We start from the raw sequence: 113311 nt of genomic DNA, 5'->3' as shown, positions 1-113311 counted from the left end.
GATCACCCGGGAGCGTCCCCGTGCCGGCTCCTTCCCCTACCCCAGCAGCGCGAGCGAAGCGCTGCCGGTGGCTGGGCCGAGCCGCGGTCCTGTCAACGTTCACACCGTCCCTCCCGCCTGCTCTCGCCGCTGCGCCCGAGCCGTCACCCAGTCCGTCAGCCGGATGAACGGCAGCGAGAGCAGGATGAAGAGCACCCCCGCGAGCACGTAGGGGGTGAAATTGTAGCTGGACGCCACCTCGATCTGCGCCGCCCGCACCGCGTCGACGGCGCCGAGCACCGAGATCAGCCCGACGTCCTTCTGCATGGAGACGAAGTCGTTCATGAGCGCGGGCGTGACCTTGCGCACCGCCTGCGGCAGCACCACGATGCGCAGGGTCTTGCCGTGGCTGAGGCCCAGGGAGCGGGCTGCGAGGCGCTGCGAGGGGTGCACCGCCTCGATGCCCGCGCGCAGCACCTCCGCCACGTAGGCGGAATAGCAGAGGATCAGCGCGATCGTGCCCCAGAACTGCGCCGGCATGCGGCCCGTCAGTTCGAGGCCCGGGATCCCGAAGCCGACGAGGTAGAGCACGAGGAGCACCGGGATCCCGCGGAACACGTCGGTGTAGCCGGCCGCCAGCAAGCGGATCGGGGTGAACACCGGGCCCCGCAGGGTGCGCGCGATGGCGAGCAGCGTGCCGAGCACGGCCACGCCCAGGGCCGCCACCACCAGCACCTGCACGTTGATCCAGAGGCCCGCGATCACCCGCGGGAACGACTCGACCGCCACGCGCGGGTCGAAGAAGGTCTCGCGCACCCGCTCCCAGCCGGGGCTGTTGACGAGCACCACGGCGATCACCCCTGCGAAGACCAGGGTGCTCGCCAGGCTCACGAGTACGGAACGCCGTCTGCGGGCGCGCCGGTATGCGCGACGGCCGAGTTCGACCTCCGAGGGCCCGGGCGCGGCGGCGCCCGCCGGCGTGGTTCCGGTCACCGCGCTACTGGAGGACCGGAGCGCCCTGATCGGCGATCCACTTCTCCGCGAGACGGTCGAGTTCCCCGCTCGCGCGCAGCGCGTCGACGGCGTTCGAGACCTCGGCGGTGAGCGCCGATCCCTTCGGCAGCACGAATGCGAACTCGTCCCCGCCCGCGTCCGATTCGAGCTGGCCGACGATCACGCCGTCGTCGAGCTGCGCATCGCGCACGTAGAAGGCACCGGGCAGATCCGTCACGAGCGCGTCGATGGTCCCGTTCTGCAGGGCGGCGACCGTGTCGTCGAGGCTGTTGAAGACCTGCACCTGCTGCTCCGGCGCGATGACGTCCTCCGCGACGGTGAGCGAGGTCGTTCCCGAGGCGACGCCGATCACGGCGTCCTTGAGATCGGCGATGCTCTTCGCATCCGCCGCGGAAGTGCCTCCCGCCGCGACCACGGCCTGCGTGGTCTCGTAGTAGGGCGAGGAGAAGTCGACGGCCTGCTTGCGCTCCTCGGTCACCGAGAACTGCTGGATGTTGAGGTCCCAGTCCTTCGGGCCGGGGGCGATGGCCGAGTCGAAGCTGGAGCGCACCCACACCACGTCGTCCTGCGCGTAGCCCATCTGCTCGGCGACCGCGTAGGCCACGGCCGCCTCGAAACCCTCGCCGCTCTCGGGGTCGTCATTCAGCACCCACGGCGCGTAGGCCGGCTCCCCCGTGGCGACGGTCAGCTTGCCCTCGGTGACGGGCGCGACGCCCGCGGCGTCTCCGCCCTCCGCCGCTCCGTCGCCGGGGGCGCAGGCGCTGAGGGAGAGCAGCGCGGCCGCGCCGATGGCGACGGCCGAGAGCAGGCGGGAGGTGCGAGACATGGGGGTTCTCCTTCTGGCGGCCGGCCCGTGACGGCCGGTTCGCGCGGCCTTCCCGCGCGAGCAGGTCACCATTCTACGAGACGGCTCCGAGGCTCGCGGCCTGGACCGTCATCCGGCGTCATAGCCCGCGCCGCGGCGTCCGGGAGCCCGGCCGGTCACTCCCCCGACCCCGGGACGGGGCGTCCCGCGAGGATCGTCCTCCTGGCGCGCCCGGCCCCGTCCTCGACCAGTTCGACGAGCGCGGCTTCGGGTTCGCGGGCGGCGAGCTCGAAGCAGGCGATATCGGCGACCGCGCCCACGCCCAGCTGGCCGATGCGCTCCCGGCCCACGTGCAGGCCCATCGCGGCGGCCCCTCCGAGGGTCGCCGCGGTGAAGAGGCGCTGGTGCAGGTCATCGCCCTGGTACCCCTGCGTCCGGGCGACGCGTGCGAGCGCGGCGACGTCCGCCATCAGGTCGAGTGACGGGGATGAGGAGAGCGAGTCGGTGCCCACCGCGATGGGGTTGCCCTCGCGCAGGTACGCCGCGACGGGCGGCATGTCGAGGCCGATCACCTCGTTGGAGCGCGGGCACAGGGCGACGCTCGTGCCCCGGGCGCGCAGCAGCGCACGATCCTCGGCGCTCACGTACACGCCGTGGGCGATGTGGCAGTCCGGCCCCAGCACCCCGAGGTGATCGACGAACTGGGTCGAGGAGACGCCGATCCCGTGCGAGCGGAGCGCGCGGAAGCTGTCGGCTTCCAGCTCGGGCCAGCCGCCGTGGCCACCCGGCCCGGCCCCCGCGTAGCCGTCGATGCCGTCGAACTCGCGCTCCATGTGCGCCTCGGCGAGGTGGATGTGCAGCCGCAGCCCCTCCTCGCGTACGATGTCCGGCAGTTCGAGCAGCGGCTGCACCTCCAGCGAGTAGGGAGCGTGCGGCGAGACGCCCGCGCCGGGCGGGGACGGGATGCCGCGGATCTGCTCGCGAACCCGCTCTCGCGCTGCCTCCCCCCAGTCGGCGTTGCTCGCGCCGTACACCTCCCAGTAGGCGATGCCGTGCATGCCGGCGTCGTGCAGCGCGCCCAGAGCTTCCCGGTCGGTGACGACGTCGGCCGCCGCCGTGACGCCCGCCGCGAGGCTCGCGGCGGCGCCCTCGGCCGCCGCGGCCGCCCAGTCGCGATCGGCGGCGGCGTAGGCCTCGTCGAAGGCCGTCCCCCAGTCGTCGAAGCCCGCGTAGCTGCGCGAGGCGACCTCCGCCATGCGGGTGTACTGCAGATGCGTGTGCGCATTGACGAGCCCGGGTGCGAGCACGCCCTCCCAGTGCTCCTCGTGGTAGCGCGCGCCGCGCGCGCCGAGCGCGTCGAGCACCCAGCGGCGATCCCCGACGTGCAGGATCCGCCCCTCGCGCACCGCCACCGCGCCGTCCGGGATGGGCGGGCTCGTCACGGGGAGCACGAGCGAGGCGCTATAGACGGAGACGGGGGGTGGCGTGGTCACCCGTCGATTGTAGGGCCCTCCGGTTCGTCCCCGAACCGGCCTCGGTAGCGGTGCACGTCCCAGGGTTGCGCGGCACCGCCCGGCCGGTCCGCGCCGCCACCGGGTTCCGCGCCGCCGCCGCGGGCCGCGAGCGCCTCCCGTGCCACCAGCCGCTCGTCGGCCTCGGGAAGCGCGTGCACGCCGGGCGGCAGCGCTCCGTGCAGGAGCCGGAGCAGCGCCGCGATCTGGGTGGCGAACGACAGATCCATCACCTCGATGGGGTTCCCCTCGGCCGCGGTGTAGTTGACGCCCTCCCCGTCGGCGAGCACCCAGGGGCCGCGGGCGGCGCCCGGCGCCGTCCACTCGCTCACGCCGGGCGCGCGCGAGACCCGGCTCCAGCCGTCGCGCCGCAACTGGTCCAGGCCGAGCTCGCCGTCGATGCCGCCGGCGACGGCGACCGCCGTGCCCGGGCGCATCAGCTCGAAGGCCGCGGCGTCGAGGGTGTGCCACACGCCCGTGGCGCTCACCACCACATCGGCGTCGGGCAGGGCCTCGCGCAGCGGCCGTGCCTCGAATCCGTCGTGCAGCGCGGCGAGTGCGCGCACCGGATCCCGCTCGACCACGGTGACGCGCGCCCCCAGCGCCGCTGCGAAGCGGGCGGTCCCGGCGCCGACCGGGCCGTAGCCGACGACGGCCCACCGGGAGCCCGCGACGCCCCGGTAGCCTCCGCCCGCGTTCCCCGATTCGCCGCCCGGGCCGCCCCAGCCGGCGGCGTCGAGCAGTTCTGCGATGGCGAAGACGCATGACTGCCCGGTGCCCACGAGGTTGTCGAAGCCGGTCTTGGTGCGCGCGTCGTTGACCACGATGACCGGCAGCTGCAATGCCCCCTCGGCCGCCATCTCGCGCAGGGGCCGCACGCCGCTCGTGGTCTCCTCGGCCGCACCGCGCAGGCTGCCGAGCGCCTCGGGGCACTCGGTGTGGGCGAGGCGGATGAGATGCGCCCCGTCGTCGATGAGGTACTCGGGCGACCATGCGAGGATCCCCGCGGCGTGAGCGCGGTCGACGGCCGCGGGATCCGCCTCGGCCTCGGGCGTCCGCTCGTCCGGGGCGAAGACCGCGATCCTCCCGTCCGCGGCGAGCGCCTTCGCCACCTCGGGATCGGTCTCCGAGACCGCCCCGAACACGGCGACCTCGCAGCCGGCCCGGGCGAGGGCGAGGACCAGGGCAGCGGTCTTGGGTTCGAGGACGAGGCTGACCGCGATCCGCGGCGCACCGCCGCTCCGCTCCGCGCACGCGGTCTGCAGCCGCTCTGCCAGGCGGGCGGTGACCGGCATACCGCGCGCCGCCCAGTCGATCCGAGACGCTGCGTCCGCGCCGCGTTCCGAGGCCACGGAGCCGTCGAGGCCCACCCGCACCGCTGGCACCGCGGACGCGCCGGGCTCCCCCGTCCCTGCCGCGCGAGGCGGCAGGTCAGACCGGTCGGCGAAGACGAACTCCCCCTGCCGCCCGGCGTCTTCGGCGCTGCGCGCCCCGGCGCGGGCGAGCGCCGCCTCCAGCGCCTCCCGGCTCCGCGCGTCTGACACGTCGAGCTCGACGATCCCTCCCGCCAGCAGGCGGTTTCCGGCGCGGGCGGCGGCACGCAGCGCCCGCTCGACCGCGAGCGCCCGCGGCCCCTCCGATTCCATTCCCGGCGCCCCCGTCACGGCGCCTGCTCCGGCGCGCCCGCGTTCCCGCTGTTCCCCGGCTCGGGGTCCCCGGCTGCGGGGCCGGCGTCGTCGGCGCCGCCTGCCTCGCCGCCTGCCTCACCGGCGCCGCCGGCGCCGCCGCTCTCCTCCCGCTCCGCACAGGCCGCCTCGGGGTCCTCGGGGAGTCCGAGCGCGGCCCGTGCCGCCGCGGCCGCTTCGCCGGTCACGTCCGCGTCCTGCCAGGCATAGCCCAGCAGCTCGTCAGCGTCGAGCTTCGCCACCCGGCGCGCTTGCGCGGCATCGTCTTGCAGGCTGGCAAGGACGGACTCGACGGCCGCCTCCGTCCCGGCCGGCCACCGCCGGGATGCCGCGTCGAGCTCCTCGGCGGCACGCTCGCTCGCCGTGGCGACCCCGCGAAGGGCCTCGGCCAGCGGCCGCGCGTCGAGCCGCTCTCCCCCGCGCCCGGCCGCGAGCCGCAGGCGGTCGAGTTCGAGATCGGCCGCGTCCCAGGCGGCGTTCACCGGGCAGACGGCGTCGAGATACGCGCCACCGGCGGCGCTCACGGAAAGCACTTCGGGGGGAGGCGGCTCCGGGTCCGAGCACCCGAGCACGGTGAGGCAGAGCGTTGCGCACGCCGCCATCGCGGCGGCCCGGATCCCGCTCCTCGTTCGCACGGTACCGAGGATACCGGCCCTTCCGGGGCCGCTCGGCGGACACTAGGGTGGGGGCATGGCGAGATACTCGGACGAGGTTCAGGCAGCGGCCGACGGTTTCGCAATCGTTCACGAGCCGGATCGGGGGCGCTATGCGCTGTACCGGGAGGACTCCGGCGCGCGCAGCCTCGTCGGGGAGGCGCACTACTCGCTGATCGGCGAGGACGCCATCGACTTCGACCACACGGTGGTCGCCCCCGCGCTCCGGGGCACGGGGCTGGCGGGGCTGCTCGCCCGCCGTGCGCTCACGGGCGATGCGGTCGGCGGGCGCCGCGTGCGCGCCTCGTGCTGGTACGTCGCCGGCGTCATCGAGCGCCACCCCGAGCTGCTCGCGCGCTGAGCGGAGCGACGCTGCGGGCCGGGCCGACCGCGTCGCTCAGGACGTCTTGCCTCGGCGCAGCCTGCGGCCCTTCGGGGAGCCGGTCCGCTGCTGCACGAGCGCGGTGAGGTCCTTCTCGATGAGCTGCTGGATCCGCCCCTCGCGCTCGCTGCGGTACTCCTCGTCGTGGCCGCCGCTGTAGTAGGGGTGCGTCGCGCGTTCCTTCAGCGAGTCGCCGATCTCGTGCCAGGCCAGCTCACGCGCGCGTTCGGCGGTGGCGCGCAGGTACTCCTCGTCGCGGGCGCGCTCGCGCAGCTCGACGGCGACGCCCTCGTACACCTCCTGCCGGTGGCGCAGCGTGCGGTTGTCGTCGTTGCCGTAGTCGGACTCGCTCCAGGAGCTGCGGCCGGTGTCCCGGATCTCGTCGCGCATCCGCGCGATGTGCTGGGCGTCGCGCTCGCGCTCGGAGGCGAGGTCTTCCGTGGCCTCGCGCACCATGTCCACGATCTGCGACTCGTCGTAGTCGACGTGACGCTTCAGCGCGTTCATGATGATCGCGTTCTTGACGGTCATGCGCACGGCCACGTCGGCGACCAGGAGCCCCTGCTCGACGATCTCCTCGACCGGGGCGAGTACGCGGCGGGGCAGCCTGCGGGGCGGGCGGTTCTTCCCGCGCTTGCGTCGTTTCGACCAACCGAACACCGCGCTCCTCTCCAGGCCCCTCGCCCTCGAGTCCATTATCCCGCATCCGGGCCGGAGTCGCCCGCTTTCCGTTCCCCGCGCGAGCCGTGGCGCGGACCGCACCACCGAGGCGCAGACCGCACGACCGTGGCTCGATCTGCGCAGGCGTGGCTTGAGCTGCACAGCCGCCGCACAGCCCGAGCGCTCGGCCTGTGTGGAAGACTGTCTCGGGACCCCTGTGGGAAGGGGTGCGGACGAGGGAGCAGTACCCGCTCACTGACGACTGCCAGAGAGATGAAGCCGTGTCACTCGCGTGGACCGTGTTGATCCTGAGCGGAGTGCTGGAGGCGGTGTGGGCCTCCGCGCTCGATGCGTCGAGAGGTTTCCGCCGGCTCTGGCCGAGCGTTCTCTTCCTCGTCTCACTCCTGGCCAGCTTCCTGGGGCTCGCCTACGCCATGCTCGAGATCCCCGTCGGCACCGCCTACGCGGTGTGGGTGGGGATCGGTGCCGTGCTCACCGCCGCTTGGGCGATGGCCACCCGGCGCGACCGGCCGACGCTGCTCCGCATCGCGCTCCTGTTCGGCCTCGTCGCGTGCGTCGTCGGGCTGAAGGTGGTGAGCTGAGGTGCGCGCCCCCCGCCCCGCCCCGCGGCAGCCTGCCGCGGCGAAGGTCGCCCGCGGCTCGCACTGGGCGGTGCTGTTCGCCAGTGCCGGCCTGGAAGCCGTCTGGGCCGTCGCCCTCGCGGAGTCCGAGGGCTTCACCGTGTTCCTGCCCGCGCTCGTGTTCTGCATCGCGAGCCCGCTCAGCATGGCCGGCCTCGGCTACGCGATGCTCGGCATCCCCGTCAGCATCGCCTACGCGGTCTGGACCGGCCTCGGCGCCGCCCTCACCGTGAGCGCCTCGGTCCTGCTCGGCACCGAGCAGCCGTCGCCGCTCAAGCTCCTCTTCATCGCGGGCATCGTGGCGTGCGTGATCGGCCTCAAGGCCGCGGGTCCCGCGCCACCCACACCGAAGCGGCAGCCGCAGCTCCGAGACTGACCGGCGCGGCGGATCCCGCCACGCGCACCGTCACCGTCTCGGAGTAGGGCTCACCCGGGAGCACCTCCAGCTCGGCGTCGACCACGAGGCCGCGGCTCGCGAAATACTGCAGCATCTCGTTGTCCGAGTCGGAGATCCGCTCGACGCGGACCCGGCAGGGCGCGGGAGCCTCGGCGAGGATCACGGCGTCCGGCCGGTGCACCCGGCCGTCGGCACCCGGGATCGGGTCGCCGTGCGGATCACGGCTCGGGTAGCCGAGCACGCGATCCACGCGGTCGATCAGCCCGTCGGAGACCGCGTGCTCCAGCCGGTCGGCCTCCGCATGGACCTCGTCCCACTCGTAGTCGAGGACGCGCACCAGGAAGGTCTCGAGCAGCCGGTGGCGGCGGATCATCGCCACCGCGTGCTGCCGGCCGAGCTCGGTGAGCGTCACATTGCCGTAGCGCGCGTGCCCGATGAGCTCGAGATCGGAGAGCTTGCGCAGCGCATCGGAAACGGTCGAGAGTCGCACGCCCGCCGCCTCCGCGATCGCGGAGTTCGACACCGGGACGTCCGACCACTCCTGCAGTCCCCAGATCACCTTGAGGTAGTTCTGCATGCTCGGCGAGATATCGTCAACGCTCACCCCTCCAGGCTACCCGCTCGGCGCCGGCCCCATCCGGCGACCGCGCGCCGCCCGCCGGCAGCGGCCGGGCGCCCCGCCGCTCATCGCGGCTCAGCTCCGCAAGAGGATCTCGCGCAGCCGCTCGACCGCCGCCGCGAAGCCCGCGTCATCCGGGCCGCCCAGTCCGAGCACGAGACCGGCGGCCCGGTCCGGCCGCTCGTGCTGCCAGTACGCGCCGAGCGCCGCGATCCCGAGTCCGCCCGGGAACCCCGGCGCCGGCTCACGGGAGCTCGCCACCGTCTCCTCCTCCCGGCGCAGCGCCTCACGCGGCTCGCCCGCCAGTTCGACGACGGCGTGCAGTCCCCCGCTCGTCGGCCGGATGCGCACGCCGGGCACCCCCGCGAGCCGTTCGGAGAGCAGGTCGCGACGCGACGCGTGACGCCGGCGCACGCGCGCGATGTTGCGGCGCAGCTCACCGCTCGCGAGGTAATCGGCGAGCGCCAGCTGCGTCACCGCCGACACCGGCGAACCGAGATCGCGGCGCACCGGCTCGAGCAGCGCGCGCAGCGAGGCGGGTGCGAGCAGGAAGCCCGCGGCGAGCGCGGGCGTCACCGTGCTCGAGAAGGTGCCGAGGGTGACCACCGAGCCGGCCGCGGGGTCGTCGAGCGCGGCAAGCGCGGGCAGCGGACTGCCCACCTGCCGCAGCTCCGAGTCGTAGTCGTCCTCCACGATCAGCACGCCCGTGCGCCGAGCCCAGTCGAGCAGCTCGCGTCTCCGCGGCAGCGGCAGGGACCCGCCCACGGGGTACTGATGGCTGGGTGTCACGATGACGAGATCGAGCAGGCCGCTCGGCAGCTGCTCCGTGCGGAGGCCGTCCGCATCCACGGGCAGCGACACGATCCGCGCTCCGTGCCGGGCCGCGACGCCTCGTAGCGAGGGATAGCCCGGGTCCTCCACCCCGACGACGAGACCGCCGGGCCGCCCGGCCGAGAGCGCCGTCAGCAGCAGCCCCAGCCCCTCGCGCGCACCGGCGGTGACGAGCACGTCACCTGCGGGGCGCGCGGTGCCGCGCACGAGCCGCAGGTGCTCGGCGAGTTCGGCGCGCAGGCGGGCGTCGCCGAGCGCGGGAGGCGGGCGATCGGCCTGAGCGGCCGCCGCTCGCCACGCCGCGCGCCAGGCGGGCCGGCTGGCCACGTCGGTGAGGGGCGTGCCGGGCGCGAGCGGCGGCCGGGGCATCGTCTCGGACCCCGCTGCCGGGGCCGCATCGCGCTCTGCCCGCCCGGCGCCGCCCGCGGCGTCCGGCCCGTCCGCGTCCCGGGGTCCCGCCCCGGGACCGCCCGGGGCTCCCGGGGCTCCCGGCGCGCGCGGCTCCTCGCCCGCCGCGGGGACGGACGGCGGCAGCTCCGGGTTGACGACCGTGCCGCGCCCGCGCTCCGCCCGCAGATACCCCTCCGCGATGAGCTGCTCGTAGGCTGCGACGACCACGCCGCGCGCCACGGCGAGCCGGCTCGCCAGCGCCCGCGTCGCCGGGATCGCCTCGCCGGGCCGCAGGACGCCGCCGTCGATGACCTCGCGCAAGCGCGCCGCGAGCTGCGCCGGCAGCGGGCCGCCGCTGCGGTCGAGTTCCACGGCGAACTCCGCCGGGGCTCGATGGCTGTGCTCGCTCACCCCTCAAGTGTGGCAGGAGAGCCGAGCTCCGCGCGCGAGTCCTCAGCCGGTGTAGCGCACCGGCACCTCCGCCAGCCGCTCCCGCATCACCGAGACGGCGGCCTCGTTCTCGTCGATCGCGAGGAAGCGGCGTCCCAGCGCCGCCGCCGCCGCGGCCGTGGTCCCGCTGCCGGCGAAGGGGTCGAGCACCCAGTCGCCGGGCCGGGAGGAGGCCTGCACGATGCGACGCAGCACGCCGAGCGGCTTCTGCGTCGGGTAGCCGGTGCGCTCGCGTCCCGTGGGCGAGACGATCGTGTGCCACCAGGTGTCGGTCGGCAGCTTTCCCCTGCCGGCCCTCTCGGGCGTGACCAGGCCGGGCGCCATGTACGGCTCGCGATCCACCGCCGCGGAGTCGAAGAAGTAGCGCTCGGGATCCTTCACGTAGACGAGGATGTTCTCGTGCTTGGCGGGCCAGCGCCGCTTCGAGCGGGCGCCGTAGTCGTAGGCCCAGATGATCTCGTTGAGGAAGCGGTCTCGTCCGACGAGCCCGTCGAGCAGCACCTTCGCGTAGTGGACTTCGCGATAGTCGAGGTGCAGGTAGAGCGTGCCGTCCGGCGCGAGCAGCCGCCAGGCCTCCTCGATCCGCGGCTCCAGGAAGTCCCAGTAGTCGGCGAAGCGGTCGTCGAAGGCGAGGGTGCGCTCGCGGGTCACCGCGTAGCCCTGACCCCGGAAGCCGAGGCGGGCGCCCGCGGTGTTCGCATCGGCCCGCACGCCCCGCACCCGCTCGGCCTGGCGGAAGAGGCCCGTGTTGAAGGGCGGGTCGAGGTAGACGAGCGTGAAGGCGCCGTCGGGCAGCTGCCGCATCCGTGCGAGGTTGTCGCCCGCGTGCACCTGATTCATCCCGTCCGGGTGCCACGTCTCGTCCACCGCACCAGCGTAGCGCTCACGGGCAGAGAGCTCGCGCGGGTCTCCGCCGCCCCGCGCCGGCGGCCGGCGGGTAGCCTGGAGGGGTCACGGCAGAGCGGAGAACGGAGCAGCGATGATCACGGTGAGCATGGTCACGATCGACACGGCCGACGCGCGGGAACTGGCCCGCTGGTGGGCGGACCGGCTCGGGGGCGAGGTGACCGACGAGGCGGACGGCTGGTTCTGCATGGTGCAGGCTCCCGGTTCACCCGTGGCCCTCGGCTTCCAGCGGGTCGAGGATCCCACACCGGGCAAGAACCGCGTGCATCTCGACTTCGACCGCAGCGCCGAGGTCGACCGCGAGCGCCTGGTCTCGGAGTGGACCGCAGCCGGGGCGACCCACCTCGGCCGGCGCGGAGAGGCGGGCTTCTCGTGGGACACCTTCGCCGACCCGCACGGCAACGAGTTCTGCATCGGCGACCCCCACTGACCCGGCGGCCGCCGGGGCGCCTCCCCGCGCTCCAGGCCGGATCGTGGCGCCGAGCGGCGGGCGTGTGCGCGAGCGGCGGGCGTCCGCACGGCGGAACAGACCGCCGCTCGCGGAAAACACCGCCGCTCGGGCTCAGAGCTCCAGGGCGGGCTCTTCGGGGCGGAGGGGCGCGAGGATCGCGGCGAGCTCGGCCGGGTCGAGGCCCGCGAGGCTCGCGGGCGACCAGCGGGGCGTGCGGTCCTTGTCGATGACCTGGGCGCGCACGCCCTCTGCGAAGTCGGGCCGGGCCGCCATGCGGCTGCACACGCGCAGATCGTCCGCCAGCACCGCGGCGAGGTCGAGGTCGAGCCTGCGCGTGCGATCGAGCTGAGCGAGCGTGATCGCGACCGAGGCGGGGCACATGCGCCGCACCGTGTCGGCGGTCTCGGCGGCGAGCGGCGATCCCGAGCCGTCGAGCGCCGCGAGCAGTCGCAGTGCTGCCCCCGCCGGATCCTCCTGGATCGGCGGGTGCGCGGCGCCGAGCGCCGGCTCTGCGATGTCGTCCCACCACGCCCGCGCGCCCGGCAGCTCCGGCACGGGCGCCGGCTCGGCCAGCCTGGCGCAGACGGCACCCGGCTCCTCACCCGCGGCGAGCGCCGCACCCAGCTGCTCCAGCCGCTCCGAGGGCACAAAGGAGTCGGCGAAGCCGAGCGCGATCGCGTCTCCCGCGCCGAACTCTCCCGCCGTCACCGCGAGCAGTTCCCCCAGGCGGCCGGGCGCCCTGCCCAGCAGCAGGTGACCGCCCACGTCTGGGACGATCCCGATCCGCGCCTCGGGCATGGCGAGACGGCTGCGCTCGGTGACGACGCGGTGGCTCGCGTGCCCGGTGAGGCCGATCCCGCCGCCCATCGTCACCCCGTCCATGATCCCCACGACCGGAATCGGCGCGGTCGCGATGCGGTGGTCGACGCGGTATTCGAGCGCCAGGATCTCCCGCCCGCCCGGGCCCGAGAGCTGCTTGATGTCGCCCCCGCCGCAGAAGCCGCGCTCGCCGGCGCCGTCGAGGAGGATCGCCGCGGAACCGTCGCTCACCGCGGTCGTCACCGCGGCGTCCAGCAGCTCGAACATCTCCCGGTTGAGGGCGTTGATCGCGCGCGGCCGGTTGAGGGTGATGCGCGTGATGGCGCCCTCGCGTCGCGACAGGACCAGCGGCTCGGGGGCGGTGCCGGGGGCGGTGGCGTTGGCATCGGTGCTCATCACAGCACCGTATCTGTCCTTTATACTCATCTGACGCTTCCGCCGCTAAGCATTGGTTATAAGATGCAGCTTCTCGGGCATCTTTCAAGAAATGTAAGTAGGATCTCTTCATTCTACTTACATTCTCTATCTTATACCAAGGCGAGGGGCGGCAGCGGCGGCGGCAGCAGGCCGCGAGCGGGGGCCGGGCGGCGGCTCAGGGCGCGGGCCGGTGCGCGTCGTAGCGCTGGAAGCCGCGCGCGGTGCGCAGCAGCACGAGCATGACCCCGGCGATCACGAGCCCGCCCAGCAGCGGCGGAGCCCACAGCGCGATGAGCGTCGCCACCGCGCCCGCGAGCAGATCGCCCACCCGCGGACCTCCCGCCACCACCACGTAGAAGAGCCCCTGCATGCGACCGCGCACATCGTCGGGGGCGGCGGCCTGCAGGATCGTCGTCCGGAACACCGCGCTCACATTGTCGGCCGCCCCGGCGCCCGCGAGCGCGATCCCAGCCAGCACGATCGCGGGCACAATCGGCGTCTGGGGGGACGCGACCCCCTCTGCCGCGCCCGTGCCGAGCAGCACGGTGCCGAAGAGCGCCGTGCACACCCCGAACGCCGCGACCGCGAGCGTCACGGCGCGCCCCTGCCGTCGCACGGTGCCGAGCGGTCCCGAGAACAGGCCGCTGAGCAGCGCCCCCACCGCGAAGGAGGCGGTGAGGATCCCGACCGTGACAGGCCCGCCGCCGAGCACGAGGGCACCGGCCGCGGGATAGACCACGCGGGGCGTGCCGAAGATCATGGCGATGAGATCCCACACGAAGGTGGCGCGCACGTTCGGGGCGCGTCGCAGGAAGCGCAGGCTCTCGACGACCGAGGACAGGCCCGCCGCGCGCCGCGCGCCCTCGGGCCGGATGCTCGGCAGCGTGAAGATCCCGAAGAACGCGGCCGTGAAGAGCAGCACGTCGAGCAGGTAGGTCCAGGCGAATCCGACGGTGGCGACGAGCACGCCGGCCACGGCCGGGCCGACGGTGACCGCGAGCCCCATCGTGATGCCGCTGAGCGCCGCCGCCGCAGGCAGCAGCTGCGGTGACAGGAGGCGGGGCAGGATCGCGCCCTGGGTGGCGCCCTTGATCGTGGCCGAAGCGGCGTTGACGGCGGCGAGCGCGTAGTAGGGCCAGATGGCCTCGACGCCGAGGAAGGCGATGAGCGTGAGTGCGCCGATGCTGGCCCAGCCCACGACCGCGGTGATGAGCGCGACCCGGCGACGGTCGAAGGCATCTGCGAGCGCCCCGCCGACGAAGCCCGCGAGGATCATGGGCCCGAGCGCCCACAGCGCGAGCAGCGACACGGCGAGGGTGGACTGCGTGAGCTCGTAGATGTGCAGGCCGACCGCGACGATGGTGATCTGCGCGCCGATCTGGGAGACGGACGATCCGATCCACAGCCGCGCGAAGGCCGGGCTCTGACGCAGCGGGGAGAGGTCGACGAGCAGTGCGCCGAGCCCCCGTCGTCGCTTCTGCGGTGCTGCGGCTTCGGGCGAGTCGTCCACCGCCCCAGCCTAGAGGATCCCGGCCTCGCTCCGCCCGCGGCCGCTTCGGCCGGACCGGCTTCGCGGCCGGCTGCGCGTTGCGGTGGCGGCTCGGCCGGCGCGCGGTAGGCTCGCAGCGATGTTCGATGACAGGTATGCGGGAGACCCGGTCGCGCAGATGCACGCGCGGCGCGGGCCGGTGCAGCGGCGCGAGGTGACCCTCGCCCGCGGACTGGTGGTGGAGCACAGCGAGACCGAGTGGTGCGGAGCCGTGGTGGGAGCCCGCGAAGGGCTCGTGCAGCTCGAGGACTTCCGCGGCAAGGTGCGCGCATTCCCCCTCGCCGATGGCTTCCTCATCGACGGAGAGCCCGTGCGGCTCGTCATGCCGAAGCGCCGGCCGGCGGGCCGGCAGCGCACCGCCTCCGGCTCCTTCGCCGTGGAGCAGCAGCGGGCCCGCACCGCGATGCCGAGCCGGATCTTCGTCGAGGGCAAGCACGATGCGGAACTCGTGGAGCAGGTGTGGGGGGCGGATCTGCGCGTCGAGGGCGTCGTCGTCGAGCTGCTGCAGGGCGCCGACAACCTCGCGGCGGTGCTCGACGACTTCGGGCCGGGGCCGCAGCGGCGCGCCGGCGTGCTGCTCGACCATCTCGTGGAGCGCAGCAAGGAGTCGCGGATCGCGCAGGCCATCGAGCGCGGCCCGCACGGCGCGCACGTGCTCATCGTCGGCCACCCCTTCGTCGACATCTGGCAGGCGGTGAAGCCGGAGCGCCTCGGGCTCGGGGCCTGGCCCATGATTCCGCGCAGCATCGAGTGGAAGACCGGGATCTGCCGCGCGCTCGGCTGGCCCGCGGAGGAGCCCGCCGACATCGCGGAGGCCTGGGCGCGCATCCGCGGCCGCGTGCGGCACTTCCGCGATCTGGAGCCCGCGCTCGTGGGGCGCGTCGAGCAGCTCATCGACTTCGTCACCGTGGGCTGAGCGGCGGGAAGCGCACCGCGGACCGCGATCCGCCCGCCCCGGCGTATCCTGGAGGGGCCGTGCATCGTCTGAGGGAGGTCCCGTGGCCCGAGCCGTGTTCCTGGTGATGCCCGAGTGGCAGGGCTCGGCGTCGTCCCGAGCCATGCTGCTCGCGGAGGGTGCGCAGGCGCTGCGCGAGGATCTGCCCGTGAGCGCCACCCGGGAGATTCCCGTACCGCTCGAAGCCGGGGACGCCCTCGGCACGCCGGTCGCCCGGCTGAGCAGCCTGCTCCGGGCCCGCGACGCCGCGCGGGAGGCGCTCGGCGCGCTCGGACCGGACGACACGCCCGTGATCGTGGGCGGCGACTGCGCCTCCGCGCTCCCGGGCCTCGAAGCGGCGGTGCGTGCGCACGGCGCCGGAGCGCTGGCCGTGCTGTGGTTCGACGCGCACCCCGATCTGCAGCACCCCTCCACCTCGCCCTCCGGCGCCGCCTCCGGCATGGTGCTGCGGCACGCCCTCGGCGACGGGACCCCCGACCTCGCCTCCGGCACCCCGATCGACCCGCGGCTGCTCACCCTCGTCGGGGCGCGCGCCATCGACGCCGAGGAGGACGAAGAACTGAGCCGTCGCGGCGTCGCGCTCCTCGGGCCGGCCGCGCTCGACGAGGACGCCGACCCCGAGGCGGCGGCCGACCCCGCCGCGCTCCCAGCCGCGATCGAGGCCCGCCTCGCCGGCTCGGGTGCGACGCGTCTCTACGTGCACTTCGACCTGGACGTGCTCGACCCCGCGGAGTTCACCGCCGTGCACGATCCGGTGCCCTTCGGCCTGGGCCTCGCAGAGCTCACGGCCGCGATCCGCGCCGCCGTCGCCGCGCTGCCACTCGCCGGGGCCTCGATCTCGGGCTTCGCCCCCGCCGACCCGGCCGCCGCCGCCGAGGAGCTGCCCACCGTGCTGCGCATCATCGCAGCGCTCACCTCGGGACGCGAGGCATGAGCGAGGCGCCCCCGTCCCCGCCCTGGCCGCTCGCCCGGCTCGGCTACCTCTACGCGACGCTCGTCGGCCTGGTATGGGGATCGATCTGGAGCACCGGCCGGGTGGAGCGGCACGAGGGCCTGTGGGTGTTCCGCGGCATGCCCCGCTGGACCTTCGGTCGCGGCGGCAGCTGCGTGGGCTCCTGCTACCTCACCGACCGGAACGTGTCCGCGCCGGTGCTGCGCCACGAGCTGAGGCACCGCGAGCAGTGGCGGCGCTACGGGCTCGCGCTGCCGGTGCTCTACCTGCTCGCGGGGCGCGATCCGCTGCGCAACCGCTTCGAGATCGAGGCGGGCCTGGAGGACGGCGGGTACCTGCGCACCCCGCGGGGCGGCGCGAGGCGCACGCGGAGCGCCTCGCGCACGGCACAGGGGGTGCCGGGGCCGGCCGCGCACGAGACGGCGGCGGGATAGCCTGGGCGGATGAGCCACGAGCAATCGCAGCACGACGACGAGTTCCGCTTCCTGGCGGGCGACGCGGAACGCGTCGGTCACGCGGGCGCTCTGCCGCGGATCGAGCGGGTGCGGGCGGAGGCCCGCGAGGGACGGTGGCTCAGCGGGCTGCGCTTCTCACCGGCGGCGGGAGCTCCGGGGCTGGTGGCCCTGCACGGCGCCGGACTGAATGCGCACAGCTTCGATCCGCTGCTCCTCGCGCTCGGCCTGCCCGCGCTCGCGCTCGACCTGCCCGGACACGGCCGCAGCGACTGGCGCGGCGACGCCGACTACGCGCCCGGCCGTCTCGCCCCGGACGTGACCCTCGCGCTCGAAACGCTCGCCCCCGCCCCGGTGACGCTGCTCGGTCACTCGCTCGGGGGACTCACCGCGGCGCTCGTCGCCGCGCAGCGGCCGGAGACCGTCGAGCGGCTGATCCTCGTCGATATCACCCCCGGGGTCTCGCCCGCGGGCGATGCGGGAGCCATTGCGGAGTTCATCACCGGGCAGCGCGACTACGGTTCCGTCGGCGAGATCGTGGACCGCGCAATCGCCTTCGGGATCGGCAGCGACCGCGCCGCGCTCACCCGCGGGGTGAGCCTCAACACGCGCCGACGCGCCGACGGCCGGCTGGAGTGGACCCACCACCTGGCGCACCTCGAGGGGCTGCCCTCCGCGGCGTCCGGCGATCCCCTCCCCTTCGCTCCCGTGTGGGACGCGCTCACGGCGCTCGCCGGCCGGTCCGTGCCCCTCGCGCTGATCCGCGCGGCATCCGGCATGCTCGGCGAGTCGCACGAGGCGGAGTGGCGGGAGCGGCTGCCGGGCGCGCCCGTGCGCACGGTCGCCGGACCGCACAACCTCCACGAGGCGAACCCGCGGGGCCTCGCCGCAGCCGTGCGCGAACTGATCGGCTGAACAGCTCCGGCGATGCGGGCCTCAGCCTGCGACGCGCAGGCCCCGCAGGATCGCGTCGCGCAGCTCGGCGGGCGGGCAGTTGCTGATCCGCTCGTCCTCGCAGGCCCGCCGCACCACCTCGGTGAGCTGGATGCACACCCGCTCCTCCGTGCGGCAGTCGTCGCAGTGGTCGAGGTGCTCGCGGATCGGGGCCGACTCCTCGGCGCAGAGCTCGCCGCGCAGCAGCTCGTACAGGTTGGCCTTGGCCTTCTCGCAGCCGCAATCGCTCATCGCGCGTCCTCCTCGCTCTTCGTGTCCCGGGCCGATGCCGCCTTCTTCGCCGGTGCCGCACCCGTACCTGTTCCAACGCCCTGCTCGCCCGCGTATTCCCCGAGCGCCTTGCGCAGCCGCGCGCGGCCGCGGTGCAGGCGGCTCATCACGGTGCCGATCGGCACCTCCGCGATGTCGGCGATCTCCTGATAGCTGAAGCCCTCCACATCGGCGAGGTAGACGGCGATCCGGAAGTCCTCGGGGAGCGCGTTGAGGGCGTCGGTCACGACCGTGGCCGGCGTCCGGTCGATGGCCTCGGCCTCGGCGGAGCGCGCCGCCATCGCGGTGGTCGACTCGGCCCCGCCGAGCTGCCAGTCCTCTAGGTCCTCCACGACCCCCAGGTACGGCTCGCGCTGCTTCTTGCGGTAGGTGTTGATGTAGCTGTTGGTCATGATCCGGTACAGCCAGGCCTTCAGATTGGTGCCCTCCGTGAAGGAGGCGAAGGCGGAGTAGGCCTTCAGGAACGTCTCCTGCACGAGATCCTGGGCGTCCTGCGGATTGCGGGTCATCTTCATGGCCGCGCCGTACAGCTGATCGAGCAGGGGCAGTGCCTCCTCGGTGAAGCGCTGTTCGAGTCTCTCCTGCGCTGCGGTATCACTCACACCCTCGATCCTAGGGCGTACCCGGCACGTCCTCGCCAGGCCGGCGCCGGGTAGACTCGGAGGCGATGCTTGAAGCGAAGATGAACCAGGGCAAGGACGGCGACGAGGCGCGCTCCGGCGAGGGAGCGGACGCGGCCGCCCAGCTGTGGCCGGCGCCGTCGGGCAGCGGCCCGCTGAACGCGCGGGTGTCGCTCCCGGGTTCGAAGTCGCTGACCGGTCGCGAACTCGTGCTCGCCGCTCTCGCCGACGGCCCGGGCGTGCTCCGGGCACCCCTGCACTCGCGCGACTCCGCGCTGATGATCGACGCGCTGCGCGCGCTGGGCACCGTGATCGAGGAGATCCCGAACGGCAGCGTCTTCGGCCCCGATCTGCGCGTGACCCCGGCCGCGGAGCTCACGGGTTCCACCTCCATCGCCTGCGGGCTCGCCGGCACGGTGATGCGCTTCGTGCCGCCGATCGCGGCGCTCGCGCTCGGCCCGGTCGCCTTCGACGGCGATCCCTACGCGCGCAAGCGACCCATGCGGCCGGTGCTCGACGCGCTGCGCGCGCTCGGCGCCGACATCGCCGACGAGGGGCGCGGCGCGCTGCCCTTCACCGTGCACGGCACCGGCTCGCTGCGCGGCGGGCGGGTGGAGCTCGACGCCTCGCTGTCGAGCCAGTTCGTCTCGGCGCTGCTGCTCTCGGGGGCCCGCTTCGCGGAGGGCGTGCACGTGGTGCACACAGGCGAGCGGGTGCCGAGCCTGCCGCACATCGAGATGACGCTCGACACGCTGCGTGCCCGCGGCGTCGTGGCCGGCTCCCCCGTGCCCGGCGAATGGACGGTCGAGCCGGGGCCGATCCACGCCCGCGAGGTGCGCATCGAAGCCGACCTCTCGAACGCGGCGCCGTTCCTTGCGGCGGCGCTCGCGCTGGGCGGCTCGGTCACCGTGCCGGGCTGGCCCGAGCGCACGACGCAGGTCGGCGACCAGCTGCGGGAGCTGCTCACCGCCTTCGGCGCGCGCGCCGAGCGGGGCGGGGACGGCGCGCTCACGGTCACCGCTGAGGGCCGTCCGCGCGGCGTGCGGCTGCACATCCCGGAGGCGGGCGAGCTGGCGCCCACGCTCGTGGGACTCGCCGCGCTCGCGGCCCACGGCAGCGACGGCACGGACGGCGAAGCGAGCGAGATCACGGGCATCGGTCACATCCGCCACCACGAGACCGACCGCATCGCGGCGCTCGTGCGCGAACTGCGGAATCTGGGGGCCGAGGCCGAGGAACTGGAGGACGGGATCGCGATCCGCCCGGCCGCCCTGCACGGGGGCGTGTGGCGGAGCTACGCGGATCACCGGATGGCGACGACCGGCGCGCTGATCGGCCTGCGGGTTCCCGGAGTCGAGGTGGAGGACGTCGCCTCCACCTCGAAGACGCTGCCGCAGTTCACCGCGCTGTGGGCGCGGATGCTCGGGCTTCCGGCACGGGACCCCGGGACCGCGGGCGACTCGGGCGGACCGGGACCCGTTCCCGGGGTCGCGGGCGCCACGGGCGTCGCGGGCGGACTCGGCGCCCTCGGGCTCGTGGGCATCTCGGGCACCGTCGCCGAGCAGCCCGCGCTCGACTACGATCCCGTGAAGTGGTTCGGCGGATCCGACGGCGCCGCAGACGCATGAGCTGGCTGCCGCCCGACGACGAGGAGGACGTCCCCTACGGGGAGTACGCCGAGCATCGCGTGCGTGAGCGCCCGAATCCGAAGGCCAACCGGCCGCGCACCAAGCGCCGTCCGGAGCACGCGGACGCGGTGCTCGGGATGGTGACCGCGGTGGATCGGGGCCGGTACACGGCGCTGATCGCGGATGGCGCGGATCCCGGGCATCCGGCAGAGCATGAGGTGCTCGCGGCCCGCGCCCGCGAACTGCGCCGGACTCCCATCGTGATCGGCGATCGCGCGCAGCTCGTGGGCGACACCAGCGGTGAGGAGGGTTCACTCGCACGCATCGTGGGCGTCGAGGAGCGGCGCACTGTGCTGCGGCGCAGCGCCGACGACAGCGACCGGGTCGAGCGCGTGATGGTCGCGAACGCGGACCAGATGCTCATCGTGGTCGCGGCCGCCGATCCGGAGCCCCGGGTACGCCTGGTGGACCGCTACCTGGTGGCCGCCTACGACGCCGGGATCCGTCCGCTGATCTGCATCACCAAGGTCGACCTGGCCGATCCCGAGCCGTTCCTCGCGCACTTCGCCGCGCTGGAGGTGCCCGTCTTCCGGTCCGCGCCCGGCGCGTGGCCGCTGGCGGAGATCCGCGGCGCCCTCGCGGGACACACGACCGTGTTCGTGGGGCACTCCGGCGTCGGCAAGTCGACGCTGATCAACGCGCTCGTGCCCGAGGCGGAGCGCGCCACCGGGCACGTCAACGAGGTGACCGGGCGCGGCAGGCACACCTCGTCCTCATCGGTGGCGCTGCGGGCCCGGACGCCGGGCTGCGCTGGCGGCGAATCGGGCTGGGTGATCGATACCCCGGGGGTCCGCTCCTTCGGCCTCGGACACGTCACCGGCGAGGGGATCCTGCGCGGCTTCACCGAGCTCGCCGAGATCATCGACGCGTGCCCGCGTGGCTGCACGCACCAGGACGACGCTCCCGACTGCGAGCTCGACGCCGCCATCGCGGACGGCCGCCTCGACGCGGCCGGCGCCGCGCGCGTGGAGTCCCTCCGCCGCCTGCTCCGATCGGGAGCGCGGCTCCGCTAGCGGCAACGCGTCCCCGGCGGCACGGGAGCGCCTCGGCCGGGGGCGCCTCGGCGGGGAGCGCCTCGGCGTCGAGCGGTCGCCCGGCGCCCGCGAGCGGCCGGTAGGGTGGGGGTATGACGGAACGCGTGACCCTTGAACCCGGCCAGACCGCACCCGATTTCTCGCTGCAGGATCAGGACGGCACGACCCGCTCGCTCGCCGACTTCCGCGGCGAGAAGGTGGTGCTGTTCTTCTACCCCGCCGCCATGACGCCGGGATGCACGAAGGAGGCCTGCGACTTCCGTGACGCGACGGCGCCCCTGGAGGCGGCCGGCTACCGGGTGCTCGGCATCTCACGCGATCCGGTCGAGAAGCTGCGCCGCTTCGCCGACCGCGACGGCCTCGACTATCCGCTGCTGAGCGACCCGGACTCCTCGGTGCACCGGGCCTACGGCGCCTACGGCATGAAGAACAACTACGGGCGTCTCGTCGAGGGAGTGATCCGCTCGACCTTCGTCATCGACGCCGAGGGGCGGATCGAGCACGCCCTCACGAACGTGAAGGCCACCGGTCACGTCGCGCGCCTGCGCAAGCTGCTCGGGATCGACGGGTAGCGCGCGGCGCGGTGCCCTGCCTGCGCACGGCGGCAGGGCGCGGCGGCCCCCGCTCCGAGCCCATGGAGAGGGCTGCTAGCCGTGCGGCAGTTCCTCAGGCGCAGCGGGCAGCTCGGGGCGGGCGAGCAGCGCGGCGAAGAAGCCGAGCACGGCGGCGGCCGCGATTCCGAGGCCGAGCCACCAGGGGCCGATCTGCAGCTGCAGGCACCCGGTGCCCCCGGCGAAGAGCAGCACGTGAATGGTGAGGGCCGAGCCGCGCACCCACGGCGCCCGGGCGCGCAGCGCGCCGATGCAGGTGGCGAGCACCCAGAGCAGCGAGACGACCGCCATGGCCACGATGCTCACGTTCTGGACGGCGGCTCCCTCGGAGCGCAGCGCCCCGAGCACGGAGACCATCACGACCCACGCGAGGAAGACGCTCTCCAGGCCGAGCAGCACGCGCAGCACGGCCCAGCCCGCGAGCGAGCGCGGGTGATCAGCGGGTGACGAGGTCATTGCGGCTCTCTTTCCAGACAATTGCAAATAGACTATTGATTTGCGTGTCCATCCGTGAAACTATATATTTCGTCGAGTTTCGCGCACACCGACGTGAGCATTCTCAGCCACGTTTCAGGTAGTTACGGCGCGAGATCTAGGCTATCCGGCCTCACCGGTCTTTCGCGTGCGTGCGTTGCACTAGAGGAGGACAATGATGGATTGGCGCGAAAAGGCAGCTTGCCTCACTGTGGACCCCGAGCTCTTCTTCCCGGTCGGGAACACCGGCCCGGCGGTGGAGCAGATCGAGCGCGCCAAGTCGGTTTGCGCGCGCTGCACGGTGACCGAGATGTGCCTCCAGTACGCGATGGACACCGGCCAGGACTCCGGCGTGTGGGGCGGCCTCAGCGAGGACGAGCGCCGCGCCCTGAAGCGCCGCGCGGCCCGCGCTCGCCGCGCGAGCTGAGCCCGCAGCATCGAGAGGCCCCGGATCCCCAGGCTCCGGGGCCTCTGTCGTGCCGGATCGCGTCCCCGCGGTTCGGCGGCTCTCCGCCCCGGCGCGCGCGCCGGCTGGCGGGACCGGTCCCAACGGAGCAGGGCCCCGGATCGGGTGATCCGGGGCCCTGCGGGGTGCCGAGCACGGGAGCTCGCGAAGCGGCTCAGTCGGTGCCGGCGTCGAAGGCGGCCGACAGTCCGAGCTCGTCGGCGTCCTCGTCAATGCCGCCAACGGCGTCCGCGATCTTCGCGGCGCCGCCGGTCTCCAGCTCCCCCACCAGCTCGGCGGTGGCGCCGCCCACGAGGCCGAGCTGCGCGTACTGCTCCAGGCGGGCGCGCGAGTCGGCGATGTCGAGGTTGCGCATGGTGAGCTGACCGATGCGGTCCTCGGGACCGAAGGCGGCGCCCACGGTACGCTCCATCGACAGCTTCTCGGGGTGGTAGCTGAGGCTCGGACCGGTGGTGTTGAGGATCGTGTAGTCGTCGCCGCGGCGCAGGCGCAGCGTCACCTCACCGGTAATCGCCGAGCCCACCCAGCGCTGCAGCGCCTCGCGCAGCATCAGCGACTCGGGGTCGAGCCAGCGGCCCTCGTACATCAGGCGGCCGAGCTTGCGGCCGTCCACATGGTAGGAGGCGAGCGTGTTCTCGTTGTGGATCGCGTTGACCAGGCGCTCATAGGTGATGTGCAGCAGCGCCATGCCGGGCGCCTCGTAGATGCCCCGGCTCTTCGCCTCGATGATGCGGTTCTCGATCTGGTCGGAGACTCCCAGGCCGTGACGGCCGCCGATCGCGTTCGCCTCGAGGACGAGCTGCACGGGATCGTCGAACTCCACGCCGTTGATCGCGACCGGCCGGCCCGCCTCGAAGCGCACCGAGACCTCCTCGGTGGCGACCTCGACGTCGTCCCGCCAGGCCGCGACGCCCATGATCGGCTCGACGATGTCGAGGCCCGCGTCGAGGAACTCCAGCTTCTTCGCCTCGTGCGTGGCGCCCCAGATGTTCGCGTCGGTCGAGTACGCCTTCTCCGTGGCGTCCCGGTAGGGGAAGCCGTGCGCGACCAGCCACTCGCTCATCTCGTGGCGTCCGCCGAGCTCCTCGACGAACTGCTGGTCGAGCCACGGCTTGTAGATGCGCAGCGCGGGGTTCGCCATGAGGCCGTAGCGGTAGAACCGCTCGATGTCGTTCCCCTTGTAGGTGGAGCCGTCGCCCCAGATGTCGACCCCGTCCTCCTTCATGGCACGCACGAGCAGGGTGCCGGTGACGGCACGGCCGAGCGGCGTGGTGTTGAAGTAGGTCTTGCCGCCCGAGCGCACGTTGAAGGCGCCCGTCTGCAGCGCGACGAAGCCCTCCTCGACGAGCGCTCGCTTCGCGTCGACGTGGCGCGCGATCTCGGCGCCGTACTCCTTGGCGCGGTCGGCGACGCCGTCGATGTCGGGCTCGTCGTACTGGCCGATGTCGGCGGTGTAGGTGCAGGGGATCGCCCCCTTCTCGCGCATCCACGCCACGGCGCAGGAGGTGTCGAGACCGCCGGAGAAGGCGATGCCGACGCGCTCGCCCACGGGAAGGGAAGAAAGAACCTTGGACATGATCTCTATCCTAGAGCGCGGCCGGGCCCGCGCCGACCATCCGGGACGCCGGCCCGGGCAGGGCGCGGCACCTCCGCGGAAGGCTCGCGCCCGGGATCGCGCTCAGATGAGACCGAGCTCGCGCACCGCCTCGCGCTCCGCCAGCAGCTCGGCGACGGAAGCGTCGATCCGCTCCCGCGAGAAGGCGTCGATGTCGAGCCCCTCGACGACCTCCCACCGGCCGCCCCGCGAGCGCACCGGGAAGGAAGAGACGAGGCCCTCGGGCACGCCGTACTCGCCGCGGGAGACGACCGCCGCGCTCGTCCACGATTCCCCCGGCGTGCCGAGCACCCAGTCGCGGACGTGCTCGATCGCCGCGTTCGCTGCCGAGGCGACGGATGATCCGCCGCGCACCTCGATGATCTCGGCGCCCCGCTTCGCGACGCGCTCGATGTAGGCGCCGCGCGCCCAGGCCGCGTCCACCGCGTCGAGCGCCGGCGCGCCGGAGACCGTGGCCCGGCTGAGATCGGGGTACTGCGTCGCCGAGTGGTTCCCCCAGATGGTCACGCCGTCGATGTCGCGCACGCCGACTCCGGACTCGGCCGCGAGCAGCCCCATGGCTCGGTTGTGGTCGAGGCGTGTGAGCGCCGTGAAGCGCTCGGCGGGCACGCCGTCGGCGTGCTGCTGCGCGATGAGCGCGTTCGTGTTGGCGGGGTTGCCGACCACGATCACGCGCACATCGGCGGCGGCGCGGGCGGCGATCGCGGCGCCCTGCGGGCCGAAGATGGCCCCGTTGGCGCTGAGCAGATCCCCGCGCTCCATTCCCGCGGTGCGGGGGCGCGAGCCGATGAGCATGGCGACGTTCGCCCCGTCGAAGGCGACCGCCGGGTCGTCGCTCACCTCCACGCCCGCGAGCAGCGGGAAGGCGCAGTCGGCGAGCTCCATCGCGGCCCCTTCGGCGCCGCGCATGCCCTGCGGGATCTCCAGCAGCCGGAGCGCGACCGGCTGCTCCGGCCCGAGCATGTCGCCGGCGGCGATGCGGAACATCGCGGCGTAGCCGATCTGGCCGCCCGCTCCGGTGAGGGTGATGGTGATGGGCGTCTGCGTCACGGTCCTGCTCCTTCCCGGCGCCTCAGCGCACGTCGTAGCTGCGGGGGTCGGGGCCGAAGTTCGTGCCGGCCTCGAGCGCGTCGATGGCGGCCATCTCGTCCCCGCTGAGCTCGAAGTCGAAGATGCTCGCGTTCTCGAGGAGACGCTCGCGGCGGGAGGTCTTGGGGAAGACGATGCGCCCCTGCTGCACGTGCCAGCGCAGTACCGCCTGCGCCGGCGACTTGCCGTGCGCCTCGGCGGCGGCCACGACGGCGGGCAGTTCGAGCAGATTGGTCTTGCCCTGGGCGAGCGGGCCCCATGCCTCGACGGCGATGCCCTGCTCGGCGCAGAAGGCCGACAGCTCGCGGCGCTGGTGCAGCGGGTGCAGCTCGACCTGGTCGACGGCGGGCACCACCCCCGTCTCGTCGATGAGCTGCCGCAGGTGCTCGATCTCGAAGTTGGACACGCCGACCGCCGAGGACCGGCCCGACTCGGCGATGTCGAGCAGGCCGCGCCACGCCCCGAGCGCGCTGCCCGCGAACATCGGCAGCGGCCAGTGGATCAGGTAGAGGTCGACCCGGTCGAGGCCGAGCAGGTCGAGGCTGCGCTGGAACGCCTCGGCGGGACGGTCCTGGTCCGTGTTCCACAGCTTCGTCGTGATGAACAGCTCCTCGCGCGGAATGCCGCTCGCGGCGATCGCGCGCCCCACCTCGGCCTCGTTGCGGTAGATCATCGCGGTGTCGATGTGGCGGTAGCCCGCCTCCAGCGCCTCGCTGACGAGCCGCTCGGTCTCGCCAGGCTCCACGAGGAAGACGCCGAGCCCGAGCTGCGGGATCTCCGTACCGGTGTTGAGGGTGATGTTCGGGATCGGCAGCGCGTTCATGGCTCTCGCTTTCGCTCGGTGCGGGATCGCGGTCCGCCAGCGGGCGGAGCCGGATCCGCTCGGGTGCGGATTCGGGATCGGGTTCCGATCCCCCGCGCCTCAGTCTAAGAGGTCGCGCGGGTAGCTGCGTCGTCGCGAGGATGTGCCGGGCTGGGCTCTGGCAAGGCGGAGGAGGAGGGCTTCACTGGTGGTGAAGACTCCGACGCAGCCAGAGCCCAGCCCGGCACACCGCAGTAGACGTGAGCTACCCGCGCGACCTCTACGCGCCCCCGACATCATGGCCGGGACAACCGGGATAATGGGGGGATCATGTCGCACCCTCACATCGAGTTCCCCGCGGAGCTGCCCGTCTCGCAGATGCGCGAGGAGATCGAGGCGGCGATCCGCGACCATCAGCTCGTGATCGTCGCAGGCGAGACGGGATCGGGCAAGACGACCCAGCTGCCCAAGATCGCTCTCGCCCTCGGCCGCGAGCGGATCGCCCACACCCAGCCGCGCCGCATCGCCGCCCGCACCATCGCCGAGCGCATCGCGGAGGAGCTCGGCTCGGAGCTCGGCGGCCTCGTCGGCTATCAGGTGCGCTTCACCGACAGGGTGTCGCAGGACACCCGCATCCGCCTCATGACCGACGGCATCCTGCTCAACGCGATCCACCGCGACCGCGAGCTCAGCGCCTACGACACCATCATCATCGACGAGGCCCACGAGCGCAGCCTGAACATCGACTTCCTGCTCGGTTACCTGAAGACGCTGCTCCCCCGCCGCCCCGATCTGAAGGTGATCATCACCTCCGCCACGATCGACCCGGAGTCGTTCGCCGCGCACTTCGCGGACCCGAAGACGAAGCGTCCCGCCCCCATCATCGAGGTCTCGGGCCGCAGCTACCCGGTCGAGATCCGTTACCGTCCCCTGGTCGAGGAGACGACGGTGCCGGACCCGAAGGGCGGACCGGACCGGATCCGCAAGACGGAGCGCGACCTCTTCGACGCCATCGGCGACGCCGTCGACGAGCTGAGCCGCGAGGAGCCGGGCGACGTGCTCGTGTTCCTCAGCGGGGAGGCCGAGATCCGCGACGCCGCCGACGCGCTGCGCGGCAGGCACGGCCGCAATCCCGCCCGCCCCATCGAGGTGCTGCCGCTCTACGGGCGCCTCAGCGCCGCCGAGCAGCACCGCGTCTTCGAGCGCTCGCAGACGCCGGGCGCGCGCCGCATCGTGCTCGCCACCAACGTCGCCGAGACATCGCTCACGGTGCCCGGCATCCGCTACGTGATCGACGCGGGCACGGCGCGCATCTCGCGATACTCGGCGCGCAGCAAGGTGCAGCGGCTGCCGATCGAGGCCGTGTCGCAGGCGAGCGCGAACCAGCGCTCCGGCCGCTCGGGACGCACGAGCCCGGGCATCGCGATCCGGCTCTACTCCGAGGAGGATTTCGCGAGCCGGCCCGAGTTCACCGAGCCCGAGATCCGGCGCACCGGTCTCGCCTCGGTGATCCTGCAGATGCTCGCCCTCGGCCTCGGCGACATCGCACGCTTCCCCTTCCTCACGCCCCCCGATCAGCGCGGCATCGCCGACGGGCTGGGACTGCTCGCCGAGCTGGGGGCGGTCGAGGCGGCCACGGGGCGCGAGCGGCGGGGCGCGCGCGGCTCGGGATCCGGATCCGGCTCGGGATCCAGGACCGCGCCCGCGCACCGCATCACGAAGATCGGCCGCGAGCTGGCCCGGCTGCCGATCGAGCCGCGCTTCGCCCGCATGGTGGTCGAGGCGCGCCGGCACGGGGTCGTGCCGCAGGTGCTCGCAATCGTGGCGGGCCTCACCATCCAGGACGTGCGCGAGCGCCCGCAGGCCGAGCGCGGCCGCGCCGACGAGCTGCACGCGCGCTTCGCCGATCCGCAGGGCGATCTGATGACCCTGCTCAATCTGTGGAACTACCTGCAGGAGCGGCAGCGCGAGCTCTCCTCGAGCGCGTTCCGGCGACTGTGCAAGGCCGAGTACCTGAACTTCCTGCGCGTGCGGGAGTGGATGGACCTGTACCGGCAGCTGGCGCGGATCGCGGACGCGCCGAAGCGGGGTGCGCGCTCCGCGGGCTCGGCAGGCTCCGCGGCACCCGGCGCGCTGGTGACCGAGGCTCGCTCGGACTCAGCGGACGCCGCATCCGCGTCCGCCGCGTCGGAGCCCATCCACCGCTCCATCCTCGCGGGCCTGCTCTCCCAGCTCGGCGTGCGCGACGACCGCCAGGACCGCTCTGCACCGGGCCGGGGGCGCAAGGCGCCGGGCGCCGGCGGGCGCCGTCCCGCGCAGGAGTACGTGGGCTCGCGGGGCACCCGCTTCGTGCTGTACCCCGGTTCGGTGCTCGCGAAGCAGCCGCCCGAGGTGGTGATGAGCGTCGAGCTCGTGGAGACCTCCCGGCTCTTCGCCCGCTCGAACGCGGTCGTCGACCCGGCGTGGGCCGAGGAGCTCGCGGGCCCGCTCGCCAAGCGCAGCCTCTCGGAACCGCACTGGGAGAAGAAGCAGGGCGCAGCGGTCGCGTACGAGCGGGTGACGCTCTTCGGCGTGCCCATCGTGGATCGCCGACGCGCGCAGCTCGCGCGCTACGACCGCGAACTGGCCCGCGAGCTGTTCATCCGGCACGCGCTCGTCGAGGGCGAGTGGGACTCTTCGCAGGCCTTCGACCGGGCGAACCGGCAGCTGCGGCGCGAGCTGGGACAGCTGGAGGAGCGGGCGCGCCGCCGCGACCTCGTGAGCGACGACGATGCCGTGTTCGAGTTCTACGACGCGCGGATCCCCGCCGACGTCGTCTCCACCCGCAGCTTCGAGGGCTGGTGGAAGGAGGCGCAGCGCACGCAGCCGAAACTGCTCACCATGCGCCGGGCCGACCTCGTCGAGGACGAGGCAGCGGAGGTCGACGAGCAGGAGTTCCCGCGGCAGTGGCGGCACGGCGACCAGACCCTGCGGCTGAAGTACCGCTTCGACCCGACGGCGGAGGACGACGGAGTCACGGTCAATGTGCCGCTGCCGCTGCTGCCGAGGCTCGACAGCGGCGACTTCGAGAAGCTCGTGCCGGGGCTGCGGCAGGAGCTCGTGACGGCGCTGATCAAGACTCTGCCGAAGGCGATCCGCAAGCACGTGGTGCCCGCGGCCGACTGGGCGCGCACCCTGCTCGACGCCGTGGGACCGAAGCTCGACGCACCGGCGGACGGCGGCGCGGGGGACGAGGGAGCCTCCGCCTCGCTGCTGCGGCTGCTCGCCGACGAGATCCGTCGTCGCACGAGCGTGCCAGTCTCCCCCGGCGACTTCGATCCCTCGCGCCTGCCCGCGCACCTCACGCCGACCTTCCGCGTGGTCGACGGACGCGGCCGCACGGTCGGCAGCGGCAAGGATCTCGGGGCGCTGCAGGAGCAGCACCGGGACCGGGCGACCCAGGGCGTCGCGAAAGTCGCGGCCGCCGCGCTCCCCAGGAGCGAGCTGGAGCGCACGGGCGCGACCTCGTGGGAGTTCGGCGAGCTGCCTCGCCACGTGGACACCGCCTACGCGAAGGGGCGCGGCGCGGGGGCAGGCGTGGTGCGCGCCTACCCCGCGATCGTGGACCGGCGCACCGGCGTCGATCTGGTGCTCGTGGCCGACGCGGCCGAGCAGGCGCGCCTGTCGCGGCGCGGGATCCGGCGCCTCGTGGCGCTGAGCTCGCCGTCGCCGGCGAGCTACGTGCGGGATCACCTGTCGAATCAGGAGAAGCTGCTGCTGGGGGCGGGGCCCTACCGATCGCTCGACGCGGCCGTGGCCGATGTGTCGCTCGCGGTGGCCGACGCGGCGATCCGCCGGCACGCACCCGACGGTCTCGTGTGGTCCGCCGAGCAGTTCCAGCGCATCGCCGACGACTACGCGCGCTCGCTCATCGACGACATCTACGCGGCGATCGGGTTGACGGCGCGGGTGCTCGACGGCGCCCGGCTCGCCCGCAAGGCCATCGACGGCGCGAAGTCGATCCAGGTGCTCGGCCAGGTGGCGGACGCTGCGAGGCAGGTGGACGGGCTCGTCTTCGAGGGCTTCGTCTCGCGCACCGGACTCGCGCAGCTCACGCGCCTGCCCATCTACCTGGAGGCGGTGCGCCACCGGATGCGCGGACTCGCGGAGAATCCGGGCCGGGATCGCGCCTGGCAGAACGAGGTGGACCGCGCCACGGCGCTCTATGAGCAGGCCGGTGGGACGATCCCGCTTCCCGCCGACGCACCCGAGCCGCTGCCGCGTGCGCGCTGGCTCATCGAGGAGCTGCGGGTGAGCCTGTTCGCCCAGCAGCTGCGCACCGCCGAGCCGGTCTCGCTGCAGCGCATCCAGAAGGCGCTGCGCGAGGGCTGACCCTTCCGCGCCCCGGTCCGCACGCCTCAGCCCGGTCCGCACGCCTCAGCCCGGTCCGCACGCCTCAGCCGGGTCCGCACCCTTCGGGCGAGTCCGCACACATCCGCCGAGTCCGCACCCTCCTGCCGCACGGAAAGGCGCGGACTCGGCGGGAATGTGCGGACTCGGCGGGAGAGTGCGGCCGGCTCAGCGCTGGCGGACGCCGTGGATGGGCATCTGGCTCTGCTCGGCCTGGTTCTCGGGCCCGAGACCGATCCCGGGACGGTCCTTGAGGAGCAGCGTCGCGGTGAGACCGAGGAGCACGAGGAGGGCGAGGTAGAGCTGCACGGACACGGTCGTGCCGGTGGCCTGCACGAGGGCGGTCGCGATCATCGGCGCGAAGGCGCCACCGAGGATCGCGCCGATCGCGTAGGAGATGGAGACGCCCGAGAAGCGGACCGACGCCGGGAACAGCTCCGAGTACCAGGCGGACTGCGGTCCGTAGGTGAGCCCGAGGCCGACGGAGAGGATGATGAGCGCGAGGTAGAGGGGCACGACCTCGCCGGTGTTGACGAGCGGGAAGAGCACCGCGATGCCGATGAGCAGGCAGATCCAGCCGAGGACGTAGGTCTTGCGACGGCCGATCGCGTCGGCGAGCCATCCGCCCACCCAGGTGAAGATCAGCCAGGTCGCCGCGGCCACGGTGACGGCGAGCAGCACGGGCACGGGATCCATGCGGAGCGAACCCGCCGGGTCGGTCGCGTAGCGCTGGATGAAGCCGCCGGTGGTCATGTAGCCCACGGCGTTGTTGCCCGCGAACACGAGTGCGGCGAGGAGCACCACGGGGGTGAAGCGCCGGAACAGCTGCCCCACCGGGTTCTTCGTGGCCTCGGCGCGCTCGGCGATCTCGGCGAAGACGGGGCTCTCCTCCACCTTGCGGCGGATGTAGTAGCCGATCAGGATGAGCACGAAGCTGAACAGGAAGGGCAGGCGCCAGCCCCACGAGAGGAAGAACTCCTGACCGGGGAGCGCTGCGAGGGCCATCACGCCCGAGGCCAGCAGCATGCCGAGCGGCACGCCCACCTGGGGCGCGCAGCCGTAGAGTCCGCGCTTGGACTTGGGTGCGTGCTCGACGGCCATGAGCACCGCCCCGCCCCACTCGCCGCCCGCCGAGACGCCCTGCAGGATCCGCAGGGCGATGAGCAGGATCGGCGCGGCGACGCCGATGGTGGCGTAGGTCGGCAGGAGGCCGACGAGCGTGGTCGCGGCGCCCATCAGGATGAGCGTCCACATCAGCACCACGCGCCGGCCGTACTTGTCGCCGAAGTGGCCGGCGAGGAAGGCGCCGAGCGGACGGAACAGGAAGCTGATGCCGACCGTGAAGAAGGCCAGGATCTGCGCGATCGCGGGACCCGCCGGCTCGAAGTAGAGCGCCGCGAAGACGAACGCCGCGCCCTGGGCGTAGATGAAGAAGTCGTACCACTCGACCGTGGTCCCCACCACGGTCGCGAACACGACCCGCTTGCGGTCGGCCTGTGTCGAGATCGTCCCCGTGGGCGTGAGGCTCGACGCCGTCGCTTCACTCATGTCTGTTTCCAACTCCCTCGTTGCACATACGTCACGACCCCGAAACAGGATCGTATCCACGATCATATATGATCCTGATCGGCATCAAGTGCAATCTTCGTCTCGATCCTCCTCACGGAGCACGGTTCTTCCTTGGAACAGACCCTCCCGGCGTCCGGCACGCAGACGCAGCCCGCAGCCGCGGGCTTCCTTCGCTCACAGTCCCGGAAATCCAGAAAAGACGGCCGCTTCTCCCCAGATCGCACCGTGACCGCATCACCGGATCCTCCGATCCTGTACGGTCATTGCACCCGCACCACACGCACCTCAGAATGGAGGCATGTACGTGAGCCTCGAACTCATCGGCACCCTCACCGCGATCGTCCTCGCGGCCGGGGTGGTTTTCGGCGGTCTCTGGACGCTCCTCGCCCACTACCAGCGCAGGATCGACGACCGCTTCGCAGAGATGAAGACCGATTTCAGGGCCTTCGAGGCCGGAGCCAATAGCCGCTTCGCAGAGACGAAGACCGACTTCAGGGCCCTCGACGCCGGGGTCAATAGCCGCTTCGCGGAGATGAAGACCGACTTCAGGGCCTTCGAGGCGAGGATCAACGATCGCTTCTCGGAGCTCCAGGGCGACATCGCCTCCATCACGACCGACCTCAGGACCCTCTCCGGCGAACTCACCGAGGTGAAGCTCGCCGTTGCCCGCCTCGAGTGCCCGGCGCCCCGCTTGCTGCGCGCGCCATAGCCGAGCGCGTCAACGCTAGCCGACGGAGTCCGTGAGGGTCTGGCGGGCCCGGTGCACGAGCTCCGGCTCGGTGATGACGTCGTAGCGCGTCGCCACCATCTGCATCACCGAGGAGAAGTCACGGCGGTTGCGGTTCATCGCGTACGAGAGCACCCCGAAGAGCATCCCGAAGCCGGCGCCGATCACGAGCGCCGACACGAAGACGCCGAGGATCGCGGCGTTGTCCGGCTGGAAGATGAACAGCAGCACGCCGAGGAAGAGGCCCAGATAGGCGCCGGAAAGTGCGCCCATCAACGCGACGCGACCATAGGTGAGGCGGCCCGTCACGCGTTCCACGCTGCGCACGTCGTTGCCGACGATGCTGATCTGCTGCACCGGGAAGCCCGCGCGGGCGAGCACGTCGACCGCGTGCTTCGCGTGCTCGTAGCGGTCGTAAGTGGACACGATCTCGCCCTTCGGGATCTCCGGCATCAACGGCAAGCGACCGGCGGGAACAGGGCCTGGAGTACTCATACCCCGATTCTGCCACTCCCGGCGAAGACGCGACAGGCCCTGTTCTGCGCCGCCCGCGAACCGGCGCGGTACAGGCGGCGCGGCTCGGCGCGGGGTAGCGTAGTCCTGTGAGTGTAACGAGGGTCTTTGTCGGGCGCCTCGCCGGGCGCGGAGTCTTCGATCCGGTCGGCGACCGGATCGGCAAGGTGCGCGATGTGCTGATCGTCTTCAGATCGGCGGGAGCGCCGCGCGTCGTCGGATTGATCGTGGAGATCCCCGGCAAGCGCCGCGTCTTCGTCCCCATCGGCCGCGTCACCTCGATCGGCTCCGGCCAGGTGATCACGACGGGCCTCATCAACGTGCGCCGATTCGAGCAGCGCGGCGGCGAGACCCGCATGATCGCCGAGCTCATCGGCCGCGACGTGCAGCTCGCCCCCGAGCAGCCCGGCGCCGCGGCGAGCCCGGCCCGCATCGAGGACGCCGCCATCGAGCGCAGCCGCTCGGGCGAATGGCTCGTCTCGGAGGTCTTCGTGCGCCTCCCCAAGCCGGCGGCCCCCTTCAGCCGCGGAGACTCCCGCATCGTGCAGTGGTCCGATCTGCGGTGGCCCGTCGCCGGAGAGGGCACCCAATCGGCCGAGCTGCTCATCCGCACCCTCGTCGACCTCAAGCCGGCGGACCTCGCCGACGCGCTCCTGGAACTCCCCGGCAGCCGCATGATCGAGGTCATCGGGGAACTGCCCGATGAGCGCGTCGCCGACGCGCTCGAAGAGATGAGCGAGCAGGATCAGCTCGCGCTGCTCGCCCAGCTGCCCTCCGACCGCACCGCCGATGTGCTCGACCGCATGGACGCCGACGATGCCGCGGACCTCATCTCGGCGCTGCCCACGGCGCAGGGCGAAGAGCTCCTCGACCTCATGGAGCCCGAGGAGGCGGAGGATGTGCGCCGCCTCCTCGAGTACGACGCAGACACCGCGGGCGGCCTCATGAGCCCGTCCCCCATCGTGCTCTCGGGCGAGTCGAGCGTGGCCGAGGGGCTCGCGATGATCCGCCGCGCCGAGATCCCTCCCGCCATGGCCTCCGCCGTCTACGTCACGCACCCGCCCTATGAGACGCCCACGGGCGAGTACCTCGGCATGGCGCACTTCCAGCGCATGCTGCGCTTCCCCCCGCACGAGCGGCTCGTATCGCTCATCGACACCGAGATGGAGCCGGTGCGCGTGGACGCCAGCGCCGCGGAGGTGTCGCGCCGCCTCGCCAGCTACGACCTCGTGGCCATGCCCGTGGTCGATGAGCAGAACCACCTCGTCGGCGTCGTCACGGTCGACGACGTCCTCGACCACCTGCTGCCCGACGACTGGCGGCACGCCGACGACGAGGAGCCCGCGGGCCCGGGCACGACGGGGGCTGGGCGATGAGCATCTTCGGGAGGTTCCGGCGGGACACCGGACTCGACGCCCCGCGGGGCGGGCGCACGCCCAAGGCCGGAGAGACCGGCGGCGGACTGCGGGCGGGCGGCAACGAGCGCTTCGGACGGTGGAGCGAGGGGATCGCGCGCGGCATGGGCACGCCGTGGTTCCTGATCCTGCTGAGCGTCTTCTGCGTGGTGTGGCTGGTGTGGAACACCGTCTCCCCCGAGCCGCTCCGCTTCGACAGCGCCGCCCTCGGCTTCACCGCGCTCACGCTGATCCTCTCGCTGCAGGCCTCCTACGCGGCGCCCCTCATCCTGCTCGCGCAGAATCGCCAGGACGATCGCGACCGGGTGCAGATCGAGCAGGATCGCCAGCGCGCCGAGCGCAACCTGGCCGACACGGAGTTCCTCGCGCGCGAGGTGGTGGCGCTGCGGCTCGCCATCAAGGAGCTGCCGGATCGGGACGTGCTGCGGCAGGAGCTGCGCTCGCTGCTCGCCGAGTTCGCCGAGGAGCAGCGGGAGAGCGAGCTCGCCGCGGCCGAGGCCGCGGCGCACGCGGACGGGTCCGCGGATGCGACCGGAGCAGCCGCGTCCCCGGGCGCTGCTGCCGCTCAGGGAGCCGCCCCCGAGGTGGATGAGACCCGCTCCGCTCCCGCCGGTCCTGGCGCCGATCCTAGCGCCGAGCCCGGCGCCGACCCCGCCGACCGCGCATGAGCTCCCCCGCGGAAGACGCCGTCTGGCGCGCCCTCGACGGGGTGCGCGATCCCGAGATCCTGCGCCCCATCACCGAGCTCGGCATGGTGCAGTCGGTCGCCGTCGACGCGAGCGGCCGCGCCGAGGTCTCGATCCTGCTCACCATCGCGGGCTGCCCCGCGGCGCGGCGCATCGAGGCCGATGTCTTCGCGGCCGCGAGCGCCGCGGCGGGCGTCACCTCCGCGGAGGTGCGCGTCGGCGTGATGACGCCGGAGCAGCGGCGCGCCTTCACCGAGCGCGTGCGCGGAGCGCGCGGATCGCGCCCGCAGCAGTTCGGCCCCGATTCCCTGACGCGCGTCATCGCCGTGACGAGCGGCAAGGGCGGGGTGGGCAAGTCGTCGCTGACGGCCGGGCTCGCCGTGGCCCTCGCCGCGCGCGGCCTGTCGGTGGGACTGGTCGACGCCGATGTGTTCGGCTTCTCGATCCCCGGCATTCTCGGCCTCAGCCGGGACGGGCGCACCGAGCAGCCCACGCGGGTCGACGACATGATCCTGCCTCCCGTCGCGCACGGGGTGAAGGTCATCTCCATCGGCATGTTCCTGGGCGACGCGGATCCCCGCAGCACGGCGGTGTCGTGGCGCGGGCCGATGCTGCACCGCACCATCGAGCAGTTCCTGCGCGATGTGTGGTTCGGCGAGCTCGACGTGCTGCTGCTCGACCTGCCGCCCGGCACCGGCGACATCGCGATCACCGTGGGGCAGCTGCTGCCGCAGGCGGAGGTGCTCGTCGTGACCACGCCGCAGGAGGCCGCAGCCGACGTGGCCGTTCGCAGCGCGCTCGTCGCACGGCAGACCGGACAGCGGGTGGCCGGCGTCGTCGAGAACATGGCCGGGCTCGCGCAGCCCGACGGCACGGTGATCGACGTCTTCGGCAGCGGCGGCGGCGAGCTGGTGGCGGCGCGCCTCTCCGAGGATCAGGATCGGCCGGTTCCGCTGCTGGGCAGCGTTCCCCTGAGCCCCGCGTTCCGCGAGGCCGGGGACCGCGGCACCCCGGCCGTGCTCGGCTCGCCCGGCGACCCGGCCGCCGCGGAGCTGCTGCGCATCGCCGAGCGCGTTGCGGGGCTCGGCCGCGGGCTCGCCGGCCGTTCGCTGAGGGTCACTCCTCGCTGATCCGTCCCGGCGTCGATCCGGGCCCTCCGACGGCCTCCGGCATCCTCGGCCGCGCACCCGACGCTGCGAGCTGCGAGCGCTCCTCCGCGGAGCTACGTGGCTTCCTCGTCGTACCGCAGCGCAGCGGGAGCCTCGGCCGCCGCCACCGCCACGCCCGCGGCGGCGGTCGCGCCGGCTCCGTCGCCGCCCCCGGCCGCCGTCCCCTCCGCGGCAGCCGCCCCGGCAGCTGCGCCCGCGGCTCCAGCGGCGGCACCGGCACCCGCACCCGCAGTAGCGGCAGCCCCGGAGCCCGCCTCCGCCGCAGCCCCGCTCCCACGACGAGCCGCGGCCTCCGCGGCCCGCGCCCGCCTCGCAGCCAGGCGAGCCTCGCGCTCGTCCTCGACGAGCGCGTCCCGGATGATCCGGCGCGGATCGTACTGACGGGGGTCGAGCTGCTTCCAGTCGACGTCGTCGAACTCCGGTCCCATCTCATCGCGGAGCCGGTCCTTCGCGCCGTCCGCCATGCGCTTCACGCTGCGCACGAACTCCCCGAGCTTCTTCGCGTAGACGGGGAGCCGTTCGGGACCCAGCAGGAACATGGCGATCACGAGGATCACCAGGATCTTGTTGATCGTGAGTCCGTCCACTCCCCCATCGTAGCGCCCGGAGGCGGGATCGCCCCCACCGGCAATCGCGCGGAGCTGCGCGTGGTGCCTCCGCCCGAGCGGTGCCGGGATCTACGCTAGGGGAAGCGCGGCTCCCGCACCCGGGACGGCCGCACCCCGGCCGTGGGGCCGGATCCGCCACACCACGGAGGACCACGTGAGCAAGCTCGAACGCAACTGGCAGTACGCCGAGCAGTATCCGGCCGAGACCGGCGCGATCGTGCGCGCCCGGCGCTTGTCACTCGAACTCGGCATCGAGCCGGTCAGCCGCTCGGTGGGAGCCCAGCTCTCCGCGCTCGCCGTGCTGAGCCGGGCCGCCACCGTCTGCGAGGTCGGCACCGGCGTCGGCGTCAGCGGCCTGTCGCTGCTGCGGCACACAGCCGAGACGACCCTCACCTCGATCGAGATCGAGGCCGAGCATCTGCGCGAGGCCCGCGGCGTCTTCGCGGATGCGGGCATCCCGGCATCGCGCCTCCGGCTCATCGAGGGCGATGCGCGCCACGTCATGCCTCGGCTCAATCTCGGCGCGTACGATCTGGTGCTGCTCGACGCCGACCACTCGCTGCTGCTCGAGCTCTTCGAGCACGCGCTCGCCATCGTGCGGCCGGGCGGCTGCATCGTCGTGCCGGGCGCCTTCGCGCACGGCCGGGTGCCCGATCCGGCTGCCCGCGACGAGGCGACGGTCGCGTGCCGGGACCTGCTCGCGGTGGTCGCCGACTCGCCGGCGATCGCACCCGCGCTCTCCCCCGCCGGCGACGGGCTGCTCACGCTCGTGCGCCTCGACGGCTGAACCACCGGCGAGGAGCCCGTCGCCGCACCGGGCAGCAGGAGGCCCCGGAACCCAGTGGGTCCCGGGGCCTCCTCGCGTCTCAGCTCGGGCCGGACGGCTCAGCCGTCGAGCACCCCTGCGAGCACGTCACGGAGCTCGGCCGCCTCCTGATCGTTCACCGACACGACCAGGCGACCCCCGCCCTCGAGGGGCACCCGCACGACGATCAGCCGGCTCTCGCGCACCGCCTCCATGGGTCCGTCCCCGGTCCTCGGTTTCATTGCAGCCATGACGCCTCCTCGCAGAATTGGTGTACCGCCCTATTTTACTGCCCGAGCGGCGGCGAGGGCGAAGCCGCGCCGTGAGGCGAAGCGGAGCAGCGCCTGCGGGACGCCTTTCCGCCGGCCGCGGGGCGGGTCAGGACGAGCCGGCGGCGCGGCCTCCGGTGAGCCAGGAGCGCAGCGCGGAGACGGTGAACTCGATCTGCTCGACCGGCACGCGCTCCTCGTCGGCGTGCGCGAGCAGCGGATCCCCCGGACCGAAGTTGACCGCGGGAATCCCGAGTGCGGAGAATCGCGACACGTCGGTCCAGCCGAACTTCGCCTTCGGCTGCACGCCCACCGCCTCGACGAAGCCCCGCGCGAAGGGGTCGTCGAGCCCGGGCCGCGCGCCGAGCGCCAGGTCCACGATCTCCACCTCGTCGGCGTCCGCGAAGAACTCACGCACGAAGTCCGCCGCCTCCTCGCCGCTGCGGCTGGGCGCGAAACGGTAGTTGACCTCGATGGTGCAGCGGTCGGGGATCACGTTCCCGGCCACGCCGCCGTCGATCCGGACCGCGTTGATCCCCTCGCGGTACTCGAGGCCGTCGACCACGATCCGCTCCGCCTCGTACGCGGCGAGCCGCTGCAGCAGCGGGGCCGCCCGGTGAATGGCATTCACGCCCATCCACCCGCGTGCGGAGTGGGCGCGCTTTCCGTGCATCGTCACGTGGGCCCGCAGGGTTCCGTTGCAGCCGCCCTCGATGGTGCCGTTGGAGGGTTCGCCGAGGATCGCGAAGTCGGCGGCGAAGAGCGCGGGGTGGTTGCGCATGGCGCGTCCGAGCCCGCTGAGGTGGGAGGCGACCTCCTCGTGGTCGTACCAGACCCAGGTGACGTCGACCGCGGGGTCGTCCAGCTCGACGGCCAGGAGGAGCTGCGCCGCGACGCCGGCCTTCATGTCGACCGTGCCGCGGCCCCAGATCGTCTCGGCCCCGGTCTCGGGATCCGGCCGGTCCTGCACGGGGAGGTTCTCGTTGACGGGCACGGTGTCGAGGTGGCCGGCGATCGCGACTCTCCGCGCACGGCCCAGCTCGGTGCGGGCGATGATCGTGTCGCCGTCGCGCACGATGCGCAGGTGGGGGGCTTGGTTGCGGAGGACGGCCTCGACCGCGTCGGCGACGGCGCGTTCGTCCCCGGAGACGGATGGGATGTCGCAGAGCTGCCGGGTGAGGGCGACGGCCCCCGCGGAGGGATCGAGCGGGAGGGAATCTGAGGAGGTCACCCGTCCAGCTTAGAGGTCGCGCGGCAGGCCGATCCCTGCTGCGACGATACGATGGGGGCCATGACTGCCACTCGTCTCGCCTGGTCCTCCGGTATCGCCACGATCGCCTCCGACGGCACCGTCCTCGACGCCTGGTTCCCGTCCCCGTCCCTCGGCGCGCGACCGGCCCAGCGGGATCCGTGGCTGGCGCCGGCGGAGCTCGAGCAGCTGGCCGGCACGGACGAGCTGCGTGGCGTCGAGCTGCGGCCCGTGAACCTGGAGATCGACCTCGACGCCGCTCCCGCCTCCACCGAGGACGCCTACCTGCGCCTGCACCTGCTCTCGCACTGCCTCGTGCGGCCGAACTCGATCAACCTCGACGGCATCTTCGGCAAGCTGCCGAACATCGCCTGGACGAGCGCGGGACCCATGCTGCCCGAGGACTATGCGGCGCGACTGCCGCTGCTCAAGCGGGCCGGCGTCACCGCGGTGGGCCTCGACAAGTTCCCGCGCCTCACGGACTACGTGGTTCCCGCGGGCGTGCGCATCGCGGACGCCTCGCGGGTGCGGCTGGGTGCCCACCTGGCGCCGGGCACCACGGTGATGCACGAGGGCTTCGTCAACTTCAACGCCGGCACGCTGGGTGCGTCGATGGTCGAGGGCCGGATCTCGCAGGGCGTGGTCGTGGGCGACGGCTCCGACATCGGCGGCGGTGCGTCCATCATGGGCACGCTCTCGGGCGGCGGGACGCAGCGGATCACGATCGGCGAGCGCGCACTGCTGGGCGCGAACTCGGGAATCGGGATCTCGCTCGGCGACGACAGCGTGGTGGAGGCCGGCCTCTACGTGACGGCGGGCACGAAGGTGCTGCTGCCGAAGGGCACGGCAGACTCGGAGGGCGCAGCGGTCGAGGTGAAGGCGGTGGAGCTCTCCGGCGTGCCGAAGCTGCTGTTCCGCCGCAACTCGGCGAGCGGCGCCGTCGAGGCCCTGCCACGCGAGGGCGCCGGCATCGTCCTCAACGCCGCGCTGCACGCCTGAGCCGAGGCGCCCCGCACACGGGAAGAACGCGCCGCGCCTTGCGTTCGAATGCGCCGGGCCGGGTGCCCCCTGGGCTCCAGGCCCGGCGCATCAGCGCCAGGGCCCGCTGCGCGCTCAGCCCTGGGCGACGACGCGGGCGAGCAGCTCGGGGCCGCGCCGGTCGAAGAGCCGCGAGCCGAGCATCACGCCGAAGAAGCACACGAGCCCGCCGTTGAGCAGCCCCACCGCGAGCGTCAGCCACGCCCACAGCGGATCGCCGCTCACCCCGGCGACCACGGTCAGCACGATCGTGGGCAGTGTGAGCACGAGCAGCGCGCCGTAGGATCCGAAGGTCCCCACCATGCTGAGCACCCCAGCGCCTGGCTTCGTGGCGAAGGGGTTCTCACCCGACTGCGGCACCGGCATCACGAAGATCGCCGAGGCCACGCTCGCCACGCCGAAGCCGCCCAGCATCACCGCGCCCGACAGCCCCAGCAACGTCGGCAACTGGTCGAAGCGCCCGACGATGGCGGTCGTGACCACCGCGACGAGCAGCACGCACGGCACCGTGAGCAGTGCGTTCGACCAGAGACGGCCGAGCCGGTCGTCGATGCCGCGGACCCCGTGCACCAGGTGCGTGCTGAAGGCGGTGCCGTCATAGGAGACATCGGTGAAGGTCGCGAGGGAGAGCAGGCAGGCCACCATCACCGTGGAGCCGGGCAGCAGGATCTGCATGCCGGTGGTCGCCGAGACGAAGCCGAAGACCACCGGCATCACGAGTACGATGAGCAGGCTCTGCAGGTAGCGGGGATCCCGCAGCCAGTAGGTGAGGGTGCGCGCGGCGATCGCACCGCGCGGGGTGGCGGGGAAACGTCCGAACCAGCCGGTGCCCGCCTTGACCACGGTGCGGGATCCGCCCGCCGCCCCGAAACCGGCGATGTAGAGCGGACGCCACGCGAGGAAGAGCCCGAGCACCGTGGCGAGCGCGATCAGCAGGCGCAATACCGCGCCGAGCCAGTGCCCGGCGGCGAGCTCCGCGGGCACCGCCCACACCGCGCCGAGCGGCGTCCACGACAGCACCTCCGCGACCGTCGGCAGCCACTCGGCGGCGGCCTCGATCCCGGACCCGACACCGGCGATGAGCGGACCGGCGCACACCACCAGCAGCACGATGACGCCGCCGATGATCTCGCGGAAGCGGCGGCTCGCCGTCAGCCGCGACAGTGCCGTGATCGCGAACTGGCACGCGAGCACGCAGCTCGCCGCCGCGACGGGGGCGAGCAGCAGCGCGGCGATCACGGCGAGCGGTGAGCGCAGCCAGGCCAGGGCCGCCAGGGCCGAGACGAGCAGCGTGATGATGCCGGGCACGCCGAGCAGGCTCGCGATGGCGATCCCGGCGAGCTGGGTGCCCGGACGCATCGGGAACACCACGAGCCGGGCAGGGTCGAGGGTGCGGTCCATGCCCGAGGAGACGATGGGGGCGACCATCCAGCCGAGGATCAGCGCGGAACCGCCGAGGATCACCACCGTGCGGGCGAGCGCGGGGTCCGCCCAGGAGAGCGCCACCAGGCCGATCGTCACCATGGAGAGCACGCCGAGGCCGTAGAGGGCGCCGATGATCGCCCCCACCAGCTGCCAGGGGTGGCGGCGCAGCGTGTTCCACAGCACCAGGAAGCGCAGGCGGACGAGCACCCGCACGCGCGCTGCGGGCCCGGAGCGCGGGGCCGACGTGCCGTTGCCGGCGGCGGGCTGCGGGGCGAAGGCGGGGGTCAGGAGAGGTTCAGCCACGTCGGCCCCTCCAGGTGCTGGCGTCCGCCGACGAGCTCCACGAAGCGCTCCTCGAGGGTCGAGGCGCCGCGCACCTCGTCGACGGAGCCCGCCGCGAGCACGCGCCCGGCGGCCACGACGGCGACGTGGTCGCACATGCGCTGCACGAGATCCATGGAGTGACTGGACACGATCACGGTGCCGCCGCCGCGCACATAGCCCTGCAGGATGTCGCGGATGTTCGCAGCGGAGACCGGGTCGACCGACTCGAAGGGCTCGTCGAGCACGAGCAGCCGCGGGGCGTGCACGAGGGCGCAGGCGAGGGCGATCTTCTTGGTCATGCCCGCCGAGTAGTCGACGACGAGCGTGCTCCCGGCCCCGCGCAGCTCGAGCATGTCGAGCAGGTCGGCGCAGCGCCGGGACACGGTCTCCGCGTCGAGGCCCGCGAGCAGGCCGTTATAGGTGATGAGCTGCTCACCGGTGAGGCGGTCGAAGAGCTTCACGCCGTCGGCGAGCACCCCGACGAGCTGCTTCGCCTCGGTGGGCTGGGCCCACACGTCGACGCCGCAGATCAGCGCCTGCCCGTGATCGGGCCGGAGCAGGCCCGTGGCCATGGAGAGGGTCGTCGTCTTCCCGGCCCCGTTCGGGCCGACGAGGCCGTAACAGGATCCCGTGGGGATCGTCAGGGACACGCCGTCGACGGCGACCTTCTCGCCGAAGCGCTTGACGAGCTGTCGCAGTTCAAGAGCTGGACTCAGTGCAGCGGATTCCATGTCCGCCAGCCTACCGGTCCAGCAGCTCAGCGCTCCAGGTGACGCTCTCCCGAGCCGATGTAGAGCTGCTGGGGCCGCCCGATCTTCGTCTGCGGGTCCTCGCGGGCCTCGCGCCACTGGGCGATCCAGCCGGGCAGGCGGCCGATGGCGAAGAGCACGGTGAACATGCGCGTGGGGAAGCCCATCGCCTTGTAGATCACGCCCGTGTAGAAGTCGACGTTCGGGTAGAGCTTGCGCTCCTTGAAGTAGTCGTCCTCGAGGGCGATCTGCTCCAGCTCCTGCGCGAGGCCGAGCAGCGGGTCGTTGACGCCGAGCTCGTCGAGCACCCGCTGGGCGCTCTCCTTGACGATGCGGGCGCGCGGATCGTAGTTCTTGTAGACGCGGTGGCCGAAGCCCATGAGCTTGACCCCGTCCTCCTTGCGCTTCACCTTCTCGACGAAGGTCTCGACGCTCTGGCCGGAGTCGCGGATCTGCGCGAGCATGTCGAGGACGGCCTCGTTGGCGCCGCCGTGCAGCGGCCCCGAGAGGGCGTTGATGCCGGCGGAGATCGACGAGAACATGTTCGCGCCGGTCGAGCCGACGAGCCGGACCGTCGACGTCGACGCGTTCTGCTCGTGGTCGGCGTGCAGGATGAGCAGCTTGTCGAGCGCGTCCACCAGCACCGGGTTCATCTCGTACTTCTCGGCCTTGTTGCCGAAGTTGAGACGCAGGAAGTTCTCGACGAAGTTGAGGTTGTTGTCGGGGTAGAGGAAGGCCTGGCCGATCGACTTCTTGTGGGCGTAGGCGGCCAGCACGGGCAGCTTCGCGAGGAGGCGGATCGTGTTGACCTCGACGAACTCGGGCACGGTCGTGTCGAGCGAGCTCTCGTAGTAGGTCGACATGGTCTGCAGGCCGCCCGACAGCACCGCCATGGGGTGCGCCGTGTGCGGCACGCCCTCGAAGTAGTAGCGCATGTCCTCGTGCAGCAGCGTGTGACGGCGGATCTCGTCGTCGAAGGCCGCGAGCTCGTCGGAGCTCGGCAGCTCGCCGTAGATGAGCAGGTAGGCGACCTCCAGGAAGGTCGAGGCGCGCGCGAGCTCCTCGATCGGGTAGCCGCGGTAACGCAGGATCCCCTGCTCGCCGTCGATGTAGGTGATCGCCGACTTCGTCGAGGCCGTGTTCACGAATCCGTAGTCGAGGGCGGTGTAGCCGCTCTGACGGGTGAGGGAGCTGACGTCGATCGCCGCGTGGCCGTCGACGGCGTCGACGATCGGCAGCTCCGCGGATCCGCCGGGGAACGTCAGCTGCGCTGCGGACGGGCCCTGGCTCTGAGTCGATTCGGTCACGTCGTCTCCTCGTGGGTCTCTCTGCGGGCTGTGCATCGGTGGTGACGCAGCCACTGTTCCACTCTATCGGCTCCGAGCGGGCCGACGAGCACCGTCTGCTCGTCGGCGCTGAGCTTAGATTATCTTGACGTCGAACAAAATGCGATTCGGGCGGCGCGAGCCGTTCCCCTCACGCCGCCGCCCGCAGCAGCCGGGCCGCCGCCGCCTCGATGGCGGCGTCGGAGGCCGTCAGCGCGAGCCGCACGTGCTCCGGGGAGTGATCCCCGTAGAAGTGCCCCGGCCCCACCACGATGCCCAGCCGCGCGAACTCCTCCACGCTCTCCCACGCGTCGACGCCGCGCGTCACCCACAGGTACAGCCCGGCCTCGCTGCCCTCGACGCGGTACCCGGCGGCTTCCAGCGCGGGCCGGAGCACGGCCCGGCGGGCCCGGTACCGCTCCCGCTGCTCGGCGACGTGGGCGTCGTCCCCGAGCACCGCGACCATGGCGGCCTGCACCGGCGCGGCCTGCATCAGGCCGGCGTGCTTGCGCACGGTGAGCAGGCGCGCGATCAGCTCGGGATCACCGGCGACGAACGCCGCCCGGTAGCCGGCGAGATTCGACTGCTTGCTCAGGGAGTACGCGCCCAGCACGCCCCGGTGGTCATCGCCGACGACCCGGGGATCGAGGATCGACGGGATCGGCTCGGCGTCCCAGGGGGCGTCCCAGCCGAACTCGGCGTAGCACTCGTCCCCGACGATCACGGCCCCCAGCTCGCGAGCGCGCAGCACCGCGGAGCGCAAGGCGTCGACGCTCAGCACCCGGCCATCGGGGTTCGAGGGCGAGTTGATCCACACGAGGCGGGTGTGCTCCGGCCACTCGGCGGGATCGTCGCTCGCGATCGCGTCCGCGCCGACGAGTGCCGCGCCCATCGCGTAGCTCGGATAGGCGATCCGCGGGAAGACGACGGCCTCCCCGGCTCCGATCCCGAGCAGGAAGGGCAGCAGCGCGACGAGCTCCTTCGAGCCCACGGTCGGGAGCACCGCGGACGGCTCAACGGCCACCCCGCGACGTCGCGCGAACCACGCGGCGATCGCCTCGCGCAGCGCGCCCGTGCCGGCCGTCGCCGGATACGCGTGCGCGTCCGCCGCGGCGGCGAGCGCGTCACGGGCGATCGCGGGGGCGGGATCCACGGGCGAGCCGATCGAGAGGTCGAGTGCGCCCTCCGGGTGCCGCGCCGCCTGCTCGGCGAACGGCGCCATCGCGTCCCACGGGTACTCGGGCAGCGGCCCGCGCACGCCGCTACTCCCCCTGCGGCGGGAGCGCCGCGACGATCGGGTGATCGAAATCGTAGACGCCCACCTTCGCCGCGCCACCGGGCGAGCCGATCTCGTCGAAGAACTCGACGTTGGCCTTGTAGTAGTCGGCCCACTCCTCCGGCAGATCGTCCTCGTAGTAGATCGCCTCCACCGGGCACACCGGCTCGCACGCTCCGCAGTCCACGCACTCGTCGGGGTGGATGTAGAGCGAGCGCTCACCCTCGTAGATGCAGTCGACCGGGCACTCGTCCACGCAGGCGCGATCCTTCACGTCCACGCACGGAAGAGCGATCACATAGGTCACGTTGCCTGCCTTTCACTCGGGTGGGGGCGGGATGGTCTCCGAGACGCCCCCATCCTATCCGCTCTCAGCCGGAGAGCTCCGCCGGACGGACCGGGATCGAGGTGGTCACGACGGGCAGCTCGGTCGTCTCCGTGTGCAGCGCGCCCGTGTCGCCCTCGCGGGGCAGGATCCCCGCCGAGAGCCCCCGGAAAGGGCCCAGATCGACGCCCTGACCGTCGAGCGGCACCTCGACGGGCGCGCCCTCTCCGATGAGCAGCCCCCGGCCGCGCACCTCCACCGGGACGGGGCCCTCGCCCTCCAGCAGCTCGAAGCGGATGCGGTCCTGCTCCAGCGCCACGCCGACCCTGCTCCCCCGCCACTCCAGGGTGAAGCGCAGCGACCCCCAGTGCTCCGGCAGGCGCGGGTCGAAGCGCAGCTGCCGTCCCGCGTCGCGCATGCCGGCGAAGCCCTGCACGAGCGTCATCCACACCCCTCCGCAGGAGGCGATGTGCACGCCGTCGGCGGAGTTGTGATGCAGATCGTCGAGGTCGACGCGCAGGGCGTGGTCGAAGTAGCGGTAGGCGAGCTCGCGGTAGCCCACCTCGGCGGCGATGATCGACTGCACCACCGCCGAGAGCGTCGAGTCACCGGTGGTGAGCGCGTCGTAGTACTCGAAATCGCGGCGCTTCTCCTCTCGGCTGAACTCGTCGCTCGCGAGCAGCAGGGCCAGCACCACGTCGGCCTGCTTGAGCACCTGGAAGCGGTAGATCACGAGCGGGTGGAAGTGCAGCAGCAGCGGCTTCTGCTCGGGCGGCGTCGCCGCGAGATCCCAGATCTCCCGCTCCAGGAAGTGCGCGTCCTGCGGGTGGATCCGCATCTCCTCCGAGTAGGGCACGCACATGCCCTCGGCCGCCCGCTCCCAGGCGTCCACCTCCGCGGGGTCGAGCGACAGGCGCTCGATGAGGGCGGCGTAGTGCTCGGGCGCCTCATCCGCGATCCGGCGCACCATCTCCACCGCGAAGCGCAGATTGAAGCGGGCCATCACATTCGTGAACAGATTGTCGTTCACCACGGTCGTGTACTCGTCAGGGCCGGTGACCCCGTGGATGTGGAAGCGCAGGGTGCCGTCGGGATCCGGATGCCAGAAGCCGAGGCTCGCCCACAGCCGGGCCGTCTCCACCGGGATGTCGCACGCCCCCGAGAGGAGATACTCGATGTCGCCCGTCGCCGAGACGTAGCGCGCGAGCGCGTAGGTGATGTCGGCGTTGATGTGGTACTGCGCGGTGCCCGCCGCGTAGTAGGCGCTCGCCTCCTCGCCGTTGATCGTGCGCCACGGGAAGAGCGCGCCGTCCTCGTTGAGCATCGTCGCGCGCAGGCGCGCCTGCGGCAGCATCCGCTCGCGGGCCCGGAGCGCGTTGCGCGCCCAGAACGGCGTGGTGTAGGTGAGGAAGGGCAGGGCGTACACTTCCGAGTCCCAGAAGTAGTGGCCGCTGTAGCCCGAGCCCGTGAGCCCCTTCGCGGGGATCCCGCGGCCATCGGCGCGGGCCGCCGCCTGGGCCAGCTGGAACAGGTTCCACCGGATCGCCTGCTGCACGCCCGGCTCCGCCTCGACCTGCACATCGCTGCGCTCCCAGAAGCCGGCGAGGAAGCAGCGCTGGGCCTCCCAGCGCGCCTCCGGCGGCTCGGCCGCCACGCTCTCCAGGGTGTGCACGCAGCGGTCGATCATCTCCGAGAGCCCCGCCGTGTTCGAGGCGTGATAGGCCACCGTCTTCAGCAGCCGCACCGTCCGGCCCTGGCGGGCGACGCCCTGGAACATGTGACGGACCCGATCCGGCGTCTCCTCGATGCGCGTGCGCCAGCCGCCGGCGATGTCGTCGTCGCCGCCGTCGAAATCGTGGTCGACGCCCACGCCGACCGCCATCCGCGAGTGGTGCACGCGATAGCTGAGCACGCTGCGCCCGCCGTCGTGCAGCGAGGGGCCCGGGATGAGCACCCGATCGTGCAGCTGCTCCGCCTTCCGCGGGTCGGCGCTGTCCTCCGCCTCCGAAACCACTTCGGTGCGCACCCGGCCCAGGTCCTGCCGGTTGATGATGAGGCTCGACACCGTCAGATCGGCGTCGGCGTCCAGCACCGTGATCCGCATCTCCACCGTCGCCAGGTGCCGCATCGCGAACGACACCATGCGCCGGGTCTCCACGCGCACCCGCTTGCCGGTCGGCGTCAGCCAGAGGAGCGTGCGGGTGAGGGTGCCGGCCCGCAGGTCGAGCACCCGCTGCACGTCGAGGATGTCCGAGGACGAGAGGTTCAGGCGCTCGTCATCGACGTAGATCCGGATCGTCTTCGCGTCGGGAGCCTCGACCAGGGTCTGCCCGTGCTCGGCGAAACCGTAGGCGCTCTCCGCGTGCTGGATCCGCCAGGTCTCGTGCAGGCCGTTGATGTAGGTGCCGTGGCTGCCCAGCGGCAGGCCCTCCTCGTGATTGCCGCGCAGGCCCAGGAACCCGTTCGCGAGCGAGAACAGGGTCTCGTCCTGCCCGGCGAGCGCCGGGTCGATGCCGTGCACCACCAGCCGCCACGGGTCGTCTCCGAAGTCTCGCCGCAGCTCCTTCACCGGCACATCGAAGAGCTCCGGGTTCACGCGTCCTCCTCCAGCAACTCGGCGAGATCCGGCACCGCGCGATCCGCGCCAGCGGCGAGCAGCGCCGCCGGCCCCGCCCCGCGATCCACGCCCACCACGAGGCCGAAGCCGCCGGCGCGCGCAGCGGCCACCCCCGAGGCCGCATCCTCGAAGACCACCGCCTCCGACGGCGCGGCCCCCAGCAGCGCGGCCGCGCGCACGAAGGTGTCCGGTGCGGGCTTCCCCGCCAGGCCCTCACGCTCCGCGACCACCCCGTCGACCACCGCGAGGAAGCGTTCCCGCAGTCCGGCCGCCCGCAGCACCGCCTCCGCATTCCGCGAGCTCGACACCACGGCGAGGCGCGCCCCCTGGCTCGCGAGCCGGTCGAGGAGCCGCAGCGAGCCCGGGTAGGGCGCGATGCCGTCGCGCTCCAGCACCTCAGTGAAGGCCGCGTTCTTCCGGTTCCCGATGCCGATGACCGAGTCCAGTCCCGTCTCACCCGGCACCCCCTCGGGCAGCGCGACGCCGCGGGCCGCGAGCAGCGCCCGCACCCCCTCGAAGCGATTGCGCCCGTCGAGGGAGGCGAAGTACTCCTCCTCGTGATACGGGGGAAGCCCGCGCGAGGCGAAGAACGCGTCGAAGGTCTCCGCCCACGCGCGGCGGTGCAGCTCGACGGTCGGAGTGATCACCCCGTCGAGGTCGAAGAGGTAGGCGTTGTAACTGTCGATCACAAGATCGGCCCTTCCCGCACATTACGAGCTACTTTTGCGACCCCGCCAGCAGTGCCTGCACGAAGTATCGCTGGAACGCGAAAAACACTATCAGCGGCACCACCATCGACAAGAACGCACCCGAGGAGAGCACGTCGATGTTCGCGCCGAACTGACGCAGCTGCGACTGGATCGCAACGGTCAGCGGCTGGGAGTCGTTGTTCGTGAAGATCAGCGCCACCAGCATGTCGTTCCAGGTCCACAGGAACTGGAAGATCGCGAGCGAGGCGATCGCGGGAAGCGCGAGCGGCAGCATGATCCGGAAGAAGATGCGCCAGTCCCGGGCTCCGTCGATCCGCGCAGCCTCCAGCATCTCCTCCGGGATCTGGATGAAGAAGTTGCGCAGCAGGTAGATCGCGAAGGGCAGCCCGAACGCGGTGTGGAAGAGGATCACGCCGATCACGCTGCCGAAGATGCCGAGCGCGCCGAACAGCCGCGCGAGCGGGATCAGCGCGACCTGCAGCGGCACGGCGAGCAGCACCACCACGGCGATGAACAGCCAGTCCCTGCCGGGGAAGCGCAGCCACGCGAAGGCGTAGGCCGCGCACGCGGCGATGGCGACCACGAGCACCGTCGTGGGCACGGCGATCACGATCGTGTTCCAGAACGAGCCGGTGATCGTCGGATTGGAGAGCAGATTGGCGTAGTTCTCGATCGTCAGCTCCGCCGGCTTCGTGAACACCGTCCACCAGCCGCTCGCCGCGTTGTCCCCCGCGCTGCGGAACGAGGTGAGCAGCAGCCCGAAGGTGGGCACCAGCCAGAACACGGCCACGATCAGCAGCAGCACGTTCACGATGCCGCGGCTCACCGCCCGGACCACCCGGCTTCCCGCACGGCCTCCGCCTCGCCGCCGCGCCGGCGCGTTCGCGCTCATCGGCTCCGCTCCTCTCGGAACCGGCGGACGTTCACGATCATCGAGGGCAGCACGAGGATCAGCAGCAAGATCGCGAGCGCCGAGCCCAGACCCTGGTTGTTGCCGCCGCCAAACGACACCGTCCACATCTCGACGGCAATCACGTTCGCCGCGGGTTTCGATGCACCGGGCGGGATCACGTAGACGAGGTCGAATATCTTGAGCACGTTGATCACCAGCGTCACGAACACCACCACGAGCACCGGGGCGAGCAGCGGGGCCGTGATGCGCGTGAACACCTGCCACTCGCTCGCGCCGTCGGTACGCGCCGCCTCCTGCAGCGAGCGGTCCATCGCGGACAGGCCGGAGGCGATCATCACCATCGCGAAGCCGGCCCAGATCCACACGTAGGCGAGGATCACGACCACGTTGATGAACGACGCGCTCAGCCAGGACACCCCCTGCGCCCCAGCGTCGAAGTTGGCAGCCGGGAGCGCGACCCGGTAGCTCTCCCCGGCCTGCAGTCCCTCGATCGTGAAGGTGCCCCCGGCGCCCGTCGTGGCGTAGCCGCGGATCGACCCGTCGGCGTCCACCGCGTCGACGCGCACGCCCTCGAGCCCCTTCTTGCCCGCGCCGAGCTCGCCGTTCACGCCTCCCCCGCCGCGCACCACGTCGAGGAAGACCGTGCCCGAGATCTCGGTCGGCGACGGATCGGCCGCCGGCCGGGCATCAGCGGCGTCCTCCGGGAGCGCGCTCTGGCGGATCCCCGTAAGCGGGAAGTCCTGCGTGCTCCCGGCGGGGACCGCCTCGCCGGAGGCGATGATCCCCGAGTCCTCCACGATCCCGGTGCCCTCGCGCGGCTTGGCCCCCGGATAGCTCGACTGCTCGCCGAAGATGCTCTGCACGCCCACGATGGCGGCGTTCACCACGCCCAGCTGCGGACTCTCCTGGAACATGCCGCGGAAGATCACCCCCGCCGCCAGCATGGAGATCGCCATCGGCATGAACACGATCAGGCGGAACACGGTCTTCCAGCCGAGCTTCTCCACGAGGACCGCGAAGATCAAGCCGATGATCGTCACCGTCACCGGCGCCACGATCACCCACATGAGATTGTTGCGAATCGCCGTGAACGTGCTGTCGTTCGTGAACATCGTGACGTAGTTCTGCCAGCCGACGAAGGAGGTGCCGCCACGGTCGAAGAACGACCGCACCGCGGAGTAGACGATCGGGTACACCACCAGCGCGCCGAGGACGAGGAACGCCGGCCCGAGGAACCCCGCGACGAGCAGCCACCGGCGCAGGCCCCCGCGGCCGCGGGCGCCCTGCCCGCGGCCGCTGAGGTGCACGGGGACCGTGAGCGTGCGGCTCATGGTCGTGCGCTCCGGCTCAGTAGGCCGCCGCCGCGGCGTCCTCGAGACGCTGCGCCGTGCCGTCGATGTCGCTCGGATCCTGGTAGAAGGTGATCATCTCCTGCCAGAAGCCCTGACCGGGGGTGCCGCCGAAGGCGCTCGGCGTGAGATCCGACATATCGAAACGGAACACCTCGGCGCCCGTCAGCGCCTCCGCGACCTGGCGGGAGACGTCGTCCGGGTAGAGCGAGGTGTCGACGGCGGAGTTCGGGGAGATCAAGCCGCCCTCGGGCACCCACACCTCCGCGGCGTCGGGCGAGGCGAGGAACTCCATCAGTGCGTTCGTGGCCTCGTCGTCCGTGAACTGCACGGCGACGTCACCGCCGCCCACGACGGCCGGCGCGGAGCCGTCCACCGCCGGGAAGTCGTAGAACAGCGCGGTCTCCCCGACCACCGAGGTGCCGTCCGCGGCGATGTTCCCGGCGACGAAGTCCCCCTCGAAGACCGTGCCGGCCTGCGGATCCGAGCCGAAGACCTCGCTCACACTCGTCGGGAAGTCGCGCTGATCCCCGCCGGGCTGCACCAGATCGCTGTCCCACAGGGTCGCCAGCACCTCCAGCGCCTCCTTCACCGAGTCATCGGTCCAGGGGATCTCGTGATTCGTCAGCTGATCGTAACGCTCGGGACCCGCCGTGCGCAGGTACACGTTCTCGAACCAGTCCGTGAGCGGCCAGCCCACGTCCGCGCCCACGGAGATGCCCGCGTAGCCCGCGTCGCGCACCAGGCCCAGCTGAGTGAGGAAGTCGTCCCAGTCCTCGGGGGGCACCGCCCCGGCCTCGTCGTAGATGTCGGCGTTGTACCACACGGTCGACTTGTTCGCGCCCTTGAACCAGACGCCGTACAGCTCGCCGTCGACGGTGGCGAGATCGATCCACGACGGCGAGTAGTTCTCGGTGACGGCGGACTCCACCGCCTCGCTCACCGGAAGGATGTCCCCGTTCTCCGCGAGCGACTGCATGAGCGCGGGCTGCCCCAGGATCGCCACATTCGGCGGCGTGCCGCCCTCGAGCTGACCCTGGATGAACGTCGGCCCGTTGTCGCCGAAGCTCGTGTAGTTCACGGTGGCGCCCGTGCGCCGCTCGAACTCGTCGAGCACGGCCTCGAAGTTCTCCTGCTCCGCTCCGGACCACGCTGCGGCGACCGTCAGCGTCTCACCGGCGAACTCGTCACCGGCAGCGTCGCCGGAGCCGTTCCCGTCACCGCCCGAGGCGCAGCCGCTCAGGACCAGCGCAAGCGCTCCGGCCACCGCCGCGGCCCCGGTCAGGCGCCGACGTCCCCGGAATGACGCCGTGTGGGTTCCTATCGCACTCATGAAGCACTCCGTTCAGTATTTCTTCGTTGACAGGTGCCACGAACCCCGGATCGCGGGCTCCGTGGCAGACGGAGCGAAATCGACTCGGCGCATGCGAGCGGCGCCGCTCCCCCACCCCCAGGCTAGCCAAAGCCGCCCGCGTGCCGACAGCCCCGGGAGAATGATCCGGGATCGTTACCTCCTCCGAGGCTCCGCTGACCCTCCGTCGCGCCGTGCCGCCGCGCCGCTCCGTGCTGCCGCGCCGTGCTGCCGCGCCGCGCGATGGTATCCTCGACGCACGCGAGCGGGACGGCGTCGACCCGGCGACCAGTGAGCTCCGCACACGTTTCACAACGGACCGTCCGGCACGAACCTGCCGGTGAAACGAAAGGACCAGCAATGGCAGGCGTGAGTTTCGACGAGGTCAGCCTCGTATACCCCGGCACCGAGCGCGCCGCGGTGAAAGACCTCGACCTCGACATCGCAGACGGGGAGTTCCTCGTGCTCGTAGGCCCCTCAGGCTGCGGCAAGTCGACCGCGCTGCGCATGCTCGCCGGGCTCGAAGAGGTCACCTCGGGCCGGATCCTCATCGACGGGGAAGACGTGACCGGGCTCTCGCCCAAGGATCGCGACATCGCGATGGTGTTCCAGAACTATGCGCTCTATCCCCACATGACCGTCGCCGAGAACATGGGCTTCGCGCTGAAGATCGCCGGCGTCCCCAAGCATGAGCGACGCCGCCGCGTCGAGGCCGTCGCCGAGCAGCTCGATCTCACCGAGTACCTCGACCGGAAGCCCAAAGCGCTCTCCGGCGGCCAGCGGCAGCGTGTTGCGATGGGCCGCGCCATCGTCCGTTCCCCGCGCGTCTTCCTCATGGACGAGCCCCTCTCGAACCTCGACGCGAAACTGCGCGTGCAGACCCGCACCCGGATCGCCGCACTCCAGAGAGAGCTCGCCGTGACCACCGTCTACGTCACCCACGATCAGACGGAGGCGCTCACCATGGGCGACCGCATCGCGGTGCTCAAGCTCGGCGAACTGCAGCAGCTCGGCACGCCGAGGGAACTGCTCGACAAGCCGCGCAACACCTTCGTCGCCGGCTTCATCGGCAGTCCCGCCATGAACCTGTTCGACGCGAGCCTCGAAGCGGACGGCATCCGCCTCGGCAGCGCCGTCGTCCCGGTCGACCCCTCGGTGTCCGCGCAGGCCGCGAGCAGCGAGGTGACCGTCGGCGTGCGCCCCGAGGACCTCCGCGTGCTCGACGACGCACAGCCCGGCATGGAGCTGAACGTCGCACTCGTCGAGGAACTCGGCGCCGACGGCTACATCTACGGGACGATCCCGCACGGCGACGAGCAGAAGGACCTCGTGGTCCGCGTCGACGGCCGATCGCACCCCGCCGTTGGCGACACCGTGCGCATCGGCGCCGACCCGCAGCAGCTGCACGTCTTCGACCGCCAGACGGGCGAGCGCCTGGGGCGCTGACGCCGAAACCGCCGGCGCGAACCGCAGGCCCGCGGTCCACCCGGGCCCCGGCCCGTACTACCCGCCGAGCGCTGCCAGCGAGAGCCCGCACCACGCGCCCGCGAGCAGCGCGGGCCCGAGGGCGAACACGGAGCGCCGCCGGAGCCGCGCCGCGACGGCCGCGACGGCACAGGCCGCAGCAATCCCCAGCGGCCCCCACAACAGCGCCGCCTCCGGCCCCGACCAGCCCAGCACGAGCCCCAGCACCGGGGCGAGCTTCACGTCCCCCGCCCCCAGAGCACCGCGCGCAGCAAGCCACAACAGCACGAGGGCGGCGCCGTAGCCCGCCGCCGCCGACCCGGCCGGCAGCAGCCGATCCCAGCGCGCCTCCAGCCCCGCGGCCGCCACGAGCAACGCGGCAACCCCCGCCGTCCCCAGCGCGAGGAGACCGTTCGGCAAGCGGCGCTCACGGAGATCGATCAGCGCGAGACGCAGCGAGAGCGCCGCGAACAGCACGTGGGCGAGGACCGCAGCACCGCCCGCCGCCCACGCCAACGCACCCTACCGCCGAACGCTCACGCTCACGGCGTGACCTCCGCCTGCTCCGCAGCCGGAGGCAGACCGCTGCACTGCCTGGTCGGTCACGCTCACGGCGTGACCTCCGCCTGCTCCGCAGCCGGAGGCAGACCGCTGCACTGCCTGGTCGGTCACGGAGTGACCTCCGTACCGATCCCGCGCTCCGTGAAGATCTCCAGCAGCACCGAGTGGGGTTCGCGGCCGTCGATGATGACGGCCTTCGAGACGCCGCCGCGCACCGCGTCGAGGCAGGCGCGCATCTTCGGGATCATGCCCGATTCGAGGCTCGGCAGCAGCTCTTCGAGTTCGGCCGCGGTGATGCTCGACACGAGCGAGTCGCGGTCCGGCCAGTTCGCGTAGAGGCCCGCGACATCGGTGAGGATGACGAGCTTCTCGGCACCGAGCGCCGCAGCCAGGGCCGCCGCTGCCGCGTCGGCGTTGACGTTCAGCGAGACACCGGGCCGATCGGCGTCGGGGGCGATCGAGGAGACGACGGGGATCAGCCCCGCGTCGAGCAGGGCGAGCACCGGCTCCACCCGCACCTCGGCGACGTCGCCCACGAGGCCCAGATCGACCTCCTCGCCGTCGACCACGACGGGCGGACGACGCCGGCCCACGAAGAGCCCCGCGTCCTCCCCCGTGGTGCCCGCAGCGAGCGGGCCGTGCGCGTTGATCTCGTCCACGAGCTCGGGGTTCACCTTGCCGGTGAGCACCATGCGCACCACGTCCATGGTCTCCGGAGTGGTGACCCGGTAGCCGCCCTTGAACTCGCTCTCGATCCCGAGCCGCGCGAGCATCGCATTGATCTGCGGGCCGCCGCCGTGCACCACCACGGGGCGGATCCCGGTGTGCCGCAGGTAGACGATGTCCTCGGCGAAGGCGGTGAGCAGCGCGTCGTCGACCATCGCGTTGCCGCCGAACTTGATCACCATGATCGTGTCGCGGAATTTCTTCAGCCACGGCAGTGACTCGATGAGCACCTGCGCCTTGGCGGCGGCCTGCTCGCGGTCGATGGTTCGGGTAGTGCTCATGGGTCTCCGTTCGCGCCGCTCACCGGTTGCCGCTCCGCGCGGGCGCGCAGCACCGCGTGCGGCCTCGGCTCAGCTGGAATACGCGCTGTTCTCGTGGACGTAGTCGTGGGTGAGGTCGTTGGTCCGCACCGTGGCCTCGGCCTCACCGGCGAAGAGCTCGATGAGCACGTGGGTGCGGCGCGGCGTGAGGTCGCACTCCTCGACGGGGCGGTCGGGCGCGCCCGCGTGGCACAGCCGAACGCCGTTGAAGCTGACGTCGACCTGGTACGGGTCGAAAGCGGCCTCGGTGGTGCCGATCGCGGCGAGCACGCGCCCCCAGTTCGGGTCGTTGCCGAAGATCGCCGCCTTGAAGAGGTTGTTGCGGGCGACCGAGCGGCCCACCTCGACGGCCTCGGCCTCGCTGGCCGCGCCGCGCACCTCGATGTCGATGTCGTGCGCGGCTCCCTCCGCGTCGGCCTGCAGCTTCGCCGCGAGTTCGTCGCAGACCTCGGAGAGCGCGGCGGCGAAGACATGCTCCTCGGGGGCGATTCCGGAGGCACCGCTCGCGAGCAGGGTGACCTGGTCGTTGGTGGACATGCAGCCGTCGCTGTCGAGCCGGTCGAAGCTGGTGGCGCTGGCGGCGCGCAGCGCGCGGTCGAGGGCCTCGCCGTCGAGCAGGGCGTCGGTGGTGATGACGACGAGCATCGTGGCGAGGCCCGGCGCCAGCATCCCGGCGCCCTTGGCCATCGCCCCGATGCTCCAGCCGTCTCCCGCGCGCACGGCGGTCTTCTCGACGGAGTCGGTGGTGAGGATCGCCGCGGGGGCGGTGGTGTCGTCGGCGGCGAGCGCAGCGGCGAGCCGGGGCACGCCGCCGAGGATCTTGTCACGGAACGCCTGATCGCCGGTGCCGATGAGCCCGGTCGAGCAGACGAGGACGCGCTCGGGATCCGGCTCCCCGAGCTCGCTGGCCACGGCTTCCGCGGTGAGGCGAGTGGTCTCGTAGCCGAAGTCGCCGGTGAAGCAGTTCGCGCCGCCGGAGTTGAGGATCACCGCGCGTGCGGGGCCGGCCTGCTGAGCTTTGCGGCTCCAGAGGATGGGATTGGCCTGGGCGCGGTTGCTCGTGAAGACCGCGGCGCTGGCCGGGGCCGGTCCGTCGTTCACCACGAGGGCGAGGTCGGGCTTGCCGGTGCTCTTGAGGCCGACGGCGATGCCCGCCGAACGGAAGCCCCGGGGGGTGGTGACGCTCACTGCTGCTCCTTTTCGATGTGCTGCGATCGCCGCTTCACGGCGCGACCCCGTCCACCGGGAGACCGGTGGTCTCCGGCAGGCCGAGGGCGATGTTGGCGGACTGGATCGCCGCGCCGGCGGTGCCCTTGGCGAGGTTGTCGAGGGCGGCCACGACCACGGCCCGGCCCGCGGCCTCGTCGACGGCGAGCCCCATGAGGCAGGTGTTGGCGCCGAGCGTGTCCGCCGTGCGCGGGAACACCCCTTCGGGCAGCAGCTGCACGAAGGGCTCGCCCGCGTAGGCATCCTCCCAGGCCGCACGCACCTCCGCTGCGCCGACCCCGGGCGCGAGACGCGCGGTCGAGGTGGCGAGAATGCCGCGGCTCATGGGCACGAGCACGGGGGTGAAGCTGATCGTCGGGGTCTCGCGCGCACCAGCTCCGCGCAGGGCCTGCTGGATCTCCGGGATGTGGCGGTGCGTGCCGCCCACTGCGTAGGGATTGGCGGTGCCCATCAGCTCGGCGCCGAGCAGGTGGGTCTTCGCCGCCTTGCCGGCGCCCGAGGGGCCGACGGCGAGCACGGAGACGAGGTCCCGCGCCTCGATCACGCCGGCTGCGATGCCGGGTGCGAGGGAGAGCGCCACCGTCGAGGCGTTGCAGCCGGGGGCTGCGATCCGCGTCGCCCCCACGAGCCGCTCCCGCTGGCGGGAGAGGCCCCCCTCGTCCGCCACGATCAGCTCGGGAACGCCGTAGCTCCAGGCTTCGTGGTGCTCACCGCCGTAGAAGGCCGCCCAGTCGGCGGGGTCGGTGAGGCGATGATCCGCCCCGCAGTCCACCGCGAGACGCACATCGCCCAGCTGTTCGCTGAGGGCGCCCGATGCGCCGTGCGGCAGGGCGAAGAACACTGCTTCGTGCCCGTCCAGCACCTCGGGCGTCGTCTCTCGCAGGGTGAGGTGCGCCAGCGAGCGCAGATGCGGCTGCGACTCGGCGAGAGGACGCCCCGCGCTGGAGTGGCCGGTCACGGTGCGGACCTCGAACTCGGGGTGCGCGGCGAGCAGGCGCAGCAGCTCTCCCCCGGCATAGCCGGACGCCCCGGCCACCGCAACGCTGATTGTCATCGAAGCTCCTCGCTCTCCCGCTCGAACCCTCTCTATTCTGGCACCTCCCCTGGCCCGGCCGGCCCACCCGTGCCGGGTGACCGGCCCGGACCTCGCTGCGCGGCCGGATCTGCGGAGAACCCCGGCTCGCCACCCGCCTGAGGCCCGCCTGTGAGCGACGCGCCCCGGCTCTCCGCCGTCGCGACACGCCGAGGGATGCACAAAATATGTAGACCGGTCTATTATTGACGGCATGACATCCAAAGGAGAGCTGACCCGAGCACGGCTCGCGGAATCGATGCTCGAACTCATCCAGACCAGCGGCTACAGCGGCACGGGACTCAACGCGGTGATCGAACACGCGTCGGCGCCGAAGGGGTCGATCTACTTCCACTTCCCCGACGGGAAGGAGGGGCTCGGGGTCGCCGCGGTCGAGCTCGCCGCGGAGCGCTTCGCCGAGCTCATCACCCAGGCGGCTGCCGCCTCCGGCGGTCCCGGCGCGGCCGTCCGCACCGCCATCGAGGCACTGACGGCCATCGTCGCAGAAGGCGACTTCCGCCTGGGATGCCCCGTCTCCGTCGTCACCCTGGAGATGGGCGCCGAGAGCGAGCGCCTGCGGCAGGCCTGCGCAACAGCCTTCGACGCGTGGATCGCCCCGACCGCGGCGCTTCTCGCATCGAGCGGGCTCGACGCGGATGCGGCCCGATCCCTCGCGACGGTCGTCGTGTCGACTATCGAGGGCGCCGTCATCCTGTCACGTGCCACCCGGAGCACCCAGCCCCTCGAATCCGCAGCGGAGGTCGTGGCCGAGCTCGTCGAGCAGCGCTGCCGCGCAGCGGAGGCGGGCCGATGAGCGCGCACGAGACCCCGCGTCACGCACTCGTCTTCGGCGCCTCCGGATTGATCGGCCGGCACCTCATCCTGGAGCTCGCCGCGGCCGGCGCCGAGGTCACGGCCGCGGTGCGGAGCGTCGAATCCGGGGCCCGGCTCGCTCGCTGGCTCCGGGAGCACGGCCTGAAGCGGAGCATCGGCACCGTGATCGCCGACTTCTCGGCACCCCGGCTCTTTGCGGACGGGGCGGCCGCGTTCGCCTCGGTGACGGAGATCCACAGCTGCGCGGGATCGTACCGTTTCGGCATGTCCGCGGCAGAGGCGCGCGACGGGAACGTCGGCATCGTCGAGCGGCTCATCGACTTCGCCGCGGAACTGCCCGCACTGCGGCGCGTGGTCCACATCTCGGGGTATCGCGTCGGCGGACAGGATCCCGGCTCCGTTCCGTGGTCCGAGGAGCACCGCGCGGCCGTGTACCGGGAACTCGGCGCCTACGAGGCGTCGAAGGTCGAGTCCGATGCCGTCTTCCAGGCCCGCGCCCGGGAGCGTGCGATCCCCTGGACAATCGTCAACCCCTCCAGCGTGATCGGCGACAGCCGCACCGGGGAATCCGACCAGCTCATCGGGCTCCCCGCCACCATCGAGCAGCTCTGGAACGGCACCGCGACGGCGCTGCCCGGCGACGACTCGACGTTCCTGCCGGTCGTCACGGTCGACTACCTGGCCGCCTTCATGACGGTGGCAGCGGTCGACCCGAGCGCCGAGGGCGAGGCGTACTGGCTGCTCGACGACCGCACTCCGCCCCTCGCGGAGCTCCTCGCGCACCTCGCGCGCCACCTCGGGGCGCGGGTCCCGAAGCTCAGGATCCCCGTCGGCCTCATCAAGCGGCTTCCCCAGCGGATCACCGGCGCCGACCCCGAGACGCTCGGATTCATGTCCTCCGATCGTTACCCGACGGATTCGGCGAACGCCCTCGCCGAGCGCCACGGGCTCCGCATGCCGGAGGTGCGGCGCGCCCTCGAACGGTGGGCCGATCACCTCGCCGCGCACCGCTTCGGCGCCGTCCCAGGCGCATCGGCCGGGGACCGTCGCATCGTCGACGCCGGCGGGCTGCGGACCTTCGAGCTCGGCGCAGCCGGATCCCGCCGCGTGATCCTTCCGGGCCTTCCCGTGAACGCCGACAGCTGGGCCGGCGTCGCCTCCGGCATCGGGGCGCGAGCCCTCGACCTGCCCGGGCTCGGCCTGAGCGGCGGCACGGGTGCGGAGGACTGGGAAGACTGGCTCCCGGCCGTGCTCGGAGAGGAGCCGGCCCAGCTCATCGGCCACTCCCTGGGCGCCGCGGCGGCCGTGACCGCGGCCGACCGCCACCCGGGCCGGGTCGCCTCCCTCACCCTCGTCGCACCGTTCTTCCTGCAGGCCAAGTCGGCCGTTCCGAAGGGGCTGCGGCCGCTCGTGCGCGCCGTGCTGCGCCACGCGGATCCGGCTCGGCTGTCCCGGAGGCTGAGCGGCTCGGCCGCGCACGCCGAGGCGCTCGGTTCCAGCGTCGCAGACCTCCGCCGAGGCACCGCGGGGCGGGTGGCTGAGCAGCTCGCCCGCGCCTCCTCGGAGCAGTGGCGCGCGGAGCTCCGGGATGCCCTGGGGCGCTTCCACGGCCCCATCCGGATCGTCACCGGGAGCGCGGATCCGCTCACCACGGAGGCCGTGAATCGCTTCGGCTCGCTTCCGAATGTGGAGCTCATCACGCTTCCGGGCGCCGGCCACCATCCGCAGCTCACTCACGAGGACGCCCTCATCCGGCTGCTCGCCCGCGGGCTGGAGGAGACCGGCGCGCCGGACGCGAAGGACCACGCATCCCGCCGCGGCACGCTCATCGATGGGTGAAGCCGGGTGCGCGCTTCTCGGCAAAGGCGCGCATGCCCTCCTTCTGATCCTCCGTGGCGAAGGCGGCCGCGAAGGCGCGCCGCTCGAAGCGCAGCCCCTCGGCCAGCGTCGACTCCTGCGCCACCTGCAGCGCCTCCTTCGCGGCGTAGAGGGCGGGCAGCGACTTCGAGGCGATCGCCTCCGCGGTCTTCGCCGCCTCCGCGAGCAGTTCGGCGGCCGGCACCACCCGCGCCACCAGCCCCGAGCGCTCCGCCTCCTCGGCACCCATCATGCGGCCGGTCAGGATCATCTCGGCCGCCTTCGCCTTCCCGATCGCGCGCGGCAGGCGCTGCGAGCCTCCGAAGCCGGGCAGGACCCCGAGGTTGATCTCGGGCTGCCCGAACTTCGCCGTGTCCGCGGCGATGATGAAGTCGCACATCATCGCCAGCTCGCAGCCACCGCCCAGCGCGAAGCCGCCGACGGCGGCGATCACCGGCGTGCGCAGCTGCTCGAAACCGCTCCAGCTCGGGAACAGCTCCCCGAGGTACATCTCAGAGAACGACCGCTCCGCCATCTCCTTGATGTCGGCGCCGGCCGCGAAGGCCTTCTCCGATCCCGTCAGCACGATGCAGCCGATCCCGGGATCCGCGTCGAAGGCCTGCGCGGCGTCGATCAGTTCCCGCACCAGGGCCGGGCTGAGCGCGTTCAGCGCCTCGGGCCGGTGCAGGGTGATGGTGGCGACGCGGCCGCGCGTCTCGGTCAGGATGTTCGTGTACTCGGGCATCGCTGCTCCTCTCGGGTTCCGGGGTCCACGCTACCGCGCACCGCAGATATCGCGCGGGCGCGGTGCGCATCGCACGCCGGGCTCGTCATCCGGCCTCGGCCTCCCGCCGCTGCGCGGCCAGCTCCCCGGCCGATGCGACATATCCCGGGATGTGCCGCTCCTCCGGGCCGTCGTAGGCCGAGAGCGGGCGGATCAGCGCGTTCGAGGCCGCCTGCTCCATGATGTGCGCGGTCCAGCCCGTCACCCGGGAGGCGATGAACAGCGGGGTGAAGGTGAGCGTGTCGAAGCCGATGAGATCGTAGGCGGGACCCGAGGGGTAGTCGAGATTCGGGTAGATCCCCTTGCGCGAGACGAACTCGCGCTCCAGGGTCGCGTACAGCTCCCCCACCTCGGGCCGCCCGTAGTGCTCGATGAGCGATTCGAGCGCGGCCTGCATGGTGGGCACGCGCGAGTCGCCCTTCTTGTAGACGCGGTGCCCGAAGCCCATGATCTTGCGCTTCCTGGCGAGCGCGCGATCGAGCCACGGCACCACGTTCCCGGCGGAGCCGATCTCGGCGAAGATGTGCATCACGGCCTCGTTCGCGCCGCCGTGCAGCGGCCCCTTCAGCGCGCCGATCGCGGCGACCACCGCCGAGTAGAGGTCGGAGAGCGTGGAGGTCACGACCCGCGCGGTGAAGGTGGAGGCGTTGAAGGAGTGCTCCGCGTAGAGGATCATCGAGCGGTTGAAGGCGTCGACGATGACGGGATCGGCTTCCTCGCCGAAGGTCATCCACAGGAAGTTCGCCGCGTAGTCGAGGTCGTCGCGCGGCTCCACGATCCCGAGCCCGCGCCGCCGCCGCTGCCCGTAGGCGACGATCGCCGGCAGCGCGGCGTACAGCCGCACCGAGCGTGCCAGGTTCTCCTCCGGGCTCCCCGCAGCGTCCAGCACCGAAGCCGCGCCGGCGGTGTCGGCGGCGCCGATCACGCTCACCGCCGTGCGCACCTCGTCCATCGGGTGCGCCTCCAGCGGCAGCAGCTCGATCGCCGCCCGCACCTTCTCGGGCAGCGCCCGGTGCCGCCGCTCCTCGGCGCGCAGCTCGGCGAGCTGCGCCTCCGTCGGCAGCTCGCCGTTCCAGAGCAGGAAGGCGACCGCCTCGAAGGGCTGCGTCGCGGCCAGCTCCTGCACGGGGTAGCCGCGGTAGAGCAGGCTGTTCGTCTCGGGGTTGACCTTCGAGATCGCGGTGGTGTCGACCACCACGCCCGCGAGTCCCTTCTTGATATCCGTGTCAGTCATCATCGACTCCGTTTCTGGGTGCAGGTGGAAGTGCAGGAAGTGCGGCGGTCGGCTCCCTAGCGTTCCACGGTGAAGTTGAACACCGAGGTGTCGAAGCGGTTGTAGCCCTCGTAGTCGACGAGCTCGTACAGCTCGGCGCGGTGCTGCATCTCGCCGAGCTTGCCGCTGAGGTGGCCCTCGGCGTTCAGCTCGTCGAGCGCACGCTCGGTCGCGCCCATCGCGATCCGCAGCATCGACACCGGCCAGATCACGATGTTCACGCCGATGCCGGCGAGCTGCTGCGCGGAGAACAGCTCGCTCTTGCCGAACTCGGTCATGTTCGCGAGGATCGGCACGTCGAGCGCGGCCCGCATCGCAGCGAACTCGTCCAGGGTGCGCATCGCCTCCGGGAAGATCGCGTCGGCTCCGGCGTCGACCAGCGCCTTGGCCCGGTCGATCGCGAGCGCCAGCCCGCGCTCGCCCGGCTCGGTCGCTCGGATATCGGTGCGCGCCATGATGAGGAAGTCCGGATCGCGGCGGGCGTCGACGGCGGCGCGGATCCGCTTCGCCGCGGTGTCGGCGTCCACGACGGCCTTGCCGTCGAGGTGGCCGCAGCGCTTCGGGTTGATCTGATCCTCGATGTGGCAGCCCGCGATCCCGGCGTCTTCGAGGGTCTGGATCGTGCGCGCGACGTTCATGGGCTCGCCGAAGCCGGTGTCGGCGTCGATGATCGCGGGCAGCTCGGTCACGCGGGCGATCTGCTGCCCGCGGCCCGCCACCTCGCTGAGCGTCGTGAGGCCGATATCGGGCAGGCCGAGATCGGCGGAGAGCACCGCGCCCGAGATGTAGACGCCGTCGAAGCCCTTCCGCTCGATGAGGCGCGCCGAGAGGGGGTTGAAGGCGCCGGGCAGCCGCAGCAGCTCGCCGCTCGCGAGGCGCTCGCGGAAGAGCCTCCGCTTCTCGTGGGCCGGGGTCCGGGCGTAGAGCATCAGAAGAGTCCCTTCGGTGCGGCGGCGAGGTCGATCACGCCGGGTGCGGCGACGATGTTCAGTTCACGCACCTCGGCGGCGCTGAGCTCGGGCAGGCGCTGCACGAGGCCGAGGAAGCGCTCGATCTCGGCTGGCTCCAGCACGGGCTCGGCGAGGATGCGGAACTTGCGGATGTAGTCGGCGCGGGCGAAGGGCCGGGCGCCGAGCGGGTGCGCGTCCGCCACCGCGATCTCATCGACGATGCGCCCGCCGTTTGCCAGCTCGATCTCGACGCGCCCCCCGAAGGCCTTCTCGGCCGGATCCTCCGAGTGGTAGCGGCGCGTCCACTCGGCGTCCTCCGCGGTGGTGATCTTGTGCCAGAGGGCGACCGTGTCTGGCCGGGCCGCCCGCTCGGGGGCGTAGGAGTCGACGTGGTGCCAGCCGCCGTCCTGCAGCGCCACCGCGAAGATGTAGGGGATCGAGTGGTCGAGCGTCTCGCGGGAGGCCTGCGGATCGTACTTCTGCGGGTCGTTCGCCCCCGATCCGATGACGGTGTGGGTGTGGTGGCTCGTGTGCAGCACGATGCTCGCGACGTTCGCCGGGTCGGCCAGCTCGGGGTGCTCGCCGTGCAGCTTGCGGGCGAGATCGATCCAGGCCTGCGCCTGATACTCGGCGGAGTGCTCCTTGGTGTAGCTGTCGAGGATCGCGCGCTTCGCTTCGCCGGGGGCCGGCAGCGGCACCTCGTAGCTCGCGTCCGGGCCGTCGAGCATCCAGGCGATCACGCCGTCCTCGCCCTCGTAGATCGGGCTCGGCGAGGTCTGACCGCGCATGGCCCGGTCGACGGCCTCGACCGCCATCTTGCCCGCGAAGGCCGGGGCGTAGGCCTTCCAGGTGGAGATCTCGCCCTTCCGGCTCTGCCGCGTGGCGGTGGTGGTGTGCAGCCCCTGGCCCACGGCCTGGGAGATCGTCTCGGCGTCGAGGCCGAGCAGGGTGCCGATGCCCGCTGCAGCCGAGGGGCCGATGTGCGCGACGTGGTCGATCTTGTGCCTGTGCAGGCAGATGGAGCGCACGAGGTCCATCTGGATCTCGTAGCCGGTCGCGATGCCGCGGAGGAGGGCGCGCCCGTCGCGGCCCGCGTGCTGCGCGACGGCGAGGATCGGCGGGATGTTGTCGCCGGGGTGCGAGTACTCGGCGGCGAGGAAGGTGTCGTGGTAATCGAGCTCACGCACGGCGACGCCGTTGGCCCAGGCCGCCCACTCGGGGCTGCTGAGCCGCGCCTCGTCCCCGGCGCCGGGGAGGCCGAAGATGCTGGATCCCGCTCCGCCGCTGGAGACGGGATGCGCGAGCGCCTGCGCGCGGGCGGCGACGATCGGGCCGCGGTTCAGCGAGGCGGCGGCGACGGACGCGTTGTCGATGATGCGGTTGACGATCATCTCGACGACCTCGGCTTCGACCTCGACCGGGTCGGTGGCGACCTCCGCGATTTTCCAGGCGAGCTGCTCCTCGCGGGGCAGCTCCTCCTCGCTCGTGTGAACGCGGACGTGGTGGGTGACGGTCATTGCGGTCCTTCCGGGATGGACGTCGCGGATCCTGCGGGATCCGCGATGGAGGTGAGGATCGCCGCGAGCGCCCGGTGCAGGTGCACATGGGTGGCGTGCGCGGCGAGTTCGGGATCGCCGGCCGCGATGGCCTCGGCGATGAGCGTGTGCTCGGCGACGGAGGCGCGCAGACGCGCGTGGTTGTCGCGGGCGAGGCCGCGGGCGCGCGCGAGGTGCGCGCGGACGGTGCGCAGGGCCCCCGTGAGGTAGCGGTTGCCGACGGCGGCGTCCACCGCGGCGTCGAAGCGGGCGATGAGCGCGTAGTACTCGTCGGCGGCGAGCTCACAGCTCTCGGGATGCGCAGCGGCGAAGTCGGCGGCGAGCGCGGCGAACACGGCGCGCTCACCGCGCTCGGCCGCGATCCGGGCGGCACGCTCCTCGAGCGCGCGGCGCGCCTCGAAGAGTTCCCGGATATCGTCGGCGTCGAAGTCCGCGACGACCATGACCCGCGGAGACTGCTGCCGCACTAGCCCGTCCGCGAGCAGGCGCCCGATGGCCTCGCGCATCGGCGTCCGGCTGATCCCGAGGCGCTCGGCCTGCTCGAGTTCGGCGACGACCGCGCCCGGGGGCAGCGATCCGCGCTGGATATCCTCCAGCAGCGTCGCGTACGCCCGGTCGCTCGCGCGCATCTCGCCTCCCCTCGCCATCACTAGCGTATACATTAACGCGAAAAGCCACAAGGAACCTCGCGTGCGGGCGCTGTTTATGTATACGTACGGCGCTCAGCCGATGAGGCTCGGCTGCAGATCCCTGAGCGTCAGGGAGCGGGTCATCTTCGCGACGCCGAGCACCGCGACGAGGAGCGAGACCAGCAGGACCAGCGCGAGCCTCACCGCATCCCAGCCCGCGTCACCCAGATCGCCGCCGTACATGAGCTGGCGCAGCCCGTCCACCGAGAACGACATCGGCAGGTAGTGGTGGGCGGCGGCGAGCGGCGCCGGCAGCGTCTGCCACGGGAAGGTGCCCCCCGCCGCCACGAGCTGCACGACCATGAGCACGAGTCCGAGGAACTGCCCCACGCTGCCGAGCCACACGTTCAGGGCGAGGATGATCGCCGCGAAGGTCACCGAGGCGAGCACCATCAGCCCGTACGCCGGAAGCGGGTGGGCGACCCGGAAACCGAGCGAGCCGGCCACGATCCCGTACAGCGCGGCCATCTGGACGGCGCCCAGCATCGCGGGGATCACCCAGCCCGCCACGGCGACGCGCACGGGCGCGTCGAGCGCCGTGACGGCCCGGCGCGAGACGGGCTTCAGGATGAGGAACAGCGCGTAGATGCCGATCCAGGCGGCGATGCTCACGAAGAAGGGCGCGAGCCCTGCGCCGTAGCTGCCGGCCGAGGCGAGATCCGTGGTGCGCAGCTCGACCGGGTCGGCGATGTTCGCCGCCTGCCGCTCACGCAGTTCGGCGCTGCTGTCGGGCAGGCGCTCGAGACCGGAGGCGAGCCCGTCGCGCAGCTCCCCGGTGCCGTCGGCGAGTGTGCCGAGGCCCGAGCCGAGGTCCTCCACTCCCTCGGCGAGCGTCCCGAGCCCGAGATCCAGCTCGGCGGCGCCCTCGGCCGCGCTCGCGATGCCCGAGGCGAGCTCGGGTGCGGCGTCGGCGAGCGCCCGCGAGCCGCCGGCCACCTCGTTCGCCCCCGCGGCGAGCTCGTCGAGCCGGCCGCTCGCCTGCTGGACGCGCGTGTTCGCGTCCCCGAGCACCGCGCCCACCCCGTCGAGCCGTTCCGCCGCTGCCGCGATCACGGCGGGATCCACGCCCGCGGCGGCGAGATCCGCGAGTATCGCCTCCCGCTCCGCGGCGAGCCCGTCGTACGCCTGCTGACTGACCCCGGCGAGCTCGCGCCCGAACTGAGCCACCTCCGCGTTGCCCGCCGCGACCTCGGCCGCGCCGCCCGCGAGCTGCTCGCTCTGCTGCGGAAGCTGCGCCGTGCCGTCGCGCAGCGTCCCGAGACCCGAGCTGAGCGCCGTGGACCCCTCGTGCGCCCGCTGCGCGCCCCCTTCCAGCTCCTCCGCCCCCGACAGTGCCTCGGCTGCGCCCGTCGCGAGCTGGGACGCCCCGTCGCGCGCCTCCACCGTAGAGGCGCGGATCTCGGCGATCCCGTCGAGCAGGGTCCGCGCCGACTCGAGGTTGACGGAGCGCACCACCTCCCGCTGGATCCGCTGCACGAGCTGCTCGCCGATGGTCGAGGCGAGGTAGCTGTTCGCGTCGTTCGTGGTGAGGATCACCTGCGCCTGGCGCGGGGCGTCACCGTCCGAGGAGTCGAGCGCCTCGGTGAAGTCGCGGGGAATCGTCACCGAGAAGTCGTAGACCCCCTGCTCCACGCCCCGCGCGGCCTCGCGGGCGCTCACACGGTGCCAGTCGAAGGTGCCGTCGTCCACGAGGGCTTTCGCCACCTCCTCGCCGACGGAACGCGAGTCGCCGCCGCCCGAGCCCGCGCCGCCCGCCTCCTCGTCACCGCCGTCGGCGACGCTCGGTCCCCCGTCCGCGGCGCCCTCGTCGGCCACGACGAGCGCCACCGGCACCTCGGAGAGCCGGGCGTAGGGATCCTGATTGCCCCAGAGGTACAGGCCGCCGTAGAGCAGGGGCACGCACATGAGCGCCACGAAGGCGAGGCGCGCCATCGGCGTCGCCCAGAGTCTCGCGAACTCCGAGCGGATGAGCTGCGGGATCTTCACGAGCGCCCCTCCCCCGCTCCGGCCACCGCGCGAGACGGCGTCGCCTCACCGGGAGACCCTCCGCCCGGGCCCGCGAAGATCGCCGTGCGGGCTGCCTTGCCCGCGATGACGAGCACGCCCGGCCCACGGCCCGCGATCTCGCAGGCGATGCGCCACCACTCCTCCGGGTCACCGCCGTGCCGATCGGGCGAGACGAGCACGATGCCCTCGACGCCCGGCCGGCGCAGCGCGAGCTCGCAGAGCACGCGGACGCGGGGCCCCGGGTCGAGGTCCGCCATCGGGGTGCGCGCCCGGTCCGCGAGCCCGAAGCGGTCGAGCGCGCGGCGGACGGCTCGCGGGCCGCAGGGACGTCCCGCGAACATGAGCTCCTCCGCCACCACCGCACTCAGTCGCACATCGCCGTTCGGCTCGCTGACATCGGGCGCGTCGACGAGGGCGAGCGCCCGCCGCAGCCGGCGGGCTTCGGCCACGCCGTCGATCGTCACCTCGCCGCCGTCCGGGCGCATGTGCCCGGTGACGACGAGGCCGAGCACGGTGGGGCGCTGCGCGGTCTCGGCCTCCGCGAAGACGGCCCGGCCGGACTCCAGCAGGACCTCGCTCGGCGGCAGCGCCCGGCCCTCAGGACCCTTGCTCACCGCATCTGCGCGCACCCGCATCGGATCCCCCCTCTCCGCAGCATCCCTCTCCATGGATTCTAAGTTCCTGAGCTGAGTTTGCACCACGGGGTGGCGGAAGCGCGCAGGCAGCCCCTCCGCCGGAGAGACCACCGCGTCACCGGGCACACGATACGCCACTCACGCCGCCTGATCCGCCCCAAGCTGGGGCTTGCCGATCGCGGGAGATGCGCTCAGACTGGGTGCGCGGGGGACGATCCAGCGGAGCCCGCGTCACCGTCGACACCGCAGTGGGGAGCAATCATGTCGATCCGCCTGAACCCGTATCTCAACTTCCACGGCAACGCGAGCGAGGCCCTGGCCTTCTACCACTCCGTGCTCGGCGGCACGCTCGCGATCATGCACTACGACTCGATCCCCGGCGTCATGGGCGACGAGCACGAGGGCGCGAAGGTCATGCACGGCCAGATCGACACCGATGACGGGCTCACGCTCATGGCAGCGGACATCCCCGACTCGATGGCGGGCGCGCCCGACGCGACGGTGAGCGGCATCTCCGTCTGCATCTCCGGGGACGCCGCCGAGCGCATCAGCGCGCTGTGGGAGGGACTGGCCGAGGGCGGCGAAATCTCCCAGCCCTTCGAGACGGCGCCCTGGGGCGACACCTTCGGCATGCTGAACGACCGCTTCGGCGTCCCCTGGATGGTCAGCCTCGCCACTCCGCCGCAGGCCTGAGATCGCTTCGCCGCACCGCACCCGGCCCCCGCGCCGCAGCCGTGCACAGCGCGGCCGCGGCGCGGCGCGCTACTCGCGCAGCTGCGCCCCGAAGGCGAGCTCGGCGGCGGCGACGCCGGCGAGCTTCGCCTCGCTGGCCTCCTCCGACTTCAGCGTCCGGTCCGGCGCGCGGAAGCGCAGCGCGAGCGTGATCGCCTTCTGTCCCTCCGCGATCCCGGCCCCCCGGTAGTCGTCCACGAGGCGGGCGTCCTCCAGCAGCTCGCCGGCGCCGGCCACCACGACCGCGCGCACATCGCCCGCGGGCACCTCCGCCCCGACCACCAGGGTGAGATCCTGCGTGGCGGCCGGATAGCTGGAGAGCGGCCCGGTCTCGGGCTCGCGCGGGGCCAGCTCGATGATTCGCTCCAGGTCGATCTCGAAGGCGGCGACCCGTCCGGGCAGGTGCAGTTCCGCGGCCAGCTCCGGCAGCAGCTCCCCGGCCACCCCGACCACCACGAGGCCGCCCTCGTCCCCGTCGAGATCGGCGCCGTGCTCGGAGACCCGCACCGCCAGCTCGGCGGTGCGGCCCGGGTGGAAGGCGCGGTGCGAGCCCTGCGACACGACCAGCTCCGCCGAGACGGCCCCCGCGACGGTGCGCGCCGCGTCGAGCGCGTCGGCCCAGTCGAAGGGACGCGCCGGCTCGCCGGGCTGCTTGGCGATCGCGTTGCCGATCAGCAGCCCGGCGGCGCGGTGCGGCTGCCGAGGCAGGGAGGCGTTCAGCTCCGCCAGCGTCTCATCGGAGGGCCGCTGCGCGAGCGGGGGCACGGTCTCCGTGCCGAGGCCTGCACCGCCCGCCGCGACCGGCTCGAACACGGCACCGAACTCCACGAGCGCGAGATCCGTGAGCCCACGCGAGACATTGCGCTGGGCCGCGGTGACGATCCCGGGGAGCAGCGAACGGCGCAGGAAGGGCGTCTCGCCGTCGAGCGGGTTGGCCAGGCGCACCGCCTGCACCGCCGTCTCGGCATCGTCCGCGACCCCGGAGCCGAAGGCGTCGAGCTGCGCACGCGAGGCGAAGGGGTAGCTCTGCACCTCGTCGAGTCCCGCAGCGGTGATCGTGTTCGCGGCGCGGCGCAGCAGCCGCTGCTCACGGGTGAGCCCGCGGCCGGCAGGAGCGACCGGCAGCACCGAGGGGATCCGGTCGTAGCCGACGATGCGCGCGACCTCCTCGATCAGGTCGGCGGCGCGGCTGAGGTCGGGACGCCAGCTCGGGGGCGTGACCAGCAGGAGCTCGGGGTCCCCGTCCGCGCCCGGCGCCACGGAGCAGCCGATCATCTCGATCGCGCCCCGGATCTCCTCCTCGCTGAAGTCGGTGCCGAGCAGGCCGTTGACCCTGGGCAGCCGCAGCCGCACCACGGGCGCATCCCAGGGGGCGACGAGGTCGCTGCCGAGGGTGTCCGCCGTGCCCCCGGCGAGCTGCACCAGCAGCTCGACCATGCGCTGCGCCGCGGCACGCGCCACGAGCGGGTCGACGCCGCGCTCGAAGCGCTTGGACGCCTCGCTCGGCAGCTTGTGCCGCCGCGCGCTGCGCGCGATCGTCACCGGGTCGAAGGTGGCCGCCTCGATGAGCACATCCGTGGTGGTGCCGTCGGCCTTCGTCGAGTCGCCGCCCATCACGCCCGCGAGGCCGATGGGGCCGCGGTCGTCGGTGATGAGCAGGTCCTCGGGGTCGAGCCGGCGTTCCTGCCCGTCGAGGGTGACGAGCGTCTCGCCGGCGCGGGCGCGGCGCACCACGATCCCGCCCCGCAGCTTGTTCAGGTCGTAGACGTGGAGCGGGTTGCCGAGCTCCAGCATCACGTAGTTCGAGATGTCGACCTCGAGCGACAGCGAGCGGATCCCGGCGAGCTGGAGGCGCGCCACCATCCAGGCGGGGGTGGGCCGGCTCGGGTCGATGCCGCGCACCACGCGCGTGACGAAGCCGCTCGCCCCCGCGCGCCCGCGGATCGGCGCCTCGTCCGCGATGCGCACCGGGAAGCCCTCTGCCGGCGTGATCTCGACGGCGGAGGCGGGGTCGCGGTAGTCGGCCCCGGTCGCGTGCGCGTACTCGCGCGCCACGCCGCGGATCGAGAAGGCGTAGCCGCGATCCGGCGTCACGTTGATCTCCACGGCCGTGTCATCGATGCCGAGCAGCGCCTTCGCATCGGTGCCGGGCGTCAGCTCGGCGGGGTCGAAGCCGAGTCTCGTGAGCACGATGATGCCGTCGTGGTCGTCTCCGAGCGACAGCTCGCGGGCCGAGGCGATCATGCCGTCGGAGACGTGGCCGTAGGTCCGGCGCGCCGCGATCGCGAATCCGCCGGGCAGCACGGCCCCCGGCAGGGTGACGACGACCTTGTCCCCCGCCTCGAAGTTGTGGGCGCCGCACACGATGCCGCGCACATCGGCGCCGCCGTCCGCCGCCGTCTCGCCCTCGGGGGCGACGCGCACCTGGCACCAGTTCACGGTCTTGCCGTTCGAGTGCTCCTCGGGCTCGCGCGAGAGCACCTCGCCGACGACGACGGGACCGGTCACCTCGAAGCGGCGGACCGACTCCTCCTCGAAGCCGACGCGCACGAGCTCGGCGTGCACCTGCTCGGGGGTGACGTCGGCGGGCAGCGAGACGTACTCGCCGAGCCAGCTGAGTGGAACGCGCATTAGACCAGTCCTCCGAACTGACGGTTGAAGCGGACATCGCCCTCGACCATGTCGCGCATGTCGTTGAGCTCATTGCGGAACTGCAGCGTGCGCTCGATGCCCATGCCGAAGGCGAATCCCTGATACTCCTCCGGATCGATCCCGGCGGCGAGCAGCAGCTGGGGGTCGACCATGCCGCAGCCGCCCCACTCGACCCAGCGCGCGCCGCCCTTCGCATTCGGCTGCCACACGTCCATCTCGGCGGAGGGCTCGGTGAAGGGGAAGAAGTTGGGTCGCAGGCGGATCTGCGCCTCCTCGCCGAACATCTGCCGCGCGAAGTGCTCGAGCGTGCCGCGCAGGTGCGCCATGGTGAGGCCGCGGTCGATGGCGATGCCCTCGATCTGGTGGAAGACGGGGGTGTGGGTCGCGTCGAGCTCGTCGGTGCGGTAGACGCGCCCCGGGGCGACCACGTAGACGGGCAGCTCGCGGTCGAGGAGCGAGCGGATCTGCACGGGCGAGGTGTGGGTGCGCAGCAGCAGGTGGCGCTCGGCGGGGTCGACGAAGAAGGTGTCCTGCATGGCGCGGGCGGGGTGGTCGGGGTCGAAGCCGAGCGCGTCGAAGTTGAACCACTCGTGCTCGACCTCGGGCCCCTCGGCCACCTCCCAGCCCATGCCGACGAAGATGTCGGCGGCCTCCTCCTGCAGCTGCGCGAGCGGGTGGCGGGTGCCCGCGGTGCGGCGCACGGGCGCGGCGGTCACGTCCACCGTCTCGGCGAGCAGCCGCTCGGCGGCCTCACGGGCGAGCAGCTCTGCCTCGCGGGCCTGATAGGCGCCCTCGATGCGGCCGCGGGCCTGGCCCATCAGCTTGCCGGTGGCGGCCTTCTCCTCCTTCGGCACCTCGCGCATGAGGGCGTTGAGCCGGGCGATCGCGGAACCCTCTCCGGCGTGCGCGGTGCGGGCGGCCTTCAGCTCGGCGACGGAGCCGGCCGCGGCGAACGCGGCGAGGGCCGCGGTGACGGCCGCCTCGGCGGCGTCCGGGCTGATCGGATTGCTGCTGCTGGTGTCTGACACAAGTCCCTATCCTACCGGGCCGCAGCCCCGCAGGATCGCCGCCAGCGCCTCGCGCAACGGCCCCTCGTCAGGGCTGTCGAGGAGCTGCTGCAGTGCGGCGGCGACGGCGCCCGAGACGGCGAGCTGCGTCCGGCGCCCGTCGAGCTCCAGCGAGAACGCGACCCGCTCTGCCGAGATCGGCTGCTGCGCCTGCGGGATCGCACCGGGCCGGTCCGGGTCGACCGGCGCGAAGCGCAGCGGCTCGCCGGGCCGCAGCTGCGCGGCGCGATCGAGGTCGGCGTCGATGACGGTTCCGATCACCGGGTAGCCGCCGGTCACGGGGTGGTCGGCGAGGAAGAGCACGGGCCGGCCGTCGGGCGGCACCTGCACGGAGCCGCGCACCACGCCCTCGCTGGGCAGCTCCTCGGCGCGGGCACGCGCGAGCGGGGGGCCGTCGAGGCGGAGGCCGACACGATCCGAGCGCGGGGTCACGGTCCAGCACTGCGCGGCGAAGGCGGCACGGGCTTCGGGCGTGAACCAGTCCTCGCGGGGTCCGGGCACGAAGCGCAGCACGGCGGGGCCTGCGGGCCGGGGCGGCTCGGCCGCATCGCGCGGCGGGCCGGGCTCGGGGCCGGGGCGCGGGGCCGCGGCGGTGCCCAGCTCGGACTCGGGATCGCCGGGCGACGAGCGAGGTCCGGGTTCGGGATCGGAGTCGCCGGGGAGCGAGGAGAGCGCTCCCGGATCGGGGCCGGGCGTCGCGCCGACGGCGAGGCTGTCCCCGCGGCGCAGCGGTGGGGGCCCGAGTCCCGAGAGCGTGTCGCTCGCGGCGCTGCCGAGCGTGCGTGGCGCGGCGATCCCCCCGTGGACGGCCAGGTAGCCGCGCAGGCCGGACTCGGGGGTGGCGAGCCGGATGCACTCGCCGGGCGCGAGCGACACCGCGGTCCCCGGCTCGACGGGGTGGAGGGGCGCCCCTTCCGCGTTCTCGACGGTGGCCCGGGTGACCCAGACCGCCGCCCGCACGGCGCGCTCGGCGCGGAGCACGAGTCCGCCGTTCAGGCTTTCGAGCCCCGCCGCGTCCGGAGGGTTGCCGACCGCGAGGTTGGCGCGGCGCAGCGCCCCGCGGTCGAGCGCCCCGGACGCCGTGACGCCCACCGCCGCGTGGCCCGGGCGCCCGGCGTCCTGCACGAGGGTGAGCAGACCGGGGTCGAGCACGGTCAGCGTACCGAGCACCGCGGCGCCCGGGGGCGCGGCGTCGCGCTCCCCCGATCGCCCGGGCGCAGGATCCCGGACGGTGATCGCCTCGCGCACCGCACGGAAGCGCACCGCGTCGCCGGGCGCGATGAGCGCGGGCGGATCCCGCCGCTCATCCCACATGCGGCGCGCGGTACGGCCGAGCAGCCGCCAGCCGCCGGGTGACTCCGCCGGATACACCGCCGAGAAGCCGCCCGCGAGCGCGACCGAACCGGCGGGCACCGCCGTGCGCGGCGAATCGAGGCGCGGCACGTCGAGCCGCGGCGCGCCGCCTGACAGGTAGACGAAGCCGGGAGCGAAGCCGCCGAAGGCCGCCCGCCACGGGGTGCCGGTGTGCGCGGAGATCACGCCCGCGACGCCGAGCCCGGTGAGCTCGCCCACGGCACGCAGGTCCGCGCCGTCGTAGACGACGTCGATCCTCACCTCGCGTCCCCCGCTCACGGGCGGCTCGTCCCGCACGCCGATACGCTGCGCCGCGCGGGCGGCGCTTCGAGCGCTCGCACGGTTCGCGCAGCGCACGAGCACGGTTCGGGCCGCGGGCACGACGTCGATCACGCCGGGCAGCGCGAGCGAGCGGATCGCGGCCGCCGTCGCGAGCACGGCCGGCAGATCGGGCAGTTCGATCAGGATCGCACGGTCGCCGACGGGGAGGATCCGGCTGCCCGCAGCGCTTCCGTCCGCGCCGGGGGCGCGGTCCCCCGCCTTCGCGGCGGCCGCGTGGACGGCGCCCGCCGCGTCCCGGTCCGCCATCTACGCGAAACTCCGGATCTCGATCCCGGCGCCCTCGATCGCGGCGCGGATGCGATGCGCCAGCCGCACGGCGCCGGGATGATCGCCGTGCAGGCAGAGCGTGTCGGCAGCAATGCGCAGCGGCTCGCCATCCTGCGCGCGAATCGACTCGCCGCGAGCGATGGCGATGGCCTGATGCACGGCCGTCTCCTCGTCGAGCTGCGCTCCGGGTTCGCCGCGCGGCACGAGTGCGCCGTCCGAGCGGTAGCCGCGATCCGCGAAGGCCTCCGCCACCGTCCGCAGCCCGGCCGCGCGCGCGATCCGCTCGACGAGCGAGCCCGGCAGCACCACCAGCGGCAGGCCGGCGTCGACGTCGCGGACCGCTGCGACGACCGCGGCCGCCTGCTCCTCGTGCCGCGCGATCGTGTTGTAGAGCGCGCCGTGCGGCTTCACATAGCGCACCGTGCCGCCCTCGCTGCGCGCGAGCGCCTGCAGCGCGCCGATCTGATACACCACCTCGTCACGCAGCTCAGCCGGGTCCACCTCGATGAAGCGCCGCCCGAAGCCGACGAGATCGCGGTAGCCCGGGTGCGCGCCGATCGTCGCCCCTGCCGCGATCGCCGCCCGGCAGGTGTCCCGGATGCCGCGCGGGTCGCCCGCGTGGAACCCGCAGGCGATGTTCGCGCTCGACACCGAGGCGAGCACGGCGGCGTCATCGCCCATGCGGTAGCTGCCGAAGGACTCGCCCAGGTCGCTGTTCAGGTCGATCGACGGCATGCGGCTCCTTCTCGGGGACGCCGGCCACATAGGGCGCGAGCCGGCGGGGGGACTCCGGACACGGCGGAGCGGCCCGATCGCCGCGGCCTCCGCGCCGGCACTCCCATTCTGGGGCATCCCGTAGACTTGCGGCGTGAGCACCCTCGACCACGCGCGGCCGGATCGTGCCGCACGCGCGTGGCGCGGAGCGGCGGGAGCCGGCATCGCGACGGTGCTCGCGGCGAGTTCGCACGGCCTCGCCGGCGGCTCGATCTCGTGGTTCGCCGTCATCGCCACCGTGATCCTCGCCCTGCCGCTCTGCACCGTGCTCGCGGGGCGCATCGGCTCGCTGTGGCGGCTCGGGATCGCGGTCGCGGGATCGCAGTTCATGTACCACGGCCTCTTCTCGTGGATCGGCGGCCCGGCAGGAGCCACGGCCCCCGCCAGCGCCACGCCCGCCGAGGCGCTGTCTCCGCACGCAGCGCACCTCGGCCTCGCGAGCGGCGCGGACGCGCTGGGCTCTGCGGCGCTCGGCACCCCCGCGCTCGCCGCGGCGCCCGCCGTCGACGCCTCCGCCTGCGCCGCGATGTGGTTCGGCCACGCCGTCGCCGCGATGCTGACCATTGCCCTGCTGCACCGCGGCGAGCGCGCATTCCTCGCGCTCATCCGCCTGATCCGGCGCGCGCTCCCCGCGCCACGGATCCTCGCCCCGCAGCCTGCCCGGCGGAGCCTGCCCGCGCTCACCTCGTGGGCGCCCGTCGTCTCGGCCCGCACCCGCCTCCTCGCGGCGGTCATCAGCCACCGCGGCCCGCCCGCGATCGCGGCCTGAGCCGCACCCGCAGACTCACCCTTCCCATCTCGCGCCGTGGCCGTCGCCACGCGCCGAACCGGCAATGCCGGAGAATACCGAGGAGACCCATGTCTCAGTCAGCACGCGTGCCCGCGCACGCCCCAGTCACCCCCCGCACGGGCCGCTTCGCCCGCCTCGCAGCGGTCGCCGCCCTCGTCGCCGTCCCCGTGCTCGGCTTCGCCAGCCCGGCTCTCGCCCATGACGAGCTCCTCGGCGTCGTCCCCGTCGCCGACGCCGACGGCGGCGTCGAATCCGTGCGCCTCACCTTCAGCAACAGCATCATCGAGGTCGGCACCGAGATCGTCGTCACCGACGACGCGGGCGACGACGTCACCGACGGGGATCCCGTCATCGACGGCCCCGACGTGACGCAGCCCCTCACCGCCGATCTCGCGCCCGGCGCCTACGACGCCGCCTGGCGCGTCGTGTCGAGCGACGGCCACCCCATCGAGGGCTTCTTCGTGCTGAACGTCCCCGAGAGCGGCGACGCCACGGTCCAGCTCGGCACCGCCGCTGGCGAGGCCGCTTCGGACGATGCCGGCACCGCGGAGCACAGTGAGGAGACGGAGAGCGCCCCCGCTGAGGAAGGCGCCGCGCAGCCCGAGGCCGTCGCCGGGGAGACGCAGGAGGCCCCGGTGGGGGTCGTCATCGCGATCGTCGTCGGCGGCGTCGCAGTGATCGCGGTGGCCGTCGCCGCGCTGACCGTTGGCCGCCGACGCCGGGAGCGCGGCATGGCCGCCGATGCGCAGGGCCCCGCTGGCCCCGCGAACGGCAGCGCCACCGACAAGTCCGGCACCGCCGCCGACGACCGGGGAGACCGCGCATGATCGCCCGCACCGTCCGCGCCGCCGAGCGCCCCGCCGTCCGCGCCTCCGCGTTCGCAGCGGCCCTCGTCGCAGGCCTGCTGCTCACCGGGTGCAGCGGCTCCCCCGCCGCCGGCTCCGGCACCCCCGCCACGAGCGAGACCGCCGAGGCCGCGCAGACCGCGTCCGAGGCCGTCGGCCTGCACGACGGCTGGGCCAAGTCCGGATCGGGCATGACCGCGGTGTTCGGCACGCTCGACAACCACGGCGAGGCCGACCGCACGCTCGTGAGCGCGTCGAGCCGCATCGCGGGCGCGGTCGAACTCCACGAAACGGTCGGCACCGGCACCTCCGCCACGATGCAGGAGAAAGAGGGCGGCTTCGTGATCCCCGCGGGCGGCTCCGTCGCGCTCGAACCGGGCGGCAACCACATCATGTTCATGGACATGAGCGAGGATCTGCTGCCGGGCGACGAGGTGCCGCTCACCTTGCGCTTCGACGACGGCTCGGAGCTGACGCTGACCGTGCTCGCGAAGGACGTCGCGAGCGGCGAGGAGAACTACGCCGGCTCAGGCGGGGAGCACGCCGGTCACGGCGACGACTCGCACGGCGACGGTTCACACGGCGACGCCGATGCCGGGCACTAGCCCGAGCACCGCACCCCCGAGCACCGGCGCCCACGACGCGGCCGCCGGCGAAGCGTCCGCGGCCCCCGGGCCGCGGCGCTTCGGCCGGCGCGCCCTGCTCACGAGCGGCGCCGTCGGCGCCGGGGTCGGCGCCGCGATCGGCATCGCGACGGCGCTCGGCGTGCAGCGGGCGCCGGAGGGTTCGGGAGCCGCCGTCACCGCCGGAAGCCGCGAGGCGGAACCTTTCGGGGGCGATACCCTTCCCTGCCACGGCCCGCACCAGGCCGGCATCGTCACCGCGCCCGCGGCTCACGTGCGCTACGTCGCCTACGCGCTGCGCGAGGGGGTCGACCGGGCCGCGCTCACGCGCCTGTTCCGGATCCTCACCGGCGATGTGGAGGGGCTCACCGCCGGCGTGGCGCCGCTCGCGGACTCCGAGCCGGAGCTCGCCGAACGACCCTCGAAGCTCACCGTGACGGTCGGCGTCGGCCCCGGGCTGGTCGCGCGCGCAGGCGCGACCGCTCCCGGGTGGCTGGCTCCGCTGCCCGCCTTCGAGCGTGACCGGCTCGACGGCGCACACGACGGCGGCGATCTGCTGATCCTCATCCAGGCGGACGATCCGCTGCCGCTCGCCCACGCCGCGCGCATGATCGACCGCGAGCTGCGCAGCTTCGTCACGCCGCTGTGGAGCCAGCAGGGCTTCCGGCAGGCGCGGGGCTCCGAAGCCGACGGTACGACGATGCGCAACCTCATGGGGCAGATCGACGGCACCGTCAACCCCGACCCCTCGGAATCGGGCTTCGAGGAGCTGGTGTGGATCGGAGAGGACGGCCCGGCCTGGCTGAGGGGCGGCAGCGCTCTCGTGCTGCGGCGTATCCGCATGGAGCTGGACACCTGGGATCAGATCGGACGCGTCGCCCGCGAGCAGACGATCGGAAGGCGCCTGTCGAACGGATCGCCGCTCACGGCGCCGCCCGAGGCCGAGGAGCATACGCCGATCGACTTCGAGGCGAAGGACGCGAAAGGCCTGCCGGTGATCCCGAGCTTTGCCCACGCGAGGCGCGCGCACTCGGAGGACCCCTCCGAGCGCATCTTCCGGCGCGGCGCCAACTACGACGAGGGCGGCGAGTCGGGCCTGCTGTTCGCCTGCTACCAGCGGAACCCGCTGCGCCAGTTCGTGCCGATCCAGCGCCGCCTCGACGAGCTGGACCTGCTCAACGAGTGGGTGACGCACACCGGCTCCGCGGTCTTCGCGATCCTCCCGGGCTTCGAGCCGGGCGAGCTCATCGGCGCGGCACTGCTCGAAGGCGGCTGATCCCCGCCCGTGGGCGCGCTGCCGCTGCGCGCAGCACCGCAGCGGCAGCGCGCGGTGGAGGGCTCACGCGTCTCTCCGCTGCGCAAACGCGGTCTCGTAGAGGATGACGCTCGCGGCGGTGGCCAGGTTCAGGGACTCGGCGGCGCCGAAGATGGGCAGCTTCAGCGAACGGTCGGCCAGGGCCCGATCCTGGGCGCTCAGCCCCCGCGCTTCGTTGCCGAATATCCACGCGACGGCTCCCGCGAGCACCCCCTCGGAGCGGGCGCCGAGCAGATCGTCTCCCCGCACGTCCGCCGCGAGCAGCGTCAGCCCCGCCTGCCGCAGCTCCCCCGCGAGCTCGTCGAGGCCGCCCGACACGACGACCGGCAGGTGGAAGAGCGACCCCGTGGTCGAGCGCACCACCTTCGGGTGGAAGGGATCGATGCTCTCCCCCGCGAACACGACCGCGTCCGCCCCGGCCGCGTCGGCGGCGCGCAGCACCGCCCCCGCGTTGCCCGGATCCCGCACCTCGTGCAGCACCGCCACCAGCCGTGCGCCGCGTACCGCTTCGCTCACGGGCGTGCTCCACGTGCGTGCCACGGCCACGACGCCCTGCGGATGCACCGTTTCGCTCACCGCGGCCAGCACCTCGTCGGAGACCCGCTCCAGGCGCACCTCCGCGTCGGAGGCGAGCCGGTCGATCTCGTGCTGCCAGCTCACCGCGCCCAGCGTCGCGTAGACCGTCTCGGCCAGCTCGGGCCGGTGCACGAGCAGCTCCCGCACCGCCTGCGGCCCCTCGACGAGGAAGCGCGCCTGCGCGACGCGCTCCTTCTTGCGCGCGAGTGCCGCCGCACGGCGCACACGCAGCGCCTTCGGATTGCTCAGGATCGTCTCATCGGCGTTCGGCGTGCTCACCGCACCAGCCTAGCGCGGGAGGGCGGCGCGCCCGGCCGGCACCCGCGCCGCAGCGGGGTGCCGCCGAGACGCACCCGCACGGAACGCAAAACCCCGCCGCCCGGGGACCGGACGGCGGGGCTGAGCAGCGAGGGGACTCAGGCGGCCTTGGGGGCCGAGGTGTCCTCGGGGAGCGCGTTCTTCGCGACCTCGACGAGCGAGGCGAAGGCCTTCGGCTCGTTCACGGCGAGCTCGGCGAGCATGCGACGATCGACCTCGACGCCCGCGAGGCCGAGGCCCTGGATGAAGCGGTTGTAGGTGAGCCCGTTGGCGCGGGCGCCGGCGTTGATCCGCTGGATCCACAGGCGGCGGAAGTCGCCCTTCTTCTTGCGGCGGTCGTTGTAGGAGTAGACGAGCGAGTGGATGACCTGCTCTTTGGCCTTGCGGTAGAGGCGCGAACGCTGTCCGCGGTAACCCTCGGCGCGCTCCAGGATGACGCGACGCTTCTTGTGGGCGTTGACGGCCCGCTTGACTCTTGCCATTTCAGTTCTTCCTTACGAAAAGTCTTGGGTGGTGACGGGCCGTAATCAGTGGCCGAGGAGCTTCATCGCCTGCTTGGCATCGCCCTTGGCGAGCACCTGCTCGGCGTTCAGGCGGCGCTTGCGCTTCGAGGCCTTGACCTCGAGGTTGTGGCGCATGCCGGCCTGCTGCTTCATCAGCTTGCCGGATCCGGTGACCTTGAAGCGCTTCTTGGCCCCGGAGTGGGTCTTCTGCTTGGGCATCGATTTCTCCTTGTCGTGTGCGCGCCGAAAACGGCTGCGTCGTACACGGCGCGGCTGCGTGGGCAGCCCGCCGCAGATCTATTCGCCGGCGGTGGCGCCGGCCGCCTTGTCCGCCTTGCGGGTGGCCTTCTCCTCGGCGCGGCGGGCGTTCTGCTCGGCCTTCGCCTCGGACTTGTTCTTCAGCGGGGCGATCACCATCACCATGTTGCGGCCGTCGATGCGCGGCGACGACTCGACGGTGCCGAACTCCGCGATGTCCTCCGCGAACTGCTGCAGCAGGCGCACGCCCATCTCGGGACGCGACTGCTCGCGGCCGCGGAACAGGATCATGGCCTTCACCTTGTCGCCCTGCGAGAGGAAGCCGACGGCACGCTTCGTCTTCGTCTCGTAGTCGTGCTTGTCGATCTTCAGGCGGAAGCGGACCTCCTTGAGGACCGTGTTCGCCTGGTTGCGGCGGGCTTCCTTCTGCTTCTGGGCGGCCTCGTACTTGAACTTGCCGAAGTCCATGATCTTCGCCACGGGCGGCTTCGAGTTCGGGGCAACCTCGACGAGATCGAGATCGGCGTCTGCCGCCAGGCGAAGCGCAGTCTCGATCGGCACGACACCGACCTGCTCGCCACTGGGTCCAACCAGTCGCACCTCGGGGACGCGGATTCTGTCATTCGTACGGGGATCGCTGATCGCAGGCTCCTCTGATCTCGGGTGATGGTCGCTCGGGGAGCGACGGACGGAGATCAGGGCCGCGCACGCGCCGCCCGCACCCTTGAGCTGCCGCGTGAGCGACGGGGTGCCAACTACCCGGTAACCTAGAAGGCGGTGCCGGGTGGGAGAATCTCCACTTCCGCATCTCGGTAGGACACCGAGAACCACGGACCATCCTAGCACACCAGCCGCCGATACAGTCAGGACGAGATGACCGAGAACCCGCTGCCCACCGCCCCGTCACCGGACCCGGAGGCGGATGCCGCCGCGCAGGCCGCGCGGGACATCGCCGAGGTGCCCGCGGTGGAGGTGATCACCGCGGCCGCGGTCAATCTGCTGAGCGCCGCCGCGATCAAGTGCGGGCTCGCCGACGACCCGGAAACCCAGACCGACCTCGACGAGGCGCGCAAGCTCATCAACGCCCTGGCGGGCCTCATCACGGCCGGTGCCCCCGAGATCAGCGACTCGCACGCACGTCCGCTGCGCGACGGGCTGCGCTCGGTGCAGCTGGCCTTCCGCGAGGCCTCGGCGATTCCCGACGAGCCCGGCAAGGGCCCCGGAGAGAAGTACACCGGCTCGGTCATCTGACGGCGGCGGCCCCGATCCGGTCCCTGTGCCGGCAGCCTCGGCACACTCCATCCCCGGCCCGGCATGAACCGGCCCGACCCCGCACGATCGTCGGCGCACACGCGCTGCGCTCGTTCTCTGCGGCACAATGATTCCATGCCCGCTCCCCTCGCCCCTGCCGACGCCGCCCCGGCGTCCGAGCGTCGCGCCGGCCTCGCGGACTCGCTGGGCGTGGGCATCGGGATCTTCCCCCTCGGCGTCGCGCTCGGCATGCTCGTCGTGCAGGCGGGCCTGCCCTGGTGGCTCGCCCCCGCGCTCTCCGTCGGGGTCTTCGCGGGCTCGGTCGAGCTGCTCCTGGTCAGCCTGCTCTCGGCGGGCACGCCGCTGCTCACCATCGCGGCGACGGTGTTCGCGCTGAACTTCCGGCACGTCTTCTACGCCTTCTCCTTCCCGCTCGGCCGCGTCCGCCCCGGTCTCCCCCGCGCCTACTCGCTCTACGCGCTCATCGACGAGGCCTACGCCACCTACGCCCTGATCCCGGCGGAGCGCCTGAGCTCGGCCCGGATCGTCACCGGCCAGCTCGCCATGCAGGCCTACTGGGTCGCGGGCGGCCTGCTGGGCGTCGCCATCGCGAGCGCTCTGCCCGAGCCGATCGAGGGCTTCGAGTTCGCGCTCTACGCCCTCTTCATCGTGATGACGCTCGACGCCGTGCGCAGCCGCCGCGAGATCCCCTCGGTGGTGCTGGCCGGCCTCGCCATGACAGCGGCGATCCTGCTCGCCCCCGATGCGGCGCTGCTGCTGGGGCTCGCGCTCTTCACCGCGCTGCTCGTGCTCCGCTTCGGGGTGTCGCTGTGGGCGGAGCGGCGAACCGGGCGGGGCGCGCAGGCGGGGCCGGCCCGGGAGGACGCATCGTGACCGTGACCGAGGCCGCGATCCCCTACCTCATCGCCGCCATCGCGATCAGCGGCCTCATCACCTTCGGGCTGCGCGCCCTGCCCTTCGCGATCCTGAAGCCGCTGCGCCGCTCCCGGCTCGTGCAGCGCCTCGGGATCTGGATGCCGGCAGGCCTGCTGTGCATCCTCGTGATCGCCGTGCTGCGCGACGAGATCCTCGCCCGGCCCGGGTACCTCTGGGCGATCGCCGCCGCCACGGCCGTCACCGTGATCGTGCACCTGACGTGCAAGCGGCGCGCGCTGCTGAGCATCGCGGCGGGCACCGCGTGCTACGTGGTGCTGCTCAACGTGTTCTGAGCCGCGCGCGGTGCGCCGGGTCCCCGTGCGCGGCACGCCCCGTCGCGGCACGGCCCGGCGCGGCACGCCCCGTCGCGGCACGGCCCGTCGCGGCCCGGCCGCTCTCGGCGATCAGGTGTCGCGCATGGGGAAGTGCGGTCCCTCCGCGGGATCCGCCTCCTCGCCGCCGGGCGGGTACTCGTCCACTTCCGGACGGCGCGCGAGGAACACGGCGCTGGCGACGAGCCCGCCCCAGACGATGACGATGGACAGGCACAGGAACACGATCGCGATCGGGGTCATCGCGCACCTCCCTCAGCGCCGGCCGCGCGGGAGACCGGCAGCGACGGCCACGGTGTGAAGCGCTCGGGATCGGAGCGCCACGGACTCGCCGTCAGGGCGATCGCCCCGATCACCATGATCGCGATCGACCCCCATCCCGCGATCAGCAGGTACAGCTCGTCATAGCCGCCATACGGCTCCTGGAACAGCTGCCGGATCGTGGCGACGAGCATGAATCCCAGCACCACCGGCACCACGAGCGAGACGAAGAACAGCCAGCCGCGCCCCACCCGGAAGGTGGACAGCGCGCTCAGGTGCCGGCTGAGCTCGCCGCCCGCACGCCGCACCCACAGCACCGTCACGGTCATCACGATCGCCGATGAGACGATGCCGATGTTGTTCGCCCAGTTGTCGATCGTGTCGAGCGCGATCAGCCCGGTGCTCGTGCCGAACAGCAGGATCGACACGATCGCGAGCCCGCCCCCGATGCTGTACACCGCCGTGCGGCGCGGGATCCCGAACTTGTCGATCACTCCGGCGAGGATCACCTCGAGGATCGAGATCAGCGAGGTGAGGCCCGCGAGCACCAGCGACCCGAAGAACAGCGCTCCGAAGAACTGGCCGCCGGGCATCTCCGCGACGATCGCCGGGAAGGTCATGAAGGCGAGGCCCACCCCGGTGAGACCCTCCAGCTGATCGACGGCGATGCCTTGCTGGAAGGCGAAGAAGCCGAGCGTGGCGAAGACGCCGACGGCGGCGAGGATCTCGAAGGAGGAGTTCGCGAAGGCCACCACCAGGCCGGGCGTGGTCATGTTCGAGCGGCGACGCCGGTACGAGGAGTAGGTCAGCATGATGCCGAAGGCCACCGACAGCGAGAAGAAGATGTGGCCGTAGGCGGCGATCCACACCGTCGGATCGGCGAGCGCCGCGAAGTCGGGCGTGAAGAGCGCGTTGAGCCCGTCCACCGCGCCGGGCAGGAACAGCGCCCGCACCACGAGGATCAGGAACCCCACGACGAGCAGCGGCATCGCGATGAGGTTCGCCGCCTGGATGCCCTTGACCACGCCGGCGCCGAGCACCGCGATGGTGAGGAGCCACATGATGACGAGCGGGATCAGCACCGCCGGCACGAAGTCGAGTGTGAAGCTGCTGTCGGCGAGGCGGAGGTAGTCCCCGGTGAAGAAGCCGGTCGCGTCATCGCCCCAGCGCAGATCGAAGGAGAAGATGAAGTAGCTCGCCGCCCACGCCAGCACGGCCGTGTAGTAGATCGCGATGAACACGCAGATCATCACCTGGAACCAGCCGATGCCCTCGCCGAAGCGCCCCGCGATGCGGCGCAGCGCGAGCGGCGCGGATCCGCGGAAGCGGTGCCCGATCGCGTAGTCGAGGAAGAGGATCGGGATCCCCGCCGTCAGCAGCGCCACGATGTAGGGGATGAGGAAGGCGCCGCCGCCGTTCTCGTAGGCGACCCCGGGGAAGCGCCAGATGTTGCCGAGCCCTACCGCGGATCCGATGGCCGAGAGGATGAAGCCGAACTGCCCGGTCCACTCGGCGCGCGGCGGTGCGGCGGACGCATTGGACGGGGCGGTCGTGCGCTGAGGCATGACTGAGAACTCCTTCACGTTTCCCGAAATACCCCGCGAGCGTAGCAGGATTCGCGTGATCCTCGCGCCTCAACCCGCCACGGGGCGCACCCGCAGCGAGTCGACGCGCGCCGCGATCACGGCGTCGCGCGCCCAGCGCTGCTGCAGTTCGCCGACGAGACCGCCGAGCGCGGCGCGGTCGAGACCGGCCGCGATCCGCAGCACCACATCGGTTTCGGGGGCGAGCAGGCGGGCCTGCGGGTCTCCCGGCAGCAGGGCGATCCCGAGCACCCGGTCCTCACCCGCGAGCGAGGCCCGGAAGGCGTCGAGGACGCGCGGGTCGGCCCAGGCGGGGGCGGTCCGCTCGCCGAGCGCCACGGCCTCCAGCTGCGTGCGCCGCACGCCGAACTCGCGCTCGGGCGTGCCCGGATCGACGATGATGAGCTCGGTCTGCTCCTGCGCCGCGGCGAGCGCCGCCTGCGGGCCGGGCACCGGGATCGGCCGCGCCTCGGCGTGCCAGGCGCGCATCGTGCCGACCGAGCTGAACACGGGCATCACGGTGCGGCCGTCCGGAGAGGCGACCGTGACGATGGAGAGCTCCTGCGACTTGTCGACGGTGCGGCCGTCGGGCGTGAGCCCCGTGCCGCCCGCCTCGGCGAGCAGCGGGATCAGCACCCGGCTCGCGGAGAGCGCGAGGAGCGCCTCGGCGTGCGCCTCGGCCAGCTCCGCGAGCGCATCGGCGGTGGCGTGGGGCGTCGCCGCCCTCGCCGCGCCGCGCAGGCGCTCGACGGCCTCGGCGAACGCCTGCGGCGCCCGGCCGTCGTCCCCGGCGAAGGCGGTCTCGTGATGCTCGAAGGTGCGTCCCGCCCACGGGAAGCCGGCCGAGTCGGCGGCGCCGCCCGGGACCAGGCTCTCGGGCACCCCGGTCGAGCGCGGCGCGTCGCCGGTCGAGGGGAGCTTCTTGATCGCCATGGCGCCCTAGGAGGGCCTTCCGGCCACGTCGAGCGCCGCCGGGAGCGTGAAGGCGCCGTCGTAGAGAGCCTTGCCCACGATGGCGCCTTCGACGCCGAGCGGCACGATCTCGCGCAGCGCCGCCACGTCGTCGAGGCTCGACACGCCGCCCGAGGCGACGACCGGGCGGTCCGTCCGCGCGCACACCTTGCTGAGCAGCTCGATGTTCGGCCCGCGCAGCGTGCCGTCCTTCGTCACGTCCGTCACCACGTACCGCGGGCAGTTCGCGTCCTCGAGCCGGTCGAGCACCTCCCAGATGTTGCCGCCCTCCTCGGTCCAGCCGCGCGCGGCGAGGGTCTCGCCGCGCACGTCGAGGCCCACCGCGATCTGCTCGCCGTAGCGGGCGATCACGGCGCGCGTCCACTCGGGGTTCTCGAGCGCCGCGGTGCCGAGGTTGACGCGCCTGGCCCCCATGTCGAGCGCCGCCTCGAGGCTCTCGTCGTCGCGGATCCCGCCGGAGAACTCGATGTTCACCGACCCCGCGCGCTTGATGATCTTGCGCGCCACCGCGACGTTGCTGCCGCGTCCGAAGGCGGCGTCGAGGTCGACGAGGTGGATCCACTCCGCACCCTGCTCGACCCAGTCGGGGGCGGCGTCGACGGGGCTGCCGTAGTTCGTCTCGGTGCCCGCCTCGCCCTGCGTGAGGCGGACGGCCTTGCCGTCCACCATGTCGATGGCGGGCAGCAGCTGCAGTCGCGGGCCGGTCGCGAGCTCGGTCATGGGTGGGGGTCTCCTTCGGGGCTGGGGTCGAAGATGGTGCGGTCGATCGCGCTAGAGCGTCGAGATCCAGTTGCGCAGCAGGCGGATCCCCGCCTCCCCCGACTTCTCGGGGTGGAACTGCGTGGCGCTGAGCGGGCCGTTCTCGACGGCGGCGACGAAGCGCTCGCCGTGCTCGGCCCAGGTGACGAGCGGGCGGGTGGCTTCACCGCGGCCCTCCAGCGTCCACTCGGTGGCGGCGTAGCTGTGCACGAAGTAGAAGCGCTCGTCCTCGATGCCGTCGAACAGCGCCGTGCCCGCCGGCGCTTCGACCGTGTTCCACCCCATGTGGGGCAGCACGGGGGCGCGCAGCTCGCGCACGCTGCCGGGCCACTGGGCGAGGCCCTCGGTCTCGACGCCGCGCTCGACGCCGCGGGAGAACATGACCTGCTCGCCGACGCAGATGCCGAGCACGGGCCGGCCGCCCGCGAGGCGGCGGTCGATGAGCTCGTCCCCGCGCACGGCCCGGAGCTGGCGCATGACCGCGTCGAACGCGCCGACGCCCGGCACCAGCAGCCCGTCCGCCTCCGCGACTGCGGTGCGGTCCCGGGTCAGCTCGACCTCGGCGCCCGCGTGGGCGAGCGCCTTCACCGCCGAGTGGACATTGCCCGAGCCGTAGTCGAGCACGACGACCCGCTTCGCGGTCACAGGGCTCCCTTGGTGGAGGGGACGCCGGCGACGAGCGGGTCGAGCGCCTTCGCCTGCCGGAAGGCGCGTGCGAAGGCCTTGAACTCGGCCTCGGCGATGTGGTGCGGATCCCGCCCCTCGATCAGCTTCAGGTGCACCGTGAGCCGGGCGTTGAGCGTGAGCGCCTCGAAGAAGTGCCGCACCATCGATCCCGTGAAGTGACCGCCGATCAGGTGGAACTCGAATCCGGCCGGCTCGCCCGAGTGCACGAGGTAGGGGCGGCCCGAGATGTCGACGACGGCCTGGGCGAGCGCCTCGTCGAGCGGGACGAGCGCGTCGCCGTAACGCGAGATGCCGCGCTTGTCTCCGAGGGCCTCGAGGATCGCCTGCCCGAGCAGGATCCCCGTGTCCTCGACGGTGTGGTGCACGTCGATGTGGACGTCTCCCTCGGCTCGGACCGTCAGGTCCGTGAGCGAGTGCCGCGCGAACGCCGTGAGCATGTGATCGAAGAACGGGACTCCGGTCGAGACGTCGGAGGCGCCGCTGCCGTCGAGGTCGAGGCTCAGGCTGATCTGCGACTCGCTCGTGGTGCGGTCGAGCGAGGCGGTGCGCGTCTGGGCAGTCATGGAGTCGATTCTATCGGGGTTCTCCGGCGCTCCCCTCCTCCACGCGGTAGCGCAGCACGCTGGGGTGCTCGGGGCCGGTGTGGAGGCGCCACTGGCCGTGGTTGCGCAGATCCTCGTGCAGGATCTGCAGCGGCGGCACCCCGTCCGCGGGGGGCCGTTTGCGGAAGTCGTGGCCCTGCACGGTGAGCAGCAGCGACTCCCCGGGATGGAAGCGCGTCCCCGAGGGCCAGATCTCGATGTCGAGGGCGGTGGGCACGCCGGCTTCGAGCGGCTGCTCACCGTCGTGCGGGTGGACGGGCACGAGCGGCGTCGACCGCGTCTCGTCGAGCGCGCGGTGGCTGGCCCGCAGCCAGCCGAGCGCGACCGGCCCGTCGGCGAAGAGCGCGTTGAAGGGGAACAGCACCTCGTGTCCGGACGCGTCGAGTTTGCGCACGATGACGAAGACGTCGGCGTCCTCGGCCTCGTCGGCGCTGAGCCACAGTCGCAGGGACATCGGGCCGACGATGTCGGTGGCCTCCGCGAACACATGCCGGAAGCTCGCACTGCCGGTGCTCGCGTCGAGCCGCGTCTCGCCGGCGGCCGCGGGAGGGGCCTCCTGCAGTTCGCCGGCGCGGGCTTCGAGATGCAGCTCCCGCAGCCCGCCGGCGGGCGGCCACTGGCCGAGCGTGCGCCACGCGCTGTCGCGCGGGTCGCCCGTGTCGCGCAGCTCGACGCGTACCCGCGGCCAGCCTGCGATCCCGCGCTCCTCGCCGCGCAAGAAGGTGTCGAAGAAGGCGCGCTGCCGCTCCACGCTTTCCGGATCGTAGAAGTAGGCCCACTTCTTCTGGCCGTGGACCTCCAGCCACTTCTGCTCGGATCCCATCCGCGCGAAGGCGTCGAGCGTGCCGCGGGTGTGCAGGCCGTGATCGCTCCACGAGGCCACGACATAGGCGGGGACCTCGATGTCCTCCAGCGGACCGTACTTGCCTGCGTAGTATTCGTCGTCGAGCGGGTGCGCCGCGAGATTCGCCGCCGTGTCCTCGGTCCGGCTGAGCCCGTAGGAGACGTTCTGAGAGACCCGCGGCCGGAAGCCGGTCTCGGGGATCCCGCCGTGCGTGGCGAACTCGCGGTACCAGTCCGCGAAGCACTCCCACGGGCTGATCGCCTTGAGCGAGGGCGGGCGCACCGAGGCCGCCTGGTACTGGCTGCCCGCCAGGTACGAGACACCGAGCATGCCGACGTTGCCGCTCGACCAGGACTGGGCCCCGAGCCACTCGATCGTGTCGTAGAGGTCGTCCCGCTCCTGCGGGCCGTTGTGCGAGAAGTCGCCCTCCGAGTGCCAGAGACCCCGCGGGTCGGCGAAGGCGACGGCGTAGCCGTGCGCGGTCCAGTAGGCGGGGTCGGGCGACTCGAAGCCCGTGAACTCGGAGACCCAGGCGGGGTCGACACCCGAGCCGCTGAAGGTGCGGCTCGTCACCCAGTGCTTGCCGTAGGGCCCCCAGGCGAGCAGCACGGGAAGCCCGGAGGCCTCGCGCGAGGGCCGGTAGACGTCCAGGTAGATGCGCGTGCCGTCGCGCATCGCGACGGGGGCGTCGCGCTCGACGATCAGGCCCGGGTGCTCGACGATCTCGTGGCGCAGCGGCGGCGGCGGGGGCTTCCCGACGACAGTCGCCGGGTCGTTGCCGGGTCGGGTGATCACGCGGGCCCCGTGACGGTCCTGCCCTGCGGGGGCGCTCATCGGGCACGCTCCGCGTCGGCCGCGCCGCCGAAGCGGTTGGCGGGTCGCGGCAGCCCGAGGTGGTCCCGCAGCGTCACGCCGGTGTACTCGGAGCGGAACAGCCCGCGATTCTGGAGCTCCGGGACCAGCTTCGTGCAGATCCGCTCGAAGCCGTCGGGGTTGTAGGGCGAGTTCAGGTTGAAGCCGTCGCAGGCCCCCGCCTCGAACCACTGCTGCATCCGGTCCGCGACGGTTTCGGCGGTGCCAGCCACCCACTGGTGCCCGGTCGAGCGCGCCCGGTCGTAGATCAGCTCGCGCAGGCTCAGACCCTGTTCGACCGACTTGCGCCGGTAGATGCCCTGCCGGCTCGACAGGGTGCCGATGCTCGCAAAGCGCTCGGCGGGGATCGGCTCGTCGAGCTCGAGATCCGACAGATCGGCCTGCAGGTCGCCGGCGATCTGCAGGCGCCCCTGCTCCACGTCGAGGAACGAGCTCAGCTCCGCCGCGATCTCATCGGCCTCCGCCTGGCTGTCGGCGACGACGGGCACGATTCCCGGAATGACCTTCACCTCGCCCGGCTCACGGCCCTGCTCGGCGGCAAGGGCCTTCATCCGGGCGGAGAATTCAACGGCCTGCTGCAGATCCGGTTGCGCCGTGTAGATGATGTTCGCCACGGCGCTGCCCAGGCGCATTCCGGGCCCGGAGGATCCCGCCTGCACGAGGACCGGCCTCCCCTGCGGCGAGCGCGGCATGTTCAGTGGCCCCTCGACGCGGAAGTAGTCGCCCTCGAAGTCGATGCGCCGCAGCCGTTCCGGGTCGAGCCACCGTCGCTCGGCGCGATCGACGATGACGGCGTCGTCCGACCAGCTGTCCCAGAGCTCCTCGACCACCCGCACGAACTCCTCGGAGCGCCGGTAGCGCTCTTCCGGCTCGGGCGCGGCCTCGATGCCGAAGTTTCGATATCCGTCGGCGCTCGTGACGATGTTCCAGCCTGCGCGGCCGCCGGAGAGGTGGTCGAGCGAGGAGAGCAGGCGGGCGACGTTGTATGGCTCGTACAGCGAGGTCGACAGGGTGCCGATGAGGCCGATGCGCTCCGTGCGCGCGGCGAGCGCGGCGAGCGTCGTCATGGGCTCGTAGAAGCCGTTCATCATGGTGTCGCCGCGCAGTGTCGAGGTGGCGTGCGCGACGTCGCCGAAGAACAGGGCGTCCAGCTTGGCTTCCTCGGCCATACGGGCGATGTCGCTGAGGAAGCCGAGTCCGGGGACCTCTTCGGCGCGGCTTCCCGGCCGGCACCAGCTGTTCCGGTGGTAGCCGAGCGGCATGACGAAGGTGGTCAGGTGCATGTGCGCCATTGCGGGTACCTCATTCACTGTCGGAGGGCGATGCGCCGCGCTGCGCGGATGCGCGCACCGCGATGACTTGGGTGGGGCTGGTCTCGCCGGTCGCTGCGGTTCGCGGTTCGCGGAGCGCCCGGCGCGGGCCGACCGCACCGGCGGGCTCCGCCCCGAGCCGGCGCGCGAGCTGACGCAGCAGCAGCGCCACCACGTAGAGCACGGCGAAGCCGATGAGCAGCAGCACGAATGCGGCGGCCGCGACGGGGGCCCGCCCCTCTGCGTAGAGCTTGTACACCTCGACCGAGAGGAACGTGGACTTCGGTCCGGTGAGCAGCAGGGGCGCGGAGAGCGTGCCGCAGATGATGATGAAGCTCAGGATCCATCCGCTGATGAAGCTCGGCAGGATGAGCCGCGCGATGATGAGCACGAGCGTGGTGCCCTTGGAGGCCCCGCTCGTCCAGGCGGCCTCCTCGAGTGAGCGGGGAATCTGCACCATCGCCCCGGAGGTGGCCCGGCTGGCGATGGGGATCGTGATCACGAACAGCGCGAACATGAGGATGACGGGCGTGGCGTAGAACTGATGCAGTGCCGGCACCGCGAGGAACAGCCAGAGGACGCCGAGTGCGAGGACGAGGCCGGGCATGGCCAGGCCGAGCCACTGGCTGAATTCGATGATGCGCGCCAGCGGGCCGGTGCGGAACCGCGCCGCCCAGGTGAGGATCGTGGCGGCGGTCACGGCGAGCAGCCCGCCGATCGCCGCGATCGTGGCAGTGTTCGCGTAGGCCTCCATCATCTGCGGAGAGTTCAGGATCTCCTCGTAGTTCGCAAGGCTGTACACCCCGGAGGATCCGAGGAAGGGCGAGAGCGACACGATGACGAGCTGCACGGTCGGCAGGATCGTGGCGAGGAGGGTGAAGATCACGATCAGCGCGGTGAACAGCCACTTCCAGGCACCGACGTCGCGCAGCAGCCCGCGCGCCTCTTTGCCGCCGACCGTGGTGAAGGAGCGGCGTCCGAGCACCTTGATCTGGACCACCACGAGGAGGAGCAGCACGATCATCAGCATGATCGAAATGGTGCTCGCCTCCGCGTACTGCGGACCGGTGGACTGCGACAGGTAGGCGTAGATCTCTGTGGGGATCACGAAGATGCCGGCCGGGACGCCGAGCACCTGTGCGGTGTCGAAGGACTCGAGGAAGAGGATGAAGGCCAGGATCATGACCCCGGAGATCGTCGGCAGCAGCACGGGGATCTGGATCTGGAAGAAGGCGCGCGCGGGGCTCGCCCCGCTCATGCGGGCGGCCTCGTCGAGCGAGTTGTCCATCGCCATGAAGGGGCCGAGCAGGAGGAAGAACTGGAGCGCGATGAGCCGCAGCACCGAGGCGAAGACGACCCCCCACCAGGATTCCATGTTGACGACCCGCGCAGCTTCGCCGAAGAGCTCGGCGAGGGCGGCGTTGACGAGCCCGATGCGGGGGTTGCCGAGCAGCCCCCAGGAGATCGCGAAGAAGAGGCCGGGTGTCGCGACGACGAGGCCCATGACGACGGGGATGAGCTTGCGCAGCGGCGTGCGCGTGCGCGTGTAGATGGCGGCGAAGGTCGCCGCGGCGAGGGTGGAGATGAGCACGGTGACGACGCCCATGCTGACGGTCGTCCAGACGACCTCCCAGGTGCGCGACCGGCCGAGGACCCCGGCGACGGCGGCGCCGGTCCACTCCGTGTCACCGACGGCCGAGGAGCGGAAGGCGCCCTGGATGACCATGGCGGCCGGGGCGAGGAAGCAGATCGCGCAGACGATCACGGCGCTGATCTGCGGGTTCGTCAGCCCGGAGCGCAGTCGGCCGAGCGTTCGGCCGCGGGTGGCACTCACGGCGTTCCCGCCCGCATGGCGCCCACGATCGCGTTCTCCGCTGCTGCCGCGGCGAGGTCGTCGTCGTGATCCGGCGCGTGTACGCGGAACCACAGCTTGGAGATCTTCCAGACGCCGTCCTCGCGTCGGTACTCCGCGTCGTAGCGTCCCTCCGACCAGGGCCCCCACACGCGCATCCAGCCGAGCGAGGTCTTGAAGTCGGCCTGCAGCCGGTGCCACGTCCAGATCGCGTGCGCGGTCTCTCCCGTGACGGTGATGTTCGGTGAGGAGAGGATGTACCCGTCGTTGGAGTGCACGACGGGCAGCAGTTCCTCGGAGAACATGTCCCGGATCGCCTTCCGGCCCTGGTGGACGCCGTGCAGCCGGATGTCGCAGATCGCGTCGTCCGTGTACGCTTCGGCGACGGCGTCCCAGCGCCGCGCGGCGAGGTTGCGGACGTAGTCGTTGTGCAGCTTCGTGATCTCTTGGACGGATTCGAGACGGTCGATGCGGGCGAGCAGCTCCGCGGCGATCGGATCGGCGACGACTTCGTTCATCAGAACTCCTTGTGTTCGGGACGGGCGGGCTCCGGGTTGCGGTTCCCGTCCGGGCAGCGGCTCCGGCGTCAGGGCCGGTGCCGCTGCCCGCTGGCTGGTGCTTCGGCCGCTACTCCGCGAAGAGCGACTGGAAGGTCGGGGTGAGCTCTTGCGTGGCCGGCCGGAGCACGTCTTGCGCTTCATAGACGACGAAGTCGACGTCCTGCAGCGCGGGCCAGCCGTAGGGCGACTCGAGCTCGGGCGACTGGTTGATCGGGAAATTGCCCGAGGTGAGTGCCTGCTCCTGGGCGTCCACCGTGTGGAGGTAGTTCAGGAAGAGCTTGCCGGCGTCGGGCGACGGGGCGCCCGCGGCGAGCATCCACTTCTCCGAGGCGATGACGTTGTTCTTGTCGAGCAGGATCGGGGCTACGGGAGCGCCCTGGTTCGCGGCGTTGATGACCGAGGTCATGGCCGACAGGGGCTGCAGCGCGAACTCGCCCGAGGAGATGCCCTGCAGGGCGAGCTGATCGCTGGCAACGATCTTCGTGTTCGCGGCGATCGCCTCGAGCTGGCCGTCGTCGAGCACCCCGGCGTTGACGAGCTGGGTGAGCGTGGTGGAGGTGCCGCCCGGCGTGGCGGGGTTCATGAAGGTGAGCTGGCCGGCCCACTTCGCGTCGCCGAGTTCCTCCCAGCTTGCCGGCAGTTCGTCCTCGCTGAGCGCCTCGGTGTTGTACGACATGTTGAACATGAGCGCCCAGGGCGAGTAGTACATGTGCTCCTCGTCCGTGATCTGAACGGGATCCACCCGGCCCTCGAGCGCCGGGTTCGCCTCCCAGGTGGCGACCTCGTAGGGCTCGACGAAGCCCTGCTCGGCGTAGCGGTCGCCGTTCGGGTTGGAGATCACCGAGGCGACGTGCTTGTCGGTCTGGTTCTCGGCTTCGAGCAGCGACTGGAGTTCGGCGCCGTAGTAACTGCCGGTGGAGATGGTCAGCCCGGGGAAGCGCGATTCGAAGCCCTCGTAGATCGCGGTGAACTCATCGTGGTGTCCCGCGTAGATCATCACCTCGGTGTCGCCGGATTCGATCGCGGACTCGTAGAGCGAGGCGAGTTCCTTCTCGACCTCGGCCGAGAGTCCCAGTCCGTCGAAGTCGGGGCCGCTGGCCGCCGCTCCCTGGTCGGAGGACGCGGAGCAGCCGCTCAGCGTCAGTGCGCCGACCGCCACCAGGCTGGTCGCGGTCAGCAGAGTTCGTGTGTACAACGCCATTGTCGTTTCCATTCTTCTGATGGGTGGGGGCCCGGCCCGTCGTCCCGAGGTGCTCGGGGCGCGGGCCACGAGGTGACCGAGATGAGCTAAACAAAGTTTCACGGGTTAGTCAAGATATTAATTAGTTACCCCGCCGAAAAACGCCGTTCTTCCGGTTGAAGCTGAAAAGTTGATTCAGACGTGTACTATTTCGATTCACGGTGTTACTGTGTTTCCGCGGCGATTCCCGCCAGCTGGGACGCGGGCGCCGCACGGACGAAGGAGTCATCGAATGTGGGATGTGATCGTGGTCGGCGGCGGCTCCGCCGGAGCCGTCGTGGCGAGCCGGCTCAGCGACGACCCCGGCCGCCGGGTGCTGCTGCTCGAAGCCGGCCCCGACTATCTCGGGCAGGACACCCCCGAGGAGTTCCGCGACCGGACGCGCGGACTCGGCATGCAACTCGCGGCTCCCCCGACCATGCGCAGCCCTCAGTTCTACTTCCACGGAGCCACCGCACGCCGCGGCACCGACCATGAGGTCTTCCCCTACCGGCGCGGACGCGGCCTCGGGGGCTCCTCCACCGTCAACGGCCTCTACGCGATCCGCGGCGTCCCCGACGACTTCCGCCACTGGGAATCGCTCGGGGCGACAGGCTGGGGCCCGCAGGACATGCTGGAGAGCTACATCGCCATCGAGGACGAACATGACTTCCCCGACGCCCCCTGGCACGGCACCGGCGGCCCCTTCCCCGTGTATCGCGAACCCGAGAGCGGCTGGGGCGGCATGGACCGCGCACTGCGCGACGCCGCCCTCGACGCCGGGCACCCCTGGGCCCCCGACCACAACGACCCCGCTTCGAGCGGCGTCTCCCCCTTCGCGATGCACATCCGCGACGGCCTGCGCGTCTCCACCAACCACGCCTGGCTCGATCCGGTGCGCGGCCGCCCCAATCTGACCATCCACGGTGACACCCACGTCGACCGCGTGCTCCTCTCCGGCGATCGCGCCCGCGCGGTGCTCGATGCGGAGGGCACGCAATACCCGCTCGCACCCGGGGGCGAGGTGATCCTCTGCGCGGGCGCAGTGCACACGCCCGCGATGCTGTGGAGGTCGGGCATCGGGCCCGCCGAGGATCTGCGGGCCCTGGGCATCGACCCCGTCGCCGATCTGCCCGTCGGCCATCATGCCCAGGACCACGCCGTGGTCTTCGCGGAGGTGAGCGTGCGCGAGGAGGAACAGCGCAGTGTCGGCAACCGCCCCACGAACACGATCCTCCGCTACACCTCAGGACTCCCGGGCGGGCGCAGCAACGACATGATGCTGCTCGCCACCAACCACAACTACTGGTTCGGGCAGCCGACCGCAGGCGTCGCCGTGTCCCTCGAGCAACCACTCAGCACCGGGCACATGACCCTGACCTCGGCAGACCCGCGCCAGGATCCGCACTTCGAGCTCCGGCTGCTCTCGGACCCGCGCGACCTCGACCGCGCACGCGACGGCGTCGCGCGCACGCTGGAGCTGATGCAGCACGACGCCTTCGCCTCGCGCGCACTCGGCCCCGTACGCGCCCCGCGCGACGACCGCGAGCTGCTCGCCGGCGTCAAGGACACGATGCACCTCACCTCCACCGCGCGCATGGGCGCAGCGGGAGACCGCGACAGCGTCGTCGATCCCGAACTGCGCGTTCACGGCATCGAGGGCCTGCGCGTCTGCGACGCCTCAGTGCTGCCCACCGTCCCCTCCGCGAACACGCTGCTCACCGTGCTCGCCGTCGCAGACCGCTTCCTGCGACGCACCCCCGACCTCGCCCGCTGATTGGAGACCCGCGTGCACGATCAGACCAGCGCCGAGCACTGGCGCGACCGCATCGCCGAGACGCTGCGCACCCGGGGCATCACAGCCCCGCCCGGCACCCCGGGAGTGAGCCGCGTCCGCGTCCCGTGGCGGCTCGACTGGGCATTCGAGCTGCGCGACGCCGAGCCGGCGGACGTGGGGGCCGCGGTGCAGGCGGCGCGCGACGCGCTGCGCGAGTGGCGGCTCGATGCGGCGCCCCGGCGACGCGCGCTCACCGAGCTCGCCGACGCGCTCGCCGCGGAGGAAGAACTCCTCACCCATCTCATCTGCTTCGAGAACGGCAAGCTGCAGCGCTCGGCGGCCATGGAGGTGGGCGCCGCGATCGGCTCGCTCCGCCACCATGCGGGCCTCGACATCCCGGAAGAGGTCCTGCGCGACGACGCCTCCGGTCGTCTCCGTCTGGTGCGCGAGCCGGTGGGCGTGGTCGCAGCCGTCACACCGGCCAATATGCCGCTGCTCATGCTCGTGAACAAGCTCGCCGCCGCACTGCTGACGGGCAACACCGTCATCGCGAAGCCCTCCCCCCAGACCCCGCTGTCTGCGCTGATGCTGCAGAGCCTCTCGAGGCCGCTGCTTCCGCCCGGGGTGTTCCGGGTGCTTCCCGGCGGAGCGGAGCTCGGCCGCACCCTGGTCGCCCACCCGGGCGTCGGCATGATCACGCTCACCGGTTCACGCCGGGCCGGACGGGAGGTCATGGCGGCCGCCTCGGCCACGATCACCCGCCTGCAACTCGAGCTCGGCGGGAACGACCCGGCCATCCTCCTCGACGATGCCGACGTCGAACGGGTCGCCCCAGAGATCTTCCGTTCCGCGTTCGCATCGAGCGGCCAGGCCTGCGTCGCGGTCAAGCGCGTCTACGCACCTCCCGGGGTGCTCGGCGCACTCACGGAACGCCTCGTCGAGCTCGCGAACGCGGCACGCGTGGGAAGCCCCTACGATCCCGAGGCGAGCCACCCCGTGCTCTCCGGAGAGGATCAGTACCGCCGGGTGCTGGGACTGCTCGCGGGTGCGGAGCGCGAGGGCGCGACGATCCGCACCGGCGGCGCCGAAGCCGTCCCCGGATTCCTGGGGGTCCGGCCCGCGGTCGTCACCGGGCCGGACCCGGATGGCGAGCTCGTGCAGGAGGAGCAGTTCGGGCCGGTGCTGCCGCTGGTCCCGTACGAGGATCTCGACGCGCTGGTCGACGCCGTGAACGCCGGGCCGTACGGGCTGGGCGCCACGATCTGGACGGCGAACCAGGCCGCGGGCGAACGACTCGCCCGCCGACTCGACGTCGGCATGACCTGGGTCAACCGCACCCCCGTTCCCGACCCGGGCATGCCCTTCGGGGGAATGCGCGAGTCGGGGCTCGGACGCGAGGGCGGGCGGGCCGGTCTCGACGCATACTGTGAGCTGAAGACCATCGGAACGGCAGGAGCAGACCATGACTGACGAAGAATCTTCCCGTTCGCCCCAGACCTTCGAGGGCTTCGTCGCCGACGCCCAGGATCGGGCGCGCGAGCGGCTCGGGGACATCGGGCGCAGCAACGCCGTCCCCGTCGGCATGATCCTGCGCCGCCTCCACAAGCTCATGGCGGTCGAGGTGGAGCTCGAGGGAATCATCCCCGAGGGGCTCACCTGGGCGAGCTTCCGCGTCTGCTTCGCGCTGTGGGTGCGCGGCCCGCTGGAACCCGGACGCGTCGCCCTGCTGTCTTCGATGAGCCGCGCCGCCGTCTCTTCGGCGCGCAAGACGCTCACCGAGCGCGGCTACGTGACCACGGTCGACTCCCCCACCGATCAGCGCTCGATCGTGATGTCTCTGACGCCCGAGGGCGTGGCCAGCACGGAGGAGACGTACCGCCGGCACCTCGCACTCACGCAGGAGTGGCTCTCGCCGCTCTCCGACCCCGAGCAGCAGATCCTGCTGGGCTTGCTCGGCAAGCTGATGTCGAGCCCGAGCGCCCTTCGCTTCGGCCCGGGCAAGGCCATCAATTCCTCCCTCCTCTCGATCGGAGAATCATGAACGAGCAGCTTGCGCAGATGGATCAGGCCGCGTTCCGGCACGTCGTCGGCCACTTCGCCTCGGGGGTGACCGTCATCACCACGAACCACGACGGCGTCCTCTACGGCACGACCGCCTCGGCGGTGTCGTCCCTTTCGATGGATCCGCCGATGATGCTGGCCTGCCTCAACCGTTCCAGTTCCACGCACGATCACGTCGTCGCGGCCGGCCGGTACGCGATCAACATCCTCGCCGTCGATCAGGGCGACCTCGCCGCCCACTTCGGCCGCAAGGGCGCCGACAAGTTCTCCGGGGTCTCGCACACGCTCAGCGAGCAGGGCCTGCCGCTCATCGACGGCGCGCTCGCGACCATCGAGTGCGTCGTCGCAGAGACCGCGATCGGCGGCACCCACACCGTGTTCCTTGGCGAGGTGACGGCCGCGCAGGCGCGTCCCGGTGATCCGCTCGCCTACTTCCGCGGACGCTTCGACGCCCTGGAGCGGACCTCGCTCGAGACGGAGGCCTACGACCGGGTCCGTCTCCGCGTGCTCGGCCGTGGCACGCCCCTGGGCGAGCCGATCGCCGTGCGCGAGCTCGCCGCGATCGTGCAGTCGGACGAGCCATCCGTATACAACGCGCTCGTGCGGCTCGAAGCGGAGGGGCTGGTGTCGCGCGAGCCCGGGGGCGCGTTCGTCCCGACCCCTATCACCGCTTCGCTCGTCGAGAATCTGTACAGCGCACGGGAGACGATCGAGTCGGGGGTGATCCAGCAGTATCTCGCCTCCGCTTCGGATGCGACCATCGCGGAGATCACCCGCCTCGCGGAGGATCTCGCCGCGCGTGAACCGCGGAACTCCGAAGAGCTCGACGCTTTCCTCGAGGCGAACCTCAATCTGCACTGCGCCATCGTGGCGCTCGCCGGATCCCGCCGTCTCGTCTCGCAGTTCCGGCAGCTGAGCATCTCCGCTGCCTGGCGCGACACCTACCGTTCCGAAGTGTGGCAGGAGAAGCTCGGCCACCCCTTCATCCCCGAGCTGACCGCGGCAATCGCGGCACGCGACGCCGAGGAGGCTGCGCGGGTGGTGCGCGCCCAGATCGCCTTCGTGGTGTCGGCTGCCGCGCACATGATCGACCAGAAGGGCGGCGCGCTGTAGCGCCGCCCCGCAACCAGAAGGAGCCTCCCATGGGAGAGATCGTGATCGAAGGCCTGGAGAAGACCTTCCACGCCACGCGTGTGCTGCACGCCCTGGACCTGCACGTCGCGGAGGGCGAGTTCGTCACGCTGCTCGGGCCGAGCGGATGCGGGAAGACGACGACGCTGCGCTGCGTCGCCGGCCTGGAGACGCCCACCTCGGGCCGGATCAGTATCGGCGCGCAGACCGTCGCCGATGGTGAGCGGGCCAGTTTCGTGCCACCGCACAAGCGCCGCGTGGGCATGGTCTTCCAGAGCTACGCGATCTGGCCGCACATGTCGGCACTGTCGAACGTGGAGTTCCCGCTCCGCCGCCGCAAGCAGGGCAGCAGGGCAGAGCAGCGTGCTGCCGCCGAGCGGGCCCTGGAAGCGGTGGGCATGTCGGCCTACGCCTCGCGGTACCCGCATGAGCTGTCCGGCGGCCAGCAGCAGCGGATCGCGCTCGCGCGCGGCCTCGTGGCTGCGGGAGAGGTGATGCTCTACGACGAGCCGCTGTCGAACCTCGACGCGAAGCTGCGCGTGAAGATGCGCGACGAGGTCCGCCGCCTGCACGACGAGTTCGGGCACACCTCGATCTACGTCACGCACGATCAGGAGGAGGCCTTCGCGATCTCGGACCGCATCGTCATCATGAATGGCGGCCGCATCGAGCAGGCCGGCACGCCACGGGAGATCTTCTCCTCGCCGGAGACGCGCTATGTCGCCGACTTCGTGGGCTACGAGAACATCCTCGAACTCGGCGAGGTGGCCGCCGACGGCACGCGCGCCGTCGCGGCAGGCTTGCCGGTGAGCGGCTTGTCCGGCGCGCAGCCGGGGGACGCGGTCGCATTCCGCAGCGGCAGCGTGAAGCCCGGCACGGGCGACGGGGCGGCGCTCGCGTTCGCCGCGACGCCGAGCCGCGAGGTCTACACGGGCGAAGAGATGCTGGTACGCCTGACGACGACGGACGGCACGGAGCTCACCGCTCGGGTGCCCGCCGACGAGGAGCTTCCGGTCGATCGCAGTTCGGCCTTCCATGTCGCCGCCGCAGATCTGGTGCTGCTCCACCACTGAGCGGACGCGCCGCCGGCCGGCCTGAGCGAGCGGTCGGCGGCGCGTGCGGCGAGCGTGCGAGGTGCGTCAGGCGGGATGGGCGCGCGCTTCCGGCCTCTGCCGCTCAGTCGGCTGCGGGGGGCTCGCCGAGCGCGGTGATGGCTTCGATGAGCGCGCTGGTCTCCGCCTCGGTGCCCGCGGTGATGCGCAGGTGCCCGGGGATGGCGAGGTTGCGGACGAGGATGCCGCGCGCGCGGAGGGCCTCGAAGGCGGCTGCGGGATCGGCGAAGCCGCCGACGAGCAGGAAGTTCGCCCCGGAGGGGTGGACGCGGTAGCCGAGCCCGGTGAGGGCGGCGGCGAGCCGCTCGCGCTGGGCGCGGATGTCGGCGACGGTGGCGAGCATCTCTCCGGAGTGGCGGATCGCCGCGGTGGCGGCGGCCTGGGTGAGCGCGGAGAGGTGGTAGGGCAGGCGGACGAGGCGCAGCGCATCGATCACGGCGGGGTCTGCGGCGAGGTAGCCGAGGCGCACGCCGGCGAAGGCGAAGGCCTTGCTCATGGTGCGGGAGACGAGCAGCCGGGGACGGCCGGGCAGGAGTTCAACGGAGCTGGGCCGTTCCGCGTCGAACTCCTGGTAGGCCTCGTCGACGATGAGGATGCCGTCGAAGGCGTCATACGCGGCGCGGATGACCTCGCGCTCCGTGGGCGTGCCGGTGGGGTTGTTGGGGCCGCAGAGGATCGCGATGTCGGGCTGGTGCTCGCGGAGCGCGGCGGCGACGCCCTCGGCGGTGAGCGCGAAGTCGTCGGGGCGGGGCACCCCGATCCACTCGGTGTCGGTGCCGGAGGCGAGCAGCGGGTACATCGAGTAGGTGGGGGTGAAGCTCAGGAGGGTGCGGCCGGGTCCGCCGAAGGCCTGGAGCACCTGCTGGAGCACCTCGTTGGAGCCGTTCGCCGCCCAGATCTGCTCCGGGACGAGTTCGTGCCCGAGGTAGCCTGCGAGCGCTTCACGCAGTTCCATGAACTCGCGGTCGGGGTAGCGGTTGACGCCGCGCACCGCCTCGGCAAGCGATGCGACGATGTCGGCGACCACGTTCTCGGGGATCGGGTGCGTGTTCTCGTTGACGTTGAGGCTCACCGGCACGGGCTCCTGCGGCGCACCGTAGGGTTCGAGGCCGACGAGGTTGTCGCGGAGGGGCAGATCGCTGAGGCTGGTCACCGCCCCATTCTATTTGCCCGCCGACGCGGCGGGCTGCCACGGCCGCAGCCGGGCGACTTCACAGGTGAAGCCGGCGCCGCTTGACAATCGGCTCGTAGGCCGGCCCATCGCCGGCCGACCATCGGTTCAGAGGCCGACCCATCGCCGGCCGACCATCGGTTCAGAGGCCGGCCCATAGCCGGCCGGCCAAAAGTTCAGAGGCCGGCCCATAGCCGGCCGGCAATCGAATCAGAGGCCGAGCTCGTCGGCGGAGACGACACCGGAGCTCTCGGAGTAGCGCAGCGGCACGGCGAGGGGCTGGCCGGCCTCGACGCCGGAGCCTTCGAGCTGGTTGAGGCGGACGATCTCGGCGACGAGGTCGCGGGGATCCGCGGCGGGATCCAGCTCGGACGCAAGCTCCCAGAGCGATGATCCGGGCTGCACGACCGCGTAGTGGAACTGCTGCTCGCCCCCCTCGGCGTCGCTGGCGATGGCCTGGGGAGCGCCGAGCGCGGCGATGAAGGCCAGCAGCCCGGCGATGAGCACGGTGGCGAATCCGCCGAGCACCACGCGTCCGCGGCGCGTGAGGCGCAGCCTGCCCGTGACGTGAGCGGGGGCTTCGACGGGCACGGCCCCTGCGGGCACTGCCTGCGCGCGAAGAGCCTGCACGTTCATTGTGGCGTCCATCGTGGCGTTCATCTTGCCGTCCCTTCTGTCGATCCTCGTCAGCCAGGCCGAGCGAACATCTGTTTCGAATATATCTTCGATTGTTCGAATCGGCAAGCCCCGGATCGAAACTGACTTTCGATGTTTTTCCCGACACTCGAAGGTGTGTTTGCCCGCGTTCACGGGCAGCGGCTAGGGTTTCGAACAACGGGATCACTGAATCAGCAACCACTGACACTCACGGATCGCACGACCTGAGCACCGCCCCGGCCGAGAAAGGAACAGCGATGAGCAACGCTGCCTCGCCCCAGTCCGTGAAGCCTCTCAGCGAGAAGCAGCAGGCGATCCTGGAGTACATCGCCCGCTCGGTCGAGAGCCGCGGCTATCCGCCGAGCATGCGCGAGATCGGCGACGCGGTCGGCCTGTCCTCGCTCTCCAGCGTCACCCACCAGCTCAGCAGGCTCGAGCTCGGCGGCTACATCCGCCGCGATCCCAACCGCCCGCGCGCGCTCGAGATCCTGGTCGAGCTCGCCGGGACCAGCGCCGCGGTGGCGGACTCCCCGGCCCAGCAGCCCGAGGAGGCCGCCTACGTACCGCTCGTCGGCCAGATCGCGGCGGGCGTGCCGATCACCGCGGATCAGCAGGTGGAGGAGATCGTGCCGCTCCCCCGCCAGCTCGTGGGCGACGGTCAGCTCTTCATGCTCCGCGTGGTGGGCGACTCGATGATCGACGCCGCGATCTGCGACGGCGACTTCGTGGTGATCCGCCAGCAGCGCGAGGCAGAGAACGGCGACATCGTCGCCGCGATGCTCGACGGCGAGGCGACGGTGAAGGTCTTCCGCCGTCGCGACGGGCACACCTGGCTCCTCCCCCGCAACAGCGCCTTCGAGCCGATCCTCGGCGATCACGCGGAGGTGCTCGGGCGCGTGGTGGCGGTCTTCCGCTCCGTCTGACCGCACCGCAGTCCGCAACGCAGAGCGGGCCGCGCTTCCAGCCGGAAGCGCGGCCCGCTTTCTTCGTCGACTTGATTTGTTGCACCCGGTAAAACTATTCTGGCGGGCATGCGATCCTCACTCGCGGCGCCCTCCGAGGCGTCCGCCGCTGATCCCGAACCCGCTCTCCGGAACCACCGCCCTTCAAGCGCTCCGCCGCATTCGCCCCGCTTCGTCACCGCGGGCCTCGCGCCCGAGTTCGTGCCGTACGCACGCGGCCTCGAACTGCAGCGCGCAGCGGCGCAGCGCGTTCGCGAGGGCCGGGATCGCGGCACGGTGCTGATCCTGGAGCACGAGGCCGTCTACACCGCCGGCCGGCGGGCGCTGCCCGAGGAGTACCCGAGCGACGGTACGCCGGTCATCCCGGTCGACCGCGGGGGCAAGGTCACCTGGCACGGGCCCGGCCAGCTCGTCGTCTACCCGGTGATCCGGCTGCGCGAGCGCTTCCGGGTCGTGGACTTCGTGCGCGCGCTCGAACGCGTCATCATCGGCACCGCCGCCGACTTCGGCGTCGCCGGCTTCCTCATCGAGGGCCGCACCGGCGTGTGGGCTGACGCGGGCGCCCCGGCTCCCTCGAAGTTCGCCCAGATCGGGATCCACACCGCGGGCGGCGTCGTCACCCACGGGCTCGCCGTGAACTGCTGCAACGATCTCGCCCCCTTCGGCACCTTCATCCCCTGCGGCATCGCCGACGCCGGGGTCACCACGCTCAGTGAACTCGCAGGGCGCCGCATCGCGCCCGCGGACATCGCACCGGCGCTCTCGGCGAGGCTCGCCGCCGCGCTCGCGGAGGCCGCCGAGTGAGCGCCCGGATCCTGCCCGCCACCGGCGTCCGGCCCGAGCCCGAGGGCCGCAAGCTCCTGCGCATCGAGGCGCGCAACGCCGAGATCCCCATCGAGAAGAAGCCCGAGTGGATCAAGACCCGTGCCCGCCTCGGCCCGGAGTACCGCGATGTGCACGCGCTCGTGCAGCGGGAGGAGCTCCACACCGTCTGCCAGGAGGCCGGCTGCCCCAACATCTTCGAGTGCTGGGAGGACCGCGAGGCGACCTTCCTGATCGGCGGCTCCATCTGCACGCGCCGCTGCGACTTCTGCATGATCGACACCGGCAAGCCCCTGCCCCTCGACACTGACGAGCCGCGTCGCGTCGCCGAATCGGTGCGCACCATGGGGCTGCGCTACGCCACCATCACGGGCGTCACGCGCGACGACCTGCCCGACACGGGCGCCTGGCTCTACGCCGAGACGATCCGGCAGATCCACGCGCTCAACCCGGGCTCGGGCGTCGAGGTGCTGGCCGACGACCTCGGCGGGCGGCCCGAGGATCTCGCGCGGGTCTTCGACGCCGCCCCGGAGGTCTTCGCCCACAACCTGGAGACGGTGCCCCGCATCTTCCGGCGGATCCGGCCGGGCTTCCGCTACGAGCGCTCCCTCGGCGTCATCTCGCAGGCCCGCGACGCCGGCATGATCACGAAGTCGAACTTGATCCTCGGCATGGGCGAGACCCGCGCCGAGATCACGAGCACGATGCGCGAACTGCGCGACGCGGGCTGCGACATCCTCACCCTGACCCAGTACCTGCGCCCCTCGAGACTGCACCACCCCGTCGATCGCTGGGTGCGACCCGAGGAGTTCGTCGAACTGAAGGCCGAGGCCGACGCGCTCGGCTTCGCGGGCGTGCTCGCGGGCCCCCTGGTGCGATCGTCCTATCGCGCAGGGCGCCTCTGGGCGCAGACCATGGCCCGCAAGGGGCGCGACGTGCCCGAGGCGCTGCGTCACCTCGCGGAGCGCGCCGCCGAGACCTTCCCGCAGGCCGTCTGAGCCGCCCCGTGTTCGAGACGCCGAGCCCGGTGGGCGCGCAGTGGCCGTCGCGGGAGCCCGGACCCCGTCCGGGTGCTCCCCGCGGCGGCCTGCGCGGCCCCTACGCGACGTAGGGTTCGAGCTTCGCGGCCATTTCCGCGGTGACGTAGGCGCGGACCCGCGTGCCGTCCTCGACATAGTCGGTGGCGAGCACCCGGTTCCGCTCGTGCAGCTCGGCCACGAGCTCGCCGCGGTCGTACGGGATCACCGCCGTGAGCTCCCGGTCCGGCACCGGCAGCGCGGCGTCGATGCGCCGCCGCAGCTCCTCGATCCCCTCACCGGTGCGCGCCGACACGAACACCGCGTCCGGCGCGAGACCGTGCAGCACGAGCCGCTGGGAGTCGTCGAGCAGATCCGCCTTGTTGAAGGCGACCAGTTCGGGGATGCCCTGCGCGTCGACCTCCGCGATGACCTCGCGCACGGTGCGCAGCTGCGCCTCCGGGTCGGGGTGGGAGCCGTCGACGACGTGCAGGATCACGTCCGCCTCGCCGACCTCCTCGAAGGTGGAGCGGAAGGCCTCGACCAGCTGGTGCGGCAGCTGCCGCACGAAGCCGACCGTGTCGGCGTAGGTGAAGCTGCGGCCGTCATCGGTCTCGGCGTGGCGCACCGCCGTGTCGAGCGTCGCGAAGAGCTGATTCTGCACGAGCTCCTGCGTGCCGGTGAGGCGGTTGAGCAGGCTCGACTTGCCGGCGTTCGTGTAGCCGGCGATCGCCACGGAGGGCACCTCGCCGCGCTTGCGGTTGGCGCGCTTCGCCTCGCGGGCGGGCGCGAAGCCGGCGATCTGCTTGCGCAGCTTCGCCATGCGGGTGTGGATCTTGCGGCGGTCAAGCTCCATCTTCGTCTCGCCGGGGCCACGGGAGCCCATGCCGGCGCCGCCGGAGCCCACCTGGCCGCCGGCCTGCCGCGACATCGACTCGCCCCAGCCGCGCAGGCGGGGCAGCAGGTACTCGAGCTGCGCGAGCTCGACCTGGGCCTTGCCCTCGCGGCTCTTCGCGTGCTGGCTGAAGATGTCGAGGATGACGGCGGTGCGGTCGATGACCTTCACCTTGACGACGTCCTCCAGGGCTCGGCGCTGCGAGGGCGCGAGCTCGGTGTCGGCGACCACGGTGTCGGCGCCCACGGCCGCGACGAGCTCGGCGAGCTCCTGTGCCTTGCCCTTGCCGAGGTAGGTGCTCGGGTCGGGGTGGGCGCGGCGCTGCAGCAGGCCGTCGAGCACGCGCGCGCCCGCGGTCTCCGCGAGGGCGGCGAGCTCGCGCAGCGAGTTCTCGGCGTCCTCCGCCCCGCTGCGGTTCGAGCCGGAGTAGACGCCGATGAGCACGACGTTCTCGAGCCTCAGCTGCCGGTACTCGACCTCGGTGACGTCTTCGAGTTCGGTGGAGAGGCCGGCGACGCGCTTCAGCGAGGCCCGGTCCTCTCGCTCCATGCGGATGAGTTCGAGGTCTTCGGCGAGCTGATCGTGGGCGGCGTCTCCGAGCGCCTGGGCCTCCCCGTCGAGCAGCGAGGAGCTGCGCTCGGCTTCGCGGATGACGGTGGCGGATCCCGCGCCCCTGGTGCGTGAAAGCACCCGGTCGAGCGGGTCGGGACGGGCTGCGGGATCGGCGTCGCGCGGCGGCGCGTGCGTCGCGGCTTCGGTGTCGACGTCGGCGTCGGTGGGGGCTGGGTCTTCTGCGGAGCGATGAGTCATGTGGTCTCCAGTGTATGCGCTGCGCGCTCGGGCGTGTCGCCCGTTCGCCCTCGGCGCAGCGCCGCCGGAGGCGAGGGCGGGAGCGGCGGCCGAGACGTCCTACCGGCCGAGCACGGAGCGGGGCAGGAACGCGGCGCGCCAGCGGGCTCGGGGCCGTGCCCCTGCGCGCAGCGCGCCGATTGCGAGCCGAGCCTCGGCGCGGGACGGGGCGGTGCTCGCGGCGCCCGAGAAGCGCTCCGCCACGACGGCGCGAGCCAGCGCCCCGGCCGCCTCCGCGCCCGTGGTACCGAGCAGGCCCCGCCCGGCCAGGTGCTCGACCAGCGCCTCGGGGGTGCGCGCCCGGGTGCCGCCCGCGCCCGGTCGGTGCAGGCCGAGGTCCGCGGCCGTGTCCACGAACTCCGCCCACAGCTGCGAGGCGGGATCGTGGCCTCTCCTGGCGCGCCGCATCCGCTGCGCGCGGCGAAGCGCCCGCAGCGCGGGGGCGATGCCGAGCAGCAGGAGCATCACCCCGAGCGTCCCGAGCAGCGCGGCGAGCGGGGCGGGCACGGCGTGGCCCGTCGCCGTGGCTGCTCCCGGCTCCGTCTCGGCAGTCGCACCCGGCTCGATGGCGTCGGGGCGCGCCGGATCCTGCGGCTGCTCGCGTTCGATCGGCGTGTCCGGGGCCTGCAGTGGCGACGACTGCTCCCCCGCTGGGGCCGACGCCGAAACCGTGGCCTGTCCGGTCTCGGCCCGGTAGCCGGCCCCGCCCGGGGTGGGCTCGAAGGCGACCCACCCGATCCCGGTCACGAACACCTCCGGCCAAGCGTGCAGTTCACGGGCGCGCACCGGGGTCCAGCCGTCGTCCGCGGGCCGGGAGACGTAGCCGACCGCGACGCGGGTGGGGAGGCCGAGCGAGCGGGCCATCACCGCGAAGGTCGAGGCGTAGTGGACGCAGTAGCCGCTGCGCTGCTCGAGGAAGGTCTCCATCACGGCATAGGGGTCGCTCCTGTCGAGGCCGGGCTCGTACGGGGCGCTCACGTCATAGGCGAAGTCGCCGGAGCGGAACCACTGCTCCAGCGAGGCCGCGGTGAGGAGCTCACGAGTCGCCTCCTCGCCGAGCCCGGAGGGCACGACGGTGCCGCTCGTGTAGTGCATCGCCCCGCCCGGATTCGAGCGGAGCAGCTCCAGGTCCGCGTCGACGGAGGCCGTCGCCTCCTGCGCGGCCTCCGTAATCGCGGCCGGCATGCCCGCGGGCAGTTCGGTGTAGGGCTCGGGATCGAACTCGGCCAGCTGCTCCGCGGTGTAGCGCTCGGCCACCCGCAGCGACCCGAAGGCCTCGGGGCCCACCACGGCGCGGTAGGCGTCCCGCGGCCGAGTAAGCGCGGTGTCGGAGCGCGCGGTCGCGGTGCCCGCGACCCAGTTCCAGCTCCCCGGGTCGAAGTCCCCGTCCACCGCCTCCACGCGCTGCACGGTCTGCGGCAGCGGCAGCCAGGAGCTCACGAGCCCCTGCGATCGCACCGTCACCGAGGCTTCGCGGCGACGGGGATCCGCGCCGCCACCCGTCGCACCGCCCCCGTTCCGGGCTGCATCGACCGTGGCGCCGGAGGCGTCGAGGGCGTCCTCGGGCAGCCAGGTGCCGCGCTCGAAGTCATCGAGCACGGCAAGCGTGAAGCGCACCGGCGCGGCGCGGTCATCCACGCGATAGTCGAAGGCGACCGTGCCGCTGCCGGAGCGCAGCTCCTCGCCGAGCGCGATCGTCACATCGGGCACGCTCGCCGAGACCGGGCCCACCGACACCGCGCTCGCGTTCCACACCCGGTCCCGGCTCGGCGGCAGCGCCGCCATGATCCCGGCCGCGAGGGCGAGCGCGATCCCCGCCGCCGCGATCCCGCGCCACCGGCCCGCCGCCGGCGGCGCCTCGAGCCACAGCAACAGCAGCAGCAGCGCACCCGCCGCGAGCAGCAGCGGCGGCGAGACGCGCAGCGAGGTCACGGTGACCGGCGCCAGCATGAGCAGCGCGGACGGCAGCCCCGCGGCGAGCAGCAGGCCGAAGCGGGCGGAGAGCAGCACGGAGAGCAGCAGTCCGGCGAACCACGCCGCCAGGACGACGTCGAGCAGCGGCCCGCTCAGCTCCATCGGCGGCACCCCGGCGGAGACGGCGAGCCAGGTCTGCTGCAGGGCCTGCTGCGGGGCGATCAGCCAGGCCGCGAGCCGCCCGTCGGCAAGCCCCCACCAGCCGAGCAGCGCCGCGCCCGCCAGCGCGCCGAGCAGCCACGCGAGCGTGCCGGAGCGCGGCCGCAGGCTGCGCAGCGCCCCCGCGGCGGCGAGCACGGCGGCGGCGAGCACGAGCGCGCGTCCGGTCCAGGCGGCGCCGACGAAGAGCTCGCGCAGCGCGATCAGGCACACCGCCCACAGCGCCCAGAGCAGCGCCGCTGCGAGCAGGGGCCGCCAGGAACGGCGGGTCGAGCCGGGCGCTGGGGCGCCGAGGCTTCGGGCCCCGGGCGTGCGGTTCGCCCGGATCGGCGACGCGGGATCGCGCCCTGCGCGGGCAGCGGTCGCCTGCGCGCTCACCGCTCGGCCCCCGCGAGCCGAGCAGGATCGATGTCACCGGCGAGCGGCTCGGGGTCCCCGGAGGGGAACGGGCGGAGCACCTTCCAGCCCGGCGGCAACGGTGCCCGGGTCCCGGGAGTCCGCTCGCCCCCGGCCCCCCGCTCGGACACCGCGACCACCACCCCGGCTGCGCTCGCGGCGGCGAGCGCAGCGACCGCGGAGGTGACGGCCCCGGTGACGATCACGGTGGGGGCGAAGACGGCGGGGGCGGCCGAAGCGGCGGCCGGGCCGTCCGCGGGGCCGCGAGCACCACCGCCGTCCGGCTCGGCGAGCGCGAGCGCGCGGAGCGCCTCCGACGGCGAGGAGCCGAGGCGCTCGACCCGCGGCCCGGCCGCCCCGGCACGCACCGTGCAGAGATCCGTCGCGCGCCCGGGCGACTCATCCTGCCGCCCGGTCCCGGCCCGCCGCGTCACGAGCGCCGCCGCGAGCGACACCGCGCACTCGAAGTCCTCGGCGCCTCCCGGGTAGGCCTCGGCGTCGAGCAGCAGCGCGGTCGCGATCCGCTCCCCCGCCCCGCGTTCGGGCTCGTGGACGAGCAGGCGGTCCTGTCGCGCACTCTGCTTCCAGTGCACGCGCCGGGGCGGATCGCCGGGGCGGTACTCGCGCAGACCGCCGCTCGACTCGGCCGCCGCACCGCCGCTTCCGCCCGACGGCGCTCCCGCCAATGCTCCGGAGCTCGTCCCGCGCACGCCTCCGCGGCCCGCAAGCTCGTCGGGCAGGCGCTCAGGTGGCAGCGGACGCGGCAGCACGAGCAACTCCGCGCTCGCACGCAACGGGATCCGGAGTCGCAGCAGTCCGAGCGGGTCCGTCACCAGCAGCGCCTCGACCGCGATGAGCTGCGCACCGCGCCGCCGCACGAGCCACCCGGAGCTCTGCCGCGCGGCCGCACCCCGTGGCAGCAGCACCGGCAGCTCGCGTGAGCCCTCCGGTCCCCGCCAAGCGAGCTCCGCACGCTGCGCGAGCGGCAGACCGTGCCACAGCGTCGCCGTGACCGTCACCTCTTCGCCTGCGGTCGGCGTCCGCCGCTCGCTCATCATCTCCGCCCGCGGGCGCAGCAGCGCGCGCAGCAGCAGCAGCCAGAGCAGTGCCACCGCGAGGGCCCCGGCTGCGAGCGCCACGAGACCCAGCAGATCCCGCAGCCCCGCGAACCCCCAGCCGATGCCCGCCGCAACCGCGACGCCGAGCAGTCCGGCGCCCGCCACGGTCGGGCTCAGCGGCAGGGCGCGAAGCCGCCGGGGTCTCGCGCTCATGACAGCCCGGGCACCCCGGTGCGCGCGACCACCTCGCGCACGATCCGCACCGCGGCCGCCAGTGCCTCTGAGGCCGAGGCGTGGAGCGCGCCGGTCACGATGCGGTGGCTCAGCACGATCTCCGCCATCGTCGCCACATCGTCCGGAGAGACGAAGGCGCGTCCCGACATCGCCGCCCGCGCCCGCGCCATCTGCGCGAGGTGCAGCGAGGCCCGCGGGCTCGCCCCGTGCACGGCGCCGGGATGCTCGCGCGTCGCCGCAACGATGCTCACGAGGTAGCGCGCCACCGGCGGCGCCAGGTGCAGTCGCGCGACCGCGCGCCGCGCGGCGATCACCTGCGCGAGCGGCACGACCGCCTCGATCCCGGCGAGCGCGCTCCCGGCCTCGCGCGCTTCGAGCAGCGAGACCTCCGCCTCCAGCGAGGGGTAGCCGAGCGAGATCCGCGTCATGAAGCGGTCGCGCTGCGCCTCCGGCAGCGGGAAGGTGCCCTCCATGTCCTGCGGGTTCTGGGTGGCGACCACCATGAACGGCTCGGGCAGCGGGTAGCCGGTGCCGTCGACGGTGACCCTGGCCTCCGCCATCGCCTCCAGCAGCGCCGACTGCGTCTTCGGCGTCGAGCGGTTCACCTCGTCGGCCACGACCACGTTTGCGAACACAGGCCCCTCGTGGAAGCGGAACTCGCGCGTCGCCTGGTCGAACACCGAGACGCCCGTCACATCCGTGGGCAGCATGTCGGAGGTGAACTGGATGCGCACGGCGTGGGCGCCGAAGCTGCGCGCGAGCGCCGAGGCGAGCGTCGTCTTGCCCACTCCCGGCACGTCCTCGATGAGCAGGTGGCCGCCCGCGAGCAAGGTGGCCACGGCGCTCTCGATCTCGGCGGGCTTCCCCGCCACGGCCGTGCCGACTTCATCGGCGATCCGGCGTGCGATCGCGGCGACCGCGGCCGCCTCGCGCTCGGTCGTCTGCGTCATGAGCCCCGCAATCGCTCAGTGGTGTGCGTCGTCGCCGTGGTCACCGCGCCCGCACGCTGTGCAGGCGCCATGGCGGCGCAGTCCATGCTGTCAGCCCCGCCTGGGAATGCGCCACCCCGACGCACGCCGCTCCCCGCCCAATCCGAGATTCCAGCCCGGTTCGTCTGAGCTCCGCGAGTGCCGGCTCGGATTGACCGGGCCGGATTCCGAGGTGAGGAGGGGTGGCCCAGGCTGGGATACTGAGGGGGTGACGCAGCACTACTTCTCCGAGACACCGGCCGGCGAGTTCCGCACCCGCGAGATCGAAGTGCGGCTCGCGGGGGCGCCGCGCACGGTCGTGACGTCTGGCGGCGTGTTCAGCCCGGAGCAGCTCGACCGTGGCACGGCGGTGCTGCTGCGCGTCGTCGGGGAGGACGCCGCGGACGACCCCGCTGCGGAGGCGGACGCGGGAGCCGAGGCGGACCCGGGCGCGGCCCCCGGCCCGCTGCTCGACCTCGGCTGCGGCTGGGGGCCGATCGCGCTCCACGCCGCGCTGCAGGAGCCGGAGCGCGAGGTGTGGGCGGTCGACGTGAACGAGCGCTCGCGGGAACTGACCCGGCTGAACGCGGAGCGGCTCGGCCTCGCGCGGGTGCGGGTGGCCGCCCCCGAGGAGGTGCCCGCAGCGCTGCGCTTCGCGGAGATCCGCTCGAACCCGCCGATCCGCGTCGGTAAGGAGGCGCTGCACGGGATCCTGC

General features: G+C 72.5%; 106 protein-coding genes and 1 pseudogene (1 of these 107 only partly in view). 39 read left to right on the top strand and 68 right to left on the bottom strand.

Translation table 11 applies throughout. The features are described 5' to 3' along the window. Positions 1–99: 99 nt before the first annotated feature. From B4915_RS08180 to B4915_RS08160, 5 genes are all read right to left on the bottom strand, one after another. Entirely contained in the window at positions 100–972 is an 873-nt protein-coding gene (locus B4915_RS08180) for an amino acid ABC transporter permease (RefSeq protein WP_105805315.1), read from the bottom strand. A gap of 4 nt (positions 973–976) precedes the next feature. Then, the gene (locus tag B4915_RS08175; protein ID WP_105805314.1) at positions 977–1819 is read right to left on the bottom strand and encodes an ABC transporter substrate-binding protein; all 843 of its coding nucleotides are present in this window, start codon (positions 1817–1819) and stop codon (positions 977–979) included. A 155-nt stretch (positions 1820–1974) separates the two neighbouring features. After that, positions 1975–3291, bottom strand: coding sequence for an amidohydrolase family protein (locus B4915_RS08170; RefSeq protein WP_105805313.1), 1317 nt, complete (start codon positions 3289–3291; stop codon positions 1975–1977). Then, positions 3288–4955 carry an adenosylhomocysteinase gene (locus B4915_RS08165; protein WP_105805312.1) on the bottom strand — a complete coding sequence of 556 codons (1668 nt, stop codon included), beginning with the start codon at positions 4953–4955 and terminating at the stop codon, positions 3288–3290. Before B4915_RS08165 ends, B4915_RS08170 begins: the two co-directional genes overlap by 4 nt. A gap of 14 nt (positions 4956–4969) precedes the next feature. Continuing rightward, a complete protein-coding gene (locus tag B4915_RS08160) occupies positions 4970–5629 on the bottom strand; it encodes a hypothetical protein (protein ID WP_146120040.1) in 660 nt (219 codons plus the stop codon). Positions 5630–5684: 55 nt separating this feature from the next. Between B4915_RS08160 and B4915_RS08155 the strand changes: the two genes are divergently transcribed. After that, entirely contained in the window at positions 5685–6008 is a 324-nt protein-coding gene (locus B4915_RS08155) for a GNAT family N-acetyltransferase (RefSeq protein ID WP_105805310.1), read from the top strand. A gap of 36 nt (positions 6009–6044) precedes the next feature. On the opposite strand, the gene B4915_RS08150 is transcribed toward B4915_RS08155, so the two are convergent. After that, the gene (locus B4915_RS08150) at positions 6045–6689 is read right to left on the bottom strand and encodes an asparagine synthase (RefSeq protein ID WP_105805309.1); all 645 of its coding nucleotides are present in this window, start codon (positions 6687–6689) and stop codon (positions 6045–6047) included. A gap of 281 nt (positions 6690–6970) precedes the next feature. On the opposite strand from B4915_RS08150, the gene B4915_RS08145 reads away from it, so the two are divergent. Together B4915_RS08145 and B4915_RS08140 are read left to right on the top strand one after the other, a co-directional pair. Further along, positions 6971–7291: a DMT family transporter gene (locus B4915_RS08145; RefSeq protein WP_105805308.1), complete on the top strand. Its 321-nt coding sequence runs from the start codon at positions 6971–6973 to the stop codon at positions 7289–7291. A gap of 1 nt (position 7292) precedes the next feature. Beyond that, complete coding sequence (locus B4915_RS08140) at positions 7293–7706, top strand: DMT family transporter (protein WP_105805307.1); 414 nt, start codon at positions 7293–7295, stop codon at positions 7704–7706. On the opposite strand, the gene B4915_RS08135 is transcribed toward B4915_RS08140, so the two are convergent. From B4915_RS08135 to B4915_RS08125, 3 genes are all read right to left on the bottom strand, one after another. Beyond that, entirely contained in the window at positions 7648–8331 is a 684-nt protein-coding gene (locus B4915_RS08135) for a metal-dependent transcriptional regulator (protein ID WP_105805306.1), read from the bottom strand. The genes B4915_RS08140 and B4915_RS08135 overlap by 59 nt on opposite strands. Positions 8332–8421: 90 nt before the next feature. Further along, on the bottom strand, positions 8422–9978 hold the full coding sequence (gene pdxR, locus B4915_RS08130; protein ID WP_105805305.1) for a MocR-like pyridoxine biosynthesis transcription factor PdxR: 1557 nt from the start codon (positions 9976–9978) through the stop codon (positions 8422–8424). A 42-nt stretch (positions 9979–10020) separates the two neighbouring features. Continuing rightward, positions 10021–10857, bottom strand: a complete 837-nt coding sequence (locus B4915_RS08125; RefSeq protein WP_105805785.1) for a DNA-methyltransferase — start codon at positions 10855–10857, stop codon at positions 10021–10023. A 139-nt stretch (positions 10858–10996) separates the two neighbouring features. Here B4915_RS08125 and B4915_RS08120 point away from each other — a divergent pair, with 139 nt between their 5' ends. Then, on the top strand, positions 10997–11353 hold the full coding sequence (locus B4915_RS08120) for a VOC family protein (protein ID WP_105805304.1): 357 nt from the start codon (positions 10997–10999) through the stop codon (positions 11351–11353). Positions 11354–11485: 132 nt separating this feature from the next. Here the strand turns inward: B4915_RS08120 and B4915_RS08115 are convergent, their stop codons facing one another. After that, a complete protein-coding gene (locus B4915_RS08115) occupies positions 11486–12589 on the bottom strand; it encodes an enoyl-CoA hydratase/isomerase family protein (RefSeq protein ID WP_105805303.1) in 1104 nt (367 codons plus the stop codon). 196 nt (positions 12590–12785) lie between these two features. Continuing rightward, positions 12786–14120 (bottom strand): MFS transporter, encoded by a 1335-nt coding sequence (locus tag B4915_RS08110; RefSeq protein WP_181158502.1) that lies wholly within the window; start codon positions 14118–14120, stop codon positions 12786–12788. Between the two features lie 118 nt (positions 14121–14238). On the opposite strand from B4915_RS08110, the gene B4915_RS08105 reads away from it, so the two are divergent. The 4 genes and pseudogenes from B4915_RS08105 (at position 14239) to B4915_RS08090 (ending at position 17433) form a co-directional block, all read left to right on the top strand. After that, positions 14239–15075: a DUF3097 family protein gene (locus B4915_RS08105; RefSeq protein WP_105805302.1), complete on the top strand. Its 837-nt coding sequence runs from the start codon at positions 14239–14241 to the stop codon at positions 15073–15075. Positions 15076–15157: 82 nt separating this feature from the next. Next, complete coding sequence (locus B4915_RS08100) at positions 15158–16048, top strand: arginase family protein (RefSeq protein ID WP_245907406.1); 891 nt, start codon at positions 15158–15160, stop codon at positions 16046–16048. Beyond that, positions 16045–16416: pseudogene (locus B4915_RS08095) on the top strand (Fe-S oxidoreductase); the annotation flags it as partial. The gene B4915_RS08100 and the pseudogene B4915_RS08095, both read left to right, overlap by 4 nt. Positions 16417–16509: 93 nt before the next feature. Beyond that, positions 16510–17433: an alpha/beta fold hydrolase gene (locus tag B4915_RS08090; RefSeq protein ID WP_105805301.1), complete on the top strand. Its 924-nt coding sequence runs from the start codon at positions 16510–16512 to the stop codon at positions 17431–17433. A 21-nt stretch (positions 17434–17454) separates the two neighbouring features. Here B4915_RS08090 and B4915_RS08085 read toward each other — a convergent pair whose 3' ends face one another. Beyond that, on the bottom strand, positions 17455–17703 hold the full coding sequence (locus tag B4915_RS08085) for an anti-sigma factor family protein (RefSeq protein ID WP_105805300.1): 249 nt from the start codon (positions 17701–17703) through the stop codon (positions 17455–17457). Continuing rightward, a complete protein-coding gene (locus tag B4915_RS08080; RefSeq protein WP_245907405.1) occupies positions 17700–18344 on the bottom strand; it encodes a sigma-70 family RNA polymerase sigma factor in 645 nt (214 codons plus the stop codon). The genes B4915_RS08085 and B4915_RS08080 overlap by 4 nt, the downstream gene beginning before the upstream one ends. A 65-nt stretch (positions 18345–18409) precedes the next feature. Between B4915_RS08080 and aroA the strand changes: the two genes are divergently transcribed. From aroA to bcp, 3 genes are all read left to right on the top strand, one after another. Beyond that, entirely contained in the window at positions 18410–19990 is a 1581-nt protein-coding gene (gene aroA, locus B4915_RS08075) for a 3-phosphoshikimate 1-carboxyvinyltransferase (RefSeq protein WP_245907404.1), read from the top strand. Then, positions 19987–21063: a ribosome small subunit-dependent GTPase A gene (gene rsgA, locus B4915_RS08070; protein WP_105805299.1), complete on the top strand. Its 1077-nt coding sequence runs from the start codon at positions 19987–19989 to the stop codon at positions 21061–21063. Before aroA ends, rsgA begins: the two co-directional genes overlap by 4 nt. 113 nt (positions 21064–21176) lie before the next feature. After that, positions 21177–21656: a thioredoxin-dependent thiol peroxidase gene (bcp, locus tag B4915_RS08065; protein ID WP_105805298.1), complete on the top strand. Its 480-nt coding sequence runs from the start codon at positions 21177–21179 to the stop codon at positions 21654–21656. A 75-nt stretch (positions 21657–21731) separates the two neighbouring features. On the opposite strand, the gene B4915_RS08060 is transcribed toward bcp, so the two are convergent. Then, positions 21732–22151, bottom strand: coding sequence for a hypothetical protein (locus B4915_RS08060; protein ID WP_105805297.1), 420 nt, complete (start codon positions 22149–22151; stop codon positions 21732–21734). A 196-nt stretch (positions 22152–22347) separates the two neighbouring features. Between B4915_RS08060 and B4915_RS08055 the strand changes: the two genes are divergently transcribed. After that, positions 22348–22596: a WhiB family transcriptional regulator gene (locus tag B4915_RS08055; protein WP_017884807.1), complete on the top strand. Its 249-nt coding sequence runs from the start codon at positions 22348–22350 to the stop codon at positions 22594–22596. Between the two features lie 193 nt (positions 22597–22789). Here the strand turns inward: B4915_RS08055 and argG are convergent, their stop codons facing one another. The 3 genes from argG to B4915_RS08040 form a co-directional block, all read right to left on the bottom strand. Beyond that, positions 22790–24211 (bottom strand): argininosuccinate synthase, encoded by a 1422-nt coding sequence (gene argG / locus B4915_RS08050; protein WP_105805296.1) that lies wholly within the window; start codon positions 24209–24211, stop codon positions 22790–22792. Between the two features lie 102 nt (positions 24212–24313). Then, positions 24314–25300, bottom strand: a complete 987-nt coding sequence (locus tag B4915_RS08045) for a malate dehydrogenase (RefSeq protein WP_105805295.1) — start codon at positions 25298–25300, stop codon at positions 24314–24316. Positions 25301–25322: 22 nt separating this feature from the next. Continuing rightward, on the bottom strand, positions 25323–26162 hold the full coding sequence (locus tag B4915_RS08040) for an aldo/keto reductase (RefSeq protein ID WP_105805294.1): 840 nt from the start codon (positions 26160–26162) through the stop codon (positions 25323–25325). 309 nt (positions 26163–26471) lie between these two features. On the opposite strand from B4915_RS08040, the gene hrpA reads away from it, so the two are divergent. Beyond that, entirely contained in the window at positions 26472–30512 is a 4041-nt protein-coding gene (gene hrpA / locus B4915_RS08035) for an ATP-dependent RNA helicase HrpA (protein WP_105805293.1), read from the top strand. A gap of 186 nt (positions 30513–30698) precedes the next feature. On the opposite strand, the gene B4915_RS08030 is transcribed toward hrpA, so the two are convergent. Further along, entirely contained in the window at positions 30699–32078 is a 1380-nt protein-coding gene (locus tag B4915_RS08030) for an MFS transporter (protein ID WP_105805292.1), read from the bottom strand. 319 nt (positions 32079–32397) lie between these two features. Here B4915_RS08030 and B4915_RS08025 point away from each other — a divergent pair, with 319 nt between their 5' ends. Continuing rightward, positions 32398–32808, top strand: coding sequence for a hypothetical protein (locus tag B4915_RS08025; protein WP_105805291.1), 411 nt, complete (start codon positions 32398–32400; stop codon positions 32806–32808). Positions 32809–32823: 15 nt separating this feature from the next. Here the strand turns inward: B4915_RS08025 and B4915_RS08020 are convergent, their stop codons facing one another. After that, the gene (locus tag B4915_RS08020; protein ID WP_105805782.1) at positions 32824–33279 is read right to left on the bottom strand and encodes a YflT domain-containing protein; all 456 of its coding nucleotides are present in this window, start codon (positions 33277–33279) and stop codon (positions 32824–32826) included. Between the two features lie 149 nt (positions 33280–33428). Here B4915_RS08020 and B4915_RS08015 point away from each other — a divergent pair, with 149 nt between their 5' ends. From B4915_RS08015 to B4915_RS08005, 3 genes are read left to right on the top strand one after another with little or no spacing between them, the layout of a single operon-like run. Beyond that, positions 33429–34715, top strand: coding sequence for a magnesium transporter MgtE N-terminal domain-containing protein (locus B4915_RS08015; RefSeq protein WP_105805290.1), 1287 nt, complete (start codon positions 33429–33431; stop codon positions 34713–34715). Next, positions 34712–35422, top strand: a complete 711-nt coding sequence (locus B4915_RS08010) for a DUF1003 domain-containing protein (protein WP_245907403.1) — start codon at positions 34712–34714, stop codon at positions 35420–35422. The genes B4915_RS08015 and B4915_RS08010 overlap by 4 nt, the downstream gene beginning before the upstream one ends. Next, complete coding sequence (locus B4915_RS08005) at positions 35419–36570, top strand: Mrp/NBP35 family ATP-binding protein (RefSeq protein WP_105805289.1); 1152 nt, start codon at positions 35419–35421, stop codon at positions 36568–36570. The genes B4915_RS08010 and B4915_RS08005 overlap by 4 nt, the downstream gene beginning before the upstream one ends. A gap of 92 nt (positions 36571–36662) precedes the next feature. Here the strand turns inward: B4915_RS08005 and B4915_RS15095 are convergent, their stop codons facing one another. Further along, positions 36663–37196: a twin-arginine translocase TatA/TatE family subunit gene (locus B4915_RS15095; RefSeq protein ID WP_425436336.1), complete on the bottom strand. Its 534-nt coding sequence runs from the start codon at positions 37194–37196 to the stop codon at positions 36663–36665. A gap of 175 nt (positions 37197–37371) precedes the next feature. Between B4915_RS15095 and B4915_RS07995 the strand changes: the two genes are divergently transcribed. After that, positions 37372–38004 carry an O-methyltransferase gene (locus tag B4915_RS07995; RefSeq protein WP_105805288.1) on the top strand — a complete coding sequence of 211 codons (633 nt, stop codon included), beginning with the start codon at positions 37372–37374 and terminating at the stop codon, positions 38002–38004. A 98-nt stretch (positions 38005–38102) separates the two neighbouring features. Here B4915_RS07995 and B4915_RS07990 read toward each other — a convergent pair whose 3' ends face one another. Both B4915_RS07990 and dapE read right to left on the bottom strand, forming a co-directional pair. After that, a complete protein-coding gene (locus B4915_RS07990; RefSeq protein ID WP_075201434.1) occupies positions 38103–38273 on the bottom strand; it encodes a DUF3117 domain-containing protein in 171 nt (56 codons plus the stop codon). Between the two features lie 127 nt (positions 38274–38400). After that, positions 38401–39522 carry a succinyl-diaminopimelate desuccinylase gene (dapE, locus tag B4915_RS07985; protein ID WP_105805287.1) on the bottom strand — a complete coding sequence of 374 codons (1122 nt, stop codon included), beginning with the start codon at positions 39520–39522 and terminating at the stop codon, positions 38401–38403. 60 nt (positions 39523–39582) lie between these two features. On the opposite strand from dapE, the gene dapD reads away from it, so the two are divergent. Next, positions 39583–40539 (top strand): 2,3,4,5-tetrahydropyridine-2,6-dicarboxylate N-succinyltransferase, encoded by a 957-nt coding sequence (gene dapD, locus B4915_RS07980; protein WP_105805286.1) that lies wholly within the window; start codon positions 39583–39585, stop codon positions 40537–40539. A gap of 114 nt (positions 40540–40653) precedes the next feature. Here the strand turns inward: dapD and B4915_RS07975 are convergent, their stop codons facing one another. From B4915_RS07975 to B4915_RS07930, 10 genes are all read right to left on the bottom strand, one after another. Next, complete coding sequence (locus B4915_RS07975) at positions 40654–42306, bottom strand: hypothetical protein (protein WP_105805285.1); 1653 nt, start codon at positions 42304–42306, stop codon at positions 40654–40656. Continuing rightward, positions 42288–43058: an ABC transporter ATP-binding protein gene (locus B4915_RS07970; RefSeq protein ID WP_105805284.1), complete on the bottom strand. Its 771-nt coding sequence runs from the start codon at positions 43056–43058 to the stop codon at positions 42288–42290. Before B4915_RS07970 ends, B4915_RS07975 begins: the two co-directional genes overlap by 19 nt. Positions 43059–43084: 26 nt before the next feature. After that, positions 43085–44383, bottom strand: coding sequence for a citrate synthase (locus B4915_RS07965; RefSeq protein ID WP_105805283.1), 1299 nt, complete (start codon positions 44381–44383; stop codon positions 43085–43087). Between the two features lie 169 nt (positions 44384–44552). Next, on the bottom strand, positions 44553–45659 hold the full coding sequence (gene dapC, locus B4915_RS07960) for a succinyldiaminopimelate transaminase (RefSeq protein ID WP_105805282.1): 1107 nt from the start codon (positions 45657–45659) through the stop codon (positions 44553–44555). A gap of 4 nt (positions 45660–45663) precedes the next feature. Beyond that, positions 45664–45984: a ferredoxin gene (fdxA, locus tag B4915_RS07955; protein WP_105805281.1), complete on the bottom strand. Its 321-nt coding sequence runs from the start codon at positions 45982–45984 to the stop codon at positions 45664–45666. A 64-nt stretch (positions 45985–46048) separates the two neighbouring features. Next, a complete protein-coding gene (locus B4915_RS07950) occupies positions 46049–48598 on the bottom strand; it encodes a glycoside hydrolase family 65 protein (protein WP_105805280.1) in 2550 nt (849 codons plus the stop codon). After that, on the bottom strand, positions 48595–49308 hold the full coding sequence (locus tag B4915_RS07945) for a beta-phosphoglucomutase family hydrolase (RefSeq protein WP_105805279.1): 714 nt from the start codon (positions 49306–49308) through the stop codon (positions 48595–48597). Before B4915_RS07945 ends, B4915_RS07950 begins: the two co-directional genes overlap by 4 nt. 28 nt (positions 49309–49336) lie before the next feature. Then, positions 49337–50221 (bottom strand): carbohydrate ABC transporter permease, encoded by an 885-nt coding sequence (locus B4915_RS07940; RefSeq protein WP_105805278.1) that lies wholly within the window; start codon positions 50219–50221, stop codon positions 49337–49339. Further along, positions 50218–51573 carry a carbohydrate ABC transporter permease gene (locus B4915_RS07935; protein ID WP_105805277.1) on the bottom strand — a complete coding sequence of 452 codons (1356 nt, stop codon included), beginning with the start codon at positions 51571–51573 and terminating at the stop codon, positions 50218–50220. Before B4915_RS07935 ends, B4915_RS07940 begins: the two co-directional genes overlap by 4 nt. 16 nt (positions 51574–51589) lie before the next feature. Continuing rightward, positions 51590–52924, bottom strand: a complete 1335-nt coding sequence (locus B4915_RS07930) for an ABC transporter substrate-binding protein (protein WP_105805276.1) — start codon at positions 52922–52924, stop codon at positions 51590–51592. 378 nt (positions 52925–53302) lie between these two features. On the opposite strand from B4915_RS07930, the gene B4915_RS07925 reads away from it, so the two are divergent. After that, positions 53303–54388 carry an ABC transporter ATP-binding protein gene (locus B4915_RS07925; protein WP_105805275.1) on the top strand — a complete coding sequence of 362 codons (1086 nt, stop codon included), beginning with the start codon at positions 53303–53305 and terminating at the stop codon, positions 54386–54388. 57 nt (positions 54389–54445) lie between these two features. On the opposite strand, the gene B4915_RS07920 is transcribed toward B4915_RS07925, so the two are convergent. The 4 genes from B4915_RS07920 to argC form a co-directional block, all read right to left on the bottom strand. Further along, positions 54446–54922: a prepilin peptidase gene (locus tag B4915_RS07920; protein WP_105805274.1), complete on the bottom strand. Its 477-nt coding sequence runs from the start codon at positions 54920–54922 to the stop codon at positions 54446–54448. A gap of 152 nt (positions 54923–55074) precedes the next feature. Then, positions 55075–55974, bottom strand: coding sequence for an acetylglutamate kinase (gene argB, locus B4915_RS07915; RefSeq protein WP_105805273.1), 900 nt, complete (start codon positions 55972–55974; stop codon positions 55075–55077). Positions 55975–56043: 69 nt separating this feature from the next. Then, on the bottom strand, positions 56044–57201 hold the full coding sequence (argJ, locus tag B4915_RS07910; protein ID WP_105805272.1) for a bifunctional glutamate N-acetyltransferase/amino-acid acetyltransferase ArgJ: 1158 nt from the start codon (positions 57199–57201) through the stop codon (positions 56044–56046). Positions 57202–57235: 34 nt separating this feature from the next. After that, positions 57236–58294 carry an N-acetyl-gamma-glutamyl-phosphate reductase gene (gene argC, locus B4915_RS07905; RefSeq protein WP_105805271.1) on the bottom strand — a complete coding sequence of 353 codons (1059 nt, stop codon included), beginning with the start codon at positions 58292–58294 and terminating at the stop codon, positions 57236–57238. A 232-nt stretch (positions 58295–58526) separates the two neighbouring features. Here argC and B4915_RS07900 point away from each other — a divergent pair, with 232 nt between their 5' ends. Together B4915_RS07900 and B4915_RS07895 are read left to right on the top strand one after the other, a co-directional pair. Then, on the top strand, positions 58527–59126 hold the full coding sequence (locus B4915_RS07900) for a TetR/AcrR family transcriptional regulator (RefSeq protein WP_219845098.1): 600 nt from the start codon (positions 58527–58529) through the stop codon (positions 59124–59126). After that, positions 59123–60985, top strand: coding sequence for an alpha/beta fold hydrolase (locus B4915_RS07895; protein ID WP_105805269.1), 1863 nt, complete (start codon positions 59123–59125; stop codon positions 60983–60985). The genes B4915_RS07900 and B4915_RS07895 overlap by 4 nt, the downstream gene beginning before the upstream one ends. Here the strand turns inward: B4915_RS07895 and B4915_RS07890 are convergent. The 7 genes from B4915_RS07890 to B4915_RS07860 form a co-directional block, all read right to left on the bottom strand. Beyond that, positions 60972–61748 carry an enoyl-CoA hydratase gene (locus tag B4915_RS07890; RefSeq protein WP_105805268.1) on the bottom strand — a complete coding sequence of 259 codons (777 nt, stop codon included), beginning with the start codon at positions 61746–61748 and terminating at the stop codon, positions 60972–60974. The genes B4915_RS07895 and B4915_RS07890 overlap by 14 nt on opposite strands. Before the next feature lie 85 nt (positions 61749–61833). Next, the gene (locus tag B4915_RS07885) at positions 61834–63021 is read right to left on the bottom strand and encodes a bifunctional 2-methylcitrate synthase/citrate synthase (RefSeq protein ID WP_105805267.1); all 1188 of its coding nucleotides are present in this window, start codon (positions 63019–63021) and stop codon (positions 61834–61836) included. Positions 63022–63077: 56 nt separating this feature from the next. After that, positions 63078–63989: a methylisocitrate lyase gene (gene prpB, locus B4915_RS07880; protein ID WP_105805266.1), complete on the bottom strand. Its 912-nt coding sequence runs from the start codon at positions 63987–63989 to the stop codon at positions 63078–63080. Then, positions 63989–65527, bottom strand: coding sequence for an MmgE/PrpD family protein (locus tag B4915_RS07875; protein ID WP_105805265.1), 1539 nt, complete (start codon positions 65525–65527; stop codon positions 63989–63991). The genes prpB and B4915_RS07875 overlap by 1 nt, the downstream gene beginning before the upstream one ends. After that, positions 65524–66195: a GntR family transcriptional regulator gene (locus B4915_RS07870; protein WP_105805264.1), complete on the bottom strand. Its 672-nt coding sequence runs from the start codon at positions 66193–66195 to the stop codon at positions 65524–65526. The genes B4915_RS07875 and B4915_RS07870 overlap by 4 nt, the downstream gene beginning before the upstream one ends. Positions 66196–66288: 93 nt before the next feature. Beyond that, entirely contained in the window at positions 66289–68241 is a 1953-nt protein-coding gene (locus tag B4915_RS07865) for a YhgE/Pip family protein (RefSeq protein WP_105805263.1), read from the bottom strand. Then, positions 68238–68876, bottom strand: coding sequence for a hypothetical protein (locus B4915_RS07860; protein WP_181158501.1), 639 nt, complete (start codon positions 68874–68876; stop codon positions 68238–68240). Before B4915_RS07860 ends, B4915_RS07865 begins: the two co-directional genes overlap by 4 nt. Before the next feature lie 282 nt (positions 68877–69158). Here B4915_RS07860 and B4915_RS07855 point away from each other — a divergent pair, with 282 nt between their 5' ends. After that, positions 69159–69590 (top strand): VOC family protein, encoded by a 432-nt coding sequence (locus B4915_RS07855; RefSeq protein WP_105805262.1) that lies wholly within the window; start codon positions 69159–69161, stop codon positions 69588–69590. 69 nt (positions 69591–69659) lie between these two features. On the opposite strand, the gene pheT is transcribed toward B4915_RS07855, so the two are convergent. The 4 genes from pheT to B4915_RS07835 are packed head-to-tail and all read right to left on the bottom strand — an operon-like array spanning position 69660 to position 76045. Beyond that, on the bottom strand, positions 69660–72260 hold the full coding sequence (pheT, locus tag B4915_RS07850) for a phenylalanine--tRNA ligase subunit beta (protein WP_105805261.1): 2601 nt from the start codon (positions 72258–72260) through the stop codon (positions 69660–69662). Next, on the bottom strand, positions 72260–73309 hold the full coding sequence (pheS, locus tag B4915_RS07845) for a phenylalanine--tRNA ligase subunit alpha (protein ID WP_105805260.1): 1050 nt from the start codon (positions 73307–73309) through the stop codon (positions 72260–72262). The genes pheT and pheS overlap by 1 nt, the downstream gene beginning before the upstream one ends. A gap of 6 nt (positions 73310–73315) precedes the next feature. Further along, positions 73316–75289, bottom strand: coding sequence for a 5-oxoprolinase subunit B/C family protein (locus B4915_RS07840; protein WP_105805259.1), 1974 nt, complete (start codon positions 75287–75289; stop codon positions 73316–73318). Beyond that, positions 75290–76045: a LamB/YcsF family protein gene (locus tag B4915_RS07835; protein WP_105805258.1), complete on the bottom strand. Its 756-nt coding sequence runs from the start codon at positions 76043–76045 to the stop codon at positions 75290–75292. 133 nt (positions 76046–76178) lie between these two features. Between B4915_RS07835 and B4915_RS07830 the strand changes: the two genes are divergently transcribed. The 4 genes from B4915_RS07830 (at position 76179) to B4915_RS07815 (ending at position 79618) form a co-directional block, all read left to right on the top strand. After that, positions 76179–76853, top strand: a complete 675-nt coding sequence (locus B4915_RS07830) for a hypothetical protein (RefSeq protein ID WP_105805257.1) — start codon at positions 76179–76181, stop codon at positions 76851–76853. 89 nt (positions 76854–76942) lie between these two features. Beyond that, positions 76943–77701, top strand: coding sequence for a copper resistance CopC family protein (locus tag B4915_RS07825; RefSeq protein WP_105805256.1), 759 nt, complete (start codon positions 76943–76945; stop codon positions 77699–77701). Beyond that, the gene (locus tag B4915_RS07820; RefSeq protein ID WP_105805255.1) at positions 77698–78324 is read left to right on the top strand and encodes a copper chaperone PCu(A)C; all 627 of its coding nucleotides are present in this window, start codon (positions 77698–77700) and stop codon (positions 78322–78324) included. The genes B4915_RS07825 and B4915_RS07820 overlap by 4 nt, the downstream gene beginning before the upstream one ends. Beyond that, entirely contained in the window at positions 78311–79618 is a 1308-nt protein-coding gene (locus B4915_RS07815; protein WP_105805254.1) for a Dyp-type peroxidase, read from the top strand. The genes B4915_RS07820 and B4915_RS07815 overlap by 14 nt, the downstream gene beginning before the upstream one ends. Before the next feature lie 63 nt (positions 79619–79681). On the opposite strand, the gene B4915_RS07810 is transcribed toward B4915_RS07815, so the two are convergent. From B4915_RS07810 to infC, 4 genes are all read right to left on the bottom strand, one after another. Then, positions 79682–80512: a TrmH family RNA methyltransferase gene (locus B4915_RS07810; protein WP_245907402.1), complete on the bottom strand. Its 831-nt coding sequence runs from the start codon at positions 80510–80512 to the stop codon at positions 79682–79684. Positions 80513–80649: 137 nt separating this feature from the next. Continuing rightward, positions 80650–81033, bottom strand: coding sequence for a 50S ribosomal protein L20 (rplT, locus tag B4915_RS07805; RefSeq protein ID WP_105805253.1), 384 nt, complete (start codon positions 81031–81033; stop codon positions 80650–80652). Between the two features lie 45 nt (positions 81034–81078). Then, positions 81079–81273 carry a 50S ribosomal protein L35 gene (gene rpmI, locus B4915_RS07800; RefSeq protein ID WP_105805252.1) on the bottom strand — a complete coding sequence of 65 codons (195 nt, stop codon included), beginning with the start codon at positions 81271–81273 and terminating at the stop codon, positions 81079–81081. 78 nt (positions 81274–81351) lie between these two features. Next, positions 81352–81954: a translation initiation factor IF-3 gene (gene infC, locus B4915_RS07795; RefSeq protein WP_105805780.1), complete on the bottom strand. Its 603-nt coding sequence runs from the start codon at positions 81952–81954 to the stop codon at positions 81352–81354. Positions 81955–82185: 231 nt separating this feature from the next. On the opposite strand from infC, the gene B4915_RS07790 reads away from it, so the two are divergent. The 3 genes from B4915_RS07790 (at position 82186) to B4915_RS07780 (ending at position 83792) form a co-directional block, all read left to right on the top strand. Next, entirely contained in the window at positions 82186–82563 is a 378-nt protein-coding gene (locus tag B4915_RS07790; protein WP_105805251.1) for a DUF1844 domain-containing protein, read from the top strand. Between the two features lie 135 nt (positions 82564–82698). After that, positions 82699–83457, top strand: a complete 759-nt coding sequence (locus B4915_RS07785) for an AzlC family ABC transporter permease (RefSeq protein ID WP_105805250.1) — start codon at positions 82699–82701, stop codon at positions 83455–83457. After that, complete coding sequence (locus B4915_RS07780; protein WP_245907401.1) at positions 83454–83792, top strand: branched-chain amino acid transporter permease; 339 nt, start codon at positions 83454–83456, stop codon at positions 83790–83792. The genes B4915_RS07785 and B4915_RS07780 overlap by 4 nt, the downstream gene beginning before the upstream one ends. 111 nt (positions 83793–83903) lie before the next feature. Here B4915_RS07780 and B4915_RS07775 read toward each other — a convergent pair whose 3' ends face one another. The 11 genes from B4915_RS07775 to B4915_RS07725 form a co-directional block, all read right to left on the bottom strand. Next, entirely contained in the window at positions 83904–84074 is a 171-nt protein-coding gene (locus B4915_RS07775; protein WP_105805249.1) for a methionine/alanine import family NSS transporter small subunit, read from the bottom strand. Further along, a complete protein-coding gene (locus tag B4915_RS07770) occupies positions 84071–85657 on the bottom strand; it encodes a sodium-dependent transporter (RefSeq protein ID WP_105805248.1) in 1587 nt (528 codons plus the stop codon). Before B4915_RS07770 ends, B4915_RS07775 begins: the two co-directional genes overlap by 4 nt. A gap of 69 nt (positions 85658–85726) precedes the next feature. Continuing rightward, positions 85727–86608 (bottom strand): SseB family protein, encoded by an 882-nt coding sequence (locus tag B4915_RS07765; RefSeq protein WP_105805247.1) that lies wholly within the window; start codon positions 86606–86608, stop codon positions 85727–85729. Between the two features lie 6 nt (positions 86609–86614). Next, entirely contained in the window at positions 86615–87367 is a 753-nt protein-coding gene (gene priA / locus B4915_RS07760) for a bifunctional 1-(5-phosphoribosyl)-5-((5-phosphoribosylamino)methylideneamino)imidazole-4-carboxamide isomerase/phosphoribosylanthranilate isomerase PriA (RefSeq protein ID WP_105805246.1), read from the bottom strand. A 51-nt stretch (positions 87368–87418) separates the two neighbouring features. Further along, a complete protein-coding gene (gene hisH / locus B4915_RS07755; RefSeq protein ID WP_105805245.1) occupies positions 87419–88051 on the bottom strand; it encodes an imidazole glycerol phosphate synthase subunit HisH in 633 nt (210 codons plus the stop codon). Continuing rightward, a complete protein-coding gene (gene hisB, locus B4915_RS07750; RefSeq protein ID WP_105805244.1) occupies positions 88048–88656 on the bottom strand; it encodes an imidazoleglycerol-phosphate dehydratase HisB in 609 nt (202 codons plus the stop codon). The genes hisH and hisB overlap by 4 nt, the downstream gene beginning before the upstream one ends. Positions 88657–88666: 10 nt before the next feature. Further along, positions 88667–90373 carry a CocE/NonD family hydrolase gene (locus B4915_RS07745; RefSeq protein WP_105805243.1) on the bottom strand — a complete coding sequence of 569 codons (1707 nt, stop codon included), beginning with the start codon at positions 90371–90373 and terminating at the stop codon, positions 88667–88669. Next, positions 90370–91704, bottom strand: a complete 1335-nt coding sequence (locus B4915_RS07740) for an NtaA/DmoA family FMN-dependent monooxygenase (RefSeq protein ID WP_105805242.1) — start codon at positions 91702–91704, stop codon at positions 90370–90372. The genes B4915_RS07745 and B4915_RS07740 overlap by 4 nt, the downstream gene beginning before the upstream one ends. Positions 91705–91714: 10 nt before the next feature. After that, the gene (locus tag B4915_RS07735) at positions 91715–93556 is read right to left on the bottom strand and encodes an ABC transporter permease (RefSeq protein ID WP_105805241.1); all 1842 of its coding nucleotides are present in this window, start codon (positions 93554–93556) and stop codon (positions 91715–91717) included. After that, on the bottom strand, positions 93553–94092 hold the full coding sequence (locus B4915_RS07730; protein ID WP_181158500.1) for a nuclear transport factor 2 family protein: 540 nt from the start codon (positions 94090–94092) through the stop codon (positions 93553–93555). The genes B4915_RS07735 and B4915_RS07730 overlap by 4 nt, the downstream gene beginning before the upstream one ends. 109 nt (positions 94093–94201) lie before the next feature. Beyond that, on the bottom strand, positions 94202–95335 hold the full coding sequence (locus tag B4915_RS07725) for an ABC transporter substrate-binding protein (RefSeq protein WP_105805239.1): 1134 nt from the start codon (positions 95333–95335) through the stop codon (positions 94202–94204). Positions 95336–95606: 271 nt separating this feature from the next. Here B4915_RS07725 and B4915_RS07720 point away from each other — a divergent pair, with 271 nt between their 5' ends. The 5 genes from B4915_RS07720 to B4915_RS07700 are packed head-to-tail and all read left to right on the top strand — an operon-like array spanning position 95607 to position 101395. After that, positions 95607–97130 carry a GMC family oxidoreductase gene (locus tag B4915_RS07720; RefSeq protein ID WP_105805238.1) on the top strand — a complete coding sequence of 508 codons (1524 nt, stop codon included), beginning with the start codon at positions 95607–95609 and terminating at the stop codon, positions 97128–97130. 12 nt (positions 97131–97142) lie between these two features. Beyond that, positions 97143–98600, top strand: coding sequence for an aldehyde dehydrogenase family protein (locus B4915_RS07715; protein ID WP_181158499.1), 1458 nt, complete (start codon positions 97143–97145; stop codon positions 98598–98600). Further along, positions 98593–99171, top strand: a complete 579-nt coding sequence (locus B4915_RS07710) for a MarR family winged helix-turn-helix transcriptional regulator (RefSeq protein ID WP_105805236.1) — start codon at positions 98593–98595, stop codon at positions 99169–99171. Before B4915_RS07715 ends, B4915_RS07710 begins: the two co-directional genes overlap by 8 nt. Continuing rightward, positions 99168–100304, top strand: coding sequence for a flavin reductase (locus B4915_RS07705; RefSeq protein WP_105805235.1), 1137 nt, complete (start codon positions 99168–99170; stop codon positions 100302–100304). The genes B4915_RS07710 and B4915_RS07705 overlap by 4 nt, the downstream gene beginning before the upstream one ends. 29 nt (positions 100305–100333) lie before the next feature. After that, entirely contained in the window at positions 100334–101395 is a 1062-nt protein-coding gene (locus B4915_RS07700) for an ABC transporter ATP-binding protein (RefSeq protein ID WP_105805234.1), read from the top strand. 103 nt (positions 101396–101498) lie between these two features. Here B4915_RS07700 and B4915_RS07695 read toward each other — a convergent pair whose 3' ends face one another. Both B4915_RS07695 and B4915_RS07690 read right to left on the bottom strand, forming a co-directional pair. Beyond that, positions 101499–102587, bottom strand: a complete 1089-nt coding sequence (locus tag B4915_RS07695) for a histidinol-phosphate transaminase (protein WP_105805233.1) — start codon at positions 102585–102587, stop codon at positions 101499–101501. 228 nt (positions 102588–102815) lie between these two features. Beyond that, positions 102816–103265 carry a LysM peptidoglycan-binding domain-containing protein gene (locus B4915_RS07690; RefSeq protein WP_245907400.1) on the bottom strand — a complete coding sequence of 150 codons (450 nt, stop codon included), beginning with the start codon at positions 103263–103265 and terminating at the stop codon, positions 102816–102818. A gap of 254 nt (positions 103266–103519) precedes the next feature. Here B4915_RS07690 and lexA point away from each other — a divergent pair, with 254 nt between their 5' ends. From lexA to lipA, 3 genes are all read left to right on the top strand, one after another. Further along, the gene (gene lexA / locus B4915_RS07685) at positions 103520–104185 is read left to right on the top strand and encodes a transcriptional repressor LexA (RefSeq protein WP_105805232.1); all 666 of its coding nucleotides are present in this window, start codon (positions 103520–103522) and stop codon (positions 104183–104185) included. Between the two features lie 108 nt (positions 104186–104293). Next, a complete protein-coding gene (gene lipB / locus B4915_RS07680) occupies positions 104294–105028 on the top strand; it encodes a lipoyl(octanoyl) transferase LipB (protein ID WP_105805231.1) in 735 nt (244 codons plus the stop codon). Next, on the top strand, positions 105025–106044 hold the full coding sequence (lipA, locus tag B4915_RS07675; protein ID WP_181158498.1) for a lipoyl synthase: 1020 nt from the start codon (positions 105025–105027) through the stop codon (positions 106042–106044). The genes lipB and lipA overlap by 4 nt, the downstream gene beginning before the upstream one ends. Before the next feature lie 100 nt (positions 106045–106144). Here lipA and hflX read toward each other — a convergent pair whose 3' ends face one another. From hflX to B4915_RS07655, 4 genes are all read right to left on the bottom strand, one after another. After that, on the bottom strand, positions 106145–107767 hold the full coding sequence (gene hflX / locus B4915_RS07670; protein ID WP_245907399.1) for a GTPase HflX: 1623 nt from the start codon (positions 107765–107767) through the stop codon (positions 106145–106147). Positions 107768–107866: 99 nt separating this feature from the next. Further along, positions 107867–110317 carry a transglutaminase-like domain-containing protein gene (locus B4915_RS07665; RefSeq protein ID WP_105805230.1) on the bottom strand — a complete coding sequence of 817 codons (2451 nt, stop codon included), beginning with the start codon at positions 110315–110317 and terminating at the stop codon, positions 107867–107869. Next, on the bottom strand, positions 110314–111606 hold the full coding sequence (locus tag B4915_RS07660; protein WP_146120039.1) for a DUF58 domain-containing protein: 1293 nt from the start codon (positions 111604–111606) through the stop codon (positions 110314–110316). Before B4915_RS07660 ends, B4915_RS07665 begins: the two co-directional genes overlap by 4 nt. After that, a complete protein-coding gene (locus B4915_RS07655) occupies positions 111603–112577 on the bottom strand; it encodes an AAA family ATPase (protein ID WP_105805228.1) in 975 nt (324 codons plus the stop codon). The genes B4915_RS07660 and B4915_RS07655 overlap by 4 nt, the downstream gene beginning before the upstream one ends. A gap of 247 nt (positions 112578–112824) precedes the next feature. On the opposite strand from B4915_RS07655, the gene B4915_RS07650 reads away from it, so the two are divergent. Then, positions 112825–113311, top strand: partial view of a class I SAM-dependent methyltransferase gene (locus B4915_RS07650; RefSeq protein WP_105805227.1) — the 5' portion only. The gene runs 170 nt beyond the window's last position; the window shows 487 of its 657 coding nt (coding positions 1–487); it begins with the start codon at positions 112825–112827; its stop codon lies beyond the right edge, outside the window.

This window comes from Leucobacter massiliensis (assembly GCF_002982315.1).
GTDB classification, from domain to species: Bacteria; Actinomycetota; Actinomycetes; order Actinomycetales; family Microbacteriaceae; genus Leucobacter; species Leucobacter massiliensis.
This window is presented reverse-complemented; position numbering and strand designations above follow the sequence as displayed.

Excerpts from the sequence above, each read along its gene's own strand:
- rpmI (WP_105805252.1), bottom strand. The coding sequence starts at position 81,273 with ATGCCCAAGCAGAAGACCCACTCCGGGGCCAAGAAGCGCTTCAAGGTC.
- B4915_RS08020 (WP_105805782.1), bottom strand. The coding sequence starts at position 33,279 with ATGCCGGAGATCCCGAAGGGCGAGATCGTGTCCACTTACGACCGCTAC.
- B4915_RS08175 (WP_105805314.1), bottom strand. The coding sequence starts at position 1,819 with ATGTCTCGCACCTCCCGCCTGCTCTCGGCCGTCGCCATCGGCGCGGCC.
- B4915_RS08155 (WP_105805310.1), top strand. The coding sequence starts at position 5,685 with ATGGCGAGATACTCGGACGAGGTTCAGGCAGCGGCCGACGGTTTCGCA.
- hisB (WP_105805244.1), bottom strand. The coding sequence starts at position 88,656 with ATGACTGCCCAGACGCGCACCGCCTCGCTCGACCGCACCACGAGCGAG.
- B4915_RS08025 (WP_105805291.1), top strand. The coding sequence starts at position 32,398 with ATGTACGTGAGCCTCGAACTCATCGGCACCCTCACCGCGATCGTCCTC.
- B4915_RS07785 (WP_105805250.1), top strand. The coding sequence starts at position 82,699 with ATGCCCGCTCCCCTCGCCCCTGCCGACGCCGCCCCGGCGTCCGAGCGT.
- B4915_RS07740 (WP_105805242.1), bottom strand. The coding sequence starts at position 91,704 with ATGGCGCACATGCACCTGACCACCTTCGTCATGCCGCTCGGCTACCAC.
- prpB (WP_105805266.1), bottom strand. The coding sequence starts at position 63,989 with ATGCTCTACGCCCGGACCCCGGCCCACGAGAAGCGGAGGCTCTTCCGC.
- B4915_RS07940 (WP_105805278.1), bottom strand. The coding sequence starts at position 50,221 with ATGAGCGCGAACGCGCCGGCGCGGCGGCGAGGCGGAGGCCGTGCGGGA.
- pheT (WP_105805261.1), bottom strand. The coding sequence starts at position 72,260 with ATGCGCGTTCCACTCAGCTGGCTCGGCGAGTACGTCTCGCTGCCCGCC.
- B4915_RS08005 (WP_105805289.1), top strand. The coding sequence starts at position 35,419 with ATGAGCTCCCCCGCGGAAGACGCCGTCTGGCGCGCCCTCGACGGGGTG.
- B4915_RS07970 (WP_105805284.1), bottom strand. The coding sequence starts at position 43,058 with ATGGAATCCGCTGCACTGAGTCCAGCTCTTGAACTGCGACAGCTCGTC.
- B4915_RS07770 (WP_105805248.1), bottom strand. The coding sequence starts at position 85,657 with ATGCCTCAGCGCACGACCGCCCCGTCCAATGCGTCCGCCGCACCGCCG.
- B4915_RS07930 (WP_105805276.1), bottom strand. The coding sequence starts at position 52,924 with ATGAGTGCGATAGGAACCCACACGGCGTCATTCCGGGGACGTCGGCGC.
- B4915_RS07825 (WP_105805256.1), top strand. The coding sequence starts at position 76,943 with ATGTCTCAGTCAGCACGCGTGCCCGCGCACGCCCCAGTCACCCCCCGC.
- B4915_RS08030 (WP_105805292.1), bottom strand. The coding sequence starts at position 32,078 with ATGAGTGAAGCGACGGCGTCGAGCCTCACGCCCACGGGGACGATCTCG.
- B4915_RS07925 (WP_105805275.1), top strand. The coding sequence starts at position 53,303 with ATGGCAGGCGTGAGTTTCGACGAGGTCAGCCTCGTATACCCCGGCACC.
- B4915_RS07815 (WP_105805254.1), top strand. The coding sequence starts at position 78,311 with ATGCCGGGCACTAGCCCGAGCACCGCACCCCCGAGCACCGGCGCCCAC.
- B4915_RS08090 (WP_105805301.1), top strand. The coding sequence starts at position 16,510 with ATGAGCCACGAGCAATCGCAGCACGACGACGAGTTCCGCTTCCTGGCG.
- B4915_RS07655 (WP_105805228.1), bottom strand. The coding sequence starts at position 112,577 with ATGACGCAGACGACCGAGCGCGAGGCGGCCGCGGTCGCCGCGATCGCA.
- aroA (WP_245907404.1), top strand. The coding sequence starts at position 18,410 with ATGCTTGAAGCGAAGATGAACCAGGGCAAGGACGGCGACGAGGCGCGC.
- B4915_RS08055 (WP_017884807.1), top strand. The coding sequence starts at position 22,348 with ATGGATTGGCGCGAAAAGGCAGCTTGCCTCACTGTGGACCCCGAGCTC.
- B4915_RS07660 (WP_146120039.1), bottom strand. The coding sequence starts at position 111,606 with ATGAGCGCGAGACCCCGGCGGCTTCGCGCCCTGCCGCTGAGCCCGACC.
- B4915_RS07700 (WP_105805234.1), top strand. The coding sequence starts at position 100,334 with ATGGGAGAGATCGTGATCGAAGGCCTGGAGAAGACCTTCCACGCCACG.
- B4915_RS07900 (WP_219845098.1), top strand. The coding sequence starts at position 58,527 with ATGACATCCAAAGGAGAGCTGACCCGAGCACGGCTCGCGGAATCGATG.
- B4915_RS07820 (WP_105805255.1), top strand. The coding sequence starts at position 77,698 with ATGATCGCCCGCACCGTCCGCGCCGCCGAGCGCCCCGCCGTCCGCGCC.
- B4915_RS07765 (WP_105805247.1), bottom strand. The coding sequence starts at position 86,608 with ATGGCGATCAAGAAGCTCCCCTCGACCGGCGACGCGCCGCGCTCGACC.
- B4915_RS07895 (WP_105805269.1), top strand. The coding sequence starts at position 59,123 with ATGAGCGCGCACGAGACCCCGCGTCACGCACTCGTCTTCGGCGCCTCC.
- B4915_RS07710 (WP_105805236.1), top strand. The coding sequence starts at position 98,593 with ATGACTGACGAAGAATCTTCCCGTTCGCCCCAGACCTTCGAGGGCTTC.
- B4915_RS07730 (WP_181158500.1), bottom strand. The coding sequence starts at position 94,092 with ATGAACGAAGTCGTCGCCGATCCGATCGCCGCGGAGCTGCTCGCCCGC.
- B4915_RS07885 (WP_105805267.1), bottom strand. The coding sequence starts at position 63,021 with ATGACTGACACGGATATCAAGAAGGGACTCGCGGGCGTGGTGGTCGAC.
- hflX (WP_245907399.1), bottom strand. The coding sequence starts at position 107,767 with ATGACTCATCGCTCCGCAGAAGACCCAGCCCCCACCGACGCCGACGTC.
- B4915_RS08085 (WP_105805300.1), bottom strand. The coding sequence starts at position 17,703 with ATGAGCGATTGCGGCTGCGAGAAGGCCAAGGCCAACCTGTACGAGCTG.
- priA (WP_105805246.1), bottom strand. The coding sequence starts at position 87,367 with ATGACCGAGCTCGCGACCGGCCCGCGACTGCAGCTGCTGCCCGCCATC.
- argG (WP_105805296.1), bottom strand. The coding sequence starts at position 24,211 with ATGTCCAAGGTTCTTTCTTCCCTTCCCGTGGGCGAGCGCGTCGGCATC.
- rsgA (WP_105805299.1), top strand. The coding sequence starts at position 19,987 with ATGAGCTGGCTGCCGCCCGACGACGAGGAGGACGTCCCCTACGGGGAG.
- B4915_RS07855 (WP_105805262.1), top strand. The coding sequence starts at position 69,159 with ATGTCGATCCGCCTGAACCCGTATCTCAACTTCCACGGCAACGCGAGC.
- B4915_RS07935 (WP_105805277.1), bottom strand. The coding sequence starts at position 51,573 with ATGAGCCGCACGCTCACGGTCCCCGTGCACCTCAGCGGCCGCGGGCAG.
- B4915_RS07745 (WP_105805243.1), bottom strand. The coding sequence starts at position 90,373 with ATGAGCGCCCCCGCAGGGCAGGACCGTCACGGGGCCCGCGTGATCACC.
- B4915_RS08120 (WP_105805304.1), top strand. The coding sequence starts at position 10,997 with ATGATCACGGTGAGCATGGTCACGATCGACACGGCCGACGCGCGGGAA.
- B4915_RS07870 (WP_105805264.1), bottom strand. The coding sequence starts at position 66,195 with ATGCGCGCGAGCGACCGGGCGTACGCGACGCTGCTGGAGGATATCCAG.
- B4915_RS08115 (WP_105805303.1), bottom strand. The coding sequence starts at position 12,589 with ATGAGCACCGATGCCAACGCCACCGCCCCCGGCACCGCCCCCGAGCCG.
- B4915_RS08040 (WP_105805294.1), bottom strand. The coding sequence starts at position 26,162 with ATGAACGCGCTGCCGATCCCGAACATCACCCTCAACACCGGTACGGAG.
- lipB (WP_105805231.1), top strand. The coding sequence starts at position 104,294 with ATGCGATCCTCACTCGCGGCGCCCTCCGAGGCGTCCGCCGCTGATCCC.
- B4915_RS07840 (WP_105805259.1), bottom strand. The coding sequence starts at position 75,289 with ATGGCGGACCGGGACGCGGCGGGCGCCGTCCACGCGGCCGCCGCGAAG.
- B4915_RS08105 (WP_105805302.1), top strand. The coding sequence starts at position 14,239 with ATGTTCGATGACAGGTATGCGGGAGACCCGGTCGCGCAGATGCACGCG.
- B4915_RS07790 (WP_105805251.1), top strand. The coding sequence starts at position 82,186 with ATGACCGAGAACCCGCTGCCCACCGCCCCGTCACCGGACCCGGAGGCG.
- rplT (WP_105805253.1), bottom strand. The coding sequence starts at position 81,033 with ATGGCAAGAGTCAAGCGGGCCGTCAACGCCCACAAGAAGCGTCGCGTC.
- lexA (WP_105805232.1), top strand. The coding sequence starts at position 103,520 with ATGAGCAACGCTGCCTCGCCCCAGTCCGTGAAGCCTCTCAGCGAGAAG.
- B4915_RS07725 (WP_105805239.1), bottom strand. The coding sequence starts at position 95,335 with ATGGCGTTGTACACACGAACTCTGCTGACCGCGACCAGCCTGGTGGCG.
- bcp (WP_105805298.1), top strand. The coding sequence starts at position 21,177 with ATGACGGAACGCGTGACCCTTGAACCCGGCCAGACCGCACCCGATTTC.
- B4915_RS08125 (WP_105805785.1), bottom strand. The coding sequence starts at position 10,857 with ATGAATCAGGTGCACGCGGGCGACAACCTCGCACGGATGCGGCAGCTG.
- B4915_RS07875 (WP_105805265.1), bottom strand. The coding sequence starts at position 65,527 with ATGACCGTCACCCACCACGTCCGCGTTCACACGAGCGAGGAGGAGCTG.
- B4915_RS07775 (WP_105805249.1), bottom strand. The coding sequence starts at position 84,074 with ATGACCCCGATCGCGATCGTGTTCCTGTGCCTGTCCATCGTCATCGTC.
- argB (WP_105805273.1), bottom strand. The coding sequence starts at position 55,974 with ATGAGCACTACCCGAACCATCGACCGCGAGCAGGCCGCCGCCAAGGCG.
- B4915_RS07690 (WP_245907400.1), bottom strand. The coding sequence starts at position 103,265 with ATGAACGCCACGATGGACGCCACAATGAACGTGCAGGCTCTTCGCGCG.
- B4915_RS08165 (WP_105805312.1), bottom strand. The coding sequence starts at position 4,955 with ATGGAATCGGAGGGGCCGCGGGCGCTCGCGGTCGAGCGGGCGCTGCGT.
- B4915_RS08010 (WP_245907403.1), top strand. The coding sequence starts at position 34,712 with ATGAGCATCTTCGGGAGGTTCCGGCGGGACACCGGACTCGACGCCCCG.
- B4915_RS07990 (WP_075201434.1), bottom strand. The coding sequence starts at position 38,273 with ATGGCTGCAATGAAACCGAGGACCGGGGACGGACCCATGGAGGCGGTG.
- hrpA (WP_105805293.1), top strand. The coding sequence starts at position 26,472 with ATGTCGCACCCTCACATCGAGTTCCCCGCGGAGCTGCCCGTCTCGCAG.
- B4915_RS07720 (WP_105805238.1), top strand. The coding sequence starts at position 95,607 with ATGTGGGATGTGATCGTGGTCGGCGGCGGCTCCGCCGGAGCCGTCGTG.
- B4915_RS08060 (WP_105805297.1), bottom strand. The coding sequence starts at position 22,151 with ATGACCTCGTCACCCGCTGATCACCCGCGCTCGCTCGCGGGCTGGGCC.
- B4915_RS07705 (WP_105805235.1), top strand. The coding sequence starts at position 99,168 with ATGAACGAGCAGCTTGCGCAGATGGATCAGGCCGCGTTCCGGCACGTC.
- dapD (WP_105805286.1), top strand. The coding sequence starts at position 39,583 with ATGACTGCCACTCGTCTCGCCTGGTCCTCCGGTATCGCCACGATCGCC.
- B4915_RS07890 (WP_105805268.1), bottom strand. The coding sequence starts at position 61,748 with ATGCCCGAGTACACGAACATCCTGACCGAGACGCGCGGCCGCGTCGCC.
- argC (WP_105805271.1), bottom strand. The coding sequence starts at position 58,294 with ATGACAATCAGCGTTGCGGTGGCCGGGGCGTCCGGCTATGCCGGGGGA.
- B4915_RS07835 (WP_105805258.1), bottom strand. The coding sequence starts at position 76,045 with ATGCCGTCGATCGACCTGAACAGCGACCTGGGCGAGTCCTTCGGCAGC.